This is a genomic window from Neobacillus rhizophilus, from assembly GCF_018343535.1.
Lineage (GTDB): Bacteria > Bacillota > Bacilli > Bacillales > Cytobacillaceae > Neobacillus > Neobacillus rhizophilus.
Genome location: NZ_JAGYPF010000001.1, coordinates 1441066 through 1556408, shown reverse-complemented (window position 1 = coordinate 1556408; position 115343 = coordinate 1441066). Strand labels below are relative to the sequence as shown.

The window sequence follows — 115343 nt, the reverse complement described above, 5'->3', positions numbered from 1 at the left end:
TACGGATGGACTAAGCAGAACAATTGAATGGGCAAAGGCGCATGCAAAAGAGTTTTAAATACATAGCAGGGGTCATTCTTTTTGGCATCTTTATTTATTTGTCCATCCGCTATTTTCATTTTGGAGAATTTTTAAAAGAAACGAAACGGTTCTTTTGGGAGAGCCCCTATCTGATTATTGGGGTGACGATTTGCTATAGTTTATCGTTTATACTCAGGGCTGAAGCCTGGAAATTGTATTTTGGGAATAGAGTCAAATTTTATAGTTGCCTCGAGGGAGTGCTCTTAAGCCTATTCGTTAACCATATTACCCCCATCAAGCTTGGCGATGTCGTGAGGATAGGCGTTTTGTCTTTAAGAGAAAAACAGGTGAGTCCGGGGGAATCCCTTCAATCTGTGGTCATACTTCGGTTTATCGATATGGCCATGCTCTTGTTCTTTTCTTTTATTGGCTTGATTGTTTTTGCAAAGGCGTTTGTTTTCCGGTATTCAATTTTGGTAATTGTAATTTTAGCGATTGCTTGTCTGGTAGGAGGTATCATGTTGTGGAGGTTTCTTCCCACATTTGTTCACAGGCAAATTCAATTAGTTAAAACCAATTTATCAGGAAGGAATGCCTTGCTTATTTTTCTTATGATTGCCGTGAGTTGGGCATTAGAAGGGGCTGTCATATGGGGCGTTACTGCTTCCATGGGCAGTGGTCTTTCGATTTATAAGGCTATTTGGGTTAACTCGATTACCGTTGGCGGACAAATTTTTCAAATTACACCTGGTGGCATCTCAACATATGAATCTGTCATGACGGCAGCTTTAACGACATTTCATTTTTCAGTTAAAGACGGCTATATGGCGGCCATTGTCAGTCACAGCTATAAATTTGTCTTTTCTTATTTAGCTGGAATGCTTCTGCTCCTCCATTCCCCTGTCTCAAAAATTAATCAAATTAAAGAAATCCTAGCAAGGAGAGGATTATAAGAATGAAAAAAGCATCATCTTTTGAAAAAGCAGCAGCAAGATGCTGGAATCTTTTAAACGAAGGGAAGCCCTTTACACCGATCTTTACAGTTGGGACAATGGCGATTTACTCGGTTACAAACCTCGGAAATTCCGGCTTTCTAGCCGATTTTTTGCTAGGCTTGTTAGCCATTTTGCCGTTGCTAGTGATTTATTACGTTTTTGATTTCCCGTTATTTTTAAGAAATTATTTATGGATTCCGCTAGTTGCCTATCTTATTATTTGGAACAACGTGAATCTAGGATTACTGTTTACGGCAGTAGGATTATATTTCTTCTTTACCGTCTTTTTTTGGGGCACCTTTTATTATCATTTACGAATTGGTACCTCGTGGCTTAATTTTACCCGCTTTTGGAAGCTAGTCTTGAAAAACAGCGATTCTACCAGTGGCAATGCTCAGGAACAGCTGCCAAAGTTTCTTTTGTTATTATCACTATGGAATTTTTCGCTTTCGGAACATATATGGGCAGGGGCTGAAATCGGACAGCTTATCCTGTTTTATGTAGGAGTCCTTCTATTTTCATGGATTCTTCACAAAAATCTTTTTGATTGGAAACCAAAGGTTATTCCAACCTACACCTCTAATGTTGTGGCAACCACAAGGGCAATCAATCAAAAAGTTATTGTGATGGTCATTGACGGGATGAGAAAGGAAAGGTTTGAGGAGGCGAATACGCCGTTTCTTGATTTTTTAAGGAAAAATGGAACAGAGTATGCCCGGATGGAAACGGTCTACCCTGCTCGAACCGTTGTTTGTTTTTCTTCTATGTTTACCGGAACCTATCCATTTGAACATGGGATTAAATCAAATATGGTGTGGAAGCTGGGAATTAAGGTTGAAAGTGTTTTTGATAGTTTAAGAAAGGTTAGTAAAAAGGGATCTCTTTTGGCAGTGGCCCATCTGGTTGATTCGTTTGGCAGTGATGTTGATACCTTCACGGCGGTCATGCATAACGATGTTGTCGATCGAAAAATTATCGAGAGGGCAAAGTTGATTATGGAGGAAAAAAATCCCGATTTGCAAATAGTTCAGTTGATCAGTACCGACCAAACCGGCCACAGCCGGGGAGTATTATACGACGAATATATTCAAAAGATTGAGGAAGCCGATGCGCTAGTCAAAGAGTATTTTGATTGGCTGAAGGAAAAAGGAATGCTGGAAAATTACACGTTCATCGTTTGTGCGGATCATGGCCAGGCGGATGGCATTGGCGGTCACGGTCACCTCGATGAAGGTGAACGGTTCGTACCATTTTTCATGTACGGTCAGGCGATTGAGAGTGGCAAGGTTGTCGAAGAAAAGCATAGTCTTGTTTCCCTTGCTTCAACCATTTCCTATTTATTAGGGGCGCCGTTTCCAAATAAAGCCCGTGGGCCAGTATTAAACGAAGCAATTAGGAAGGAAGTATTAATAAATGATGCAGCAAAAGGTGATCGTATTTCTTCCAGCTCATAATGAGGAAGAGTCAATCGCGGAGGTTATTAAAAAGATACCTAGAGATTTTAATCCACGTGTGCAAGTAGAAGTTTTAGTTGTCAATGACGGCTCCAGTGATCAAACGGTTGAACAATCTCTAAGGGCTGGAGCAGATCATATCTATACATTTGAAAAGAATCAAGGATTAGGGGCAGCTGTTCGAAAAGGATTGGAGCTTTGTGTAGAGAAAAAGGCGGATATCGGTGTCATGATTGATGCGGATAATGAGTATCCTGCTGAGCAGATTCCTGAATTAATTGAGCCTATCCTAACTGGAACGAGTGACTATGTTATGGGGTCACGGTTCATGGGAACAATTAAGGGGATGAAGTGGAACCGGAGACTCGGAAATTATTGTTTTACGCTACTTCAAGCACTCTTACTTCGGAAATGGATCTATGATGGTCAATCCGGTATGCGGGCTTTCTCTAGACAGGCAATGAGGGAGGCTGAAATCATTCATGATTATAACTATGCCCAAGTGCTTACATTAAATTTAATAAGAAAAGGATTTCGAATGAAAGAAATTCCTATTCATTATCAGGTTCGAAAAGCAGGAGAATCATTTATTAAGTTTAGGGCCTATATGACCTCAGTCCTGCCGGCCATTATCAAAGAGATGACAAGGCCTGTTAGAAAGAGAAGGGTTTATCTTGAACAAGACAGCGTTTTTCCGTTAATGAATAATAAGAAGGATTAATAAGTATTATAATTATGTTATTTATGTGAATTTCTAATTTATCGGATTGACAGCGAGGATGATAATCATTATCATTATCAGTGGAGGAGGAAATTTTTTAATGAAGAAATTTTCAGTATTGTTTTTCATTACTTTTTTTATCATAAATGCCCTTTCCATTCACGGGGTGGAGGCTTATTCCTACGGTGACCCCAACGAAGAGAAAGTTGCTGAAGTTTACAAAGAAATGCTCGTAAAGCTTGATGAGAATCCTCCAAATTTTACAGCTGCAAAAAAGTCTTATGAATCTGTTCAAGAAGAAATTGATATGCACATGGGGCCTGAGCCCTCAAAACTTATTCTGAAAAACTTGGCTGATGAAGATAAACAGGCGCTAACCGATAATATGGAAAAGCTTCTTGTCTTAAATATCGCGAGACGCCTTGATAGTATTGAAAATAATTTTTCAGAATATGAGACTACGAAAAGACTCCTTGCTAAAGGATTTGCTACATACGAAGCATTGTCACCAAAGGTTGAAGCTGAGCATCCGGAAAACAATAAGAAAATCCGAGCGGATTTTGATGAGGCACTTCAAGCATTGGGGAACCCTGGTTTGTTTGGCGTAGGGAAAAAGGAAGCTAGTCTAGATTCCTTTAAGCAAAATAAAGATGAGATTTTGGATACTTTAAAAACAGAATTTAAAATAAAAAGCCTTGATGTAGGACATTTTTCAGAGAGTGCGACAGAATCTAATGCCGGCGGAAAAAAGGATTGGACAGATGTTTCGAATATTCGAAATTGGATTCCGCTGATCTTAATTGCTGCAGTGATTATTGCAGTTGTCATATTTGTTGTCCGAAGAAGAAGGAAATAAAAACGAAAAGACACCTTTGGAGAGAGGAGAGGCGGCTGTGGAAATTCAAGCGCTGCTGATTACATTTCGGGAAGTTTTAGAGGCATTGCTCATTGTCGGGATTATTACGACCTATTTAAAAAGAGTGAACCAAAAGCAATACACCAAATATGTCTGGTTGGGAGCAGGCCTTGCCGTCCTGGCGAGCTTTGGGGCGGCCATGTTATTCCAGGTCGTGTTTACTGGATTTGCGGCAATGGGAAGCGAGATGTATCTGAAAATAGGGATTATGCTTGTTTCAACCGTCCTCCTCACGCAAATGGTGTTTTGGATGGCCAGTCATGCCCGTGATTTAAAAGGGAACATGGAAGGAAAAATGAGTAAGTTTATTACCACCGGCAACGTTGTTGGCATGGTCATTCATTCCTTTCTTGTCGTCCTTCGTGAAGGAATTGAAACGGTATTTTTCTTTGCTGCTATTACCGGCGGTAACATAGGCGCTGCCATGCAGGGCTGGGGTGCAATAACCGGGGGGATCATCGCCGCTGTCGTCTCATATTTCTTCTTTAAAGGGACAATGAGAATTCCATTAAGCACTTTCTTTAAACTAACTGGCGCATTTATTATTTTAATTTCCGCAGGCTTATTGGTACAGGCGATTTCGATGATGCAGGATTTAAACATTATCGGCAGTGTCATTCCACATGTTTATGACCTTACCTGGTTTTTACCTGAGCATCCGATTGATTATAGCCATTATCTTCGGGATCATGGTACTGCGCCGCTCCTTTCAGGGGATATTGGCATCTTTTTAAAGGCATTATTCGGCTATTCATCGATGCCTTCGATTGAAGAGGTACTTGCCTATATTGGTTATTTTGTAGCTATTTTATTGCTTACTTCCTCTAAAAATACTCCGGTAAAAGCAAAAAAGGAAGAAGCGGCCAAATCAGCCAAGCTGCTTAAACCACAGGCAAAATAGTTCAGCGAAACTAAAAAGTACAAGGCGGAAGCCTTGTACTTTTTCTCTTACCAAAAGAGGTGATTATATGAAGTTAGCAGGATTCAATCGTGGATTACTAATTGCGATAAGCATGGTTACAATCATAATTGTGATTGCCTCCCAGCTTTATTTTTTAAATCCATTCGCCTCAACATGGGATCAGGTGGATTTTTCCCTGGCGGTTAATCGTTTTGATTTAATGGCTATGCAGCCTCATTTTCCTGGGTATCCCTTCTTTATATTGGGTGGAAAAATCCTTTATCCTTTTTTAGGAAATCCAGCAGAGGCCCTGACCATGTTTAATATTCTGGCTTATGCAAGCTCGCTTTTTCCGATTTATCGATTATTTCGAAAATTTTTACCTAACCACTTTTCATGGCTGGCAACGGCCATCATTTTTTCGCAATCCTATATTGTGATCATGGTCAATCAGCCGATGTCAGAAGGTACGGCGCTCGCTGTATTTTGGTGGTTTGTTTGGAGTCTTTCATTAGCTATGGAAAGACACAACTCCTCCCTTATTTTATTGCCATTAGGCATTTTAAGTATCATGCTGGGTACCCGTCTTTCCTATCTGCCGTTTGCATTGGGCATCTTGTTATTATTTTTTTGGAAATGGAAAAATGGGCTACTAACCGTAAAAGAGGCAGGTTATTATGCTCTCTTTGGGCTTGTCTTTCAGGCCTGCTGGGTTGTCGCTCTAATCATCTCAGAGGGAAGTCTGACAGGTTTTATTAAGCTTTCTTTAGCCTTTACAAGTGGACATTTTACAGATTGGGGCGGAGCAGTCGAAACATCTGAGATTAGTTTTTTGAAGAGATCATCGATATTTTTATGGGATAATATTCTTTGGACAGGTATTGCCGCAAAAGAGTACATAATTGCTGTTATTTATCTTTGCTTGTTTATCATGTTGGGAGTTAGCAAGGGAACCCAAATAGGGCATGAAGCAAGAAAGCCTTTGGTAAATTTAATTTATCTGTTGTTTTTCAGTTATTTTTTATGGGCACTGTTGGCACAAAATATTGAAAAGCCAAGGCATATCCTCCCGCTTGCGGTTCTGCTTATTTTCTATCTTTGTTTTCAGCTTTTCGCAAACAGGATTCCCTGGTTCATCACTGTTTTAGCCGTTATTTTGCTAGGATTTCAAACAGTAAAAAGTGTTGAGTTATTAAAAACGGAAGCGGCTGAACTGCCTGCCGTTTATCAAATGAATGCGTATATTGAAAAAATGAATGAACCGGTTATTCTTTACACATGGGAGGAAACACGGGTATTGCAATATTTACATGCACCGTACACCCACAAAAGGATTAACACGTACCAATTATTTCAAATGGAAACAAAATATTATCAAGGAAGAACGGTGCTGCTGACGGACAAAGTAGTAAAAGGGTTTGTTTCGCAGGGGGGTTCGGTTAAGGGGAAAATAAAAAAGCTAAAGAGCTTCAAATCTCGAGAGCTTTATGACCCAGTTTATAATGAAATAACCTTATATAAATGGATCGACCATTAATTGTTGTAAGAGAAAGGACTTAGGCATTGAATAAAATTACGATCGCAGGAACAGGATATGCTGGACTAGTCACAGGGGTTTGTTTAGCGGAGATTGGTCATTCGGTGATTTGTGTTGATAAAGAATCGCCTAAAGTTGAAATCCTCAAAAAAGGAATATCAACGATTTATGAACCTGGCTTGGAAGAGATGCTAAAGAGAAATTTAGAGGCGGGCAGGATTTCATTTACGGCAAGTTCTTCGGAGGGATATAAGGATGCGGAAATAATCATCATTACTGTGGGAACGCCGAAAACAATAGATGGATTGTTGGATTTACAATATATTAACCAAGTCTCAATCGAAATCGGCCAATCCATTGTTCGTCCAGATGTCATTATCGTAACGAAAAGTACAGTACCTGCTGGAACTAGTGAAAAGATTAAGGGATGGATTAAGTCAAATCTATCGCAACAGCTCAATTTTCACATGGCGGCAAACCCTGAATTTCTGCGCCAAGGTTCAGCTATTTACGATATGTTTCATGGGGACAGGATCATTATTGGTTCGGAAAGTGAATATGCTTTAAATTGCTTAGAGGATTTATATAAGCCATTTGGCATTCCGATTATGAAAACAGATACAAGCAGTGCAGAACTAATTAAGGTTGCTGCAAATGCATTTTTGGCCTTGAAAATTAGTTATGTGAACGTCTTGTCCAATTACTGCGAACAAATCGGAGGAAATATTGAAGATGTTGCAGCAGGAATGGGGATGGACAATCGGATTGGCCTGTCGTTTTTAAATGCCGGCATCGGTTTTGGCGGCTCATGCCTTCCGAAAGATACCGAGGCACTTGTTAATATGGCCAAAAAGGCAGGAGAGCCAAACAAACTGCTGGAGGAAGCATTACATATAAATCGAAGGCAGGAATTACGACTATTTCAAAAGGCAAAGACCAGATTTTCTAATTTAAAAGGGAAGAGAGTAGCGATATTAGGTATTGCCTATAAACCCGATACAGATGATGTCCGTGAGAGTGCTGCAATCAAGCTGGCAAGACAGTTGGTGCAGGATGAGGCCTCAGTCATTGCCTTTGATCCTGTGTCAATAGAGAATGCCAAAGTGGAATTAGGGGAGCTCATCTCCTATACAAATTCACTAAATGAGGCACTTAAGGGGGCTGAGTTGGCGTTGATCGTGACAGATTGGGAGGAAATTAAAACGATTAACTTAAATACCTTTTCTGAACTCATGAAACAGCCGGTTGTTTTTGATGGAAGAAATTGCTTTCAGCTTGATATCGTTGAAAAATATCCAATCGAATATCACTCAATTGGCAGACCCAGTATATTTGGAAAAATGAAAAAGGAAATCCCGTAAGTAAATGGGATTTCCTTTTTGTAAGCAAGCGTGATTATTTTGAAGAAAGTTCCTTTTCTAATGCGGTTTCAACAGGTACATAAGCATATCCCAAATCGTGGGCAACTGCTTCGTAAGTGATTTCTCCGTTTGCCACGTTTACGCCAAGTTTCAATGCTGGGTTTTCCGAAATCGCTTTACAAACCCCATTATCAGCAATTTTTAGTGCATAAGGAACCGTTACATTTGTTAAGGCAATTGTAGAGGTTCTAGGAACCGCACCTGGCATATTGGCAACAGAGTAGTGAATAACTCCATGCTTCTCAAAGGTTGGGTTATCATGGGTGGTTACGTGATCAATTGTTTCTACGATACCGCCTTGGTCAATTGCCACATCAACAATAACTGCCCCCGGTTTCATTGCTTTCACCATTTCTTCTTTAACAAGCCTAGGCGCTTTAGCACCAGGAATTAACACTGCCCCAATTAACAGATCAGCTTCAGCAACCGCTTCAGCAATATTATATGGATTGGACATTAAAGTTTTAATTTGATTACCAAAAATATCATCAAGCTGGCGCAGCCGGTCAGCACTTAGGTCAATAATCGTTACGTCAGCACCTAAGCCGATGGCCATTTTAGCCGCATTTGTTCCTACAACACCGCCGCCAATGATAGTTACTTTTCCGCGGTTCACTCCCGGTACACCAGCAAGCAGAATCCCTTGACCGCCGTTATTTTTTTGCAGGAATGCGGCCCCGATTTGTGCAGCCATTCGGCCTGCCACTTCACTCATCGGCGTTAGCAATGGAAGTGTATTGTTTACTGATACGGTTTCATAGGCAATAGCAATGACGCCTTTATCTTTTAATGCCTGTGCTAATGCAGGCTCAGCAGCAAGGTGTAGATAAGTAAATAAAATCAGCCCTTGTCTGAAGTATTGATACTCACTGGCGAGCGGCTCTTTGACTTTCATAACCATATCCGCTTTTATCCAGACCTGTTCGGCGCTATTAATAATTTCGGCGCCGGCTTTTTCGTATGATTCATTATTGAAACCGCTTCCAATTCCGGCGTCCTTTTCGATTAAAACCGTGTGGCCGGCATTAATAAATGAAATAACACCTGCTGGAGTAAGTGCTACTCGATTTTCATTATTCTTTATTTCTTTAGGTACCCCGATAATCATATTGTTAATTCCTCCCTAATCTTCAATCAAAAATCCTATGGATAAAGTATAAAAGGTTTAAGGAAGAATTTCTTTGTCAGGAAAGAAAAATAATTATTTAACTTTTTGGGGATTTTCACAAAAAGTTTTGTTTAAATCCCCTTATATTTATTAAGCTTTAAATCAATGTAGAGCATCATTTTTTGATTAGGGTCTTTAAAATTAATGTCGCCAATTTCTGAAATTCGTTTAAGTCGATAGGCCAAAGTGTTGGCGTGGACATTCAAATCCTTCGCTGCATCGTTTATATTGTCATCAAAGTTCAAGAAACTTTCCAACGTTTCAAGAAGATTGCTGTTATGTTTTTGATCATATTCGTGAAGCTTTTTTAAGGAATAGTTTTCGTATTCTTCATTTCTTCTTTTTTCTAAAAGCAAATCAAATAACTGATAAATCCCCAACTTTTGATAGTTAATGATGTTTTTTGTTTCCTTAGGGAATTTGCTTTTTACCGTTAATACAGCATTTGCCTCGTCGTAAGCTTTGCTGATTTTTGAATAATCCTCATAAATGCCGCTGCAGGCGGGGGTAATCTCTTTAATTCCGAATCGGTCATCCAATTTGGCGGCAAACATTTTCGCAAAATAATCTAGTTCTGGGATCGGGTTATCAAAATAATCGGCTGCGGCCAGTAAGATTAGCTGGTTACAATCAATGGCATAAAGCAAAATTTTGACCCGCTGAGTCGTCTTTAATAAATAGGAAATAGCCTGCTCTTCTTTGTTAGTAATGTTATGCGGCAGTTTGTAAACCTGCACGGCAAAGAATTTAGCGGGAGTTATTTGCAAAGAATGGAAGTGCTCCATTATTTCCCTCGGGGAGTTCAAATGCCGGGTTAACAGTTTCCAAAAGAATTCCTGGGTACGCTCTTCCTTTTTATTTTTTCTGGTCTGAAGCTGCAGCAGTTTGTTTTTGACTGCGTCTGCAGCATTTTTTAATAAGGTAAAATCATCGTTTGTTAATGACCGATCGATTTCCAGTGCCCAAATGAATCCTAATACCTCATCCTGCTTCCAGATCGAAATCGCGACCCGATGACCCAGTCCGATATCCTCCATGCTTTTTACCCGAATCGGTTCCTTGGTTTTAAGAAGGGCAGGAATCGTTCCTTCTTTCCATAATTGATTAATAACTTTTTCAGGTACTCGGCGGCCAATGATGGTGGAAATTCTAGCCGGATCCGTTCGCTCGTCATGGGTGCTATAGGCAAGCAGACGATGGTTCGCATCTTCAATTGTAATCGGGCATTTAAGCACCTGGCTAATCATGTCGGCAAATTCATCTAAACTATCAAAAGCGGCCTTAAAAGGGTCATATCGATTACCTTCCAATTTGTTGACCTCCATTTATGTAGGAAAACTTTTCTGTTATATAATGCTCTTTGTTTTATTTTACAAAATTACAAGATAAGGTTGAATGATTTATTTTTTCGCATACTAAAATTATATGCGTAAAGGAGGTATGTACAATGAGGAAACTGACAATGTTATTTGCCGCAGCTCTTTGTTTATTGATTTTCCCAAATTCACTTGGCTTGGCGATGACTGAAAAAAGTCCGCTTGAAAGCCTGTATGAGCAGAATACCATGTCAGTACTTTGGTTTCAAAAGTCTGGTGAGGCAAAGGCATTATATTATCAAGGGTACTACCTTGGCAGACTAAGACTGGATGAAATTCTTTCCAAGAAGGAAAAAGGGAATGGGTTAAAACCAGCGATTGTGCTTGATATTGACGAAACTGTCCTGGATAACAGTCCATATCATGCCTGGATGGTTCAGACCGGAAAAGGAGACCCAATTGATTGGAGTGATTGGTTTAACAGGGCGGAAGCAAAACCGCTGCCAGGTGCCCTGGATTTCCTGAAGTATGCCGAATCAAGGGAAGTGGAGATCTTCTATATTTCTAACCGCAAGGAAGCACAAAAGGAAGCAACAATCAAAAATTTACAAATGGTCGGCGCTCCGAAAGCGGATGCGAAGCATGTTTTATTACAGCAGGAGAAAGAAATCGGCAAGGAAATACGGCGGGAACAGGTGGCGAAAGATTACGATATTGTCTTGTTATTTGGAGATAATCTCGGGGATTTTAAAGGGTTTGATCAATTATCTGCTGTAGATAGGATAAAGTCAGTTGACAGAATAAATGCTGAGTTCGGCAGCAAGTTTATCGTCTTTCCGAATCCAATGTATGGGGATTGGGAAGGGGCCATTTACGATTATGATTTAAAGAAGACTCCTGCAGAATATATGAAAATAAGAAAAGACAACCTTCAAAGCTTTGAACCATAATTTTCATTTAAAAAGCGCTGCAGAAAAAAGTCCGCAGCGCTTTTTATTGAAATTTTAGAAGGACTATCAGAATAAATGCAGGAAATTTAATTTGTTAAGCCAGAATATTAATTTGCTTTTACATTCTTAAGGATATTGATGGCAAAAAGGATAATACCGAGTACCATTAATGTTCCGCCAGTAGCAACACCTGGACCGGCAGACTCATTACCTGAAACGAGCAGTGCCAGTGAGATCATCATGACAGGAAGGGCAATATTATGAAGCCAGAAGTGAACTTTTGCCAATGTGGTTTCCGCGGCTTGAGGAAAGGCAACATAAATAAGACCGGCAAGCGTCATCGCTGTCCATCCTAATAAATTAATATGGACATGAACTGGAGTAAAATTAAAGTTTTCCGTCATCGACATGTACATTCCGAGGCATACCCCAATGACAAAGTAGCACACAGAAACTTTAATAAACTTAACACCCATTTTCTTACCTACCTCCCTTAAAAATAATGACTATAGTAGTAAATATGTAGGTCTATTTCATTATAGAACCACCATTTACTAGGACTAGAACGGATTTTTGAGGGACTAAAGTAATGGAAAAAAAAAGCACCCTAAAAAAAGGTGCTTTCTATTTTAGCTAATAAGAAAGTATAAATTCAACTACGCCTCATGAACCGTCCTAGCGGACTCGCCAATTGGCGAGTTTTCATTTAAAATAACGCTTTAATTCCCACTAGTGCCAGCCCGATGAGGAAACCACACAATGCTCCATTTACCCGAATCCATTGCAGGTCTTTTCCTACATTAGTTTCAATCATGTGGATGAGCGTTTTATTATCCAGCTTTTCAAGATTTTCTTCGACCAGTTTTCCGACTTTGGAATGGTTTTTATCAACAAACCCGGCAATTTGCAATTTAATCCAAGCTTCAAGCTGCCCCATCTTTTCCTGATCTGAACCGAATTCACTTAGTCCTTCCTTTATGAAAGGAAGAAGATATTCATCGTAGAAAATAGGGTCTTCAACAAAATCCAGTGCCTTAGCTTGAGCATTCGCCAAGAATTCGTTGATTTTTTCTCCAGGTTCCCATTTTGCTATCAATTGGGATTTAAAGCGTTCCAATTCTTCATACATTTTTTCGTCACTTTTCAGGCTCTCAAGTTTCTGATGGATGTGAATCAATAGGGTTTGCCTGTTTTGGTTAAAGGGGTCACGAAAGCTATCGACACCCTTAATGATTAGATTCTGGATAATATTGCCCAGCTTTTCCTCATTCACGAGATTGCTAAATGAACGTATCGCAAACTGCATAATGCCGTCGGCTGGAATATTTTCAATCATGTCCACGGCAATTCCGCCGAGCCGATATTTAGTACTATCCTTTTTGGCCCAAACATCAATTTCCTTCAGAACCAAATCCAGTGCTTTTTCATCATATTTTCGGACTGTAACCTGGTCAATAAGAAGGGGGAGATAATGCTTTGTATCTAAGCTATTCAGTTGGGATTTAAGCTCCTTTTCAATGACCGGGGCAACTTTTTGCAGGTTTACCATCTTAATTAAATGTTTAATAACCTTTATGCTATTCTTTTTTAGATTATTTCCGTGTATTTCCTCATTGATGAGTGAAAAAATTTTCTCAGTGAACTGGAAATTGTTTATTTTCTGCTGGATACTTTCTTTCGTCAGCCAATCATTTTCCAGCATCGAGATGATTTTTGCGATAATTTTACTGCGATTTTTCGGCAAAAGCGCAGTATGTGGGATGGGCAGCCCTAGCGGATGCCGAAAAAGTGCCGTCACGGCAAACCAGTCGGCAAGGCCCCCTACCAGCCCTGCTTCAAAACCGCCTTGGAGAACAGTTCTCCAAATGGATTGCGGCATTGGAATTGTAGCAAGAAACCCGGCTGCCATAATAATTAATGAAATGGTAGCTAGATGTCGTGTATTTGTTTTCTTATTACCCATTATTTTACCCCTCATTTTTTCATAAAGATAAAGTCATATTGCTATTATCTCAATATTGTAGAAAAAAAAGCAAAAAAAACCTATCTAAAAAACCTATTCTTGTTAAGAAAGAAAAAAACCTTCTCATTGACTTAAGAGGAGGTTTTTTTCGCGGGTTTTTTGTGGGTAATCAACCCGTCTAAATCAGTAATATAGAATTGTATTTCTGGAGCTGATTTTAAATATTTGTCCTGGATTAGCTGATAATAATTTACCCTGTGCTCCGGGTCAAACGGCAGCATCGGATATTCATTGTGCTCCTTGACATATAGGTCGACTGCTTTTTGGACAATGTCCATTTCCCCCGGGATATGCTTTTCGTGTTCTTCAAATATGTCATAGGTTTCCTTCGACATAAAGTATTTTCTTTCAGGTATCCCGCCAAGAAGATGGGCAAGCTGTTTAAAATCGATGCTGTTATCCTCTTTAACAAGAATGGTTCTGTATACCCCTTTGGGTAAGCTGTTAGAAAAATCATGAACAGTTTTTTTTATATCTTCTAACGTTGCACCTATAATCGGATATTGTCTTTCCTTCGTTGTATCATTGACTGAAACCTTTAGTTCCTTTTTGTGACTAGTAAGTTTTAAGAATAAATAAATTGCTGCTCCGCCTACTCCAAGTCCTAAGATAATATAAATTAATATAATATCCATGCCTCCCTATTTAGAAGTATTATTAACATTTAATATTTCATCTTATAAAATTCTGCCATTTTTTGGTGATAATGTCGAGGGGTTTTGAAAAATATGAAAAGGTATCCAGCAGGATACCTTTTCATATGCTCTTAGTGAGATTAATTTGCGAAATTTACATCCTTGTATATAACGTGTAACTCTTTAAGGAAATCATCAACGGATAAATAGGTTTCGGTATCCTCAAAAAACCATAAATCATTTTCTTCTATATAGAAGTTCATTCCATTAACTTCTTTCGAGAACCCAGAGTTTGCTGGTGTTTCAATTGAAAATGCAAGACTATAGCCTTTGTGCTTTTCGCCAAAGCCGGCATATTGCGGGAACAGACGAACGCTAAAGGGCCTAGTGTATTCGAATTCTCCTGCAAACCACGTTACTGCTTTTTCATCAATAGAAATCAACATATTCAAACACCAACCTTTTCTAATGAGGTGACAATTCTAAAGAATTATCTTTACTAAAAGGTTACGTTTTTTCTTGAAAATTGCCTATGATAATATTCACATGAAGCTATTTTCAGGGTTAATTGTAATAAAAAATTCATTTTTTAAAAATTGATCATAGAGTTACTGTTTTTGTAACATCTTTATGGTGAAAATGGTGATATGATAACCACATGAAAGGGGATGTTGTTGATGGAAAAGCAATTTGAGAAATTAAATGAGAATGTAAATGACATGAAGTCTCTAATAAATACTTTTAACAAAACTTTAGAAAACATTGAAAAAAGACTTTCAAGATTAGAGAAAATGGATAGTATAGAACATCGCGTCGCTGTTAACCAAATCGATTTATCTGATATTAAAGAAGTTTTAGAACGGATCGAGGAATCGCAAAAAAATGATATCCAGCATATCAATCGCCGTCTTGATTCCCACCTTATTAAAATTGCAAAAGTAGAAGAAGAAACTTTGATTTTAAAGTCAAGATAAAAAAGACCAGGGACACTGGTCTTTTTCTATCCAGAGGCGAATGCGCTTACAGCTTTTTGAAGAAAGCTTTAGCACCAAGGTAAAGTGTTGCAAGTGCGAAGATAAGAATGGCAAGTGCACCGATAACATGAAATAATGATGACAGGCTAGCTAAAAATGAAATGGTCGGCATTTTAACTAAGGCGAAGCCAGCCAAAATACAGGCCAAGAAAAGAATAGCTGTTTGGTTCAATTTTATCCCCTCCTTGTTAGCAGGATATGCAGGCAAGACAAATGTTGGAATGAGTCAATTGTCCTGATTAAAAGGACAAAAAAAACAAACCTTTTGCAGGTTTGTTTATATTATGTCAGTACAGAACCTCCGAGTTGGATAAAGACACCTGCTTGAGGTTTGTTGGTTCACCGTCGTTTATACTTTTCATGACTTCTATATATTTAATATGATGGTCTTCCATTTCAATAATTTTAAAAGTGTACGTTTCATGTGCAATAATGTCGCCTTCTTTGGCATCGTAATTCTCGGTTAAAATCCAGCCGCCGATTGTATCAACATCTTCGTCATTAATTTCGACGCCCAATAAATCATTGACTTCGCTCACTAAAACCTTTGAATCAATAATATAATGATTTTCCTTGATTTTGCGAATTTCAGGAATCTCATCCATATCAAATTCATCGCGAATTTCCCCGACAATTTCTTCAAGGATATCTTCTACCGTTACCAAACCTGAAGTTCCACCGTATTCATCCATTAAAACCGCCATATGCATTCGCTCTTTTTGCATTTTTACAAGCAAATCATGAATAGGGATCGTTTCAATTACACGGATGATAGGACGGATGTAGCCTTCGAGAGTTTGTGCCGAAAGCTGTTCGTTTCCAATAAAATCTGTCATGACTTCCTTGGCGTTGACAATCCCAACGATATGGTCCTTATCCCCATCGATTACAGGATATCTGGTGAATTTTTCTTCCCGGATCGTTGATAAAAAGGCATCAAGCGAGTCATCCTTAGACAATGAGACGATTTCGGTCCGCGGTACCATAATTTCTTTTGCTATTCGATTATCAAAATCAAATATTTTATTTACATACTTGAACTCTGATTGGTTAATTTCACCACTTTTATAGCTCTCCGATAAGATAATTCGAAGCTCTTCCTCCGTATGAGCGATTTCATTTTCGGAAACAGGTTTAAGCCCAAAGATTCTCGAAATGATTCGAGCGGATCCGTTCAATACCCAAATAAACGGGTACATAATTTTATAGAAGAGAATGAGCGGGCGAGCTACCTTAAGTGTTATCCATTCTGCTTTTTGAATGGCCAATGTTTTAGGCGCAAGTTCTCCGACTACGACGTGTAAAAATGTAATTGTTCCAAATGCAATCGAAATGGATAATATTTTTACAGCATTGTCGGGAAGATTCAATGAAATGAAGAGAGGACCAAGCAAATGTTCAATCGTTGATTCCCCAATCCAACCTAACCCAAGAGCCGTGATGGTAATTCCAAGCTGACAGGCAGAAAGATATTCATCTAAATTTGAAATCACTCTTTTGGCTGAAACGGCCTTCGAACTTCCTTCTTCAATTAACTGATCGATTCTTGAACTCCTAATCTTCACAATCGCAAACTCTGAAGTTACAAAAAAAGCAGTTAATGCTATTAAAATGGCTATTAAAACCAAATTAAATATGTCCAAATAAGTTCCCTTAACTCGTTGTTTAGACGAGTAAGGTAGTCACCTCCTGGTATTTTCAAAGATTAACTTGAAACCTTTAAAAGCGATTTCAATAATGCTGTTCTAAGCAGACTTAGGTTATTCGTCAGCGTCTCTTTTTGCTTTTCATCCAATTTTTCAATAAATGGGATGATGTCAAATAAATCATTGTGTAGCTTGAGCATTTGCTGGGTCAGCGTACACACATGTTTTTCCACTTCTGAAGCCTGAATGCTGCCTGCTGCTTTGCGCATTTCTAGTTTTCTTTTAATCTCGTCTAATGGATAATGCAAACTCTTGCATTCTTCGATAAATTTTAAATCATGTAATGATTCGTCCGTATAGATGCGGTAATTGGACTCAGATCGATCTGCTTTGAGCAGTCCAATAGACGTATAGTAATCAATTGTTCTCTTGGAAACCATTGCTCTTTCCGCTAATTCGCCAATTCGATAGACAGCCCCATCATACCACCTCGACATATATATAAATTAACAATATTATAGAGAATTTAAACCGTACAGTCAAACGTTTCGGTTATTATAGGCATTGTTAACTATATTTTATGGTGAATTATAGGTAATATGAATACTAATGTCAAAATATTATAAAAAAATAAAAAACGTCTCCTTATTCGGGAGACGCTGGCAATTTTTTTACTTCTATATAGCCGATATGGTGGCCGTCGATTTCTTTGATTTGAAAGGTGAAGCCATCTCTTTCGAGTGTATCGTCTTTTTGGACATCAAATTTTTGGGTCAAAAACCATCCGCCAATGGTATCAACATCATCGTCCTCGAGGGTAGTGCCTAAAATATCGTTGACCTCACTGATGAGGACTTTCCCATCTAAAATATAATGATTCTCACCCTTTTTCTGAATAAGGGGTACTTCATCCAAATCAAATTCATCCCTGATTTCCCCGACGATTTCTTCTAAAATATCCTCGACCGTGACAACCCCGGCTGTACCGCCATACTCATCGGATAGAACCGCCATATGAGAGCGGTTTTTTTGCAGTTTTACTAACAGTTCCTGAATCGGGATAGTTTCAATCACATGTATAACAGGCTTTATGTAAGTAGCAAGCGGTTCTTCGCCGCTGCATTTCTGCTGGATGCAGTCGGTCAGCACCTCCTTGATATTGACGACACCTAAAATGTTATCCTTATCCCCATCAATGACGGGATAACGGGTGTATCCTTCTTCCTGGACAGTTTCAATAATTTCATTAAGAGAGGCATCTTTGGAAAAGGTGATGACCTCCGTCCGCGGCACCATAATTTCCTTGGCGATGCGATCATCAAATTCAAAAATCCGATTCATGTAGCTATATTCCGACTGGTTAATTTCACCGCTCTTATAGCTCTGCGATAAAATTAGCCGTAATTCTTCTTCGGAAAGGACGATATCATTTTCCGAGGCTGGTCTAATCCCAAACAGTCCCGTAACATAACGAGCGGAGTGGTTTAACGCCCATATGAACGGGTACATTAGCTTATAAAACAAAATCATAGGCTTGGCAACATGCAGGATAATTTCCTCCGACTTTTGTATTGCAAACGTTTTTGGCGATAATTCACCAATGACCACATGGACAAAGGTGATGGCAATAAACGAAAAAATAACGGAAATTATGTGTCCAAGTGAAGCCGGAATTTGCAGCCAATCCAAGATAGGTTTTAACAGCATTCGAATTGTGGGTTCGCCAAGCCACCCCAAGATTAACGAAATAATCGTAATTCCGACCTGAGTGGCCGATAAATATCCATCCAAATTGGAAATGACTTTCTTGGCGGCTTCGGCTTTTTTATTGCCTTCGGCAACCAATTGGTCGATTCTGGTTGTCCGTACTCTGACGATCGCAAATTCTGATGCGACAAAAAATGCAGTAAATAGTATGAGCAGAGCTATTATCAAGATATTTATCCAAATCATTGGGGACCTTACGATGCGTAAGGTATGCCACCTCACTTACAAAATAATCTTTTTCTTCTTACGGCCTTCCCGTATTTGTGTATAGTTTTATTATTTCAAAAAAATGCTTCTTGAGCAAATTAATGAACAAACCAATATAAAAGCCGCCATCTGGCAGCTGGTGAAAGGGGTTTAATATGAGGGGGGCTGCTGCCATTCGCGGGCGAGCATACTGTACACGATAATATCATGGAAATAATCGTTCAAATGTTCTCCGTCCCTTAATATACCTTCTTTCCGAAATCTTAGTTTTTCGGGAATAGCCCGGCTTCTGATGTTCTTTACGCCACAGCGGATTTCAATCCGGTTTAAGCCTAAATCTAAAAATGCATAATTAAGCACGGCATGAACAGAGCGGATCATAATCCCATGACCTTCTGCATCCTTTGCTAAATAATAACCGATGCTGGCCATTTTATTGTACCAGTCAATTTGATGAAGTCCTATTGACCCAACAAGCTTTCCTTTGTAGAGGATGCCAAGGTTGCAGGCGTTGCCCTCGGCCAATTGATTCAGCCAATGAGTGATCACAGTTTCGAATTGATAGGGAGTGGTCATGCTATCGACCCAGGGAAGCCATGTTCGCAAGTGGTCACGGTTCTTCTCGACAAGCTGATAAAGCTGTAAAGCATGCTGGCGTTGAAAGACAAGAAGTTCAATTTCATGGTCAGCCTTTAAAGTAAACATAGGTCATAACTCCTGAAAAATTTTTACTACATACTATGCAAATTGGATTTGGGCTGTGATGATGTTTTTTTTTTGAAAAAAATAGTTCCGGATTTACAACACGCTTGTAATAATTTCCTTGTCAAACCTTTTAATCAGTAGTATCATTCGTTATGTAAACAAGTAAATAGTCCACAGGGGGAGCTGCGCATAAGCGGCTGAGAGTGAACGTTCGAGTTCTGACCCTATGAACCTGTTAGTTAACGCTAGCGTAGGGATGTGGTTTTGCCGATATTAAAAAGCAATGCAGACAATCCTTACGTCCTGCATTGCTTTTTTATTTTTTATAAACAAGGGGGAAAATGGTGTGAATCAAAATGGAAGCAATACACGTTTTATCGCAGAGGTTGCCGTCTTTTCGGCACTTGCTTATTTATTAGACTTAGCTGCAAGTATTTTGTCCTTGAAAATTTGGCCACAAGGAGGATCAATCTCCATTGCGATGGTTCCGGTCTTTATTATGGCGTATCGCTGGGGAATTAAGGGTGGCTTATTAACTGGCTTCTTGTTGGGATTATTGCAATTCATTCTTGGTTTTGCGCAAATCTACACGATTATTCAGGGAATTATCGATTATTTTATTGCGTTTACTGTTCTCGGTTTTGCTGGAATTTTTGCCCGCCAGGTTAAGAATTCTCTTGAGGAGGGAAATAAAGGAAGCTGGATGGTCTATTCTATCCTTGGAACGTTCTTAGGAAGCTTGCTTCGATATATTTGCCATGTGTATTCAGGAATTGCTTTCTTTGGCGAGTATGCCCCTAAAGGACAACCGGTTGCTGTGTATTCCTTGATTTATAATGGGACCTATATGCTTCCAAACTTTATCATCAGTGCCATAATCGTTGTTTTAGTCCTTGCCGCTATCCCGAAAAGAATGGTTGTTAAATATCAATAATATTAATGAAGAAAAGCCTCGTGCTTTTCTTTTTTTCTTTTTTTGTCACAATTTATATATTTTTTTTTGAAATTTAGGTGTAAAATGTCAATATAGAAAGATAATCATTCTCAATTACAATGGATTGGGTGATAATATATGTTTACATCATTGAAAGCAGGGGAAAAGGGGAAAATCGTAGATATTTCCCATGTCGGCAACCTTGTGAAAAGACGTTTGCTTGATTTAGGAATAACCGAAGGATCGGAAATATGTGTGAAATGTGTTATGCCTTTTGGCGGCCCGATTATGATTGAGTCCTGCGGTCAATGCGTCGGTATCCGCCGCAAGGAAGCCGTCCAGATTGAAGTGGAGAGAATATAAATGGAAATTGCTCTAATTGGAAACCCGAATACTGGAAAAACATCATTGTTTAATAACCTCACTGGATCCTATGAGTATGTCGGCAACTGGAGCGGAGTAACGGTTGAAAAGAAAGTTGGCGTTTTCAAAAATAATATTGGCAGATTAATAGATTTACCGGGTGTCTACACACTAAACCCGCTTTCAAGAGATGAGGGAGTCGTCACTTCCTTTTTTCTAAACGATTCCGTGGATCGGCTATTGAATATATTGGATGCATCTCAATTAGAACGGAATCTACATTTAACCATGCAGCTGCTGGAGTTTGAAAAACCGCTCTTAATTGGTTTAAATATGATTGATGTTGCTAGCCAGCGTGGGATTATGATTGATGCCAAGAAACTTTCGGAAAAATTGGGTGTCCCGGTTGTCCCGGTTGTCGCCAGAAGTGGTAAGGGCTGTGACCAATTGGTTGATACTATTTCCACAAAATCATTTACGCCGGTGAAAAAGAACCTTGTAAACTATGGCGTGGAAGTGGAAAAGGCAATTGCCGATCTATCTCAGGAACTGGCTGGGAAAACAGAGCATTCAAAACGCTTTTTGGCGATTCAGTATTTTGAAGGAAATGAATACGTTAAAAATTACGTTACGCAAATTGTGGATGGCGAAAAACTTCAGGCTATTTCAGCTAAATTGGAAGAGTCCATCAAGAAATCGTATGAGGTTAAAACGTTACCAAACTTTATTTATATGAAAAGAAAAGCAGCGATTGAAACAATTATCGCTGAAACAACGAGTAGACGTGATGGTGTCGTACCATTATCTGAAAAAATTGACAGCATTGTCACCAATAAATATCTTGGTATGCCAATCTTCTTATTGCTAATGTATTTAATGTTTATGCTGACGTTTGACTGGCTTGGGACACCGATGTCTGATGCACTTGATGGGTTATTGACTGGACCGGTTGCGTCAGGTATTGAAAACGCCCTGACGGCTGTCCATGCGTCCGCCTTTATTCATGCGCTGATTATTGAAGGATTAGTTGCCGGGGTTGGCGGTGTTCTTGTTTTTGTACCGCAGATTTTTATTTTGTTCTTTTTCATATCGTTATTAGAGGATTCCGGCTATATGGCCCGCGTCGCGCTGGTTATGGACAGAATTATGGAATCGGTTGGTTTGAACGGGAAAGCATTTATCCCAATGATGATTGGGTTTGGCTGTAATGTTCCAGGCATCATGGCGGCAAGAACGATCGAAACACCGCGCGAACGGCTGTTAACGATTTTGCTGACACCGTTAATGTCTTGCTCGGCTCGTCTGCCAGTGTATGCCTTATTTGTCGGGGCATTTTTTGCAGCCCATAAAGCTTTTATTGTCTTAAGCTTATATGTATTAGGGATTGTGGTTGCGTTAATTTTAGCAAAACTCTTTTCATCGACCATGTTAAAATCGCAGACTTCCTTATTTGTCATTGAATTGCCGCCATATCGGCTGCCGCAGTTTCAATCCTTATGGAGAAGCACCTGGGATAAAGGCAAGGGTTTTGTACGGAAAGCAGGTACGTTTATATTTGCTGGTTCCGTTTTCATTTGGATTTTATCCTATGCAGGACCGGGCGGCTTGAAGGTGGAGATGGATGACAGTTTCCTTGCAGCAATCGGTGGTGTCATTGCACCGATTTTAGCACCGATTGGCTTTGGAACATGGCAGGCGGCAGCATCCTTAATTACCGGCTTCCTTGCCAAGGAAGCAATCATTTCGACCATGAACATTATTTATTTTGTGCCGAGTGATTCAAGTCTGCAGGGGCTGCTAGCCAATTACTATACACCGCTTGCTGCTTACAGCTTTATGGTCTTTATTTTATTGTACATTCCATGCTTGGCCACTACCGCAACCATTTATAAAGAAACAGGTTCAAAAAAATGGACAGCCTTCGCGATCGGCTATGCTTTAGTCATTGCTTATGTTTTATCGCTGATTATTTATCAGGGCGGCAAGCTGTTTGGTCTGGTATAAACAAAAGGAGTGAAATTCTATGATTGCTAGCATTGTTATTGGAGTTGCTATTTTTGGATATGCCGCTTGGGCTCTTGTACGATTTATTAACCGCTCGAAACAAGGTAAATGCGCTGCATGCGAATTGAACAAATCTTGCTCCGGCGGATGTAGTGTACCGCCAGAAATCAATAGGTAATGAACGAACTGCTATCTATATGGGATAGCAGTTTTTTTTATGTGAATACCCTTATTACTTTTAAAATTGGGAAAACTTGTGTAAAATTACACTAGATGTTATTGAAGGAAGGGCTTTGTATGACCAGAGATGAAATTATTCAGAATGTTTCAGAGAAATTGCGGCTAATCCGGACTGAAGCAGGCTATACTCAGGATAAAATGGCAGATATTATTGGTGTTTCTAAGAAAACCCTTGTACAGATTGAAAAAGGAAGAGTTCTTGCCAACTGGTCAACGGTAGTTTCTGTTTGTGCCTTATTTCGTGAAACGGAAACGGTCCAATTTTTATTTGGAAACGAGCCCCTCGAAGTACTTGAAACGGTAGCAAGAGAAGGGATCGATTATCGGAAAGCCAAAACACTTGGCGGCCGGGTCTGGTGGCGGGTCGTTTTAAAGAAGAACGGATTCATGCTCCAGCAGAATATTCTAAGCAAGCATTTTCGGATCTTGGATGGGGGAAATTACCGTATTTTTAGCAGCTTTGACGAAAAGCTTTCTAAGCAGCGGTTCAAGGAATTGTCTAAAGATGAAGACTAAATACATGAAGATGGGATAGCCGTGGGTGGCTGTCTTTTTCTTTTTTGGGGATTGTTCTATGGTCGGGTAAATGAACCCAAACCATCGAAAGAACGAAGAGTTGGGTAAGATAGAAATGGTCTATGAGCCCGAACCGTTGAAAGAACGAAGAGTTGGGTAGCATAGAGATGGTATATGAGCCCGAACCATCGAAAGAACGAAGAGTTGGGTAGCATAGAAAGGGTCTATGAGCCCGAACCATCGAAAGAACGAAGAGTTGGGTGGCATAGAAAGGGTATATGAGCCCGAAATGTCGATTGAACGAAGAGTTGGGTAGCATAGAAAGGGTCTATGAGCCCGAACCGTTGAAAAAACAAAGAGTTGGGTAGCATAGAAAGGGTCTATGAGCCCGAACCGTTGAAAGAACAAAGAGTTGGGTAGCATAGAAAGGGTCTATGAGCCCGAAACGTCGAAAGAACGAAGAGTTGGGTAGTATAGAAAGGGTCTATGAGCCCGAAATGTCGATTGAACCAAGAGTTGAGTAGCATAGAAAAGGTATATGAGTTCGAAACAACGAAAGAACGAAGAGTTGGGTAGCATAAAAAGGGTATATGCTACCGCAACCAGGAAAATCAAAAATTCTGTATTATAAAAATGGTGTAAGCTACCGAAATCGCATTAAAAACCAAGATCTTGGTTGAAGAAAAAGTCTGCCATGCACCTTTCCCATTTATACATAATAAGTCCATTTTCCAGATGACATCACCTTATAGTTCTGTTTTAGTACTCTTCCAATCGTTTTTCTCGGGACTGCACACCCACACCACTCATAAACCTCACTTGTCGTAATCTGCCTCTCCGGAAAAAGCAAAATTAACTCCCTCACGAACCGCCGCACCACAGATTCCAAACGCTCCTCACACCCACAAGTATTACATACCATTTTCCTCTCCCCCACAGAAACCGAAAATGAGTGGCACTTCGAACAATAAGGACCCTTTTTCAGCTCCTCATAACTATAAGCGGGCTTTGGAGCATTAGGATAATCACCTTGATCCAAAGAAATTAACAGGTCTGCCAACCTCTCATGGCCGCCATTCAGGTTTGATGGGATATTTTCTAATTTTCTTATGAAGCGATTGATTTGTGTTGGGAGAGTAACATGATTGTTTTGAGGAGCATTGTATAAGGTGAACGTGGGGTTAATATGAACCACGTAGGATTCAACCATCAAATTAAATCTGTACTCATCGAGAAGCTGCCGTAGTTTTGACTCGCTTCGAAACAATTGAAGGATAGGGTCGTCAATTTCAGTATCATTTTTACAAAAACGGTCGGGGTCAGACTTATAAATAAAGTCTCCTTCAAAATTTTTAACATCAATCAGGTAAATCGTTTTTTGAAAAATAATAATAGTATCGATTTGAAAGTGCTTTTCCTTCAATTTAAAGAGCAAGCCATTTAATACGATGCAGTTATTCTTCAATCCTTCGGTTAAAACATCAAACATCACTTCTCCTTGATAGCCTTTTTCAAGAGCGTAATACTTTCTCCTGTCTTTGTCAGAAAGTTTCATACGCAGGTTTAAGGCACGTAATATAAGTAACTCCTCTGTTTCTTGGCGGGATTTTTTCGGTGTAGGCATAGTCCACATCCTTTCAAATTTATTAAATACCCATCTTCCATTTTACTCCAGTTTACAGAAAGGCAAATTCAAATGTATGAATATTTTGTTAACATTGGCCGATGTGACAATTCTGAAAAATGGGAATTGACATTTAAAACATCTGGTGTTAATCTTACAAAGTAAGAAAAAAAAGGAAATGGAGGGCTGCAAAATGATTATCTTAAACCACTTAATTTATCAATCAACTGAATATGTAAACGCAGCCAACCCTGAAGGGATTTCCTTGTAATCTACACTTTACTTATGTATTTTCAAACACAGGCTGCGTTACTTTGTGATGCGCGGCGTGTGTTTTTTATTTTTAAATAAGAGGCATACTGCACAGTTGCGGCAGTATGTCTCTTTTTTTATAAAAAAGGAGGAATTAGCATGCTGAAAAGACTCAATGTAAGGCTTGTACACAAAATAGGAGATCTAGAAAGCGGATAGATTAAACAGAAATAGGGGGAAAAACAGCATGTTTTCCGTATTGAAGAAATTAAGCTGGTTTTTTAAAGAAAATTGGAAGCGCTACCTAGTAGCGGTCACTTTACTTATATTCGTGGGTTTGCTGGATGTCATACCTCCCAAATTAATTGGCTTGGCAATCGACGATATTCATTCCGGGGCGATGACAAACCAGAAAATCTACATGTATCTTGTCTATCTCACCATCATTATGGTTTCATCGTACGCTATCACTTATATATGGCAATATCAATTGTTCGGCGGTGCATTTTTAATCGAAAGAAAGCTGCGCTCAAGATTTATGGGACATCTTTTAAAAATGACGCCGGCCTTTTTTGAAAAGAATCGTACCGGAGATTTAATGGCTCGTGCCACCAACGATTTAAAGGCTATTTCCATTACAGCCGGGTTCGGGATTTTAACTCTTGTCGATTCGAGTGTCTGGATGCTGACGATTCTGTTTACGATGGGCTTTTTCATCAGCTGGAAGCTGACCTTGGCGGCGATATTGCCCCTGCCGATCATGGCCATCCTGATGCAAATGTATGGAAAAAAGATCCACACCCGCTTTACCGAAGCACAGGATGCCTTCGGGGAATTAAATGACCGCGTTCTCGAATCGATTGCCGGAGTGAGAGTCATCCGTGCCTATGTCCAAGAAAATGCGGACCGCGAGCGATTTCACGAATTGACCGAAGATGTTTATCAAAAAAATATAAACGTCGCAAGAATCGATTCGTTATTTGATCCGACCATTAAAATACTGGTCGGCATCAGCTATTTAATTGGCATTGGATACGGGGCAACTCTCGTTTTCCATCAGGCTATCACTTTGGGGGACCTTGTTTCCTTTAATGTGTACCTGGGGATGATGATTTGGCCAATGTTTGCCGTCGGCGAACTGATCAACGTAATGCAGCGGGGGAATGCGTCGCTCGACCGGGTCCATGAAACACTCAGCTATCAGGAAGAGGTCAAAAACCCATCCCAGCCAATAAAGATAACCGAACCAAACCCAATCCATTTCGAAAAAGTAACGTTTCGTTACCCATCTTCGAAAACGGATAATCTGCAAAATGTCACCGTCAAGCTGCTTCAAGGCCAAACACTTGGGGTTGTCGGCAAGACGGGCAGCGGAAAAACAACTTTTATCAAGCAATTATTGCGGCAATATCCACTTGGAAAAGGCGGACTTTCAATCGGCGGGGCCTCCATTGAAGACCAAACACTAGAACAAGTACGCCAATGGATTGGCTACGTCCCGCAGGACCATGTTCTTTTTTCGAGAAGTGTAAAGGAAAATATTTTGTTCGGATGTAAGGACGCATCTGAGGACGACCTGCAGACAGCCATTGATCTCGCGGCTTTTCGCAAAGATTTGCAAATGCTCCCGGAAGGTCTCGAGACACTAGTTGGAGAAAAGGGAGTCGCGTTATCGGGCGGGCAAAAGCAGCGGATTTCGATTGCCCGCGCGCTCATTAAAAATCCGGAAATATTGATTCTCGATGATTCCTTATCTGCGGTAGATGCGAAAACGGAGAAGAAAATCATCGACAATATCCGTACAGTAAGAAACGGGAAAACAACAATTATTACTACGCACAGAATGTCTGCAGTCCAGCATGCCGACCATATCATCGTTCTTGATGAGGGGTTCATTATTGAGGAAGGAACTCATGAACAGGTGCTTGAGCGGGACGGCTGGTATAAGGAGCAATTTTTGCGCCAGCAGGTGGAAGCCAAAATCGAAGAGGAGGTATCAGCATGAAGGTCGGCAGACGCTTAATTAATTACGCTTTATTTTATAAAAAAATCATTATCGCGGCCCTGTTCATGCTGACCATCTCGGTCGTAACGGATTTGGCCGGCCCGTTTATCGCGAAGAACATCATCGATCAGCATATTTTAGGGATTGAGTCGGTTTGGTATGAAACAGCAGCAAAAGGTGATAAAGCCGTAAGCTATAACGGAACGTTTTATAAACGGGAAAAGTATTTTACAAAAGGCGAGGAAAAGGGAGAAAAAGTCCGGATCCTTCAGGTAGGAATAAAGTTTGTGTTTATAGAGGATGATCTGGAATTTGACGGTAAAAGAAACCTCAAGGACAGCAAACTATTTATTTCAAAAGGGAAGAAGCAAGCAGAATACCCTGCAAAAATTATCAAAGGGCCTGAACTTTTAGCGTTTTATCAGCCAGAAATACCGGGGATCTTTAAACTGCTGGCACTTTATTTTGGACTCTTGGTGGTTTCGGCGGTTTTTCAATACGGCGAGCACTTCTTTTTGAAAAAGTCAGCCAATCGGATTATTCAAAAAATGCGCGAGGATGTTTTTCATCATATTCAAAGACTTCCAGTCCGCTATTTTGACAAGCTTCCCGCAGGCAAGGTCGTTGCCAGAATCACAAATGACACCGAGGCGATTCGTGAGCTTTATGTAACCGTATTGGCAGCCTTTTTTACAAGCGCCATTTATATTACTGGCATTTACTCAGCTTTGTTTATTTTAAACGCAAAGCTGGCGGCAATTTGTTTGCTGCTCTTGCCCATTTTGTATATTTGGATTTTGATTTACCGGAAGTATGCTTCCAGATATAATCGGGTGATTCGTTCACGGAACAGTGAAATCAATGCGATGGTTAATGAATCGATTCAGGGGATGAACATTATCCAGGCCTTCAACCGGGAACAGGAAACGATGAAGGATTTCGAAAATCTTAACCATGGCCATTTTACCTACCAAAATAAACTGTTAAACCTGAATGCCTTAACAGGTCACAACCTGGTTGGAATTTTAAGAAATCTCGTCTTTGTGGCATTTATCTGGTACTTTGGAGGCCAGGCACTTTCACCTGAATCTGTTATTTCATTGGGAATGCTGTACGCTTTTGTCGATTACGTCAATCGGCTGTTTCAGCCCGTCCAAGGCATTGTAAACCAATTGGCCAATCTGGAGACAGCACTTGTTGCTGGTGAGAGGGTATTTAAGCTGATGGATGAGCCGGGGGAAAACGTCAGTCCGGAACGAATTTCACGGATTAAAGGTAACGTCACATTCGAAAATGTTTCTTTTGGTTACAAAGACGGTGAATATGTTTTAAAGAATATTCAATTTGAGGCAAAGCCTGGGGAAACGGTGGCGCTTGTTGGCCATACCGGTTCCGGGAAAAGCTCCATCATGAATCTGCTTTTTCGATATTACGACTGTCAGAAAGGACAAATCTTGATAGACGGAAAAGATATCGAATGCATCCCGCGGCAAACGATACGTCAGCATATGGGGATTGTCTTGCAGGACCCGTATTTATTTACAGGAACAATCTCCTCCAATGTGAGTTTAAATGATCCGTCCATTACAAGCGAAAAAGTCGAAAAAGCATTACGTGATGTTGGTGCGGAAAAAGTATTTAAAAACCTTGAAAACGGTTTTGATGAACCGGTAATAGAAAAAGGCAGCACACTATCAAGCGGGCAGCGCCAGTTAATTTCCTTTGCCCGCGCCCTTGCTTTTAATCCGGCTATTCTTATTCTGGATGAAGCCACCTCCAGCATTGATACGGAAACCGAAGCGCTGATCCAAGAGGCAATGGATGTCTTGAAAAAAGGGAGAACAACCTTTATCATTGCCCACCGTCTGTCGACGATTCGAAATGCCGATCAAATTCTAGTCCTAGACCGCGGTACCATCGTTGAACGCGGGACCCATGATGAATTAATGGCGTTTAAGGGAAAATATTATCAAATGTATGAGCTTCAAGTTGGAAGCACAGACATGGCAGGTTAAATAAAAACGTTCATAAAAAATTCATATCTTCGCCAAGAAAGTGTAATTTTTATCACTTGTCTTCGTTTCACCCCATGATATTGTAGTTTTAATTCAAATTAAAAATGGGGTGGCAAATCAATGTCAGATTACACAGTTGTTCTAACCATTGGCAGTTTTTTAGTTCTTACGTATTACATTGGCTATACACTTATTAGCAGACATTAAGGCTGCGGACAAAGTTCCGCAGTTTTTTTTATTTATAAAACAGATTAGTTTGGGAATACATATGAAAGGATGATAAATAGTGAGGTGGAAATGATGGAGAAATTTAGAATAGAACACGATACATTAGGTGAAGTCCGTGTTCCTGAAGATAAATTTTGGGGAGCACAGACGCAGCGGAGCAAAGAGAATTTTATAATCGGGATGGAAAAAATGCCGCTCGAGCTCGTTTATGGTTTGGTTTACATTAAGCAGGCGGCTGCGATCGTTAATCATCAGCTCGGTAAATTGAGTGAGGGTAAAATGAACGCTATCAAAAAGGTGTCTGAAGACATTTTAGCGGGACAACATGATGAACATTTTCCATTGGCGGTTTGGCAGACAGGCAGCGGTACACAATCCAATATGAACGTTAATGAAGTCATTGCCAATCGCGCAAATGAATGGTTAAAAAGTCAAAATAGCACTGAAAAGATTCATCCAAATGATGATGTTAATATGTCGCAGAGTTCAAATGATACGTTCCCGACGGCAATGCATATTGCTGCTTTTATAAAAATTACCGAAAACCTTATTCCGGCAATACAGGAATTAAAAAATACGCTGATAGAAAAGGAAAAAGCCTTCGCAAACATCGTAAAAATTGGCCGAACCCATCTGCAGGATGCTACACCGTTGACTTTGGGGCAGGAAATCAGCGGCTGGAGGTATATGCTGGAGAATAATGAGCGAATGATTACAGAGGCAAGCCAGCACTTGCTCCAATTAGCTATCGGAGGAACTGCAGTCGGTACTGGAATTAACGCTAGTCCGGAGTTTGGCGTAAAAGTCGCTGAAGAGCTCCACACGCTGACTGGTTTCCCGTTTCAATCCTCAGAAAATAAATTCCACGCTCTGACAAGCCATGATGAAATCGTTTATGCCCATGGGGCTTTAAAAGCATTGGCGGCCGATTTAATGAAAATTGCCAATGATGTCAGATGGCTTGCAAGCGGCCCGCGCAGCGGCATTGGCGAACTGACGATACCGGCCAATGAGCCTGGCAGCTCTATTATGCCTGGGAAAGTGAATCCAACGCAAAGTGAAGCATTGACGATGGTAGCCTGCCAAATCTTTGGAAATGATACATCCATTGGCTTTGCCGCAAGCCAGGGCAATTTCGAGTTAAATGTTTTTAAACCGGTGATTATTTATAATTTAATCCAATCAATCAGGCTTTTAACTGACAGCATTCGTTCCTTTAACGTCAACTGTGCAGTTGGGATTGAAGCAAATGAAGAAGCCATTAAAGAGCATGTTGGACGTTCGTTAATGCTGGTTACCGCCTTAAACCCTTATATCGGCTATGAAAAGGCAGCTGCCATCGCCAAACTTGCCTTTAAAGAAAATAGCACCCTGAAGGAAGCGGCAATCAAAACGGGCTATCTGACCGCTGAGCAATTCGATGAGTGGATTAAGCCAGAAAAAATGATTTAAACAAATGAAAGCCCCCTCTAAAGGAGGGGGCTCTTAGCCATATTATGAACTTTTATCAATTAGGTTTACTAATTAGCGTTGGAAACCGCCAAGTTGAGATTCAGCCATAGCGACAAGACGCTTAGTGATTTCTCCTCCAACAGATCCGTTAGCGCGAGAAGTTGTGTCTGCTCCAAGATTTACGCCAAATTCTTGAGCAATTTCATACTTCATTGAATCAAGTGCTTGTTGTACTCCTGGTACTAAAAGTTGGTTAGAGTTGTTGTTGTTAGCCATAGTAAGTTAACACTCCTCTTTTTAGTTTTGGGGTTAGTATGGAGTTGAACCATAATGGGATTATTACCATAGCCTCCTAGGCCTAACCCATGATAATAAATATTGTCTAGCTTCAGCGCCTAGGGGCACGAAGGTCTACAGCAATCCGTCCTGAAGGTTAAAAAGCACCCTTCATGCCGGCTCGTCTTATGCCTGTCGCCCCTGGTCGAGGCGCTTGAAGCTTTTCTTAGTTGGATGAACCGGAGTTGCACCGGTTGTAACCCTGTCTGGCTTCATCCATCGTTGTAAGTGTTGCTTGTTTTTCTTGGTGGGGTGCTGCTTGTAATCTTATTATGACTAAATCTAAAAAGCTTATTCGAAAATTTTAAGTGGAAATTTATTCCCTATCATAGGGGTTACAAAGTGACGCAAACTAAAGAAAACAAATTAAAGGGTGAATTAGATGACCGTGTGCCCAGTATGTAATGGCTTGAGGGAAGTATATTTATTATGTAGGGATTGTGGGGAGCCAATGTTGGAAAGCGGCAGACTTCAAGATTACTACGACGATTACAGTCCCTATATGGAAATTGAATTGATGAAAATGGAAGATGGATATGCGGATACCTATTCTGAGAATAAATGCCCGCATCTGTATCGTTGCCCTGCCTGCCATAAAGATGAGGTTATCTTTATTAAAGAATAATCAAAAGGTCCTGACCTCATTCTGCGGTATAGCAGGGTGGTCAGGACCCAAAAGAATCATAGTTTATTTTTCGCTTTGTGGGCGGATACGTAGTTCGGTTTCCACGTCGAAGAAGTGGGCTTTGTTTAAATCAAATGCCAACTCTAATTTATCGCCTGGTCTTACGTTGCTGCGAGAATCAAGGCGGGCCACATAATCTTGACCATCGATGCTGGAGTATATCATTAATTCAGCACCAGTTAATTCGGCAACATCAATATGGGCAGCAATTTTTGTACCTGAAGAAGCTTCAATAAATAGAGGCTCATCATGAATATCCTCAGGGCGGACACCAAGGATCAGCGATTTGCCGACATAGCCTTGCTCACGAAGGAATTTCATTTTTCCTTCCGGAACAGCAATGGAGTTTTTACCAATGATAAACTTGCCGTCTTCTAATTTTCCGTTGAAGAAGTTCATCGCTGGTGATCCGATAAAGCCGCCAACAAAGACATTTTCAGGCTTCTCATAAACTTCTTTTGGTGAACCAACCTGCTGGATGATGCCATCCTTCATAACGACTAAACGGGTAGCCATTGTCATGGCCTCAGTTTGGTCGTGCGTTACATAAATAGTCGTTGTATTTAAGCGGCGGTGAAGCTTGGCGATTTCAGCGCGCATTTGCACACGAAGTTTCGCATCAAGGTTTGATAATGGCTCGTCCATTAAGAATACTTTAGCATCACGTACAATCGCACGGCCTAATGCAACACGCTGGCGCTGTCCACCTGATAGCGCTTTCGGCTTACGAGCTAAATATGCTTCAAGGCCAAGGATTTTAGCAGCTTCTTTCACGCGGCGGTCGATTTCATCTTTAGGAAACTTACGAAGCTTTAAACCAAATGCCATATTATCATAAACGGTCATATGCGGATAAAGCGCATAGTTTTGGAAAACCATCGCGATATCGCGGTCTTTTGGTGCTACGTCGTTTACGCGTTTGCCATCAATGAGAAAATCCCCTTTTGAGATTTCTTCAAGACCGGCAATCATTCTAAGTGTCGTTGATTTTCCGCATCCGGATGGACCGACAAATACGATAAATTCCTTATCATCAATGTGTAAATTAAAGTCTTTAACTGCTGTTACCTTGTTATCGTAAATTTTATAAATATGGTCTAATTTTAATTCAGCCATGTTCACAGCCTCCTTGTGTTGTTTGTACTTTAAGTTTACAAGGAAAGCGCTTTAATCGATATGGTAAGGCTGCACAAATATTGAAAACGCTTTTTTGGGCAGATTGACATTAGCCCTTTTGTTCAAAGAGCAGGCACGCTAAAAAAACGATAAACGCACCGTTAAAATCCTTTAATACTATTCCGGTTTTTTCCACGAATTTATCAATCCGGTATTGCAGCGTGTTTCGGTGGATATATAATTTTTTAGCTGTAAGACTGGCATTTAAATTGGTTTCAAGAAATACTTTTATCGTTGAAAACATTTCAGGGTCATCCGCAAAAAGGGCAAAAACCGCTTCGGGAACCATATTTTTTATTTCAGCGGGCAAGCGGGCAGAAAGGTAAGCAGGAAAAATTCTTTCAAAAGAAAAAATCTTGGAATTGTGCACTTTCGCTAGAGCAAACTGGAATAATTCTCTTTCCTCTTGGAAGAATGCTCGTAACTGCTCAGAAAAAGGATGAACTTTTCCGATGAAAAAAGTGACACTTTCATAAAAATCGCTTTCCAATGTTTCTGATATGGCCAGTAATTCTTCTTCGGAAAGAGAAATTTGTTTTTGTTCTTCAATAATCACACCTTTGGATTGACTTTCCCAAAGAAACACTGCCTCATCCGAAAAGAAGCCTTTTAACGCAGATTCCATTTCCTTTTGATCTGTATCATCGCCATTTAAATGAAAATGGATAAAGCGAAATGACGTGTCCTGCTTTTCTGAAGGGAGAACCCCATTTAAAAATAAAAACTCATACCAGGTGTTTACTCTGGACGACACGGCTGAAGACTGCCATTCCACCAGTTCATACAAAGTCTTTAGAAGGTGGAGCTCTATATCGCTAATTTCCTTTTTGGGAATACTCAGCCATTCATCAGCTGCCTGGTCGTAAAAAAGATAAAGCTGTTCAGATGGCACATCTGGCCTTTCGGAAAACAGCACTGAATTTTCATATACAGTAAGTAATTTTCTTAGCATAGTTCATTTCCCCATTAGATTTCTTAGAGCCTATTATACCAGTTTCAATTTGTTTCCACAGAAAAATTGCCGAACCCTCTAAACTGGTTCGGCAAATGTTATCATGTATTTTCATTTGGCGGTGATTCTTCTATAAGATCGCGCGCTTCTTCAATATTTGTTGAATCATATCGGGCGTGGACAGATCCTCCGGACATTCCTTCATTAATCATTCTGTCAATATCCATGTAAGCCATGTCCCTTCCTTCATAAGCAGACCCTTCAGCAATAGGCTGTTCATTTTTTTTAGTCACGTTCAACCATCCTTTCCTTCTAATTCGTTTTTAGTTTGTACAGAAAGGATGGAGTTTCATGCAGGGAATAGTCGATTATTCATATACATGATAAAGCATTAGCTCATGAATCTGGCTCGTCAATGCCGTCAAATCTTCTTCGGCAGGAGGATTTGAGGTCCATTCAAGATTTCCAGTTTGGTGATAAATTCCTGTATATCTCTGTTTTTTAAAATAGAAGGAAATATTCCAGCCGGGAATATTGGTATTTTCAAAAAGCGGATTATATTGAAAATGCATGATCATCCTATTGTCCTCCCCTAACACCTTATATTACTTATAGCTTACCTCGTTTTGAATATTATGCAAATAAAATTTTTTATGGGCAGGAGCTTGTTAAGTGGAGGAAAACACGGCATAGCTGTTCAATTTTTTTCTCTTCAATTTCAGCTTCATCAAAGCGCATTGGTTTTGAATTCACTTCATAAATATAATATTTTCCATTTTTGCTCATGCCGGCATCAATGGAAAATTCCCCGAAAAAGCCAAACTGTTCCGATAATGCTTTCCCAATGTGCGGGATGATCAATTGAAAAAACCTATCATGTTCGTTCGTTTGCAATAAAGAGTAGGGAAGAAGTCTTCCGCCCGATGGAATATGGGTGGTGACTCCTTGCTCCTGGGATTGCCGGATGCCGACGCCGGTTATGGCGTATTCCTCTTTTTCCGCGTGGGCAATAATCCGAAAATCATAGCGAAACCCTTCATATTCAGCAGAATTGATATCAATCTGTGCCAAATAGGTTTTTGATAAGAGCAATTCGCTCCAATCCTGCCAAAAATCTTCAAAAGATGGGTAGGAGATGCTTCTTTTCCTTGATTCAAATTGGATGTATGGCGAGGATAAATGCCTGACGCGAAAAATGCCTTTCCCCTTTGAAGAGGCTGCCGGCTTTAGATAAACACTAGAATTTGCTTTCAATAACAATTCTAGGTCTTTTTTTTCCTGAAGGAGGATCGTCTTAGGTACATAATCTTTAAGGACGGGATGGTTTTCCATTAGTTGATAAAGCTCGTACTTATCTATAAAACCTGGGTTGAAATAGGGAATTCCTTTATCCTTTAAATGCTGAAAGAACCTTTTACAATCTTCGGTCTGTTCTGTTTTTCTAAAGGGAATTCGGTTATACACCAAATCTGGATTGGGGAAAGAGCCCTTTATCCAGCGGTTTTCATCGGGTGAATAACTGAATCCCTCGATATATTCCGCTCCAGTCCCCTCAAGGGTAAAAATAAAGCTTATTCCATTGAGCGAAATAAGCTTTTTTTGCAGTTTGATAAAAAGCTCCCCGTTTCCAGCGACTGTTCCATCGGATTTAAGCGCGGTCATGATGCCAATCACCGGCCCTGCTTGTTTGTCGATCATTGATAAAGTTCCTCGGGATGGAGTAAGGATTGCTCGGTGAGAAAAACGGCGAAGGCAAGGGACAATTCACGCGTCAATAAATCAAATTCTTTTAATTCTGGATGGCTGAAAATTGAACGTCCGGGTTTGGAATTTGCCTCGAACAGCCAGACATCGCCGTTACGGTCAATGCCTAGATCAAAGCCAATTTCGCCGATAATTCCTTCGACATTTCGGTCTAGGGCATGACTTAAGGAAAGGGCAGCGTTGGAAAGCTTCTCTTCGAACATGCCGGCTTCTTCAGCAGGAAAGATCTCGCTGATGGTTTTAATTTCCCCGCCGCTTCTCTTATGGGTTGTCGGGCTTCCCGGCCCGGCTATTTTTGCTGCGAGCGCGGAAACATGCCAGCTGCCTGTTTCGTCCTTGTTCGTATGAACGCGAAAATCAACAGGCCGCTGCTCGTTGCGAACTAAATGAATACCCTGTTGGACAACCATTTTTTCAAGCGATTGCTTCGCGAATACCCGCTCAAACAATTTCTCCAGGCTGTGGAATTTTTGTAATCTGTTTGCCCCCTCGTCATCTTGATAACGGCAGTAATAGTCGTTTGTGTTTTTATCAAAAATAATTTGATGAATGCCAAAGCCAAGACTGCCGTTTTTCGGCTTTATATACACATGCCCGTATTTTGAAAGCATCCTCTCGATTAAGGAAAAAGAGGTAAATGGATGGGTCTCAGGAAGGTATTTATCAACCGAATGGTCTTGGAGAAGCCTTTCGTAAATATCTAACTTGTTGAAAAAGCCGGGATTATACCAAGGGATTAAATATTCCTTTTGAAGCCGTTTTTTTACTTTAACTAATTTGGGAGTTCCTTCACTCCTTCGGTTTGGCAGACGATCATAAATGACGTTAGGGAAAGGGACCTCCCGCTGTTCCCAATCTCCATCGTGGAAAAAATAACCATCAATCGTTCCTTGTTCCCAATCAATATGCTGCTTTCCGAAAACAAAAGCGAGGGCGCCGACGTTTTTATTTACGGATAAAAGCTTTGAAAAAAACTGTGTTCTCTCGCCGATGAGCTGATCAGGTAGCATTGTAAATCCAGCTGTGAAAATGCCAACAAGAGGACCGATATACAGGGTTTGATTATCTAAAAAGACATGGAGCGGCAGCTTGAATTCTGGAAATTGGAGTTCTTTTTGAATGGCCCTGCTAATCACAATCCGATCTTTTCGGTCAGGATGGGGCAGAAATTCTACTGCCATTGAATTTGAACCAAAAGCAATTCGCTTAGGCCCATCTTCTTGAAGGAGGGAAGGAGGGCAAAAAACAATCAATTGATCATTTTGGACGACCTCAATGAGATAACGTTTTCTCATAGATGTTCTTCCTTTCTTGGTCTTTCGATTCCGACAGGTATTTTGCGTAAAGCAGTGGTGCACAGTACAGCTTTTCCTTAAGATTAGGCCGGGTTTGCAAAATAACCTTCCTGCCAGGCTTTGAGTTCATATCTAAAATCCAGATCGAGTCGTTTTTGGCGATGCCAATATCGACTCCAATTTCAAAGAGCGGCAGGAAGCTTTTTTCAAGAAGATGTGGTAATTCTGTAAGAATGCTGGTTAATTCCTGCTGAATAAATTCCCTTCTCGTTGCAGGCAGGGAAGCTGACCATTCTGAGAAAGCTGTTGCCATCCCACCTGCACTTAAATTCGATAAAATCCCGCCGCTGGTACCGTTTCGCACTCCGCGCCCGATTTCTCCCCAATTGCCATGCTCATTTTTTTGCAGGAGAATTCGGATGTCAAAGGGCTGCAATTCACTGTTGGTTAATTCAAGATAGGGCTGCATAAGATATTGATGCCGCGCGAGCAAGCTACTAAGCCACTGCGAAAATTTTCCTTCGTTTGGAAAAATCCTTGATATAATCTGTTTTTGTTTTTCCGTTTTAACATGAATTGATTTGTCATTTTTCTTCAAGTAATAAATGCCATAACCCTGTGAACCGTTAATGGGTTTTATGACAATCCTTTTTCCACTGTTTAATTCTTTTAAAATTTCAATTGTATCGATTACCTGCTTTGTCGGCGGCAGATAGGCGGATAGCTTCGTGTCTTTCAGGGCCTGATAGAGGTCCAGTTTATTAGGCAGACCATATCCTAAAAAGTTAATATCCTTCCTGCTTTTTAGCCACGATACAATCGGAAGACATTGTTTCGATTGTTCATCCTCCCCGTAGAAGCAACGGTCATAGAGGATGCGGGGGATGGGGAATTCGGCATTGACCCAATCCTTTTGTTCAGCGTCAAATTTTTTCCCTTGAACCTGAAGTGTATTTGGATTGATATTGGTTGGAACAAAGCGAAAAGCTTCGATACCTAAGTCTTTTGCATGTTCGGCCATTTCCGTTATATAGGGGGCCTCTGTTTCTAGGTTTAAGGACATAATACCAAATGTAATCAAGTGAATTAAACCTCCTTTTCATTCAGGGTTTCAAAGGCCAGGCTTGTGCAAAAGCGAATGATTGCTTTTGCAGACGGTCTGATTTTCCCTGAATCATCTTCAAATGCCTTTGATGGTTTTGAGTTTACTTCAATCAGCCAGGGCTTCCCCTTTTCATCAACGCCGACATCGATCCCCAGTTCACCGGTAATTCCGGCGGACAGTGCACTGACCTTTTCTGCGGTTTCCAACGATAGCTCTTTTATTAGCTTAAATGTTTGCAAAGCGGTTTTTGGGGCCATTTTGGAACGTAAGGCAGTTACCGGTTTTATCGTATGGCCGCCCCTGGCAACATTGGAGACAAATTCCTGTACAGCCCCGATTCTTGCCACAATCGATGTAATTTCCCACTTTTTTTCATAATTTCGATGGACCAATACCCTGAAGTCCATGGCAGATGATTGATAGTCAATAAAAGAAATACCCTCCTGAACAATACAAATTCGGTTTTGCAGCAGTAATTTTATTTCTTGATAGATTTCATGCGCTGCTAGGGCTTGTAAAGCATCAGCCTGGGATTGGCCTGAAGTTTGCAGGGTAAATTGGTCTTCCGAGATTTTTTCCAGTTTAATAATATTTTTTCCCTGGCTGCCATGAATCGGTTTAATAAAAATGGTTTCATAGGTTTGCAGGAAGGAATGTAAAGTATCCCTTGAGAGCAAGGCTGTCTCGGGAATGTAGGATGACAAATGATGTTCATTTTTCAACTGGTCGTATACTTCCCATTTTGAGAGAAAGCGGTCATTGAAGATGGGAATGGCTAGTTGTTCAAGCGTCCCTCGAAATTCAACAAATTCTTGTTTGTTTTCTAGTATTCGAGAATGGATCCGATTGTAAATAACATCAGGGGCAGGCGGGCTTGTTCCGATCCAGCTTCCGTTTTCAAAATAATAGCCGTGCTGTAAAAAATGTTTAAAAGAAAAAACATAAAGAAAACCGCCATTTTCTGATACCACTTGATGGAGGTCCTCACAAAACTTATGAATGGAACGGAAATTAGGTTCTTCACCATTCTTCGGTGAAAAATCTGTCAGCAATCCGATGACAGGACCAAGCTTAAGTGTGTTGGACCCAGAAAAGTATTTTGCCTGAAGGTTAACCTTTCGGACAGGCAAACTAAAATAGGTAAAGAAGTCCTCCGGCATATGCAGTTCCCGGGGAAGGCTATCGCTAATCTGGATATTGGCACGAATTGTTTTTGTGCCGACCATGATTTGTAATTCGCGGTGATTCTCCATTTGCAGATAGTGATACAGCCTGCGGGACATTTTAATCAAACGAGAATTGGTTTCTTCGGATTTCTCTGGTAAAATTGTTACGCTCGTTAATGAACCGGACATAATCACTCCTCATTCTTTATTAAATAGGCATCCGCTGATGTAGTATCCTATGTGGAAGCTTACGGGATGGTGATTTGAACATTCTCGCATTCCCTTGAATAGTTTGATATAGTTGGGAAGTATTGTTAACTAAAAAGGAGTGAGCCCGCAAATGGCAGTAAATTTATATGATTCCGCCTATGCTTTAGAAAATGCGATTCGTCAAAGTGATGAATTTAAACAACTACAGCAAGCTTATCAAGAGGTAAATGCTGACCAGGCAGCGAAGCAGCTGTTTGATCAATTTCGCCACATCCAAATGAATTTGCAGCAAAAACAAATGATGGGACAAAACATTTCCGAGCAGGAAATTCAGCAGGCCCAAGCAACAGTCGGAGTTGTTCAGCAGAATCCGAAAATCGCCCATCTTATGCAGGTGGAACAGCGAATGAATAATGTAATCGGTGAGTTAAACCAGATCGTCCTAAAGCCATTAGCTGATTTATACGGACAAATTTAATTTTTTAAGAAGCTGCCAAGCCCTCACTTTTACAAGCACTGTTCTATAAATTGGTGAAAAATCATAAAAGTGATATAAAGGTATTTTCACCAAGAACAGGGGGCAGCATAATGATTTATCGCTTACTTGCGTTAAATATTGATGGCACACTCTTACAAAGCAATGGCAAAATCCATAAATCGACAAAGGAAGCCGTAGAATATGTTCAGCAAAAGGGGATTTATGTCACACTCGTTACATCACGGAGCTTTCACTCAGCCAAGAAGGCAGCGAAAGCCTTAAAGATATCGTCACCTCTTGTCACCCATCAGGGGGCATTGATTGCGCGGGAGGAAAATAAGCCGGTATACGCGAAGCGGATTAATGAGGAAATTACCTATGATACCATTCGTCTGCTTGAGGCGCTGCCGTGTCAAATCCGTTTGGTTCACGAGAATTTTTCGATTGCCAATAAATATAAACTGCACCAGCAATTATTAGCAAAAACGGTTTTCACCACAGGCGACCCTTTTGTTTATTCACAGCAATTTGTCGAATCCCTCAGCGAATATTTGCATGATCAGCCGGCAACCCCTCCGAAGATTGAGGTTTATTTTGAAAATAAACGTGATTTGGAGGATGCCAAAACCGCCATTGAAAAAATGTTTACGGAAATCACTCCAATTAAACTTGATTCATTGCGGCTCGATCTTGTTCCGGCCGGAGTTTCCAAACTTAATGGGTTAGCGTTTCTTGGCAGCCAACTCGGTTTCCAGTTAAAAGAGATGGTCTATATTGGTGACAGCCTCGATGACATCCCGTTAATTGAAGCGGCTGGTCTAGGGGTTTCGATGTGGAATGCTCCTTTTGAGGTGAAGAAAGCATCAGATTGGGTAACAAGGTCGGAAAACGAACATGGCGTTTCCTATATGGTGAAGGAACACTTCAGAAAGCAGCAACCGATTGAATTTTTAAGAAAAATGAAGATTATCAAAAATTAATCTTGAATGGAGATATCAGGGCGTTGAGCCTCTGGTATCTTTTTTGCTAATAAGTATAAACTTTCTGTCGAAAGCTTTATACTTAACGCATAAATTCAACTACGCCTCATGAACCGTCCTGCCGGACTCGCCAATCGGCGAGTTTTCATTTATTTAGTCCAATGATTTCCACTATATTGACCTTATTTTTGTGATTTTGTACACTTAAAGAAGTTTATTTTTGAAAGGTGATAAAGCTTGCGAATTTCGATACTAGGCTTAGAGGATGAAAGATTCAACCGGCCATTGACGCTTATTGCGAATTTATTTTTTGAAGAGTCACAGATTTTGACATCTCAGACGGATGATGCTGATATACAGATAGCATTTCAATTACAGGTTCAGGAAAATATTGTTGTTTCGGCAAAATTAACGGATCAAAGTGGAAAAGCCCTATTTGCTGAATATCAGCAGGATTTTAAGGGAGCCGATTCTGAAAAAGAACGGTTTAAACAGATTAAAAATGCCGTTTCCCACGTTTATTTAACGGTTCTCCAGGACTTGACCGGCATTACGCAAAAATGGGGGATTTTAACGGGTGTGAGACCTACTAAGCTGCTTCACAAAAAACTGCAGGAAGGCATTCCAGCTGAAGTGGCCCATCGGCAATTAAAGGATGAATATCTAATTACTGACGAAAAAATTGCGCTAATGCACCACATCGTCAACCGGCAGTTGACGGTTGTTCCAGACCTTTACTCACTCGAGCGGGAAGTGAGCATTTATATTGGCATTCCGTTCTGTCCTACGAAATGTGCTTACTGCACCTTCCCAGCCTATGCCATCAACGGGCGGCAGGGCTCTGTTGATTCCTTCTTAGGCGGCCTTCATTATGAAATGAGGAAAATCGGCGAGTGGCTGAAGGAAAAAGGGGTGCGGATTACAACCGTTTACTACGGCGGCGGCACACCGACAAGCATTACCGCCGAAGAGATGGACATGCTCTATGAAGAGATGTACAACTCGTTTCCTGATGTCTCTAATATTCGGGAAATTACTGTGGAGGCAGGGCGTCCGGATACGATTACCCCAGAGAAGCTTGACGTTTTGAAAAAGTGGAATATTGACCGGATCAGCATCAATCCGCAATCGTATACGCAGGAAACATTGAAGGCAATCGGACGGCATCATACGGTTACGGAAACGATTGAAAAATATCACTTGGCTCGGGAAATGGGGATGAATAATATCAATATGGACCTTATCATCGGCCTTCCAGGTGAGGGACTCAAGGAATTCACCCATTCCTTAGCTGAAACTGAAAAGCTGATGCCTGAGTCGGTAACCGTTCATACTCTATCATTCAAGCGTGCGTCTGAAATGACGAAGAATAAGGAAAAATATAAGGTGGCAGACCGTACTGAGGTTGAAAAAATGATGAATCTTGCCGAGGACTGGACCGCTGACCATGGCTATGTCCCTTACTATTTATACCGCCAGAAAAACATCCTGGGCAACCTGGAAAATGTCGGCTACTCTCTGCCGAATCAAGAAAGTATCTACAATATCATGATTATGGAAGAGCAGCAGACCATCATCGGACTCGGCTGCGGGGCATCGAGCAAATTCATTGACCCTGTCACTGGGAAAATTACGCACTTTGCCAATCCGAAAGACCCAAAATCTTATAACGACGGATTTGAAGCATATACTGAAGATAAGATAAAAATATTAGATGAGTTATTTTCGGAAAAAGGATCTCCTGCTTAATTTTAAGCGGGGGATTTTTAAATTTTGGGGGGTGGGTATTTCCCGTAATGGGTCGGTCGAGGGGTCAACCGGTAAAAAAAGAGCCGCTATTTTGACCGCTAGCAGGCGTAGAAGGGTTAACCGGAATAAAAGAGGTCCAGCAAACAGCATTTACCCCTGAAAAACCAATCAATTGTGTTCTTAATAAAGGATTATTTTCCCCGATGTCGAATATTTAAGAGGAACTGCCACATAGGATACTATGGGGTTAAAACGCATTTAAGGGGGACTAAGCTATGATGCAAACACCTTTAACAATGACGCAAATGTTGGAAAGGGCTGAAAGGTACTTTCCAAAGAAGCAGGTTGTCTCAAGAACCGCCAGCGGAATCCAAAAGCTGACTTACAAACAAATTGGTGAACGAACACGGAGGCTTTCAGATGCCTTAACAAAACTCGGCGTTGAAAAGGGTGACAGGGTGGGTACATTAGCTTGGAACCACCACCGCCATCTCGAAGCCTACTTCGGCATTCCTTGCATTGGTGCAGTAGCTCACACCATCAACATCCGTCTTTCACCACAGCACATCAGCTTTATCATTAATCATGCCGAAGACAAAATACTCCTTGTTGATGCAGACATCCTTCCATTGCTTGAAAAATGTTCACATGAACTGAAAACTGTTAAAGCTTTTATTATCATGACAGACGAAAAAGAGATCCCTCAGACCACACTCGCACCTGTATATCATTACGAAACACTTTTAGCTGAAGCAAACCCAGAATTCCAATACACTACTCAAATTGATGAAAATGACCCAGCCGGGATGTGTTATACATCAGCGACTACTGGAAATCCAAAAGGAGTTGTATATTCTCACCGGGGGATTTTTCTGCATAGCCTGGCGATAGGTTTAGCTGACACTTTAGCAATTAGTGAAAAGGATGTTGCCCTTGCGGTTGTCCCGATGTTCCATGCAAATGCTTGGGGAATGCCGTTTGCCGGCGTTTGGTTTGGAACAACGTTAGTCCTTCCCGGACCAAATTTTACACCAAAGCTGTTAGCTGAATTAATCCAGCAGGAAAAAGTGAGCATCACAGCCGGGGTTCCAACGATTTGGATGGGACTGCTGAAAGAACTTGAAGAGGGCAGCTATGATCTAAGCAGCCTAAGAGGAATCCTGTGCGGCGGTTCTGCAGCGCCTAAAGGAATGATTAAAACATTTGAACAAAAATACAATATTCCGTTTATGCACGGCTATGGGATGACTGAAACAAGCCCGCTTGCGGTATTCTCCTCATTAAAAAGCTATCAACAGGAGCTCGATTACGAGGAAAGATTGGAATTAAGAGCTAAACAAGGAGTTCTTGTCCCTGGACTAGAGATGAAAATACTTGGTCAGAACGGTGAAGTCGCATGGAATGGCAAGGAAATGGGCGAATTATGCTTAAGAGGACCATGGATTGCTTCCGAATATTATAAGGATGAACGGACGAAGGATGCTTTCCACGATGGCTGGCTGCACACCGGGGATGTCGCTACTATTGACGAAGAAGGGTTTGTTAAAATAGTCGACAGAACCAAGGACCTGATCAAGAGCGGCGGGGAATGGATCTCATCTGTTGATTTGGAAAATGCTTTAATGGCCCATGAAGCAGTGTTTGAAGCGGCCGTTGTAGCAGTTCCTCATGAAAGGTGGCAGGAACGTCCAATTGCCTGCGTTGTGCTAAAAGAAGCATATAAAGGAAAAACAACCAAAGAAGAGCTATTTGAATTTCTTCTGCCTCAATTTGCAAAATGGTGGATTCCGGACGATATTTTATTCATCGAAGAAGTTCCAAAAACCTCTGTAGGGAAATTTTTGAAAATGGCCCTTCGTGACCAGGTGCAAAAGGAAGTAAGTCAAAAAGGTTAATTGACAAGGACAAGGGGGGCCAGCTCTTTGTCCTTTTTGCCCGCGGAAAATTCAATCTATTACGAAAGTTTGTTTTTATTCTGTTCATTTCTCTATATAATGAAGATGAACAAGTTTATTGGGGGGATTGGAAATGGCTTTAAATTTTGTCACAGAAAAGGTGAACTTAAAAGTAGAGGGCCGGGTAGCCACATTGGAAATGAATCGGCCGGAAGCGCATAACGCGATGGACGTGGATATGATTAAAGGCCTTGTCAGCAAACTGAAAGAAATCAGCGAATCGGATGATGTGGATATCCTGATTTTAACCGGAAAAGGAAAAGCGTTTTCAGCCGGGGGAGATATTAAAACAATGCTATCAGATATGAACGAGAATGGATTTCTTCCGCTCATGGACTGTATCAGTGAGCTGGTTATCACCTTATATAGCATGCCAAAATTAACAATCAGCGCGATTACCGGTGCAGCAGCGGGCTTAGGGTTTAGTTTAGCGTTAGCAACCGATCATATTATCGCTGAAAAATCTAGCAAACTGGCAATGAATTTTATTGGTATAGGGCTGATCCCAGATGGCGGTGCCCATTTCTTCATGGAAAAAAGATTAGGAGAAACCAAGGCCAAGCAGGTTATCTGGGAGGGTAAAATGATGAGTGCGGAGGAAGCGCATTCAATCGGTCTTATTCAGGAAGTAGCTGATGGCGAGCTGCAGGATGCTGTACATACTAGAGTGGCAGATTGGCTGCAAAGACCTGTTCAAGCGATGATCAAAACTAAAAAGATATTAGCTGAAAAGAATCGCCCGCAGCTCTTGAAAATACTAGAGTTGGAGAAGTACGGCCAGCAGAAAATGCGCGAAACCGAGGACCACAAAGAGGGAATCAAGGCGTTTATTGAAAAAAGAAAGCCAAATTTTATCGGAAAATAAAAAACAAGAGGCTGTCATAAGACGGCCTCTTATTGCTGATTTTTAAGCATGGAAAAGTAGCAGTTTGCCTGCAGGAGATGTGCAGCGGTGCGTTTTATCTAGTAAATTTTTCTCTGATAATAGTTTTTCCCCCTGCGCCTTTGCAACATCATCGTTTTCTGCTTGGAAGGCTTCGTCTAAAATCTTTTCTCCATTTGCCTCAAAAGCCGTTAATTTATAAGTTTTCATTCCACATACCCCTTTTTAAAAAAATTCTTACTATTATTTTTGCATAATTCTATAAATTGTGCAAAGAGAAAATAAAATCCATAATATGGTACAATTGTATTGTTGGAGGAAAGGAGTAGGTAAAATGGTACTTAAACTGGAACGGGTTACCAAACGTTTCGGAGAATTTACTGCTGTCAGCGATTTATCCCTGACGATTCCGGAAAAAGAAATGTTTGGTTTTTTGGGGGCAAATGGCGCTGGGAAAACAACAACGTTTCGAATGATTTTAGGGTTACTCGATGCAAGCTCCGGTAAAATAACCTGGGACGATAAACCACTTGATTATTCTACCAGCCATCTGGTGGGCTATCTTCCTGAAGAGAGAGGGCTGTATCCAAAACTCAAAGTCCGGGACCAGATTGTTTATTTAGCTAGATTAAGAGGAATGCCTAAAGGTGAGGCTTTAAGGGAGCTTAGAAGGTGGCTCGAGAAATTTAAAATACCCGAATATGAAAATAAAAGAGTCGAAGAGCTTTCCAAGGGGAATCAGCAGAAGATTCAATTCATTGCTGCTGTGATCCATAAACCCAGGCTGTTAATATTAGATGAACCGTTTAGTGGGCTGGACCCTGTCAATGTCGAGCAGTTAAAAGAGGCGGTTTTAGGGCTAAAGGAAAACGGAACAACCATTGTCTTTTCGAGTCATCAAATGCACCATGTTGAGGAAATGTGCGAGCATCTCTGTATTCTCCAAAAAGGAAGTCCCGTGGTTCATGGTTCCTTAAAGGAAATCAAGCGCGCCTATGGGAAGAAGAACCTAATTATCCATGCGGATTTTTCTTTGGAGTCGCTAAAGGAGTTTCCAGGTGTGGTAAAGACGAAACTCACGATGGAGGGGCTGGAATTACAGATTGAAGGAGAACAGGTCGCGGAAGGAATCCTTAAGGAAATTGCCGGGAAAGGCTTGCTGCGGAAATTTGCCCTTGAAGAGCCGTCATTGAATGATATTTTTATCGAGAAAGTAGGTAATGCATATGAATAATTTTTGGATTATTTTAGTACATACCTACATGAATAAATTAAAAAGCAAATCCTTTATTGTGACAACCTTTTTGACAATCGTAATTGTTCTGGGGTTAACAAACTTTCAAAATATCATTGAAATTTTTGATAAAAACGGTGGTAAAGAAAATGTTGCTGTCCTGGATGAAACGGGTAAGCTTTACGAGCCTTTCAAGCAGCAATTGAAAACGATCAATAAAGATATAAACTTAACATCCTATAAAGGCACTGAAAAAGAAGCGGAAAAAGCGGTTGAAAATGGTGAGTTTGCTGGATTGCTTGAATTGCGTTTCAACAAGGAAGAACTTCCGGAAGCGGGCTATAAGGCAATGAGCATTGCTGATTCTGCGTTGTATACGGATCTTCAGACCAGCTTGCAGCAGGTTAAAACAATGCTCGCCGCTTCGAAAATTAATTTGGCTCCTGATCAGCTGCAAAAGCTTTACGAGCCGGTTTCGTTTGAAAAAACAGCGCTTGAGAAAAATGCGAAAACAGAAGAAGAACTCAATCAAGCACGCGGGCTTGTCTATGTCCTCTTATTTATCATCTATTTTGCTGTCATTATGTATGCTAATATGATTGCCATGGAGGTGGCAACGGAAAAATCATCCAGGGTGATGGAAATCCTGATTTCCAGTGTCTCGCCAATCAAGCAGATGTTTGCCAAGATTCTCGGGATCGGTTTATTGAGTTTAACCCAGTTGGCCGTGTTTTTGATTGTCGGTTACTTCTCCTTAAAGAGCAATATGGAGTCGTTAAAGGATGGATTCTTTGGGGTGTATGGGTTTGGTGATATCCCGGGGGCAACCATCGTCTATGCAGTGATTTTCTTTATCCTTGGCTATTTTCTTTATGCCACCCTTGCAGCCTTTTTAGGCTCGCTGGTCAGCAGGATTGAGGATGTCCAGCAAATGATTACCCCGATGACGTTATTGGTTGTTGGCGGTTTTATGATTGCTATGTTTGGCCTTGGCAAGCCGGATGCTGCGTTTATTACCATCACGTCCTATATCCCATTCTTTACGCCAATGATTATGTTCCTACGCGTCGGGATGCTGACCATTCCGGCATGGGAGGCTGTTTTGGGGATTGCCATTCTTGTGGTAACGATTGCCGTATTAGCTATATTTGGTGCACGAGTCTATCGCGGCGGTGTTTTGATGTATGGCAAATCCAATTCCTTTAAAGATATTAAAAAAGCGCTGCAATTAACAAAAAACGAATAGTCTGTCTCAGCTTTACCATTTTTGGTAAAGCTTTTTATTAATTACGACACAGAACGTGCATTCGTATTTGAGCCGTGATAAAATGAAAGAAAAGAACGTTTGAGAGGAAATTTTATGAAAAAATTATCATTTCTTCATGCTGCCGATTTACATTTGGACAGTCCGATGGTGGGTTTAAAGCATTTGCCCGCTGCTATTTTTTCAAGAGTAAAAGAGAGCACCTTTACTTCCTTAAAAAAGCTAACTGAAACAGCAATTGAAAGGCAGGTTGATTTTGTCATCATAGCAGGTGATTTATTTGACGGGGAAGATCGCAGTCTCCGGGCCCAGTCACGATTCAGAGCGGAAATGCAGAGGCTTGCAAAACATGGTATTCCTGTCTATGTGATCCACGGCAATCATGACCATTTAAATGGTTCCTGGGTGCACCTTGACATGCCGGAAAACGTCCATGTGTTTGGCAGCAAGGTCGAAAGGATAGAACTGCAGACAAAGACTGGTGAAACAGTATCCTTCTATGGCTTCAGCTACCCAACCCGACATGTGTTTGAGAGAAAAATAGATGAGTATGTGAAGTCAGTGGGTTCAGATTTCCACATTGGCATCCTTCATGGAAATGAAAGCTCTTCCTCTGAACACGATAACTATGCCCCGTTTACTGTTAAGGATTTACTTGATAAGGACTTTGATTATTGGGCATTGGGCCATATCCATAAACGCTCTGTATTATCTGAACATCCTCCGATTATCTATCCCGGTAATATTCAAGGGAGAAATAAGAAGGAAAAAGACGCAAAAGGATTTTATCATATCATGCTTACGGAACTTGAGGCAAAACTGGACTTTGTAGAAGCAGCAGATATTGTCTGGGAAGAGGCTGAAATTGATGCAGCATCAGCGATAAATTTTCATGATATTCTTCAATTATGTCAATCAAGCCTAAATACCTGGAGAAAGGATAAAACAGGCACATTCTTGTCCCTAGCCATCAAAAATATTCTCCTTGAAGACGACATGGAGAAAAGAAGCTTACAAACGGACCTGCTTGATCTTTTGTTGGAAGATGAACAGGAAGAGGAAGCATTTGTCTGGATTGTGGAGTTATCTTTGTCCGAAAGGCAGCATGTGAACAAGGAGCAATTAAAAAAAGAAGCCAATTTTTATGGTGAACTTTTTGCTGCAATTGAGCAATTCGATCATGTAGATGAAGCCTTGTCCGTTTTGTACGAGCACCGCTTGGGTAAAAAATATTTGCCGCCCCTATCCTCAGGTGAGCAGCATGAACTGATTAATAGGGCGGAGAAGCTGCTAATTGAATTACTTTATAAATAGAAAGGAGTGAATCCAAATTGAAAATCACGGCAATGAATATTTACGGTTTTGGACAACTTGAAAATATCATCATCGAAAATCTGAATGAATTTCAGGTTTTCTTCGGAGAAAATGAGGCTGGAAAATCTACTATTATGGCCTTTATACATAGTATTTTATTTGGTTTTCCAACTAAGCAGCAATCCGAGCTGCGCTACGAACCGAAACATGGTACAAAGTACGGCGGGAATATCCGAATTTATCTTGAGGGGCAAGGCTTTGCCGTCATAGAACGGGTAAAAGGGAAAGCCGCCGGTGATGTCAAGGTAGTCATGGATAACGGGATCATTGGCGGTGAAGAACTTTTAAAGGAATTACTAGAAAGCTTTGATAAAAATCTATTTCAAGCCATTTTTTCCTTTAATATTCACGGGCTGCAAAACATCCACCAGATGAAGGGTGAAGAGCTGGGCAAATACCTATTTTCGGCCGGAACACTAGGGACAGAACAGCTGGCAAAGGCAGAGGCTGCCCTCCAAAAGGAGCTGGATATCCGCTTTAAGCCAGGGGGAAAAAAGCCCGAGCTAAATGAAAAACTGCAGGAGCTTCATGAGGTCAATCAGGAGCTAAAAAAAGCCGCTGCGAAAAATAAGGAATATGAGACCTTGGCAGCGAGAAAAGAAAGCCTGCGGCAGGAAATCGCTAATCTTCACGAACAGCTTACCACCCTTCAGGTAAATACAGCAAAGCTTTCGGAGTGGAAAAGGATAGAATCTTCTGTTAAACAAGAAAAATGGATTGAGAACGAGCTTGCTGAACTTGGAGAAGTACAGTTCCCTGTACGAGGAATGGAAAGACTCGAAAAATTAAACCAACTTATTCTTCCCTACAAAGCCGAGCTGAACAGTCTTGCGGAACGAATCGAAAAGGTAAAGCTGGAAATAGCCGATTTGGAGCCAAATGAGGGGCTTCTCGAGAACGAGCCGGCGATATTAATGTTATTGGATCAGATGCCAGTTTATGACCAGTTCAAATTGGAACTGGGCCAATATGAACAGAGAATGGCTGACTGTGATGCGGAACTTTCCAATATTAAAGCTAGGCTTCATCTCCCATTGCAGGATCAAGATTTTCAAGCCATTAATACAAATATGTATATGAAAAGCCAGGTTGAAACAACCGTAAAACAAAGCAGAAAACTGGCGGAAGCAAAAGAAGAACTGGATGAACGGTATGAGGAAGAAAAAAATGCCTTAGAGATGATTGAAAAGGAGGTTCTCTTGACCGAGGACTTATGTTTGCCAGACCAAGACAGAATGCTCCTTGAAAAACAGGTTCACGGAAATGATAAAAGGGGCTTAGAAGAGGAATTAAAGGGAATCAAGGAAAAAATCCATTTCCACCAAAGCTCGCTTGACCAGGAGCAGGCTGCTAAATCAAGGATTAAGCTTCAATTTATCACGTTAGAGCTGATTCTCCTCGGACTAATCCTTTATGGACTTCTGACAAAACAATGGGTACTGATGATCTTGGGGTTAGGAGGCTGTTTGGCTTTTGCCGTGTACATGCTGCAATCCTTAAAGCATGCTAAGGAAAAGCAGCTTATTCAACAGCTTGACGGGCTGCAGGAAAAAGAAAAACAGATAAGCGAAAAACTGCAATCTGCCGAATACGTGGATCTGAGCGAGGCAACTGAAGAGTTGAAGATAGACAATCAGCGGCGCGAAAAGCTACAGCTATTAAAATTAAAGCTCAAGCAGCAGCAAAGCCAATTTGAAAAAGTGATTTCGAAATTTGAAGAATGGGAGATTGCCTCAAGTCAGCATAAAGAGACGCTGCTTACAATTAGCAGGGAGTTAAAAATACCTCATAATCTTGCCGACGCCTTTTTGGAGGAAGCATTTAAACAAATCGAAAAATTTAAAGAGATTTTATGGGAACGAGATAAACTTATTGCAAAAGTGGACAAAGCTAATCAACAGCAAAGCCAGATCGCCGGAGGAATTCAGGAATATGGCAAACGCTTTTTGCCGGAAAAGGATCTCGGTTTACATAAGACCGCATTTTTATTGAGGACAAAGCTTAAGGAAGAACTTGAAAAGAGAATCAAAAACCAGGAAAGAAAAAATAAACTTGCTGGCATGGAAGCGGATCGTCAAGGCAAATCACAAGAATTGGAGCAGCTCGAAGCGGAGTATGCTTTACTGCTTCAGTCTGCTAATACAGATACGGAACAGCAATTCTATGAACTTGGAAAAAAGGCGGAAAAAAGATCCGAACTGATGGCTGCTTTGGATAATATCCGCAGTCAGCTCAACTATTCAAGCCTGTCTGAGGGAGAGAGGGAAAGCTTCCTAACCATCCATAATTGGGATGAATTAATAACTGATGGCCTTGATGAATCCAAGCGCTTGCAAGCTAGATTAAAAGAGCTGCAGGAGGAGCAAGCCAAGGTCAAGTACGAATTACAGGTTCTCGAAGAAGGTGGCGTTTATTCCGATATTCTCCATCATTATATACAGAAAAAATTTGAACTCGAGGAGGCAGCAAAAGAGTGGGCTGTTTATTCTCTTGCACAAAATATTCTGACGGAAACAATCGAGAAATACAAAAATGAACATTTGCCCAGAATGCTGGAAAGGGCGGAGGAGTTTCTGTCTTTTCTTACGAATGGCAGACACCACCGAATACACCTGCATCCATTGGGGACTGGTTTCCTAGTAGAACGGGAGGACCGGACCCTATTTGAAGCAAACGAATTAAGCCAAGCCACCACAGAACAGCTATATGTTTCGATCAGACTGGCACTGGCTACAACCCTTTATGAAAAATACCGGTTCCCGATTATCATTGATGACAGCTTCGTAAACTTTGATATCGGCAGAACAGAAAGGGTCATCGCGCTTATAAAAACGCTGGAACAAAATCAAATCTTATTTTTTACTTGTCATCAGCATTTACTACAGTTCTTTCCAAAGGAAAATGTTCTTTTCTTGGAAAAAGGTGCTGTTCAGATAATTTCATAGAGTGAAAGAAGGATATGTTATACTTTTACTATCGGAAGGGAGCGTGTCTAGGTTGGCGAAAGGTATTTTAGATTATGAAGTTGGGGAACAGATTGAGTTATATTTATTAATTAAAACGTCCACAAAAGGAATTGCGAGCAACGGAAAGCCGTTCTTAACGTTAATCCTGCAAGACCAAAGTGGGGATATTGAAGCCAAACTTTGGGATGCCAATGAAGAGGATGAAAAAATGTATGCCGCCCAAACCATTGTCAAAATTCAGGGAGACGTGCAAAATTACCGGGGCAAAAGCCAGTTGAAAATCCGCCAGATTCGGAGAACCGGACCAGCGGATGCGGTGAAATTGGAAGACTTCCTTGAAACCGCACCGTTAAGTCAAGATGAAATGGTGAGTAAACTGACCCAGTATATTTTTGATATGAAAAACCCGAATATCCAAAGGATTACCCGCCATTTAATAAAGAAGCACCAGAAGGCATTTTTGGAGTATCCGGCGGCGACCAAAAATCATCATGAGTTTGTTTCCGGGCTTGCCTATCATGTGGTCAGCATGCTTGACCTCGCCAAAGCAATCTCCGGCCTATACCCAAGTCTTGACAGGGACCTGCTGTATGCAGGTATTATCCTGCATGATATGGGCAAAGTCATGGAATTATCCGGGCCAATTTCAACTGTTTATACGCTCGAAGGAAATTTACTTGGGCATATTACGATTATGATCAATGAAATTGGCAAAGTAGCCGAAGAACTTGGTATTAACGGGGAGGAAGTGTTAATCCTCCAGCATCTCGTTCTAAGCCATCACGGAAAAGCGGAGTGGGGAAGCCCGAAACCTCCGTTAGTGAAAGAAGCAGAAATCCTTCATTACATTGATAATCTCGATGCAAAAATGAACATGCTTGATCGGGCTTTGGAAAGAGTCAAGCCAGGGGAATTTACTGAACGGGTTTTTGCGCTGGATAATCGTTCCTTCTACAAGCCTACTTTTCATAAATAGGAAGGGTAACCTCTTTATTGGGGGTTATCCTTTTTTTATGCATAATTTTTTAATCCATGAATATTATTTATTAGAAAATTGGACAACCATTATGAAGGGGGCAAGTGAAGTTGACTATACCTATTTGGGTTTATGCAGTTGTGGTTGGGATTATCATTAGCGCGTTAATGGCCATTAAAACAGGGCGGGAAGAGCGTCAGCTTGAACAAGAAGATATAGAACGTGAGGGAGAAATCTATATGATGCGCCTTGAAAAAGAAAAGGAAGCACGAAAAGGTGAACATGCAACAAGCGAATAAAAAAACGGAAGCGCAAAATTAGGCGCTTCCGTTTTTCTGATTTAGCTAATAGAAAAGTATAAATTCAACTATGCCTCATGAACCGTCCTATTGGACTCGCCAATCGGCAAGTTTTCATTTATTGGGCTGCACTCTGAGGTGTAAGTGCGTCTTTTAAGTCTTTGTCATTAATCTTTACATTAGCGTCTTTTAATTCACGTTCCATGGCTTTATTAATCACATCGGTAGTTAACTTTTGAGATTTTACTTGATATTCAATATCTTTTTTCATTTCATCATAGGATTTTTTCTCTTTTTTATCAGTAACCTGAATAATATGGTAACCGAATTGAGTTTTTACTGGAGCACTGATTTCATTAACTTTTAGGGCATAGGCAGCCTTTTCAAAATCAGGATCCATTTTTCCAGCTCCAAACCAGCCTAAATCGCCGCCATTTTGGGCAGAAGCTTTATCAGTTGAGTATTCTTTTGCCACATCTTCGAATTTTGCTCCGCCATCAAGCTTTTGTTTTACAGTGTTTGCTGTTGCTTCATCGGCAACGAGAATATGACGTGCCTTAATTTCAGGCTGATAATTATCATAGTAATCCTTTAATTCTTTATCGGTTACTTTAATGTCTTTCATCGCCGCTTTTTCCTGCAGCATACCAAGCTTCATTGTTTTCTTTAGGTCGGCTTCACTTTTATAACCATATTGGGCCAAGGTCATTTCAAAGTTTGAGCCAAGGTCCTCTTTGATTTGATTAATTTTGTCATCTAATTCTTTGTCGGTTACTTTGTACTTTTTAGAAAGAACCTTTTCATAGACAAGCTGCTGTAATGCCTGATTGCCGAATTTATCCTTCATTGCCTTGTAAAGATCCTCTTGTGTTACATCCCCAGCTTTGCTCTCTGCAACCGTTTCCGAACCATTTTGATTACATGCACTTAAGGCAAGAATTGAGCTTGCAAGCGTTAGGGCCATTATCCATTTTTTCATGATGAATCTCTCCTAAATAGTAAATTCTTATGGGTTTTTGTCCACATCCTTAACTATAACATAAATGGCAACTCCTGCAAAAAATTAAAAGGATTATCATTTTAAAAAATTCACCAAGCCCAAACTGGTCTTTACCCAAAAAATAAGATAAGAGCCTAGTCAATTGGCGATTGTTTGAATAGTATATCGTAGATTACGAAAGGAGGAATAAATATGACTGGTGGAGCAGGTTACGGAGCAGGCTTTGCGTTAATCGTTGTTCTATTCATTTTATTGATTATCGTTGGTGCTGCTTGGGTAATTTAAGCATAAGTAAAAAGCGATGAGAGACACCTCATCGCTTGTTTTTTACTTATACACTATGTATACAAAATTTCCAAATAGGAAGAAATTAATAAAATGGTAACGAGAACATTAATCGTACGAAACACCTTGTGCTGACGTTCTTCCGGAATTTCTTTTTGAATACATAATGAACTGGTCATTTTATTTACATAAAACAAAATAAAAATGGCAAAGACGATAAAAATGGAGATCATAAGAAATCCCTCCCCCCAGATACTGTTCCATTTTACCTTACCAAATAATTTATTAAAAAGATAGTCAAAAAGAATGGAAGGTTCTTAGATTTTGATGCCAAATAAGTAATACTGAAATACGTTTATCCAAGTCCCAAAAAGGTGAATAATATGGAAAAAGGGGGCCTTTTCATGGATAAATATGAAATGCTGGCAGAAAAAATAAATATGCTTGAATTTCATCAAAAGCTGTTATTAGAGGTAGTGGATCATCCATCCAAGAAGTTCACTCGACTGATCATTGAATCCGGCCTTTCCGAATCAGAAGTGAATCATTTTTATTCCATATGTGATAAACTGAGCAAAAAATTGGAAGAACAAAAAGCGGAAGGGTACGTATACTTTCATCCGCTTTTTGATGAGCTTTCGATCTCAATGCCAGACAAACTGGATATCGGACAAACCATCAAAGCATGTCTATCACAGAATCTATACAAATCACTTTTTCAGGAATTTGAAAAAGTGATTGAGCCTAGTTAGGCAAGTTCTTGTTCTTTTTCTTCTGATTTTTTTAGCTTCCCGTCTTCTTCCACAAACTTACTTTCAAGATTATGGAAGGAACGTTCAAAAATCTCCATGAAGTCCTGTCCATAAATATTCCGGATAATCGCCATCATTTCAATGATGTCCGGAAATTTCCCGTATAATTCCCTTAAAGGCAGTGCTCCGGTAAATGCTGAGTAGGCATTTGGATCATAGGTTTCCATTAACTGCAGGAGAATGTTTTCACCCTCTGGTGTCAATTGAATATACGTATTCCGTTTGTCATTTTCCTTTTTAGAAAATTTCAGCAAGCCTCGTTCTTCTAATTTTTTTGAAAAATTAAAAGCTGTTGAGACATGCATGACACCAAACTTGGCTACATCGGAAATAGATGCACCGTTCAAATGGTAGGCAATCCAAAGAATGTGGTGTTCATTGATATTTAAATCATAAGGTTTTATCCATTGCTGCCAGTCTTTTTCAATTGATTTCCATAACGCCTTGCTTAATTGCGCAATTCTTTGACTAAAAATCATTGCTTCCTTCGCCGAATATTGTTTCTCCGTCATCTCCATTTTCACCTACTTTATTATTACTCTATTTTCATTATGCCAATAAAATAAAAATTAATAAAGAAAAAATTCACAAAATTTTTAGAAATTACGATAATTTTATATTGAAATTAAAATTGTTTAAAAGATTTCTATTTCATTATAATTGATTAATAAGAAAAATGGAAACTTTTTGAATATTTTCGTTAAAAATTTAATTTACTTATATAGTGTTACTAAATTTTTCATAGGTATGGACAGAAAAACATATAAATAGTTACAACATCAATTGAAAATTGGAATCCTGCAGGGGGATCTTACTATGAAAAGTGCAGCTATCATGTTTTTTGTTCTAAGTGCCATTTTTTTCATGGGTACAGGTAAGTTCGTCATTGATTTAACGAGACCAGGTGTATATCCGCCTAAACAAATAATAAAGAAAAGGGCAGCTGTCTGCGCTAGCGGCGGGGGAATCTTTTTAGTATTAGCCTTATTGTTTACCTATTTTTTCTAAAGTGAATTTAAGAAAAGAACCCTTAAGGGTTCTTTTCTTAACGTACCTGTCATTACTTTTCAATGACGGAAACAGTTGATGATTTAGTTCTTTTAGCAATCGATTGCGCGATTGGGTACAAGATAACCATTGTGACAGTATTGATGGCAGCAGCAGGTAAGACAGCTACGCCAAACAGCGCTGCAAATGGACCAGGCAGACCTACCAAGAAATAGGCAGATGTTAAAAAGACTGTTCCGGACACGATCGTTCCAATCGCTGTTAAAGCACCAACACTTACAATAGAATTGCGGTATTTTTTTAATGCTAAAAATAAACCGAAGAAGACTAATGCAGTGACGGGCTTATCAATGATATTTGGAAATTGCCCACCAGGGAACTGAGTAGTGATAGCGGATAATACTCCTGTTACAATCGCCAAAAGCATAACGCTTTTGATTTCCGGAATAAGAATAATTCCTAAGAACATCATCGCCAACATCATATCAGGTTTAATCGTTAGGAATGCCGGCATTACCGCGTGCAGCACAAATCCAATCGCCGCTAAAAGTGCTAAAATGACAAGGTTTTTTGTTTTCATTTCTCATCTCTCCTCTGCTCTTCTAAAGCTTTTTCCTTCCTGCAGTGCACTCATTGCCTGCAGCGAAGAAGTTATACACATTATAGCATATTACGATAATAATAATAAAGAAATAATTTTCAGATAACTTCCGGTACGGGCCTATAATTTCTTGGCAATATTGGCCGCCATTTCCTGGAGCATTTGTGGTGTATAGTCACTTTGATTATTTTTCCAGACTACACCAAGGCCATCTCCTTTGCCATAACGAGGAATTAAATGCATGTGGTAATGAAAAACAGTTTGTCCAGCTAACTCGCCATTATTGTTAATGGAATTTAAACCGGCCGGTTCAAATTCCTGTTTTAAAGCGTTGGCAATGGCAGGGACCACTTCGAAAAGGTTTCTGGCGATTTCGGGCGTCAGTTCAAAGACATTTTCTTTATGTATTTTTGGGATGACCAGTGTATGCCCTTTCGTCACTTGACTGATGTCCATAAAGGCTAGGACATGTTCATTTTCAAATACTTTTGCGGAAGGAATTTCACCATTAACAATTTTACAAAAAATACAATCGTTCATTTTTGGGACCAGCCTTTCATTATATTTTGTATATTTTACCATAGAATTCTTTCGCAAAAAAGAAAAGAGCAGGATTCGCTTAGAATCCCGCCCTCTCGAAGGGGAAATTGCTTCAAATTTGACGTTCAATAGGAGTGTTCTTTGATAAACACCTCATTTTACATTAGAGTGTTGTTATAAAGAAACATCATTGTTCAAGCTGACCATCCCCTATTTGTTTTTATCGGTTTTCTTACCTTTAAAAACGGACGATGTCTGCGACAAACACCTCATTTTCAGTTTTTTATCCAAAAACCTGGTGTTATTTGAACTCAAAATGGTTACCATGCACATTGTACAATACAACCATCCCCTTGTTTTGAAACGTTTTTAGAAGCTTCTGGGTTTGAAACGGATATTGTCTTTTGTAGACACCTCATTTCAAATGGTTGATGAATCACTTCATCAATTGAACTCCCCTTCGAATATTATGATGTCCGATTGAAAAGGAAATATACAAATAAAATTGAATTTCTATTTTTATTGAAAACGATTTGATAAAATAAAGGATAATCTAATGGGAAGGACTTAAAAAAATGTCTTTATTAACGATTGAAAATCTAGTTGGCGGTTACACAAGGAATCCGGTCTTAAAAGACGTTTCTTTTGAGGTGAACGAAAAAGAAATGGTTGGCCTAATTGGCTTGAATGGCGCAGGAAAGAGCACAACCATTAAGCATATCATCGGATTAATGGAACCACATCAAGGTGCCATAAAAATAAATGGACAAACCATCACAGATCATAAAGAGGCATATCGTAAAATGTTTACGTTTGTTCCGGAAACACCAATTTTATATGAAGAATTAACATTGGAGGAGCATTTACGCTTAACGGCGATGGCTTATGGACTTTCTGAAACGGACTATAAAGCCCGCGTTTCTCCATTGCTCACTGAATTTCGGATGGAGAAGCGCCTAAAGTGGTTTCCAGCTCATTTTTCTAAAGGGATGAAGCAAAAGGTAATGATTATGTGTGCGTTTCTTGTGCAGCCATCCCTCTACATCGTAGACGAGCCGTTTGTCGGCCTCGACCCGCTCGGTATCCAATCATTGCTCGATTTAATGAAGAAAATGAAAGAAAATGGGGCGGGAATCTTAATGTCGACCCATATTCTAGCTACTGCAGAAAAATATTGCGACCGGTTTGTTATTTTGCATGAAGGGAAAATTCGGGCAAAAGGGACACTTTCAGAGCTTAGGGAGCTATTTTCGATGCCGGCCGCGTCATTAGATGACATCTATATTCAGTTAACAAAGGAAGAAAATTATGTTTAATGCGGTGAAACTTTGGAAGGAACGGGCAGGCCGGCGTGTTAAGGATTTGAGCACGTATCTTCGCTATATTTTCAATGGCCATCTTGTCATTGTTTTATTGTTTCTGATTGGCAGCGGTGCTTATTATTATCAGGAGTGGATTAAAACTTTATCTACTGATTTTCCTGCGGAAATCATTCTCGCCCTGTTTATCAGTTTTTTCTTAACGTACAGCCCAGTTTATAATTTTTTATTGGAAGCGGATAAGGTATTTTTACTTCCGTTAGAAGATAAATTAAAAGGGTATTTTCTTCGTTCCGGATTCGTGAGCTTTGTCTTTCAAGGCTACATACTGTTAATCATTTTTGCTGTTCTAATGCCAATGTATGCCCATATAAGCAGCACTGGCTTCCGCTTGTTTTTGCCGTTTCTCATTGTTCTTTTTATCATCAAGGGATGGAATCTATTAGTCGGCTGGCGGATTTCTTATTTTGTTCAGACATCAGTACATAGATGGGATCTGACCGTGAGATATTTCATTAATCTCTCACTAACCTATCTGCTGTTTAAACAGGCAAATTTTGTGGTCCTTTTGGTAATTGCTTTGATTATGGTCTTGTATTATTTCTTTTTCCATAACAAAACAAAAGTCCTAGGGTTAAAATGGGATTTATTAATTGACCAGGAAGAAAAAAGAATGGCTTCCTTTTATCGGCTTGCGAATATGTTTACAGATGTGCCGAAACTAAAGGATACGGTAAAAAGAAGAAAATGGCTGGATTTCCTCTTGGGGGGGGGGCCCTTTTCGCAAGAAAAAACGTATCTCTATTTGTATGCAAGGACTTTTTTGCGGTCATCGGATTATCTCGGACTGTTTTTCCGCTTAACGGTTATTGGCATACTAGGGATTTATTTCATTTCGTTTGGATTGGGACAAATTCTCATCAGTATTTTGTTTTTATATTTAACTGGATTTCAACTGCTTCCGCTTATCCATCACCACCAAAACAAGCTGTGGGTCGACCTTTATCCGGTTGCTGAAAAACACAAGCGTGACGCTTTTCATTTATTGCTGATGGTCATTTTAACAATTGAAAACATTGCTTTTGCCTTGTTTATTTTTCTAAAGGGAGAAATGTACCTGGCATTATTGGAGCTTGCCGGAGGCTTATTGTTTAACTTCTTATTTGTTTATTTTTACAGTAAAAATAGAATGAAGGATAAAATGAACCCTCTTTGAGTTTAGGCAAAGAGGGTTTTTTTGAAACCAAATAGCTGATTCTTACGCATTTACGCATAAAATTAGTATGGTGAGGTGAGGTTTTATGAACGATTATGAATTAAAGGTATATGATGAAGTTCAAGATTGGAAACGAAAATTGACGAGACGGTCAGGAATGATGAATAGGATCTCCAAGAAGGCGCAAGGGAAAATCAATGAAATCATCCCCGAAAAAGTTCATGAAGTCATGACGGATAGCATTAAAACAATGGTAAAGGCTACTTTATTTGGTTCGCAGATGACCATCAACAGAAACGCCGCAGAAGGGTTAACTCTTGAAGAAAGAGATGAATTAGTCCGCAAGAAAATTTCCACCTACCAAAAAACAGCGATGGTGGAGGGGGCCGGCACTGGTGCGGGTGGGATTTTGCTGGGGCTGGCAGACTTCCCGTTGCTATTAACCATCAAGATGAAGTTTCTATTTGATGCAGCATCCGTTTACGGCTTCAATACAAAGGAATATGCGGAAAGGTTATTTATTCTTCATGTCTTTCAGCTTGCTTTTTCAAGCGATGAAATCCGCAGAAATACGTTAGCTGAGATTGAAAACTGGGAGGAGCGAAAGCAGGTTCTTGTGGAGATGGATTGGCGGAAGTTCCAGCAGGAATACCGGGATTATATTGATTTTGTCAAAATGCTTCAGCTTGTTCCGGGGATCGGCGCCTTTGTTGGGGCATACGCCAATAACAACTTAATGAAAACATTAGGCCAAACGGCGATGAACGCTTATCGGTTAAGAATTTTGCAAAAAGCCCCTGAGCTTTAAATAAGCTTCAGGGGTTCAGATTGTCGAAAAAGGATATTTTCTCGGCATTTTTTTTATTTTATCCAAACCTAATTACCAAACTTTTGTTGTTTATCCCTGCTAACTGGCCTGTTGATTTCCGCTCCGGGCAGCGGGGAGCTCCTGGAGCCTCCTCGGCGCTAAAAGCGCCTGCGGGGTCTCCAGTGACCTCTGTATCCCGCAGGAGTCGAGTGCCCTCCGCTCCAATCAACAGGGAGGGAAATTAACCTAATTGTTGCAACACACATTTCCTTGATAAGTGTTTTGCAATCTTTTTCATATTCTGGCAGGTTGCAGTAATGTCCTTTCAGAAAGAATACCAAAAAAATACCCAATAAACATCATTTTAAAAGAGTGAGGAGAACGGATGGGCGCCATTGCCGTCACTATAAAAAGGACGGAACTTTTTCAAGAAACGAGAAATCAATATATTTGTCAATCAAGAAAAACAAATCCATATTCACTTTGGCTATACTCTTTTGGATTAAACATTATATTCACCACTTATTTTATTGGAGTTGAAGAACTTAATTGAATACACCTGTTGATTGGCGCGGAAGGCACGAAGACTCCTGCGGGAGTACGGAACAGGGGAGACCCCGCAGGCGCCTACGGCGCCGAGGAGGCTCCCCGTACCGCCCGCGGAAAGCGAAGTGCCTGGAGCGCCAAGCAACAGACTTGTTGAAAAGCCTTATATTAATAATGTAATAACAAATTAACGCGGTGAATCAATAAAGAAAATGAGTAAAATATAAGGCTGTCGTTAGTTACTCGAAAGCCTGAACCCCTGAGCATTAAATAAAGTTCAGGGGTTTTTTCTTTTGCTAATAAGAAGGTATAAATTCAACTACGTCTCTGTCTCCGTCCTAACGGACTCGCCAATTGACGAGTTTTCATTTATTCGTTATGCACCTTTATGGCTGCTGTTCCCAATGTCTTGGCAGCAATCAGCATGGCTTTTTCATCGATATCAAATCGTGGATGGTGATGCGGGTAAGCAGCATCATCTGGTTCCGGCTTTGCTCCGGTGTAGAAGAAGGTTCCCGGCACCTTTTGCAAATAATAGGCAAAATCTTCTCCGCCCATGTCCGGTTCGGTCTCTTCCACGATTTTTACTTCTGCTGCAAGGTGAGCACAGGCAGCCAGGAATTCCGTTTCCTTGGCATGATTCACCACTGGCGGATAGCCGCGAAAATACTTATAGTCGTAAGTGCTGCCTGACATATAACAGGTGCCGTGGACAATTCGTTCGATTTCTTCTTCAATAAAGCTTCTAAGCTCCTCATTGAAGGTCCGCACAGTCCCGATAAGCTTTGCTTTATCGGCAATGACATTGAAGGCATTTTGGGCAGTAAATGATCCAATGGAGACAACAGCAGAATCAATCGGATTAACCCTGCGGCTGACAATTTGCTGAAGATTTAAGACAAGCTGGGAGGCTGTCACGATTGCATCTTTTGTAGTATGAGGCTGTGCGCCATGCCCGCCTTTGCCTTGAATTTCAATTTCAAACCGGTCAGCAGCTGCCATAATAGGGCCAGTTCGATATTGAATTGTACCAGTTGGCACGCTTGCCCATAAGTGGGTGCCAAAGATAACATCCACACCTTCCAAGCAGCCATCCTCAATCATCGAAATGGCACCACCTGGGGCATATTCCTCGGCATGCTGGTGAATAAACACATAGGTTCCTTCGAGATTGTCCTTAAGTTCATTCAATGCTTTGGCAAGGAGCAGGAGAGTGGCGGTGTGCCCATCATGTCCGCAAGCATGCATAACTCCTGGCACTGTTGATTTATATGGGACATCCTTTTCATCCTGAATTGGCAGGGCATCAAAATCAGCTCGCAATGCCACGGTTTTACCCGGCTTTTTACCATAAACCTTTGCCACTACACCGTTTCCGCCGACATTGCTGTTCACTTCAATTTCAAGTTTTTCATAAAAGGAAACAATAAATTTGGCCGTTTCGTATTCTTGAAAGGATAGTTCTGGATGCTGGTGAAGATGTCGGCGAATGGAGACCATTTCCGCATAGGAATTTTCTAATTTGGCAAACAATTCATCTAACATATGTAAATCCCCCTCTCAGTCTTTACTAGGCTAATAAGAAAGTATGAACTTTCTGTAGAAAGCTTTATACTTTCTTAACGCATAAGTGCAACTACGCCTTCTGTCTTCGCCCTTAGGGCTCGACAATCAGCGAGTTTTCTTTAGAAATAAATAATCTATTTTTCATACTATTTTAACATTTATATAAGATATGGAACAAATAGAAGAGGCTGAAGATTTTCAGCCCCATTTAGAGATTTAGATTAGAAACATTGCTGCTATCGTGGTCACCACAAGGCCAATCAAGACCGGAACGAGATTTCGCCGTGCCAGTTCGAAGGGGTCAACATTACAAATTGCTGCAGCTGGGATGAGGGCCCAAGGGACAAGGGTTCCACCGCCAACCCAGATTGCAGCGATTTGACCTAGCGCAGTCAGGGTAGCCGCACCTTTTCCAATTGCGACGGCAAAAAGAGCAGCAACTGAACCGGCTAGTGAGATACCGGAAAATCCTGAGCCGTCAAGTCCGGTAATGGCACCAACAGCAGTCAGAGTAACGGCTCCAACCGCCTTGCTTAACGGAACGATGTTAGCTAGTGCCAGTCCTAGATCGTTGACTATTCCTTGAGAGGCTTTCGGCAGATATTCTCCAATGATTTTTGTAAAGCCGGCATCTCCCAAGTAGAAGAAAGCGGCAATTGGAATGACTGGACCAAAGACTTTAAAACCAAATTGGAAGCCCTCAATCAAGTAATTAGTTGTTTTTTCAAGACCTTCATTTTTAAAACTTGTCAATGAGATTAACAGAAGAATTAAAATCGAGGTTCCGCCAATCAAAGCTGTTGCATCTCCCCCGGTTAAATCAAGGATTGTCATAGCAGCAACGTCAGCGGCAAATAATAAAGGAACTATTATGGCAAAGAATCGTTTTTGGGAGAGAGAAAGCAGCCCCGGCTGTATGGTTTCAGCTTCAGAAGCGGAGATAATTGATGTATCGGCCTTGAGAATTCCCCGCTTCATGTCACGGCGCAGGAAGTAAAAGGCCGCAATCGTTGTCACAATACCCATGATAAATACTAAAGGAATGCTGGCATCAATGACATCTTGGATGGGGATCCCGGCAGCATCAGATGTAAGTTTTGGTGCAGCTTGAATGACAAAATCCCCCGATAAAGCAATTCCGTGCCCGAACAGGTTCATGGCCATGGCAACACCTAGCGCCGGCAAGCCTGCTCTAATCGCTACCGGGAGGAGAACAGCACCAAGCAGGGCTACGGCAGGGGATGGCCAAAAGAACCAGGAGATGACCATCATTAAAATTCCGATTGTCCAGTATGCTAATGCCGGGTTGCGAATCAGCTTCCGAAAAGGCGAAATCATCACATCATTGATCCCTGTTGTGGTTAACGTATGGCTCATCGCCACAATGATGGAGATGACAAGGATGGTTGACAATAATTCTGTTATCGCATAAGCAAAACTATTAAAAATGCTGCTTATCGCATGACTTAAACTGCCTGTAGCGATAAGACCAATTAAGAAAATACCGGCAATGCAGACAATCGTCGTGTCTCGTCTCATGACCATAAAACCAATAATCAGTGCAATAAAGACGACATATATCCAATGAAGAGCAGTAAGCTCCACGAGCATAAAATTAACCTCCTTTCTTTCATCCATGGACTTTTCATAATAGGTATCTGCCCGGCTGGATGTAATACAGAATATGAAATTGCTTAAAAGAGGTGAGCGGGGGAAAAACAAATTTTTAAACCGTGGAAAGGAAAAAGGAATGGCTTTAGATTCTCCATTCCTTTTGAAAAATTAATCTTCAATTGTGTAGCTGCTGATATAGGGTGCACTTTCGAATATGTTTGGAAGATCGTCATTCTCGGGATTGTTTTTATCCCCTTCAAGAAATGAATTCGTGACATGCCAATCTTCAAAAGATTTTTCATCGGTCCACACGATCATAATTACATATGTATTTGAGGCCAAGGGGCGGAGCCCGCGAAGGGCGATAAAACCAGGTGTGCCTTCCAGTTTCCTGCTTTCATTTTTTAGGTGATGTTCAAATATTGGGTGGCCTTCAGGTGTAACGGGAATATTTTTCATTACAACAAACCCTTCGCCACTCATTACTCCGATTGATTCAAAGACTTCATATTTCCTTGGTTCATTAAAAACGGTTTTTCCGGCAGTTTCATGGAATAATAATGCTCCATTTGCGCTGCTCATCATAATAATTTTTTCAGCGGGATATTTCACTTTAATCGTTTTTAAAAAATCGAGCGTTCCACTGGTAATATAAACGGTCATTTTCAAATCCCCCCATAAAATAATCTTAAGTAATAGCTTATGCAAAAACTATTTTCTTATTTAAACTCATTTTCAAACGTAAAAATCGACTTTTTTTTGACAAAAGTAATCGTTTGCTATGCAGAGGAGGAAATTATCGATATAGTGAAGACAACTGTGTATGAAAGAAAGTTTTTAAAATCCTGTTCTATATATTAAAATGGAAAACAGAATGTCTTGAAAGGTGGACTTATTTTTATGGCAAAGCCTATTAATGAAACATTTTTAAAAGCAGCTCGGGGAGAGAAGACGGATTATGTTCCAGTTTGGTACATGCGCCAGGCAGGACGTTCACAGCCGGAGTACCGGGAAATTAAAGAAAAATACTCTCTATTTGAAATTACTCATCAGCCGGAATTGTGTGCTTATGTCACCCGCCTGCCTGTTGAACAATATAATGTTGATGCCGCGATCTTGTACAAGGATATCATGACACCGCTTCCTGCCATTGGGATGAATGTGGAAATCAAAGGCGGCATCGGTCCAGTCATTGATAATCCAATTTGTTCGCTTGCGGATGTGGAAAAACTAGGGGAATTGAATCCTGAAGAAGATATTCCTTATGTCATCGATACGATTAAATTATTGACAGAGGAACAATTATCCGTGCCGTTAATCGGATTTTCCGGTGCCCCATTTACGCTTGCCAGTTATATGATCGAAGGCGGCCCTTCAAAAAACTATAATAAGACAAAAGCGTTTATGTACGCTGAGCCGAAGGCCTGGTTTGCTTTGATGGATAAACTAGGCGATATGGTCATTACATACGTAAAAGCGCAAATCAAAGCCGGAGCACGCGCTATTCAAATTTTTGATTCTTGGGTTGGCGCTGTAAATGTAGAGGATTACCGTTATTTTATTAAACCAGTCATGAACCGGATTTTTGCTTCATTAAGAGAAGAGAATGTTCCATTAATCATGTTCGGTGTCGGCGCAAGCCACCTGGCATTGGAATGGAATGACCTGCCGCTAGATGTTGTTGGGCTTGATTGGCGTTTGCCAATCCGCCAAGCACGGGAAATGGGTATTCATAAAACAGTCCAGGGAAATCTTGATCCAGCGATCCTTCTGGCTCCATGGGAAGTAATTGAAGAGAGGGCAAAAGCTATCTTAGATCAGGGAATGGAGCAAGGCGGCTATATCTTTAATTTAGGCCACGGGGTATTCCCGTCTGTTAATCCGGAAAACCTGAAAAAACTTACGGCTTTTATTCATGAATATTCAGCAGCGAAAAACGGCAGATAACCTGTTGAATTAAGCTTTTTATTGGTATTAAGAGCAGATTTTTGGCAAAATAAAAAAGCTATTAAAAAGGGCCATAAGGGATGTCAGGTTGAGACTGTACAGGCCTTGTGGCCCTATCCCTAATTATAAATGGAATACGGAAAATTACATAAGAGGTGCAAACGATGACGAAAGAGAAAATGGGCTTGCTGGTGATGGCATACGGCACCCCCTATAATGCAGACGACCTGGAAAGATACTATACCCATATCCGGCATGGAAGAAAACCAACCCCGGAAATGATTGAGGACCTTCGTAACCGCTATGAAGCGATTGGCGGGATTTCTCCGCTTGCAAAAATCACTCTTGAACAAGGTGAAAAGCTGGAAGCATATTTAAATAAAATTCAGGATGAAGTTGAATTTAAAATGTATCTTGGATTAAAGCATATTGAGCCGTTTATTGAAGATGCAGTTAAACAGATGCATGACGATGGCATTAAAGAAGCTGTCAGTATCGTACTGGCCCCTCATTTTTCTACATTCAGCGTAAAATCCTACAATGGCAGAGCGGTTGAAGAGGCAGAAAAATTAGGTGGACTTACGATAAAAACGATTGAAAGCTGGTATCAGGAACCAAAGTTTATTTCATATTGGGCGGATAAGCTCAAACAAACTTTTGAACAAATGCCTGAAGAAGAAAAGAATCATGCGGTGCTTGTCGTTTCAGCTCATAGTCTGCCGGAAAAAATTCTTCAGTTTGGCGATCCATATCCAAAACAGCTGCAAGAAACTGCGGATTTAATTGCTGCTGAAGCAGGAGTAAAGAATTATGTGATTGGCTGGCAAAGTGCAGGAAATACGCCGGAGCCATGGTTAGGACCTGATGTTCAAGATTTAACGAGAGATTTATATCATAACAATCACTATAAGGCATTCGTCTATGCACCAGTCGGGTTTGTTTCGGACCACCTTGAGGTTCTATATGATAATGATTATGAATGTAAGGCTGTTACCCGTGAATTAGGTGTGAGCTACTATCGCCCGGAAATGCCTAATGCAAAGGAAGAATTCATTGATACATTGTCAACCGTCATCTTAAAGAAGTTAGCGGATTAGGAACGTGAAAATTTAATTTGAAGAAGGTGACGTCAGGTGGCAGAAGAAAAACAGAAGGTAATTATTATTGGTGGGGGAGCTGCCGGTTTGACCGCAGCCTATTATCTTCAAAAAGAAGTGAAGGAGAAAAATCTCCCGCTGGAGATTCAACTTATTGAAGCTTCACATCGACTCGGTGGAAAAATGCAGACCGTTGTAAGAGATGGTTTTACCATTGAAAGAGGTCCGGATTCCTTCTTGGCCAGAAAAACGAGTATCATCAGGCTGGCGAAGGAAGTTGGGATGGACGATCAATTAGTACCAAACTCAACGGGAAAATCCTATGTTTTGGTAAATGAAAAGCTCCATTCCATGCCAGGCGGGTCGATTATGGGAATCCCGACCGAAGTTGGGCCGTTTATGACAACAGGCTTATTTTCCATTCCAGGGAAGCTGAGAGCAGCGGCCGATTTAATATTGCCCCGCTCTGAAAGTGGAAAAGACCAAGCATTAGGCCATTTTTTTAGAAGACGGTTGGGCGATGAAGTGGTCGAGAACTTAATTGAACCGCTGCTTTCGGGAATTTACGCAGGCGATATCGATCAAATGAGTTTGATGGCCACCTTTCCGCAATTTTATGAAGTGGAACAGAAACACCGCAGCCTGATATTGGGGATGAAAAAATCAACTCCGGTGCAGCCAATACAGCAAGGTGATAAAGGGAAATCAAAAAAAGGCGGATTCCTCACCTTTAAAACAGGCTTACAATCGTTTGCTGAAGCGATTGAAGCGAAACTAGATGCCAACTCGGTTTTAAAAGGGCATCGGGTGGAGAACATCGCTCGGGTAAATAATAAATATGAGGTTTATCTAAACAATGGGGAATGCTTGACAGCCGATAGTATTATTGCTGCTACACCCCATAAAGTAACACAGGCGATGTTTTCTGATTATCGTTTTTTTGAACCTTTAAAATATGTTCCCTCGACTTCCGTTGCCACAGTTGCCTTGGCCTTCCCAGAAGCGGCCATAAATGAAGACATAGATGGGACTGGCTTTGTCGTTTCTAGAAACAGTGATTATACAATAACGGCCTGTACCTGGACACATAAAAAATGGGAGCATTCTACGCCAAAGGGGAAAGTTTTGCTCCGCTGTTATGTAGGCAGGGCCGGGGATGAAACGGTCGTCGACTTATCCGATGACCAAATCGTTAAAATAGTACTTGATGATTTAAACAAAATCATGCAAATTAATATGAGCCCTGATTTTGCCGTCATTTCCCGCTGGAACAACTCGATGCCTCAATATACAGTCGGGCATAAACAGCGGCTCACTTCAATTCTGGAGGCTATGAAACAAGAACTGCCGGGCGTATTTTTAGCCGGAGCATCCTATGGTGGTGTCGGTGTCCCGGATTGTATCGACCAAGGAGAAGCAGCCGTTAAAAATGTACTAGAGTATTTAAAAAACAAAGGAAGCTGAACTTAAAATCAGCTTCTTTTTTAATTTTTCTTGTCAACAAATTAAAAAGGGAGTATACTCATTAAGTGATTAATGACTGAAATGTTCATTTGGTCATTTTATTAGTGATTCATTTAGGATTGTCTGCTGGATAGTCCTTCTTTTTAGGATATAAATGACCGTATGAACAAATTAGTCAATAATAGAGAGGAGGATAAAATTGAAGTCAAACCTATTAAAGGCTGAACTATCAACTATTCTTAAAAATAGAAAAATCTTAATCCCGATCATTGCGGTCATGCTGGTCCCGGTGTTATATGCTGGCATGTTCCTTTGGGCATTTTGGGATCCATACGCCAAACTGGATAAGCTGCCTGTTGCCATAGTTAATGAAGATAAAGGGGCAACACTTGACGGAGAAAAGCTTAAGCTTGGCAATGACCTAGTGCGAAAACTGGAGAAAAGCAAGGAGTTTGGCTTTGAATCGGTTGGTAAAAGTGAGGGTTATAAAAAGCTCAAAGAACAAAAATATTATATGCTGATTGAAATTCCGAAGGATTTTTCGGAAAATGCGACCACATTAATGGACGACCAACCGAAAAAACTAAAATTAACCTATGTCCCAAACGAAGGCTATAACTTCCTATCTGCTCAAATTGGCGGTACGGCTGCAGAAAAAATAAAAACAGCAGTTTCTGAAAAGGTAACGGAAACGTATGCTGAGACTATTTTTTCCAAAATCACCGATCTAGCTGATGGAGTTCAACTGGCTAGTGATGGGGCCGGCAAGTTAAGCGATGGTTCGGTTGAATTAAATCAAGGATCGAAGGATCTTTACGAAGGTCTCACCACACTGGCAGAAAAATCCATCGAATTTGATGACGGCATGAAAACGGCGGATGCAGGATCGGATAAGCTTGCAGATGGCTCATCTAAGCTTAGCGCTGGTTTGTCTGAGGTGGATTCCAATCTTCCAAAGCTTGTTGCAGGAACAAAGGAGGCTTATGCGGGTGCTGCCCAATTAAAGCAGGAACTTCCTTCTGGAATTGCCAAAGAAATCAATAACCAATTGAGCGGCAGTGTCGTGGAATTAAATAATGGGATAAACAGTTTTGAATCCCAGTTATCCACGTCATTAATTGAACAAATGGCTGACCAGACTGCAGGGCAAATTTATCAACAAAAGCAAGCTTTGAATCAAATAGCTCAAAGCCTACTCTCAAGTGGGAAATTTACTCCGGCTGAAGTGCAAGGCATAATGGGGCCAATCATTGAAAATCAAACAAAGGCACTAGTCGCCAACGGTATCCCGGAACAGTACGCACAACAAATTATTCAGGCGGAAACAAAGGACCAAATCAAGGCAATCATGAAGCCAATTGTATCTGCCAAGCTGACCTCCAATTTGGGAGTGGGGTTTGATACGTTTAAATCAGAGTTGACTGGTAAACTTTCAGGAGCAACCTCAGGCCTGGAGCAAAAAATTGCCAGCCAAACAAACCCATACTTTGATCAATTGTTATCAGGAATCGGATCGATCAACCAAGGGCAGCAGGCCTTACAGGCAGGGGTCCATCAATTATATTTAGGCTCTAATGAGTTAAACGGCGGTGCGGGCAGTCTCTCAACAGGGATGAAGCAATTAACAGCTGGTGCCGATGCTATTGCCTCTGGTGCCGGACAGCTAGCAGATGGATCGGGGCAGTTAAAAGATGGAGCAGGCAAACTGTCTGCTGGTGCCAAGGAGCTGGCTGATAAATTGAAAGAGGGTTCTGATGATGCGGCAAAGGTCCACACAGATAACAAAACCTATGATATGATGGCTAAACCAGTAAAACTGGATAAGGAAAGTTTAAACACTGTACCAAACTATGGAACGGGGTTTGCGCCATACTTCCTATCATTGGGGTTATTTGTCGGTGCCTTATTATTATCCATCGTCTTCCCAATCAGGGATGCTGCCATCCGACCGGCGAACGGTTTTAATTGGTTTGCCAGCAAATTTGCCATTATGGCAGGGATCGGAATAATCCAGGCATTAATTGCTGATGCAATCCTTCTGTTTGGATTAAATCTTGAAGTTCAAAGTACGCCAAAGTTTATCTTGTTCTCGATTATTACAAGCTTAACTTTTATCGCGTTAATTCAACTGCTTGTATCGGTACTTGCTGATGCCGGGCGGTTTATTGCGATTATCATTTTGATTTTCCAATTAACAACAAGTGCAGGAACATTCCCACTTGAATTGATTCCTAATTTCTTGCAGCATTTTAATGCATTTCTGCCGATGACATATTCGGTGCAGGGCTTTAAAGCCGTGATTTCAAGCGGTGATTTCAGCTTTATGTGGGAAAATGCCCTCATTTTATTTGGCTTTATTTTCGGCTTCTGCGTATTGTCAATTGCCAACTATGCGATAAGGATGAAGCATCAATTTAAATTAGGACATGAATAAACTTCAAAGACCAGCCTTCAACATTGATACGGCTGGTCTTTTCGTGTATGAATATAGTAAAGAACTGCTGATAATGTACATATTAAAAATGAACTGGAATTCTGGAGGGATTTATCATGAAATTGACGGTCATCGGGTTTTGGGGCGGCTATCCGAAAAAGGATGCAGCAAGCTCAGGCTATTTACTTGAACATGAAGGGTTTCGGCTGCTAGTCGATTGCGGCAGCGGAGTTCTTGCGAAACTTCCAAATATCGTTGAGCCTGAGGAGCTTGATGCGGTTATTCTTTCCCATTATCATCCTGATCATATTGCCGATATCGGTGTCCTGCAGCATGCCCGTCTAATCCAAGGCTTTTTGGGAAAGCAATTTCCGACCCTGCCGATTTATGGGCACCATTTTGATCAACATGAATTTACTAAATTAACCTATAAAACGATTACGAAAGGGATTGCCTATGAACCAAATCAGGTCCTGTCTATCGGTCCGTTTCAAGTAAGCTTTTTAAAAACAGACCATCCTGTGCCTTGCTATGCAATGAGGTTTGAGGCGGGCGGCAAATCATTAGTCTATACAGGGGATAGCGCGTTTAAAGAGGAATTTATTCAGTTTAGCAGCAATGCAGATTTGTTGTTATGCGAATGCAACTTTTACGGGCATCAAAATGGCAAATCAGCCGGACATATGAACAGTGTAGAGGCTGGCCGATTTGCTCGTGAAGCAGGCATAAAGCAATTAATTCTTACTCACCTGCCGCATTATGGCAATGTAAGTGATTTAGTTCATGAGGCATCAATTGAATTTACTGGTATAATAAAACTCGCAGAAGAATTTCAAACCATTGCACTTTAAAGGGGGATTTAAGGAGTATGCTGTTTATTGATAATAAAGGGATTACCGATCCGCGCATTAACCTTGCGATTGAAGAGTATGCATTAAAGAATCTTGATATTAATGAGACGTATTTATTATTTTACATAAACGAGCCATCCATCATCATTGGAAAAAATCAAAATACGATTGAAGAAATTAATACCGATTATGTGGAGAAAAACGGAATCCATGTTGTTCGCCGTTTATCAGGCGGCGGGGCGGTTTATCATGATTTGGGGAATTTAAACTTTAGTTTCATCACGAAGGATGACGGTGAAAGTTTTCATAATTTCCGTAAATTTACTGAACCTGTGATTGCGGCCTTAAGAAAGTTAGGAGTAAATGCGGAGCTAAGCGGCCGTAATGATATTGAAGTAGAAGGACGGAAGATTTCTGGGAATGCCCAATTTTCCACTAAGGGGAGAATGTTCAGCCATGGAACGCTGCTTTTGAATTCAGAAATGGAAAACGTTGCGTCTGCCTTAAAGGTCAAGAAAGATAAGATTGAATCAAAAGGAATCAAATCAGTCCGCAGCCGGGTTGCTAACATTTCTGAATTTTTATCTGAAAAAATAAGCATCGAGGAATTCCGCTCCCTGCTCCTTAAATATATTTTTGAAGGACAGGAAGATGTTCCTGAGTATGTGTTAACGGAAGAAGATTGGCAAAAAATCAATCAGCTTTCCCAAGAAAGATATCAAAACTGGGATTGGAATTACGGAAGGTCTCCAAAATTCAATTTACAGCACACGCACAGGTTCCCGGTTGGTTCCATTGATGTCCGGCTTGAAGTGAGCAAAGGAATCATCGAGAATTGCAAAATTTATGGTGACTTTTTTGGTGTGGGCGATGTCAGTGAAATAGAACGGCGGCTTAGTGGAATTCGTTATGAAAAAAGCGAAATGGAAAGTGCGCTGGAAGATGTGGATACCACGTATTATTTCGGAAATGTTTCCAAAGAAGATTTTATTAACTTAATATACTAATTTTAGGTTGTGGGAAGTGTTGGAATTAAAACGCTTCCCATTATTATTTTTTTCTGAAATTTTTAAGTATTATACTTGTATAGATAAATTTCTAGCAATATAATATATTTAGAAAATTGTTACGAATTTGTGAATGAGTATTCATTCATTTGAGAGGAGAGAGAATATGAATCTATCGTCACAGCTTCATGAAACTGCCAAGGCTTCAACCACGAAAATTGCTTATCACTTTATGGGCAAATCCAGCACATATGCCGAACTGGATGGGGCGATTACCAAGTTTGCTTCAGGCCTTGAAAAATTGGGGGTAAAACAAGGGGACCATATAGCACTATTGCTGGGAAATTCCCCGCATTTTGTCATTGGGTTGTATGGGGCACTCCGCCTAGGAGCAACAGTTATTCCGGTCAATCCGATTTATACTGCTGATGAGATCGGTTATATCCTGAATAATGGCGATGTAAAAGTGGTTGTCGGCCTTGATCTGATGATCCCATTAGCAGAAAAAGTTCATACCATGCTTCCGAAAGTGAGCCACTATATTATTTGCGAAACAGAGCAAAATGGATTGGCACAGCCTGGTGTTGAGGGACTTTCCGTGTATCCTAAAATGAAATCGTTTACAGATGTGGTGGCATCCGGTGAATTAAGTTTCCAGGGTCCTGAACTTCAAGACGATGATACCGCCATTATCCTTTATACTTCCGGTACAACGGGTAAGCCAAAGGGCGCGATGCTAACACATAAAAATCTGTATAGCAATGCTAGTGATGTCGGCACTTATTTGAAAATGAATGATGACGACCGTGTGATTACAACCTTGCCAATGTTCCACGTCTTTTGTTTAACGGTTGCGTTGAATGCACCGCTGTTAAAAGGAGCAACACTTTTAATTGCTCCAAAATTTAGCCCGAAGGATATTTTTCATCTTGCGAAGGAATATAAGGCGACTGTGTTTGCGGGTGTCCCAACCATGTATAATTTCTTATTTCAATATCCGGAAGGAAGCCCTGAGGACTTAAGTTCATTACGTCTCTGCATTTCCGGCGGTGCAGCGATGCCTGTTGCCCTATTAGAAAACTTCGAAAAGAAATTTGATGTGCTCATTTCTGAAGGCTATGGTCTTTCGGAGGCTTCTCCGGTTACCTGCTTTAACCCGCTTGATCGTCCGCGCAAAGCAGGTTCGATCGGACCTTCCATCGTTAATGTGGAAAACAGAGTCGTGAATGAACTTGGTGAAGAGGTTCCTGTCGGCGAGGTTGGAGAACTGATTGTCCGTGGTCCAAACGTTATGAAGGGCTATTATAAAATGCCGGAGGAAACGGAAGCGAGCATTAAGGACGGCTGGCTTCATACAGGCGATATGGCAAGAATGGATGAAGAGGGCTATTTTTATATTGTTGACCGCAAAAAAGATATGATTATCGTTGGCGGCTACAATGTATACCCACGAGAGGTAGAAGAAGTTATCTATAATCATCCTGATGTTGTCGAAGTCGCGGTGCTTGGTGTTCCGGACTTGAACCAAGGAGAAGCGGTACAGGCATATGTCGTAAGTAAAAGGGCAGATCTTACGGAAAAAGAGATGATTAGCTACTGCAAGGAGCATCTTGCCAAGTATAAAGTTCCTTCTTCGGTTGTCTTTCTAGAGGAACTTCCAAAGAATACAACCGGTAAAATCTTAAGACGGGCTTTAAAGACGCAGGTAGCTCAAACTGTTGGGAACTAAAATTTTTTAATGAAAAAGGCAGGCTTTTAGCTTGCCTTTTTCGAATTTATAAAGGCGAAAGGGGTGCAGGATAAATGAAGTCCATTTTACTTGAGGTTGCCAACCACATAGCGGTTGTTACGCTCAATCGCTCTAATGCGCTGAATGCCTTTAACCATGAAACTTTAATGGAATTGCAGGATACAGTTAAGGAAATACGCGTTAATTCGGATATACGGGCTGTTGTTTTTACAGGTGCAGGGGAGAAGGCATTCAGTGTCGGTGCAGATTTAAAAGAACGCAAAAGTCTGTCGGATGAACTGGTGAAGCGTAATCTATTTAAAATCAACGAATGTTTTAATGCAATTGACCAGCTGCCGCAGCCGACGATAGCGGCGATTAATGGATTTGCCTTTGGCGGCGGGATGGAGCTTGCTTTGGCTTGCGATTTTCGGTTTGCCGCAAGCGGTGCCTTGATGGGGCTGACAGAAACGAGTCTTGCCATCATTCCTGGGGCAGGGGGAACACAGCGGCTGCCGCGCTTGATTGGGCAGGCGAAGGCGTTGGAGCTGATTTTAACTGCTAGGAGGCTAACGGCAGATGAAGCCTTTAGCTATGGCATTTTAACAAGAGTGGTAGAAGGTAATGAGCTTTTGGCTGAAAGTCTCGCATTCTGCACACAAATCATTGCTAATGGTCCAGTGGCCCTACAGCAGGCGAAATTTGCGGTTAAACAGGGGATGAATACTGATTTGAATACCGGGCTGCAAATTGAGCGCAAGGCATATGAGGTAACGCTCCCGACAGAAGACAGAATCGAGGCACTTCAGGCATTTGCAGAGAAAAGAAAACCGGTTTTTAAGGGGAAATAAGCTAGTTTTTCAAATTCGGTCACGTAGATGTTTCTGCGTGGCCGAAACTATTTTAGCAGAAAAAAAACACGAAGTTCTATTTCCTGTATTTTTAACTAAACTAAATATAGAGGGTTGTACACAAAGGGGGACAAATCATGGCGAGAAAAATGGGGGTCTATGCGGTTTTGGCCTTTGTTTTATATGGCTTATTCTTTTACTGGTATTTATTCCAGTTTGCCGACCCGAAGCTTCCGTTTGAATATGAAGGAACAAATGCGGATCCGGCAACTTTTTTAAATGGAAGAGAACTTAGTTTGAGTGAGGAATATTCGAAAATTAGAAATCTACTGTTTTTCCTGTCTACTCCGCTCGAATGGCTGATTTATTTTTTGATTTTATTATTTGGCTTGTCGAAGGCATTCAAACGCTGGGCCGAGGACTCAGTGAAACATAAACTGCTGCACACCCCAATCTACCTATTTTGGTTATCCTTGTTTGCCTTTATTGCGGTATTGCCATTAAGCTATATCAGCTATTCTTTATCAAAAACGTATCATATTTCAACGCAATCCTTCCCTTCTTGGATGAAGGACGAACTGATTGATTTCTGGCTTAATTATGCAACATGGCTCATTATTGTTCCAGTTTTATACTGGCTAATGAGAAAAAGCCAAAAACGTTGGTGGCTTTACCTGTGGATATTATCGGTTCCTTTCACTCTATTTATGATGTTTATTCAGCCTGTCATTATCGATCCATTATATAATGACTTTTATCCTTTGAAAAACAAAGCATTAGAAACCAAAATCCTGACGTTGGCCGATAAAGCCCATATCCCTGCGGAGCACGTCTTTGAGGTGAATATGTCGGTAGAAACAAATGCCATGAATGCCTATGTTTCCGGGATTGGCTCCAATGCGAGAATTGTTCTTTGGGATACAACCTTAAATAAGCTCTCAGATGAGCAAATTTTATTTATTATGGCTCATGAGATGGGGCATTATGTGGAGAAGCATATATATTGGGGAATTGCCGGCTACCTGCTGCTTTCGCTTTTCGGGTTGTATTTAACCTACCGGCTGATGAATTGGGCTGTTGCCCGCTTTGGTAAAGAACTGAAAATTTCGGACACAAAGGATATAAGGTCGCTTCCGTTATTTTACATGATTATTTCAATGCTGTTATTTGCGTCAAGCCCGCTGTCCAATTTTGTTTCGCGATATCAGGAAACAAGGGCTGACACCTATGCGATTGAGATGACGAAAAATCCGGATGCCGCCATCACATCATTTCAAGAGTTGACCCGCAACGGCTTAAGTCAAGTCAACCCGCCGATGCTGGTGAAAATTTTCCGCTACACCCACCCGCCAATGCTGGACCGAATTTCCAAACTGGAAGAATATGAGGTCAAGCATCGAACAGAATAAAATTTTATTAAATAAAGCTGAGGATCATTGATCTTCAGCTTTTTCGCTTGACAAAAAGAAAAACCGTCAATGACGGTTCAATGTAGAAATTTTTAAGTTCCGAACTTTTTATTGATTTCCCTAAGCTGGCGCGATAATTGGAGAAATAATTTTTTGTCCCGCCGATCAATAGCCGAGTCAATTTTCCGCAGCAATTTTTCCTTTTCAACCGTAAGCTGGATTTCCGATAAAAGCATGTCGATGTAGAGGTCCTGGACGAAATTCTCTTTCCTTTGGTTCCGTTTCATGGCAGCAACTTTCATTAAGTCCGTGTAGGATTTTTCATTCAAGAAAATCACCTCTGATGCTTTTTTTTATTATATGGAGTTTTTAGTATATTATCAATAATATTTATAATTTTCGTAAAACTTTTTCCTTGACAGGATTTGTGAATAATTTAGTAACAATTCAGAAAAGTAAATGCTTTGGGAAATAAAAGTGTTAAGATATGGTGGAAGTCATATGAATAGGAGTTGACGAGTTTGAAAAAACAAATAGAAGAGTATGAGATTAATTCATGTACCATGTTGTTGGCACCAATGGAATACGGAAGTAAAGTATACACAAAGATTATTGAGGTGGATGATGAATTTATTTCACCTTTTAAACCATTAGACATCATCAAAAAAAGCTGCGACTATTTTGGCGTCGATTATGAAAGTAGAAAGAAGGGGACTAGACAACTAATTGGATATTCCCGTAAGATTCCTATTGCCATTGAGCCTGCAAACCATATTTTCTTTTTTCCAACCACATCACCGAGCCGCCCCGAATGTATTTGGATTTCACATGAGCACGTTGAGAATTACCGTCGTGTAGGGCCTCATCAAACTCAAGTTACTTTCCAAAACAAACAAACGCATCTTTTTTCAGTTTCATTTGGGACTATTGAAGGCCAAATGTTAAGAACGGCCTTATTAAAAACAAAGCTCCTCCAAAGAATCGAAGGTAATAAAAAAATGACTTACATATTTAATGCTCCAAAGCCTATTAAAGCCTCTGAACATTCACATGATTATAAATAAAAATGACTTTGTGGCGGGTTAACGGGACAGGTGTTTTTTTAATAGGTAGGTTTCCATTAATTCTTGGACCTTATTGCGGATGCGCGGATTAAAATAATTATGATGCTCTTCATAACCTTTATAGATAAACATGTACATGGTAAAGGCATCGTCCCGTTTGGTTTCACTAACCTGAAGCTTATTCTTTTTCATATATTGCTTTACCTCGGCTAATTCCCCTTGAATAGCCTTCATCGTTTCTTCGATTAACTCCAAATATGGCTTTTTTAATTTAAATGGACTCTTTTCCACCACATTCAAATCCCTATTTAAGATCGTTAAAACCATCGGTAAATAAATGGCCTTTTCCATCATATCACGGTCATTCTCCGGAATTCGCGTCATAATAAGATCTCACCCTTCATTTTATGCGAACCTGTGTTCTTGTTTTTATTTTACAAAAAAGAAAACAGAAATGCAATACTGCTGCCACGCTTCTAGCTTTGCTTTAGGTGAGCTTTTTAATTGAAATATTCGACAAATTCATGAGAAAGTTTTTATTAATAGAAGGATATCTGATAGGGGAAAATGAATTAAAGAAGAAACGAAGGATAGAAAAAAACAGTCATATATAGTGGTGAAACCAAAAATACATAGATTAAGGTGATAAACATGCGGGCTGATAAACATCGAAATAAGAAAAGGAGAAGATGGAAATCCATATTATTGGTGTTATTACTTTTAATTGGGGCCGGAGCGGCTTACTCCTATTTTCAATATAAACAGGGAGTCAATCAATCATTAAAAAAAATTGATAATGAAACGAAAGAGCAAAAGGTAGTGTATAAATTTAATGGACAGAAGGACCAGTATGGCGACACAAATGTTCTGATGCTCGGAAGCGATTCGCGCGGGGAAGAAAAAGCTCGCTCAGATACCATCATGATTGCCCATTACAACGAGGACAAAGGGACTTTTAAACTTACCTCAATTATGCGCGACAGCTATGTGGCCATCCCTGGGCATGGCAAGCATAAAATAAATTCTGCTTTCGCCATTGGCGGTCCGGAGTTAATGAGACAAACGATTAAGCAGAATTTTGATATTGATTTGCAGTATTATGCGATTGTTGATTTCCAAGGGTTTGTCCAGCTGATTGATGAAGCGTTCCCACATGGGGTAGAGATCGATGTGGAGAAGAAAATGTCCGCATATGTTGATCCGCCGCTGCAGCCCGGGCTGCAAAAGTTGAATGGCCAGCAGATGTTAAGTTATGTCCGCTTCCGTCATGATGCCATTGGTGATTTTGGGCGGGTCGAGCGGCAGCAGAAGGCAGTTAAGGCCATTGGTGACCAACTAAGTGCTATTCAAACCCTTCCAAAGCTGCCAAAGCTAATAGGTGTGGTAACTCCGTACGTTAATACAAATATGAAAACATCGGATATTCTCTTTATGGGTAAAGACTTCTTCGCCGATAAAAGAGGAAGTGTCGAAACATTACGGATCCCTGTTGATAACAGTTTTGAAGAGACGCGTGTTAAAGGGGAGGGCGCCATTTTGGATATAAATCTTGCAAAAAATAAAGAGGCGCTTCACCAATTTATTACAAAATAATACTTGTCTAGGATATAAAATAGAATTAGAAGTGGGTAGGAGAACACGGATGGATTTTGAAACATTTAGAGCTTGGTTTACACTAGAAAATATCATGAACCTTATTCAGGACTATAAAGCCCTTGGGCCTCTGCCTGGAATTCTGTTGACGATACTTGAAGCCTTCCTGCCGTTTCTCCCATTATTTTTATTTGTGATGGCCAATGCCAGTGCTTTTGGGCTCTGGCTGGGATTTCTGTATTCCTGGCTGGGTGCCTGCATTGGCGCACTGCTAGTCTTTTCGTTCATCAGAAAATATAGTCAAAAACGATTGCTTGCCTTTTTGCCGAGGCACCAGAAAGTCCGAAGGCTGATGGACTGGGTGGAGCGGCATGGGTTTGGCCCGTTGTTTTTGCTGCTTTGTTTTCCCTTCACACCATCTGCAGTGGTTAATATTGTAGCTGGGCTTTCGAAGCTAAGCTTTGCCCAGTATATGCTTGCTGTATGCATTGGAAAAATGGTGATGATTTTTACCATTAGTTTCATTGGATATGATATTCGCTCCTTGGTTACTCAGCCGTTTCGGACGATTATTGTTTTTATTATCATTTTTATTCTTTGGGTCGCTGGAAAAAGAATTGAAGCAAGACTAAACAAAAATGTTAAAAATGATCATGTAGAGGAGAAGCGCCAGGGGAAAGAGCTAAAAAAACGGAGGGGATAAAGTGAGGAGTGAATGGAGACAGGAAGGAATCGAATGGGTTAAGGCTTTTGCAATCGGTATTATTATTTTCGTTTTTATTCGAACATTTTTTTTCTCGAATTACGTAGTTGAAGGTGAATCGATGATGCCAACGCTCCAGGATGGGAATAAACTTGTTGTTAACAAGCTGGGCTTTCAAACAGGCGAACTGGAAAGATTTGATGTTATTGTTTTTCATGCTAATGAAAAAGAGGATTTTGTCAAACGGATTATCGGCCTCCCCGGCGACAAAATTGAATATCGGGATGACCAATTATTTATTAATGGCCATAAATATGAAGAACCTTTTTTAAAGAAGTATAAACAAGAGTCGCTTGGTATGAAATTGACTGGTGATTTCAGTTTAAAAGAGATTACCGGTGAAGATAAGGTCCCTGAGGGGAAATTATTTGTCCTTGGCGATAATCGTTTGGGAAGCTGGGACAGCAGACACTTCGGATTCATTTCAGAGACGCAAGTGGTCGGTAAGGTCGACTTGCGGTATTGGCCGTTAGATGAAGTGGACGTTCATTTTTAATATTTTTTCGTTTCTGAACACGATAGTAAGCTATCGTGTTTTTTGTCTTTTTAAGCTTAGTTTTACCATTTTTGGCTTTAATCTATCACTGGCTATTGCAAACGTTTGTACTTCTTTTATGATAAAATGAAGGATACGTAGTTAGGAGAGGACGGAGGGGAATACATGTCATTAAGAATGGTAATCGGACGGTCGGGAACCGGCAAAACGGCCATGTTTTTTAATGAAATTACCAGCAGCCTTTCGGAGAACCCGGAAGGAAAGCCGATTATATATATTGTTCCTGAGCAAATGACCTTCATGTCTGAATATCGTTTAGCAACAGACACAAATATTGGCGGAATGATTCGCGCCCAGGTATATAGTTTTCCGCGCTTGGCATGGAGAATCCTGCAGGAAACAGGCGGAATCAGCCGGATGCATTTAAGCACTGTCGGCATGAGTATGCTAATCCGTAAAATTATTGATGAAAAGAAGGAACAGCTGAAACTGTTCAATCGGGCAGCGGATAAAAATGGTTTTATTCAGCAGGTAGAGCAAATGATTACGGAGCTTAGGCGGTATTGTATAAGCCCTCAGGATCTTGCCCTAGGTTCATTCCGGATGGAAGCGGAAGGTTCTTCTGCTTCAAAATCCTTGCAGGATAAATTGAGTGATGTGGAACTGATTTATCAAAGGGTTGAGGATGAAATCTTCGGTAAATATTTGGATTCCGAGGATTATTTTCGGCTGCTTTCTGAGAAAATTTCCTCCTCCCACTATTTAAGAGATGCGGAAATTTATATTGATGGTTTTTACAGCTTTTCTCCACAAGAATATCAAGTGATAGCGGAGTTAATGAAGCGTTGCAGGAGAGTTTCGGTTGCGCTGACAACCGATTCCATTAAGGTTGATTCCGGACCGGATGAACTAGATTTGTTTCGTGCTTCGAGCGAAGCTTGTTTTACAATCAATGAGATAGCAAAGATCGAAGGGATAGCGGTTGAGCAGCCTGTTATTCTTAGAGGATCAAAAAAATGGTCTGGGAGCGTCTTAAGTTACCTAGAGGAACATTTCGATGCCAGGCCTGCTGAGCCCTATCACGAAAAAGCAAATTTAAATCTATTCCAAGCTGCTAACAGAAGGGCTGAAATTGAAGGAATTGCCCGTGAGATTCGTGATTTAGTCCGATTAAGAGGATACCGCTGGCGTGATATTGCTTTATTGGTTCGAAACGGCGGGGAATATCATGAATTAGTGGAACCGGTGTTTACCGACCATCAAATTCCCTTTTTTATTGATCAAAAACGGACGATGCAAAGCCATCCGCTAGTTGAACTGATTCGTTCTACGCTTGAAGTCATCAATTCTTATTGGCGCTATGACCCGGTCTTTAGGGTAATAAAAACAGAGTTAATCTATCCGCTTCAGGAAAACCCTGTGAAAATGCGTGAACGAATGGATAGGCTGGAAAACTATTGTTTAGCTTACGGAATAAATGGAAGCAGCTGGACGAAAAAGGATCGCTGGACTTATCGGCGTTACCAAGGACTAGATGTAGAGCAAAATGTGCAAACAGATGCTGAAAGAAAGATGGAACAAGAACTGAATGAGCTGAAGCTTATGATAACAGCTCCTATTCTTCGGCTGTCTAGAAGATTGAAAAAGTCGGATTCAGGCAAAAAATTTTGTGAGGCCATCTATTTATTTTTAGAAGAATTAGATGTTCCGGCTAAGCTTGAGAAATGGAAGATAGCTGCGGAAGAAAAGGGGAATCTGGTTAAGGCACGAGAGCATGAGCAGGTTTGGAATGCAGTAATTGATCTCCTTGACCAGTATGTGGAAATATTGGGTGAGGAGCCTGTTTCTTTAAAATCATTTGCAGCCATTTTGGAGGCCGGTTTTGAATCCATGCATTTCTCCCTAATTCCCCCGGCCCTTGACCAGGTTTTAGTAGGTGATTTGGAGAAATCGCGGCTGAATGATGTCAAAATTGTTTTCGTTGTTGGCGTGAATGAAGGTGTTCTGCCGGCGAAAATCGCTGACGAGGGGATTCTTTCAGACGAGGATCGGGAGCTGCTTGCAGTCGGCGGCATTTCGGTTGCGCCAAGCAGCAGAATACGCTTGCTGGATGAAAGCTTTATTGCCTATAAAGCCTTTACCGCCCCAACAGATATGCTTTATATCAGTTATCCGCTTGCAAATGATGAAGGAAAAGCGCTAATTCCTTCTTCATACATTAAGAGAATAAAAGATATGTTTCCGGAGGTTACTGAACGGCTGCTGAGTATCGACCCTTCACAGGTTTCAGAAGAAGAGCAGCTGACCTTTGTTTCCAATACTGGCGCTACTCTTTCATACCTTAATGCCCAGCTTCAATTGAAAAAGCGGAATTATGGGATTCCTGACCTTTGGTGGGATGTCTATAACTTTTATATGGATGGCCAGTGGAAAGACAGGGCACAAAAAGTATTTTCTAGTCTTTTTTATGCTAATCAAACTGTAAAATTGTCAACGGAGACAGCTGATAACCTGTATGGGGAAACGATTCAGGCCAGCGTTTCAAGAATGGAGCTTTACAACTCGTGCGCCTTTTCCCATTTTGCTCAGCATGGGCTGAAGTTAAAGGAACGGCAAATTTTCCGCCTTGAAGCCCCAGATATTGGGGAGCTGTTTCATGCGGCCTTAAAGCAAATAGCAGACACAGTTACTGAACAAAATTTATCATGGGCAAGCTTAACGAGAAAACAATGTGAGGAGCTTTCGAAAGATGCTGTTAAAAGCCTGGCACCTAAGCTGCAAAATCAAATCCTATTAAGCTCGGAGCGCCATCATTATATTAAACGAAAGCTGGAGCAGATTATTACCCGGGCTTCCGTGGTATTGAGCGAGCATGCAAAGGTTAGCGGCTTTTCGCCAATTGGCTTAGAATTAGGCTTTGGCCGGAATGAGAAGCTTCCGCCTTTATCCTTTACATTAAAAAATGGAAAACGGATGGAACTGGCGGGAAGAATAGACCGGGTTGATCAGGCTAAAGCCGAAGATAGCAGCATCTTTTTGCGGGTCATTGATTATAAATCGAGCGAAAAGGATGTCAATTTAACCGAAGTCTATTATGGACTTGCCCTTCAGATGCTAACCTATCTTGATATTGTTATGACTCATTCAAATGAATTAGTTGAGATGAAGGCAAGCCCGGCAGGTGTGCTCTATTTCCATGTGCATAACCCCTTTGTCCAGTCGACGAAAATGCTGACCATCGACGAAATTGAAAAGGAAATCATGAAAAAGTTTAAAATGAATGGTTTAATGCTTGGAGATCAGCAGGTCATCCAGCTTATGGATCAAACGCTTGAATCAGGTGACTCGCAGATTATCGCTGCCGGAATCAAAAAGGATGGACAATTATCAAAAAAATCAAAGGTTGCTAGTTTGCAAGATTTTGAGGATCTAAAGGTTTACGTTCGCAATTTATATCAGAAAACAGGAAATGACATCATGGAAGGCCGTACGGATATCGCGCCATATAAGTTAAAGGACAAAACGCCATGTACTTTCTGCGCCTTTAAATCTGTCTGTCATTTTGATGAATCGATTGAAAATAATCATTATCGTATTCTTTTCCCGCGTGCCAAGGATGAGGTACTCGAGTTAATCAGGAAGGAGCTGCATGAGAATGAGTAAAATCGTTATTCCCAAAAAGCCTGAAGGCGTAACCTGGACGGATGACCAATGGAAAGCCATTCAGGCGCGTGATAAGGACATTCTTGTTGCGGCTGCAGCGGGTTCGGGTAAAACGGCAGTGCTGGTTGAAAGAATGATCCAAAAAATCCTTGCTGAAGAAGACCCCATCAATGTTGATGAATTGCTCGTGGTTACATTTACGAATGCCTCCGCGGCGGAAATGCGTCATCGAATTGGAGAGGCATTGGAAAAAGCAATTGACAATGACCCTGCTTCAAGGCATTTAAGAAAGCAGCTCAGCCTGTTGAATAAAGCATCCATATCAACACTGCATTCTTTTTGTATGGAGGTCATCCGCAAATATTATTATCTGATTGATGTCGACCCTGGTTTCCGAATTGCGGATGTCACAGAAGCGCAGCTACTCCGGGATGAAGTGTTGGATGAGCTGTTTGAAGAGGAGTATGGGAAAGAGAATAATGAGGCATTTTTTAGATTAGTAGACTCCTTTACAAGCGACCGCAGTGATGCTGCCTTAATGGAAATTGTGCTTTCCATTTACGATTTTGCCCGGGCAAATCCTTCACCACAAGGTTATTTGCAGTCACTTGTGGATATGTATGACGTTTCTGCTGTAAAAAATATCGAGGAGCTGCCCTTCGTTCAATTGCTTCTCTTTGATATTGAGCTTCAATTAGAGGCTGCCAGAGATATGATTTTAAAAGCTTTAGAGATTGCCAAGCTGCCGGGCGGGCCGGCTCCGAGAGCGGAAAATTTTCTCGAGGACCTGCAGCTAATCGACTCTTTGATGCTGGCAAAACAGGAATCCTGGACTATTCTCTATGAGGCTATGCAGGCATGGTCATTTTCAAGAGCGAAACAAGTCAAAGGTGACTCTTTTGATAAAGAATTGACGGAAAAGGCTCAAAAGCTTCGGGATAAAGCAAAGAAAAAGCTTCAAGATTTGAAGGATGAACTTTTTTCGCGAAAGCCTGATAGCTTTTTACGGGATATGGATGAAATGAAGCCACTGATTCAAACGATCGTAAGTCTTGTAAAAGAATTTTCTGTTCGCTTTGAAAGTGTAAAAAAGGATAAAGGGCTTGTCGATTATGCGGATTTGGAGCACTATTGCCTTGATATATTGACAGGTGAAATTACGGTAGACGGGGTTTTTCATCCTTCAGAGGCAGGACTTGCCTACCGGCGTCATTTTAAAGAGGTGTATGTGGATGAGTACCAAGACACCAACATGGTTCAAGAAACGATTTTAAAACTTATCGCGAAAGAGGACGAGGCCAAGGGTAATTTATTTATGGTCGGGGATGTAAAGCAATCCATCTATCGCTTTCGGTTAGCGGAACCCAACCTGTTTCTTTCAAAATATAATCGATTTCGGCTCGATGGGGAAGCTTCAGGATTAAGAATTGATTTAGCCCGCAATTTCCGCAGCCGTAAGGAAGTCCTTGATGCGACAAACTATATTTTCAAACAAATCATGGGTGTAAAGGTCGGGGAAATTGAATACGATGAAGCTGCTGAATTGAAAAAAGGAGCTCCCTATCCTGAGGATCAGCCATTTCCTGCTGAGCTGATTCTGATTGACCAAAATCGTGATACCGATGGATCAGAATCGGCAGGGGGGATTGATGATGATTCCCAGCCTGCTGAATTCGATCAGATCGATCTTGAACAATCACAGCTGGAAGCACGGAAGATCGCGGCCAAAATAAAGGAATTAGTGGAAAATAGGGCTGAAGTGTATAATCCAAAAACGAAGTCAGGCCGGCCGGTTATGTATCGGGACATCGTCATTCTACTCCGTTCCATGACATGGGCTTCGCAGATTTTGGAGGAATTCAAGCAACAAGGGATACCAATTTATGCCAACCTATCAACTGGTTATTTCGAGGCTTCCGAAGTGGCCATTATGATGTCGCTGCTGCGAATCATCGATAACCCGTTTCAAGATATTCCATTAGCGTCAGTGTTGCGGTCACCCATTGTGGGCTTGAACGAGGAAGAGCTGGCGCAAATCCGATTATGCAAGAAAATCGGATCATTTTGGGAAGCTGTTCATTCTTTTTGTATGAGTAAACCAGCTGAACACTCTGAATTCTTTTATGAAAAAGTTCGGCACTTCTACGATTTATTGAAGGAATGGCGCTCAGTGGCGCGGCAGAGCTCGCTTTCAGAGCTTATTTGGCAGCTATACCGCGATACCCATTTTTATGATTTTGTCGGTGGTCTGCCGGGAGGAAAGCAGCGGCAGGCTAACCTCAGAGCCTTATATGACAGGGCGCGGGCCTATGAAAAAACCTCCTTTCGCGGTCTATTCCGCTTTTTACGCTTTATTGAACGGATGATGGAGCGAGGCGATGATCTTGGGGCTGCAAGAGCACTTGGGGAGCAGGAGGATGTTGTCAGGGTTATGACCATCCACAGCAGTAAAGGGCTGGAATTTCCAGTAGTTTTCATGGCAGGAATGGCTCGAAGCTTTAACATGGCGGATATACGTAATCCATATTTACTTGATAAAGAATATGGGTTTGCATCTAAATATGTTAATCCGGAAAAGCGAATCTCCTATCCGTCTTTGCCGCAAATTGCCTTTAAGCGTAAAAAGAAAATGGAGATGCTGGCTGAAGAAATGCGTGTATTATATGTGGCCATGACAAGGGCAAAGGAAAAGCTGTATTTGACAGCCACACTAAAAGATGCCAGAAAGAAAATCGATCAGTGGAACGACTCCGCTAATCATCTGGATTGGCTGCTGAAGGACTTTGAACGGGCCTCGGCCACAAGCTATATAGACTGGATCGGGCCGGCTATAATCCGTCACCAGGACAGTGGAGTATTAAAGGCTGTAGGTGCGGCAAATGACCTGGTTCCTGAGGAAATCACCCAGCATCCTTCCTCCTGGAAAATAGCCATTATGCACGCAGATGAGATTCAAAACCAAGTAATCGTTCAGGAGGAAGAAGAAAACCACTATTTAGATCTGGTCATGTCAGGGAAAAAAGTTCCCCAGTCCTCCGCACTCTCTGATGAGATAGCATCCAGACTATCATGGGTATATTCGTTTCCAGAGGCTTCTATTCATCGCTCAAAGCAATCGGTTTCGGAGATTAAACGCTTCTCGGAACTCAAAGATGAGCAAAGCGGTACAGACATTGTCCGCAGAATGAAGAAACCGATTCTGAAGCGGCCGAGGTTTATGCAGGAAAAATCGATCACTCCTGCGGAACGCGGGACAGCCATGCACATGGTCATGCAGCATCTTGATTTGACTAAACCTGTTCAGGCGGAAAATATTACCGAAAAGATTTACTGGATGGTAAATAATGAATTATTAACACTTGAACAGGCAGAAGTAATTCCGGTTGAGTTAATTGTTCAATTCTTTCAAACGGAATTGGGAAGAAGATATTTTCAAGCTGCTGCGATCCATCGTGAAGTTCCCTTTACGCTTGCCTTGCCTGCAGGGGAGGTTTACCCTGATTGGAAGAATGAAGAAGAATCCGTCTTTGTCCAAGGAATCATCGACTGCATTCTCGAGGATGAAAGGGGTCTTGTCCTCATCGATTATAAATCAGATGGAATTACCGACAGGTTTAAAGGCGGGTTTGAACAGGCAAAACCAATTCTTGAAGAAAGATACAAAGTGCAAATTAATTTATATACAAAAGCAATCGAACAAATTTGGAAAAGAAATGTAAGCGAAAGATATTTATTTTTCTTTGATGGTGCCCATATTTTAAGGTTTTAATAAAAACATAAAATGACATAAACCTAATTTGAAGGTTTATGTCATTTTTAATTGTTCCCGACAATCGGCTGGTCAAGCAGCTTTGTATCAACCACATTGGTCCCGCTAAGGCCATTGTTGGCAATCACTACTCCACCAGTATTGAACCCTCCAGAACCCGCGGCAGTTTTCGAAGTGGATTTTGGCGAAATATAAAAGGTATCTCCAAATTGCACGATTCCGCCGGAAACATTAACAATCTGAACTGGTCCTATAATTGCAGGCATTTATAACATCCTTTGCAAAAAAACTTGTTGATCGCGTATCTCTTACCGCAGATCCTCTTCATGTCCATGTGGAAGGAGCTGCCGGATATGTTTTACACGTGCTTCCATTGAAACATTCCTCGTATTACCGACATTCAGTACGGAGGCATTGGAAATTCCTACGATATCTATTTTCTGAACCTTTATAACAGGATTGGAATGATGCGACCTGATGGATATGTTTTCATTAATCGGCAGAAACGGAATCGGTTTTGTCGTTACCGGAAATGAAGGAGTATTCCCTTCTTGACCATAAAAGATTTCCGCTTCTCTTTGAACGGCAAGAGCCCGAGAGAATGCATCTAAAATGCAGGAATCACCCACCTGAATAATGGAGGAGAAAGAGACAACCTTTGTACCTAAAAAATCGACTTTAGATATTCGTTCAAGCATAACCAGGAGTCACATCCGGTGCAAGCGGAACGAAGGGGCCGATGATTAAGGATTCCGGAGGAGTATCAAAAGCACTTGCCAACTGGATGGTTTGAGTATCGCCCACCATGACCAATGAAGAGCTTGCAACCCCGGTGATTTTAATATTCCCTACACAAATATCCCTGTTATAGACTTCAAAAATCATTCCTTGTTCATTCCTTTCATATTATCAGGTATATTTTGCAGAAAAACGAATACGCCATTTTGAATTTCCTTTTTTATAAGTTCTATAATTTGTTCCTCAGTTGTATTTACATCAATTGTCCGGTCTTGGCTCAATGCCTTAAAATGAAAATCAATCCTGTTCGGAAGCTGTTTCATAATATCATCCCGAATGAAGCTAAAATAGGATTCATTTGGCGGGATAGCCAGCTGATTTTGGGCATTTTCAATAATTTGCGGCAAATCTGATTCTAAATATTGATAAATAGCCTCTTCTATTTTCATTGTTCTTTGCATGAAATCCTGGGGTGTAATTGGAGCCTTAGGAGATTGATTTTGAACCGCAAAATCCTCAATCCCGGAAAGGTCATTCGGATTTAACCCAATCGTTAATGTTCCTTCAAGTGTTTCCACCTTTAACTGGTCAAATTTGTATTCAATTCTCTCCACATTGATAGGCGGCTTTTCATTTAACTTTTTGATTTCATCCTTCATTTGTTGAATAGCCCTTTCTAATGAAGCAATTCGGTTTTCCTGTTCCTGAACACTCCGAACCAGCCATTGAATATATTGGTTCAAATCCTGATACATATATCTCACCTCACTAGAAAATTACTTTTTCCTGTTAAGTAAATATATGCAGCAGCAATGGTATTCTGGTTGTTATTTTACAAGAATGCTTATCTTTAAAGGATTCCATTCTTTTCTGCTACGTGACTGGCGCTTGCAGTGGAACAGCAGGGGCCAGTGTTAGTGGGGATGTAGTCGGGCTTACGACTTCACCAGGTTTAATAGCGGTTGGAGCCGGCTGTGTAAATCCGCCGGTATTGCTTAAATAGGCGGCTGATTTAATGATCCCGGCACTCCCAATTTGTAAGATAGAAGAATTGGTGATACCGCCGATTTTGATATAATTGATGTGAATGGATTGTTGAATAAAAAAATTCATAATACCCCACCCATTCATTACATATTAAAGGCATTTGCTTGATCAATCAGCTCTGGATCGTAGGTATTTGTGGAACTCATTCTGTTATTAACATCCAATCTTTCACCGGTATTAAAGGATCCAGCCCCGGAAAATGTTTTCGCAGCTGCAAACGGCATAATCTTATAAACATCGCCAATGTGAAAAACAGAGCTGTTACCCAGTGTAATGACTTGCGCAACTCCAACGATGGCTGGCATAAACAACACCCTTATGTTTTATTTGGTCCTTACCATTCTATGTTTGGGCTCATATAATGTGATAAAAAAGCCCAAATAAACTTATTATCGTGATTTTTATTCAAATAAGGCTCTTACCATTCCTTTTCTTCGTTTTTTTCATTTCCCTATGATATGATAGACAGGATAACAATACATAGGAGGCAGTTATTATATGATTCATGGTCACGTTACGGCTTGGGCGTTAGCTCTCATTTTGTTTTTTGTGGCCCTTTCCTTGCATTCGAGCGGGAAGGCAAAAGCGGCAAAAATTGTACAAATGATTTTAAGGGTGCTTTATCTTGTTATCATCGCAACTGGTGTTGGTCTGCTATTCATGCTGTCAAATATCAGCGTGTTGTATATTTTAAAAGCAGTTGTAGGACTTTGGATTATCGGCCTTTTTGAAATGATTCTCAGCCGCGCAACAGCTAAGCGAAAAACTTCAGTATTTTGGATTCAGTTTGTGATTGCATGGGCCCTTGTTTTATATTTGGGTTTTGTTGAACTGCCAATGTCCATTCTAAACCCTTAAAATTTTTAAGCTGTCGGATTGTTCCGATGGCTTTTTTAGCTATAGGAAATTATAAATTTTCACAAATTTATAATTTCCTAACGCATAAATTCAACTATGCCTCAGTCTTCGTCCTATCGGACTCGCCAATCGGCGAGTTTTCATTTATTTTATTACCATTAATAGGATGACAACTAGGTGTTTTTCTTTTAATATTTTAATAAATAGAGAGGAGTGGAGCCGGTGGTTGTAAAGGTATTTGCTAACCTAAGAGAAATTTGCGGCGGTGTATCCGTAAATGTATTGCCTGAGGGAGATCGGGTCATTGACGTTCTTGATAAATTGGTGGAAATGTTTCCTGCACTAAGGGAGGAAATTTTTACAGAGGAAAAAAAATTGCGGCAATTTGTCCATGTGTTCATCAACGGCAGAAATATCATCCATCTTGATGACCTGGAGACAAAAGTAGTGGATACCGACCAGTTCGCCTTATTTCCGCCCGTTGCTGGAGGATAATATGCTGGTGAAAGAGTTAGAGTTTCGCGGCATCCGTAAAGAACATCTTGGAATGTATTTCGAGGAACTTGGCGCCGAAAAGGTGACGGATTTCTTCCCATATACATATTCAGCAGAATGCTGGACGGGTCAGATTCTATCAGAAGAAATCATATCCATTACATCAACTTTTAAGGTGAATGCTGTTTTTGTTCGTTTTTGTGCAGAAAGTACGAGCGCCCTTGAGGAACTAATCAAAAAATATCGATATAAAACCTCCAGGGTAGGAGGTTAAGAAAAGAGGCTGACTCATAATGAGTCAGCCTCTTTTAAATGAACTATTAAACTAATTGACCTTCATGGTCGATAATCCCTAATTCACGAAGTTTTTCTTCCGTTACAACTCCATCTTTCCATCCGCGTACCTGGTAGTATTCTTCAAGCATGATATCCATGCGGCTTACAAACCCAGCACTATTTCCTGAGGCAGGTTCCTCCGTAAAGCGTTTTGGAAGGAAATCATTTTCTCTCTTGTTAAAGCCGGCAAGGTTATTATAATAGCGTTCAAGATTGTAAATTCTTTCCCCTGCCTTCATTACATCTTCAGCAGTGAGTGAAATACCGGTCATTGCACTATACTGCTCGGCATAATGCTCAGCATTCTCAGAGAAGGAGGAGAACTTACAAATATTCATGGAATCACCAAAGGCCAGCATATCCTGGAATACCTTTAATAATTCGCCCTTTCCTTCTGGCTTTAAGCGGTCGGTAGGCTCCGGAATTCCGGCAATCTCACTTGCCACGGTATAACCGCGCAGGTGACAGGCACCACGATTGCTTGTCGCATACCCAAGACCAATACCCTGAATTCCGCGTGGGTCATAGGCAGGTATGGACTGCCCTTTAACGGACATGGATAATTCAGGCGCTCCAAAATGGGCTGCCGCACGGGCAGGACCTTCGGCAAGAATGCCGCCCAAACCTTCACGCAGAGCAATCTTTCTTGTCAATTCAATCATCGCATCTGCATCGCCCCAGTTGAGTTTGTCGGTAATAATCCCTTTTTCGTAAGCTTCCATTGTTACTGAAAACGCATGACCAAGCTCAATGGTATCAAGACCGTACTCATTGCAGCGGTCAATTAAGTAGGAGATGGCCTCGGAATCGCTTAATAAGCAGTTGGAACCAAGTGACCAAGCAGATTCAAACTCGATGCTTTCAACCCTCGTCTTATACTTGCCATCCTTTACTTCAACTTCAATTTTACAACCGACCGGGCAGGCATGGCAGGTGTTGTTGGCAACACGAAGGTGTGTGTTTACATATTCACCGCTATGCTTTTCGGCTTCTTCCCAGTGAGTGAATTGGGAGTTCTTTGTTGGAAGCGCGCCAACCTCATTGATGATATTGGTTAATACGTTCGTTCCGTATACGGATAAGCCGCCTTTATTTGGAGCGGTCAAACCGCCATCTAAAATCGCTTTCACAGCCTTTTTGTTGGCTTCTTTATATTCGTTTTCAAGCTTTGGCGCCGGCATATTGCCTTTTTGGGCTGCTTTAATGACAATCGCTTTTAATTTTTTATAACCAGCAACCGCGCCTGTTCCGCCGCGTCCTGCAGCCCGATCATGCTCGTTGATGAAGCATGAGAAGCGGACGGTATTTTCACCGGCCTGGCCAATGGTCATGACACTCAGGTCCTTCTCACCGTATTGGTCCTTCATCGTTTTAACAAATTCTCTGGCGCTTGTTCCCCACAGGCTTGAGGCGTCGCGAAGCTCGGCTTTGCCTTCTTCGATATAGAGATAAACAGGCTGGTCACTTTTCCCTTTGATGAGAATATTATCGACACCTGCCCATTTAAGGCGTGCCGCTGTCCACCCCCCCATGTGAGAATCTGTTACGGTACCTGTAAGCGGGGATTTTGTGACAACACAAAGGCGTCCGCTCATTGAGGAGCGTGAACCTGTAACAGGACCAGTCATGATGCAAAGCAGGTTCTCAGATGAGAGCGGTTCCACATCGGGGCCGTTATCTAAAACATATTTAACGCCAAGCCCCCGTCCGCCAATATACTTTTTCGCATCTGCTTCGTTGATGGCTCTGTAATCAATGGTACGAGATGATAAATCGACGACTACTTCTTTGTTTTTAAAACCACCTAAATTCAAGCTAATACCCCTCTTCCTATAAAAATGTATAGCAACATCTCTTATTTTTATATATTTTTTTAATAAGAGATTTCTCCCAAAAATTATCTTTAAATCCAATATTTATTGTATCATTTTTACAATATTTTTAAAATTAAAATTTATGTGATAGTAGGAAATTATGAATTTGATAAAATAGAAATAATTGCAATTCATTAACTTGTAGAAATGGGGCGGTTGGATGAGTAACTTAGAGCGGTATTCGAGACAAATTCTGTTTCGGGCCATTGGAGAAGAGGGACAAAAGAAATTGCTGGAAGCCCGAGTGGTTGTGATCGGAGCAGGTGCGCTTGGGACGGTTATTGCGAATCATCTAGTCCGCTCAGGTGTCGGTTATCTTAGGCTGATTGACCGGGATGTAGTGGAGCTGTCCAATCTCCAGCGGCAGACGCTATTTGATGAAGAGGATGCGGAATTAAATCTTCCAAAAGCGATTGCCGCGCAAAAAAGGCTGAATAAAATTAATTCATCCGTCAAGGTTGATGCTGTTATTGCCGATGTTAATTTGGATAATGCTGAAGAGCTGATAAGTGGGATGGATATAATTGTGGATGGAACGGACAATTTTATGACCCGTTTCTTAATCAATGATGTGGCCATTAAGTATGACATTCCTTGGGTTCATGGGGCGGCTGTCAGTTCAAGAGGAATGTTTGCCGTCATCAAACCAGGGATTACTCCTTGCTATCGCTGTCTATTTCCAGATGTTCCGGAAGGATTGGGCGAAACCTGTGATACTGTTGGCGTTCTTTCTCCGTTAACGGATATTATCGGTTCCTTTCAGGCGATGGAAACCATCAAATATCTAGTTGATGCAAAGACGACTCCTAATCTTGAACAAATCGACATCTGGGATATGACGATGATGCAAATGGATATTTCACAGGGGCGAAATCCTAATTGTCCGGCCTGCGTGGAAAGGAGATTTGACTTTCTGGACCGCTCCTCGGAGCAGCAGGCATCCTATACATCTCTTTGCGGGCGGAACACAGTGCAGGTCAATCCTAGAAGGAAACGGGAGCTAGATTTAAAAACAGTTCGTGCAAGGCTTGTAAACAGCACTCAAGCGGCCGGAAATGACTTTCTCGTCCGATTTTCCCCCGAAGAAGGGATTTCCATTGTCATTTTCAAAGATGCCAGGGTCCTAATCCATGGAACTAACGATATCATCAAAGCAAAATCACTTTATGCCAAATATATTGGAGATTAAATAAAAAAAGGCTGACGACTCAGCCTTTTTTTATTTATGAAATCATTTTTTCAATGATTAATCGCTTGCCAGTGTTAATTGTAAACTCAAACCGGTCGTTGACCTTTTCATAATAATAAAAATGATGCTGGACATTGCAAATGAGCTCTTGATTATCAAAAACCATAAAATTGACCCCATCTTTACGATTCTCATCCGAAAGAAAGGACAAATGATTATAACAGTAAATACAGTCATAAATGGAAAAATCCAAAGAATTCAAGGTCGTGACAAATTGGAAAAAGGCATCATCATTAATTCCATCTAAAAGCCGTTCGAGAGAGTAGATTAAATGCTTCCTAATTCTTACAGTATCATGATCCCGCAGCATCGTTACTTCGTTTCCAATTCTGATGTTGCCTGGTTCATACAATATTCCCTTTTTCCAGCGGTTCATCCGGAAGATTTCAATTTCCTGGTGAAGAAATTCCTCTAACATAGAAGCTTCCTCAGTTTCCTCATCAAAAAATATCCATTGATCATTTATTTGTTCTACGGTCCCTTCTGTATAAGACCGCTCTTGAATATCGTATAGATGGATTCGTTGTTGTCGATTCATCGTTAACCTCCATGCCAGATGCTTTCATTTTCCTTTTTTGACATCTTAAAGGGATTTTATAACTACACCTATTTTAAAAAAATCAATTGAATCGTAAGTATATATACAATCTGACCGATTCCATTTCTGTTATGGACAATTAACCAATTCTTTTGGGCTGAATAGAATAATCACCATCTAGGCAGTAAATTTAACTGCAATCACCGAGAGGAGTACAAATTACATGTGTGGTATCTCAGGATGGGTTGATTTTAAAAAATGGGTTGGAAGAGAACAACATTCAATTGAAAAGATGACGCAAACATTGGCAAAAAGAGGTCCTGATGAAACGAATCTATGGGCAGATACACATGTTGGTTTCGGTCATAAGCGGCTGATCGTCGTCGACCCTGCCGGGGGACGTCAGCCCATGTCCAAACAAAAGAATGGATCAACATATACAATTTGCTACAATGGAGAATTATACAACACCGAAGATTTGCGCAAAATTCTCCTTACTAAAGGATATTCTTTTAATGGTCATTCTGATACTGAAGTACTGTTAAGTGCCTATATAGAATGGGCGGAAGAGTGTGTGAACTATTTAAATGGGATCTATGCCTTTGTAGTTTGGGATAGCAAAAAAGAGCAACTCTTTATCGGACGCGACCGATTGGGTGTAAAACCATTATTTTACAAAGAACATCAGGATGGGGTGTTGTTTGCATCAGAGTTAAAAGCTATCCTTGCCCACCCAGAGGTGAAAACAGAGATTACTCATGAGGGTCTGGCAGAGGTTTTGGGTGTTGGGCCATCGAGGTCGCCAGGGTCTGGAGTTTTTAAAGGGATTAACGAATTACGGCCGGCACATGCCCTTACCTTTTCCAAAAACGGCTTGAAAATTTGGCGTTATTGGAATGTAAAAAGTGAGGAGCATAAGGATAATGCGGAGGAAACAGCGGAAAAAGTACGTTTCTTAGTCAGCGATGCCATCACAAGACAGCTTGTTTCGGATGTACCCTTATGTACCTTATTGTCAGGAGGTCTCGATTCGAGTATCATTACAGCCGTTGCCGCTAAAGGTTTAAAAGAGCAGGGGAAAGGGCAGCTTCAAACGTATTCGATTGATTATGAGGGTAATCAGCAATTTTTTACTGCGAATGAATTTCAGCCGGATTCCGACGAAAAATATATTAATCTTATGACAAATACGTTTCAAACGAAACACCATAACGAAATTATTAAACAGCAGCAATTAGTTGATGAATTAGTGGAAGCTGTTCACGTTCGTGATTTACCCGGCATGGCCGATATAGACTCTTCCTTACTATGGTTTTGCAGACAGATAAAAAAGGATTTTGTTGTAAGTCTGTCAGGTGAATGTGCGGATGAAATTTTTGGCGGCTACCCATGGTTTCATCGCAAGGAAGACTTAGAGCGCCCCGGCTTTCCGTGGATGCGATCGGTTGCGGAAAGGGAAAATTTATTAAAGCCGTTTTGGAAGGACCGGTTAAATTTAAGTGAATATAGCTTGGAACAATATCGTCAGACCATCTCCGAAACGCCTAAACTAGAAGGGGAAAGCTTGGAGGAATCAAAGCGAAGAGAGTTATTTTATATCAATATGATATGGTTTATGAACACTCTGTTGGATCGGAAAGACCGAATGAGCATGGGGGCTAGCCTCGAGGTCAGAGTCCCGTTTGCAGACCACCGAGTAGTAGAATACGTTTGGAATATCCCGTGGGAGATGAAAATGTACTGCGGCAGGGAAAAAGGACTTCTGCGTAAGGCCTTTGAGGGCATTTTGCCTGAGGAAGTATTGTACCGTAAAAAAAGCCCTTATCCAAAAACACATAATCCGGAATATACCAAGGCCGTTCAAAATCAGATGCTGGCTATTTTACAGGATAAGTCTTCAGCTATTCATGAATTCTTTGACAAAGAGCAATTGGAAAAACTGACTCAATCTGGAGGAAAATCGTTCAAAGAGCCTTGGTTTGGCCAGTTGATGACAGGACCGCAATTATTAGCCTACTTTGTTCAGCTTCACACATGGTTTAAGGATTACAATATCAATATCGTAAATTAAATTTGGAATAAAAACTTAATTAGATTAAAATGGATGTAGGGAAGAGGGAATCCTCTTCTCTTTTTATGAGGAGGAAGCTAGATGAACAGGATTATACTCATTTTAATCGCAATTTTACTTGGGGTTTCGTCACCGGCCTATGCAAATGTAACAAAAGAAAATCGACAGTGGCAGGATGAAACCATTTATTCTATTATGATTGACCGGTTTAATAATGGGAATACCCAAAATGATTTCGATGTGGATACAAAGAATCTCGAAAAGTACAATGGCGGGGATTTTCAAGGAATTATCGATAAGCTTGATTACATAAAAGACATGGAATTCACGGCAATTCGCCTGACTCCAATTTTTGATAATAGGGAAAATGGTTATCACGGTTATTGGGTGAAGGATTACTATAAAGTGGACGAGCATTTTGGAACAATGAAAGATTTCGAGAAGCTTGTCAACGAAGCACATAAAAGGAAATTGCGGGTAATAATTGATTTTCCTGCAAATTCAGAGGTAAAGGGCAAAAATTTAATTGATGCCGCCACATGGTGGATCAAGAAAACGAATATTGATGGATACAGCCTCCCAGAAGTCAATAAAGTTCCAATTAGCTTTTGGCGGGAGTTTTCGGCTGCTGTAAAGCAGGAGAAAAAAGACTTTTTATTGATGGGAGTCTCCTCGGGAAACACAGCCGATGACTTGGAAGTTTATCATGAAGCGGGAATTGATAGCTTATTTGATTATAACGAGAGTGAACAGATGAGGCAGGTGTTTGCCACTACAGACCGCTCCTTTCAATCGATTCCTCCTGCAGCGGACAAACAAAACTTAGATGCTCATTTTTTTGATAATGAATTTACCAAAAGATTTACCAAAGATATAGTAGATGAAAGACAATTCCCTGGAGCCAGATGGAAAACTGCCTTAACCTATATTTATACGACACCAGGGATTCCCGTTATGTATTATGGGACGGAAATTGCCTTGACGGGCGGAGATATTCCGGATAACCGCAGGCTGATGAATTTCCGGACGGAAAAAGATCTAATCGACTATATAACAAAGCTTGGTGAATTAAGAAATCAACTGCCTTCCTTAACAAGAGGAACGATGGAAATGCTCTATGAAAAGTCCGGAATGGCGGTTTATAAGCGTGTCTATAAAGGGGAAACATCGATAATTGCCATCAATAATACAAACAAATCCCAAAAGGTTACCTTAACTGGCGATCAAGTGGAAGGCGGCAAAGAGCTTCGCGGCCTCCTGGGCGGAGACCTTGTCCGTAGCAGGGATAATCAATATATTCTAATCGTTGATAGGGACAATTCTGAAATATATGTATTGGCGGAAAAAACAGGCTTTAACCTGAAATTTATTGCTGCGGCAGTGATACCGGGGATACTTGCCATTTGGTTTCTTCTGTTAGTTTTTAGACGGGGTAAAACGAATATCGTAGAATAAAGAGGCTGCCTAAGGACAGCCTCTTTTATTATTACCGATAATTAATAAATTGAACATCAATGGTGAGATCTGCTTCACGAACAAGGGATATGATTTTTTGTAAATCATCTCGGTTTTTGCCACTGACCCGGACTTGGTCATCCTGGACCTGACTTTTGACCTTCAGTCCGCTATTTTTAATAATAGTGTTAATTTTTTTTGCATTTTCCTTATCAATGCCTTGAACAAGTTTGGCTCTTTGACGGACGGTACCGCCTGAGGCCTTTTCGATTTTACTATAATCAAGATTTTTAATCGGGACGCCCCGTTTAATTAATTTGCTGAGCAAAACATCTTTAAGCTGGTCCATTTTATATTCATCGTCAGAAATAAGTACCAATTCTTCTTTGTCTAACGAAACTTCACTTTTACTTCCTTTAAAATCGTAGCGCGTACTAATTTCCTTCATCGTTTGTGTAATGGCATTGGTGACTTCTGAAAATTCAACTTTGGATACAATATCAAATGAGCTATCTTTTGACATGACAAAACCTCCGAATTTGCTAAAGTTTCCCTTTATGTCTACATTATAGTAAAATATAGCAGTTCAAACAACCTAAAGGATAACTCCGAGATGGAAAAGGGGAGTATAAGATAATGGCAATAAAAGAACTTATAGGACAAACAACAACTTTAACGGTAGCCCGTCAAGCTGAGTTCGGCTATTTTTTAACAGATGGCAATGAAGATGTATTGCTTCATAATAATGAAGTGAATCGAGATGTTGCGGAAGGCGACGAAATAGAAGTGTTTATCTATGTGGATTCTCAGGGACGTCCAGCGGCCTCCACGACGATACCTGAAGTGGCCGTCGGCCGCTACGCATGGGTTAAGGTGACAGATGTAAAAGAGGAGATTGGTGTCTTTTTAAATATCGGGTTAATGAAAGACATTCTGCTTGGTGCCGAAGATTTACCGGTGCATAAATCGGTTTGGCCCAAGGAAGGGGATATGGTTTATATAACCTTAAGGGTCAACCGAAATTCTCTTTTGTACGCCAAGCTTGCCAGTGACCCGGTAATCCAGTCTATATCCACAAAAGCTTCGAGAAACGAATTTAATAAAAATGTTCAAGGGTACATTTACCGAACGGCCAAAGTCGGCAGTTGGCTTTACACTATTGAAGGCTTCAAAGGATTCATTCATGAATCGCAGCGTCGGATTGAGCCACGTCTGGGTGAGAAGGTTGAGGGGCGAGTCATCGATGTTAAGGAAGACGGAACGATAAACGTTTCCTTACTTGCCAGAAAACAGGAGTCCCAGGATACTGATGCAGTCAAAATATATGAATATCTGATGAGCAGAAATGGTGCTATGCCTTACAGTGATAAAAGCATGCCAGAAGACATTCAAGAGCGTTTTGGCTTAAGCAAAGCCGCATTTAAGCGAGCTCTTGGTAAGCTCATCAAAGAAGGAAAGGTATACCAGGAAGACTTTTGGACCTACGTCAAGAAGGAGTAGATTTTGGCGTACATACTCTTTTCCAAATTGACAGACACTACTAAGCGAAAGCAGATGGAAAGGGGTAAGAAAATGCCACACACATCCGATAATGATAAAAAGGCACAAGACAATAATGCGTTGCACCATGAAAAAAATATGATGCGAGAAAAAAATCGCCAAGCAGGAAAAAATCAGTACTCGAAGAAAACCGATCATAAATGAAAACTTGCCGATTGGCATGTCCGATAGGACGGTTCATGAGGCGTAGTTTAATTTATGCTATTAGCAAAATAAAAAACAGAGCCCAGAGCTCTGTTTTTTATTTATGAAGGAATTTTATTCAAGAAGAAAATGGAGATGGTCCCTGCACCGGTATGGGCCCCAATTGCTGAGCCGATGGAGGAAATATAAACTTCTTTTGGCTGGAATTCCTCCTCAAGCATCGCTTTTACTTCTAGTGCCGTCACTTCATTATCCGCATGACTGATGCCAATGATCTGGTTTGACAAGTTCTCGCCACGTTCATATGCAAGTTCAATTAGGCGCCGGAGCACTTTTTTCTTACCGCGGATTTTTTCAATTGGAACCAGTTTGCCGTCTTCCACATTTAAAATTGGCTTAATATTTAATAAGCCCCCAAGAAATGCTGAAGCTTTTGAGACACGGCCGCCTTTAGCTAAATAATCCAAATCTTCAACCGTAAAAAGATGCTCCATATGGTTTGCTCTAAACTGGACATCTCTTAAGATTTCATCTTTTGCTGCATTTTGTGCTGCAAGTTTTGCTGCTTCCATCACAATTAAGCCTTGACCGAGAGAGGCACATTTAGTATCGACAATGGTTAAATTAAAATTTGGATATTTTTCCTTGACTTGGTCAAGAATCATAACAGCGGTTGAATATGTTCCGGATAGTTCGGATGAAAAGGCTATGTATATTCCGTATTCATTATTTTCCGCCATTTTTGTAAATACTTCCTCAAACAGAAGTGGTGAAACCTGAGAAGTTTTCGGTACTGATCCATTCCGGATAGAATCATAAACCGCTTTCGGGTCTATGCTTTTGACATCTTCATATTCTTCACCGTTAATGAGGACCTTTAAGGGAAGTAATGTGACGTTGTTTTCTTCATAAAAACTTTTAGGTAAATCGCATGCGCTGTCAGCTAGTATTTTTACCTGCATGAAGCTCACCTCATTCAAAATCTTATCATACTCGTTTTAAGTGTATCGGTTTCATCTGGAAAAAACAATTAATTTATTAAGGTTGAAGTAAAAATAAAGGGGGATTTATCAATGGTTTGGCAGGAAACAAAAAAAATCGTCATCGTCATTGTGGGTGCTTTTTTGACTGCCCTTGGAATGAATTTATTTCTTATTCCCGCCAATGTTTATTCAAGCGGTTTTACAGGAATTGCTCAACTGCTTTCTAAAGTATTGACCGAATATACACCGTTGAACATTTCAATGGGGGTCTTGCTGTTGTTATTAAATATCCCGGTTGCGTTCCTAGGATGGAAAAAGGTAGGGAAGTCCTTTACCATTTATAGTTTTCTTAGCGTGGTTCTTTCTTCATTATTTCTGGAGCTTATTCCAATCCATCGGATGTCTCATGATATTTTGCTTAATGCTGTCTTTGGCGGTGTCATTATTGCGGCGGGCGTCGGGATCACCTTAAAATGGGGCGCCTCTACCGGAGGGCTTGATATTATTGCGATGGTGCTTTCAAGAATGAAGGATAAACCGATTGGCCCGTATATGCTTCTCTTGAATGGCATTATTATTATTACGGCCGGTTTTCTATATGGCTGGGAAAAAGCTTTGTACACGCTTGTTTTTTTATACACTTCAACAAGGGTGATTGATGCGATTCATACCAGGCATGCCAAGCTTACCGCGTTTATTATTACGAAAAATGCGGATGAGCTTAAGAAAGCGATTCATAAGAAACTGGTCAGAGGAATCACCATGCTTCCGGCGAAGGGTGCTTTTTCTAACGAAACAAGGGAAATGTTAATGATCGTCATTACCCGCTATGAATTATTTGATTTAGAGAGAGTGATTAAAGAAGTTGACCCCCATGCGTTTACAAATATAATTCAAACAACCGGAGTTTACGGTTTTTTTCGCAGAGACTAAAGGAAAAAGGAGCTCCATATGCGTATATTATGTTGTATCATGTTACTTTTCTTTCCTATGGTAATAAAAACAGATGCAAATGGGGTGGACCAATTGGCATACAAATTTTATGTAATCCCAACAAGCATGCCTGAGCAATTAACGATCGAAATGTTTTTAAAAAATGAGGAGGATTTCCCGCTCCATTTTGAATTTCCCACTTCACAATTTTATGAAATTAAAATTTTTGATACTGCGGGCCGTGAAGTATATGACTACTCAAAAGGCCGGTTTTTCCTTCAGGCGTTTCAAACCATCAGTCTTAAAGCACATGGTAGCAAGAAATGGCTTGAGACATGGGACTATCATTTTATGGGAAAAAGAGTTCCAGCGGGGGAATATACCATCCAAGCCGTTTTAAGGGCAGCAAGCTTGAACAGCAAGCCAGTAACTGACCGCTCGAAACTGAACATAATGCAAAAAATATATGTACCTGAGGAAAATGCTGTTTTCCGAAATATAAAAATATCAGGAACAAAAGGAAACTACCAAGTCAGCGGAGAAGTAAAGTCACCAAACAGGTTGGTTTATTATTCAGTGGAGGATGGGCATAGAGAATTCCTGAGGGAGCAAAAGCTTGATGTTGCCGGAAAAGGTGATAAATGGAGACCTTTTAAGGTAGATATTCAGATTCCAGCTGAAAAGCTTCCAAACCATGGTGGGGTCTTTCTGAATTTTTATGAAAAAAATGCTGAGGGCAAGAGGAGTAATCCTTACCCTGCATTATTAGAAAGATTTGAATGAAAAAAGCGGAAGTCGCCTCCCTAGGTACTTCCGCTTTCCTCATTTACTGTCCAGCTTCAGCGCCTAGGGGCTCGCAGGTCTACAGCCAATCGTCAAGAAGGCTAAAAGGCAGCCTTCTAGCAGGCTCGTCTTATGCCTGTCGCCCCTGTTCAAGGCGCTTCCGCTTTTCTTATTATTGGATCTGGTCAAGCTCTTGTTGCATTTCTTGGAGCTGTCTTTGCTCAGCGACCGTCGAGTTGGCATAAGCAGAACTTAGGGCATTCTTGGCTTTTGCCACTGCTGTGTCACGTTCACCTGGGCCGGCAGTTATTGCCGATTCAACAAATCTACGTGCTTCCTGGAATAAACGGTTACCCATCGTTAAATTCCTCCAAGCGAGGATTCTTGCACATTGGCCATTTTCTGAGCTTCCGCTTCAGCGTAGGTCATGTGATAAGGAATCCGTTCTGAATGCTTGTTGACCGAATCCTTTCCTTGCTGGACAAAGCGTTTTGATTTGTTTGATCTACCCATTCGAATCCCTCCAATATGCTAAAAAGCTCGGATTGAAACAGCTTCGCTGCCTCATCCATAGTATGCTCCAACATTGAGGGGTTCATATAGGTAAACAATGGTGACTAGATGTAATTATTTTAAACGTAACAAATCAGTCAAATATTCTGCGACTCCATCTTCTTCATTGGTAAGGGTAACATCATTGGCGATATTTTTCACTTGGTCAATGCCATTTCCCATCGCAATTCCATAACCGGCATATTCAAGCATTTCTAAGTCATTATCCTCATCACCAAAGGCAATCACTCTTTGTTTGGAGATACCATAATAATCCGCCGCTTTTTTTAACCCTACTGCCTTATTTAAGCCGGACTTAATGATTTCGATAACATGCCATGGGGCAGCCCAACTGCGGTGATCGATGACTTCGGCATGGGCGTCAGATAGATGGCCGCGGATCTTCTTTAATTGGTCTTCCTCTGTATGGATGAGCAGGCTTGTCGGTGAATCCTTCAAATAATTGCTTAAATCACCTGTGGTAATATTGGGATTGCCAAAATTAAAAATCTCAATCAGCTTTTGGTCATGATAATGGAAGTAAACATCATCCATCACTTCAGCAATTATGTTGTGAAAATGAAAGCTGCGGCAGGCCTCCACGATATCTTTTGCCACGCTAATATCAAGCGGCTCATGGAAAAAGCCCCATTTCGGATTCCGGGGATGATGCATGAAGGCTCCATTGAAATTAACAATTGGGGTATCTAAATCCAACTCTCGATAATACATTTCGCTGGAACGATATGGCCTCCCAGTGGCGATCATCACGATATGGCCATCTTCTCTTGCTTTTCTTAAAACTTCCTTCGTTTTTTCCGAAATCGTTTTATCATCTTTTAATAAAGTTCCGTCTAAGTCCAATGCAATTAAATGTCTATCTGTCATTTGAAACCTCTCTTTGGAAGTATTTGTTTCTATTATCAATATGTTATCAATTTATATTAAAACTGTAAAAAAATTCACTTCAAATGTTTCTGAAACGCGCTATACTGGTTTTCGAAATACCTTTTGTTATAATGGTTACAATAAAACTGAACAGGAGTGAAGATAAAATGAATGAAGATCTAAAAGAAAATATAATGGGTGCCCTTGAGCTTGTTATTGACCCTGAGCTTGGCGTCGATATCGTCAATTTAGGCTTAATATATAATACTGAAATGGACGACGAGGGAAAACTGACGGTTACTATGACATTAACAGCAATGGGCTGCCCACTTGCCGGTACAATTGTTGATCAGGTAAAAAGAGCATTGGCTGATATCCCGGAAGTCAAGGATGTCGATGTCAATATCGTCTGGAATCCTCCTTGGAATAAGGACATGATGTCCCGTTATGCAAAAATTGCACTGGGAATTCGTTAAGGAGGACCTTCAGCAGGATGAAAAATAAAGTCATTTTAGTTAGTTCAAATCAGTTGGGTAAAGGCGATCAGGTTTTAGGGGAGAATGTTTTAGAGACTTTCTTTACTGTTTTAAAACAAAGAGAGGAACTCCCAGCAGCTGTTTTTTGCATGAACAGTGGGGTATTAACGTTGACTGAGGATTCCTTTGTATCCGTTCATTTAAAAGAGTTGGAGGATAAAGGTGTTAACATTTTTGCGTGTAAAACCTGTGCCGACCACTACGGTGTTAGCGAAAAATTAACAGTTGGCAAAATAAGCGGAATGGCTGACTTTGTTGAGCTGTCTTCAAAATACGAAGTTTTAACCATCTCATAAAGAGGCTGGGACAAAACCCCCTCTAGAACCGAAAAAGCCTGTGAAATTTTACGAGCAGTAAAATTTCACAGGCTTTAATTTTTTTCATAACAAAAAGGACATCTTCTGATAAAATTTAAGTACCCCTACCAAAATCAAATCAGAAAGAAGTGTCCTTATGTTTAAAGATTATAACATGAATCAACTGATTTTACCTTTAGATTTAGAAGTTAAATTACAAGAAAATGATATTGCTTTCTCAATTCACCATTTAGTAGAGAGTATTCCTGCAGGAGTCTTCGACTCTTTCCTACGACATACCGGTTGTCCTGCTCATCACCCACGCATGATGCTTAAGATTATTTTATGTGGTTACACGCAATCTGCCTTTTCAGGCAGAAAAATTGAGGGTCTGGTGAAAGATAGTATCCGTATGATGTGGCTAGCTCAGGGCTATGAACCAAGTTACCGTACAATCAATCGTTACCGTGTACATCCAGAAATGAAAGAATTGATTCGTCAATGTTTTGTTCAGTTTCGCTGCCAACTTGTGCAGGAAAAGCTAATCGATCAAGAAGCGATTTTTATTGATGGTACAAAAATCGAAGCGAACGCTAATAAATTCACATTTGTATGGAAGAAATCCGTTGAAAAATATAATACGAATTTGGTGGAGAAGTCTAATCAGATTTATAATGAGTTGCTTGAAAAACAAATTATCCCTGAAATAACACGAGAAAATAACGAACAACTTTCAATGGAAGAACTATCTCAAATCACTAAAAAGCTAGAGGAAGTCATCGAAGAATATACGGAACAAATTGAGAATTCTAGTGATGTCAATGAACGCAAAAAGTTGCGTAGCGAACGAAAAACACCTAAACAAATCGCGAAACAGATCTCTAATTTGATTGAACGAAAGCAGAGATATCAAAAAGATTTCGAGATCTTTGGCAAACGGAATAGTTATTCGAAAACAGACCCCGATGCGACATTCATGCGAATGAAGGATGATTATATGAAAAACGGGCAATTAAAGCCTGGTTATAATCTTCAAATAGCGTCTGAAGGACAATATACACTTGCCTACGGTATTTTTTCTAATCCAACGGATACAAAAACACTTACGCCATTTCTCAATCAAATTGAGCAATATTTTTCATTGCCTGAACATATCGTCGCAGATGCAGGATATGGCAGCGAACAAAATTACGATGACATACTAACAAAGCGCAAACGTACACCGCTGATTACATACGGTCACTACTTAAATGAACAAAAGAAAAAATCTAAAAAGGATCCTTTTAAAACGAGCAATTGGTTCTATGATGAAGAAATCGATGCCTATACCTGTCCGAACGGAAAACAAGTAAGGTTTCAATATCATTCGAATAGAACAGATAAATCAGGGTTCCAGCGCACGTTTAAAATTTATGAATGTGAAGACTGTACGAATTGTCCACTTCGAGTAAACTGTACGAAGGCGCAAGAAGGAAAGAACCGTAAGCTTATGATAAATGAGAAGTGGGAAAAACAAAAAGAATATATAAGAGAGAAGCTTTCAGATGAAAAAACTGGTGCTATTTATCGTCAACGTAAAATTGACGTGGAACCAATTTTTGGATTTCTGAAGGCTAATTTAGGTTTCACTCGATTTTCTGTACGTGGAAAATCGAAAGTTGAAAACGACATCGGCTTTGCATTAATGGCCGTAAACTTAAGAAAATATGCGGCAAGATCGTAAGATCTTGTCCACTTAGATTAGAGATAAAATAAAAAACGTGAAATCACCGCTGCGATTTCACGTTTTTTATTTATAGAAACTAGTTATGTCCCAGCCTCTTTTATATTCACAAATCGTCCATATAATGAAAGCAGATTGTGAGGTAGTTCACTTTTTTCAAACATAAACACCTTTATAATACGAAGTAATAAGGCTATTTAGTTTGAACTAGCCGTTTTATAGGAGGCGTTTCAAGATGGATTTTAGCCGAGACTTTAATAAAGATCCGTTTATTGTCATTTGGGAACTAACTCGAGCATGTCAATTAAAATGTCTGCACTGCCGTGCAGATGCCCAGTATACGAGGGACCCTCGAGAACTTACGCTTGAAGAAGGCAAGCATTTGATTGATCAGATATATGAAATGAATAATCCGCTTCTTGTATTTACCGGCGGAGATCCGCTTATGAGAGAGGATATTTTTGAAATTACCAAATACGCAGTCTCAAAAGGGGTACGTGTTTCGATGACACCAAGCGCTACTCCTAACGTAACAATTGATGCAATGCGTAAGGCTAAAGAAGTCGGACTTTCTCGTTGGGCGTTCAGCCTTGATGGTCCTACTGCTGAGATTCATGACCATTTTCGTGGGACAGCGGGCTCTTTTGACTTAACAATGGAACGAATTAAATATTTACATGAACTGGAAATGCCGATTCAGATTAACACCGTAGTATCCAGATATAATTACGAACATCTTGATGAAATGGCGAAATTGGTTGAAGAATTAAAATGTGTTCTGTGGAGTGTCTTTTTCCTTGTTCCCACCGGAAGGGGACAGGCATCTGATATGATATCGCCTGTGGAGCATGAAAAGGTGCTAAGATGGCTCTATGATCTAAGCAAGCGAGTTCCTTTTGATATTAAAACCACGGAGGCGATGCATTACCGCCGTGTAGTAATCCAGCAAAAAATGCGTGAAGCCAAAGAACAGACGGAGGAGATCAGCTATTTATCTGCGTTGACAGAAAAAGGCTTAACTGGCTCGATTGATGGCCTAGGCCGTGCACCAAAGGGTGTAAATGACGGCAATGGCTTTGTGTTTATTTCTCATATTGGAGATGTCTATCCGAGCGGCCTGCTTCCGGTTAAAGCAGGAAATATTAGGGAAACCCCTTTGGCGGAAATTTATCGCGAGTCGCCAATCTTTAAGGCACTTAGAAATCCAGATGGATTTAAAGGGAAATGCGGTGTCTGTGAATTCCGACATGTATGCGGCGGCTCAAGATCAAGGGCATACGCCATGACTGGGGATTATTTAGAAAGTGAACCATTCTGCGTTTATATTCCTAAGTCTTTAAGGGAAAAACAAACACAATAAATTTATAGAGGCAATCGATTCTCGATTGCCTCCTCTCAAAAAACTATTCAATGCTGCAATAAACAGTGGAACAATTTTCACAGCCAATTTCATCTTTTAAATATTGCAAATCGAGGACGGTAATTTTACCTCGTTTAATGGAAATGATGTTATCACGCTTCAGCTCACTTAAGATACGGTTTGTACTTTCCCGTGAAGTGCCGCAGAAATTTGCCAGCTCTTGATTGGTCAACGGCAGATCGATTAATATTCCATCACTTTTTGGTACCCCATAGCTATTGGTCATCCGGATTAAGGTTGAAAATAAAGCGCCGCGCTTTCCGTTTAGGACAAGGTCGCGAAATTTTGTCTGCGTTTTGCGGAAGTGATCGCTCATCCACTTCATAAATTCAAAGGCAAGCTTGCTGTTTTGGAAAATTTCACTTTCAAGTACTTCTTTTTTTATTGCCGCGATCTCACCTTCTTCAAGAACTTTGGCACTTAATAAATATTTTGGACTATCAGTGAAAAGGGTTAATTCTCCGCAAATATCGTTTTCTCCGCAAATTCTTAGTGACAACTCCCGCCCATCTGCTGTAATTTTGCTGATTTGAATTTTACCGGAGATAATGACATATAAATCATCAGCAAGCATCCCTTCCTGAAATAGAAATCTTCCCCGTTCACTTTTAAACTTCCGATCAGCAAAATTAAGCAGTTCTTTTATTTCAATTGAATGAGTTGGTTTCATTGTCGTAACCATTTTTCTCCACCCCTGTACTATATTTCTATATAAATAACTTGGATTCGTTAGTAACATTTTATATCAAGATTAGTCACGTAGAAGTAGTAAACAATGACAATATAGTGAAAACTGTACGATTTTTTTTGAGGGAAATATGGATAGTGAAGAAAGTAACAGTATTTTTTTAAACCATCTGTTACAATGGTATTAAAATGAGCTTCTTTATTTATTGGAGTTGATTAAATGGAAAAAACAATCATTACAGATAAATTTAATAGACCGTTAAGGGATTTAAGAATTTCCGTTATCGATAGATGTAATTTTCGTTGTCAATACTGTATGCCAGCCGATCAATTCGGGCCGGATTTTGAATTTCTGCCAAGAAGCGCCCTTCTGACCTATGAGGAAATTGAACGGTTAGCAAAAATCTTCGTGCGGCTAGGCGTGAAAAAAATCCGCTTGACAGGCGGTGAGCCACTGTTAAGAAGGGATTTACCGATTCTCATTGAAAAGCTTGCCGCAATTGAAGGCCTTAGTGATATTGGCTTAACAACAAATGGCGTTCTTCTTCCTAAATTGGCTGCGAAATTGAAGGAAGCAGGCTTGAAGAGAGTGAATATCAGCCTCGATAGTCTTGATGATGAATTATTTGGCAAAATCAATGGCAGGGGAATTGGGACCGGTCCTGTTCTTGAAGGAATTCAAGCTGCTAAAGATGCAGGATTAGGCGTAAAATTAAATATGGTCGTCAAAAAGGGTTTAAACGACCAAGACATTATTCCAATGGCTAAATTCTGTAAAGAAAAAGGGCTGGAGCTGAGGTATATTGAATATATGGATGTTGGCTCCACCAATGGCTGGAAAATGGATGATGTTGTGACGAAAAAGGAAATTTACGAAATGCTAAAGGCGGAATTTGAATTGGAACCGGTTGACCCTGCTTACTATGGTGAGGTTGCTAAGCATTATCGCTACAAAGGTACCGATGCCAATGTTGGTTTTATTACCTCCGTTTCGGAATCGTTCTGTTCCAGCTGTACCCGGGCCCGTCTTTCTGCGAATGGCCAGATTTTTACTTGTTTATTTAACGGCAATGGCCAAGATCTTCGTAATTTTATGAGAAACGGCGCATCCGACCAACAAATTTCCGGAAGAATTGCGGAGATTTGGAATGGCAGAAATGATAGATATTCAGATGAAAGAACGGCCGAAACAAACAAAAATCGAAAAAAAATCGAAATGTCCTATATCGGCGGTTAAACAAATTGCAAAGAAAAGAAAACAGCCTGCAATCACAGGCTGTTTTCTTTTCTTAAATATATCTTGGGAATAGAATGTTATTTTCCAAATGAACATGCATAAAGGTTAGTCCTTCGAGATCTTCTAAACGGTTATAAACCAGCCGATACGTACCGCAGGTATCAATCGGCGGCGTAAAGTCGCCGGTAATCTTCCGAAGCTCTTTCAATATGGCGCCGGCATTGTCATGTTCTTTCTCAAGTTCGATTATCATGTTAATCGCTTCTTCGCGATTTTCCACTGTTCCGTCTGCCAGTTTACGAATGATTGGGAATACGGTTTCTTCTTCTTTTGCCATATGTTCTAACATTTCTTTTTTCAATTCCTGGTAGAGCTCATAGACCTTTAGCAATTCAGGATGATTGTCTCCATGAACGCGGGACACCTTTGTCACATAAGGACTAAGCATTTTAAATTCTTCTTCCGTTGCCCGGTGGTAATTAGCGATCACATGGTCAATGATGGTGTTGGAATCAGAGTTAGTCCAAACTTCTAAATCGGTTTCTTTGGACTCATTTTTTTCATAAACCGCTTTTAAATCCTCTAAAATAGAATCGATATCAAGATCGCCTTGGGTTGCAGCTTCGGAAAGCGGGATATTACCGCCGCAGCAGAAATCGATTCGATAACGTTTAAATACATCACTTGTTTTTGGTAATTCGTTTACAATATCTTTAACTAATGAATTTGCCGAAAATGGGAAAGTCATCATGAATATTCCTCCTTGATAAAAGGGTTTTTCTATTTACATTAAGCATAATCGAAAATGAAATAAAAAATGGTGACTAAAATCACACTATCTGCGTGATTTTGATTTTTCCCTCAGCAGAAAAGTTTCGATTTTGTGACTTTTGATATGTCTATAAGTTTTTTGTAAGCTTATAATGGATACAGTTAAAATACATAACGTTCAAAAATGATAGGAGCCGATGAATTTGTTTGAAAGACGACAACCCATTCCAATCGGAGAAGCAGTTCAAAAAATAATGGAATACCAATTGTCCGGTGAGACGGAATATATCAACATAGAAGAAAGCTTTGGCCGATTTTTATCTAAGGATTTAGTTGCCACCTGCGATGTCCCTCACTTTGACAGGGCACCCTATGATGGTTTTGCTGTTAGAGCAATAGATACACAAAATGCATCCCAAGCTAATCCGGTGGAATTTGAGGTAATTGACCATATTGGGGCGGGGATGATTTCTAACATGACCGTAACAGAAAATCAGGCAGTCAGAATTATGACTGGCGCGATTATGCCTGAAGGAACTGATGCTGTTGTTATGTTCGAAGTAGCGAAAACCTACGAAAAAGATGGGAAGCCGTTTATGTCCATTAAGCGCAGTTTTAAAAAGGGGGATAACGTCTCCTTTCGTGGGGAGGATGCAAAAGAGGGAGAGGTACTAGTTAAAAAAGGTACACTAATTAACCCTGGAATTCAAGCAATGCTTGCCACTTTTGGCTATAAGCATGTTCCCGCAGCCAAAAAACCGATTGTTGGCCTGTTTGCAACTGGTACAGAATTATTGGATGTTGGTGACCCTTTAGTTCCTGGCAAAATCCGCAATAGCAATTCTCATATGATTGCCGCCCAGATTGAGAGGGTTGGTGGTATCGTTCACTATTTTGGAAAGCTTCCAGATGAATTTGATACCTGCTTCGAGGCTGTGAAAAATGCCGTAAACAAGGTTGATTTGTTGATTACAACTGGCGGGGTTTCAGTTGGTGATTTTGATTACCTGCCAGAGATTTACGAAAAGCTTGGTGCCGAGGTTTTATTTAATAAAGTGGCAATGCGGCCTGGAAGTGTTACAACAGTGGCCAGCCATAACAGAAAGCTTCTCTTTGGTTTATCCGGTAATCCGTCTGCTTGCTATGTCGGATTTGAATTGTTCGCAAGGCCAATTTTGCGCAGAATGCTTTTTTCTGAAAAACCTCATTTAAGGAAGGAGCAAGCAATCCTGGAGGTGGATTTTCTAAAAGCCAATCCATTTACAAGATTTGTTCGCAGCTCTGTTTTTATCGAGAACGGCCGGTTAAAGGTGACGCCAAGCGGCCTGGATAAATCCAACATTATCATGAGTCTTGCCGGTGCAAATTCATTAGCCATCCTCCCGGGTGGAACACGTGGGTTCGCTGCCGGAACTGAGGTAGATGTTCTTTTGCTTGAAGATCAGTTTGGCAGTGGATGGCCTTGGTAGGGCCGGTCATTTTTCAAGTTACCGGTTACCAGGATAGCGGGAAAACAACATTTATTGAAAAGCTTCTTCATGGCTTGAAGGCAGAGGGATTAATGACGGCTGTTATTAAACACCATGGTCATGGTGGTAAACCAGATGTTTTGCCTAAAAAGGACTCAACCAGGCATCTTGAAGCTGGTGCGATTGCTTCGATTGTTGAAGGAGAGGGAAGGCTGCTCCTGCAAACCGAACAGTTGGAGTTCAAATTGGATAAACAAATAAACCTGCTTGGCTTATTCAATCCGGATATTATCTTAGTTGAAGGACATAAACAAGAAAGTTTTCCAAAGATGGTCCTCCTGCGGGATACGCGTGACCTTTCCCTGATAAAAATGCTGAAAAATATTGCAGCGGTTGTTTATTGGGAGGAAGGGATGGAGGGGGCAATTAGTGAGGTTTTGGAAGTTCCATGCTTTCATATTGGCGATGCAAAAGCTGAGCATCAGATTGTTCGATTATTAAAACAGATGCATGATATGGAAACGGCTGACTCGAATAACTGAGTCAGCCGTTAATTTGATTTCAATCTACCCTGCAAATGTCCACAGGACAATCTTCGCAATCAATTTCATTTTTTAAATAATCAATGTCATGAATGGTGATCGTGCCTTTATTTATGGAAATAACCCCTGTCTTCCTTAAGTCAGCCAATAGTCGATTGACAACCTCCCTGGAGGTTCCACAGAAATTTGCCAGTTCCTGATTGGTTAAAGGCAATTCAATCAAGATTCCATTGATCGTTTTGACAGCAAAACTGTTGCTGATTCTGATTAAGGTTGAATATAAGGCACCTTTTTTTCCGTGTAAAACCAAGTCGCGAAATTTTGTTTGAGTTTTTCGGTATTGAAGACTCATCCATTGAATGAATTCAAATGAAAGAGGAAGATTTTGCGATAATTTTTCTTCCAGAAACTCTCTCTTTATTACCGCCGCTTCACCGCTTTCAATAATTCGTCCGCTTAACAGATATTTTGGCTGAGGGGAGAATAAATGTAACTCTCCCACAAAATCTCCGCTTGAACACATCCTTAAGGTAAGCTCTCTACCATCAGGAATAATTTTACTAACATGAAGAATCCCGCTTTTAACAATATATAACTCATTTGCTGGCATTCCCTCTTGAAATAGAAAGGAGCCTTTCTCCATTTTCTTTGTATGTTGTACTGTTTCGAAAAGACGAGACAATGTGACAGGCATTTCTTTAATGGACTGCATGCCGATACCCCCTTTTATGGGAATTTAAAAGCGATGAATCGCTCAGTAAAAATTTATAAGATATTACTGTAATTATATTGTTAATAATGAATCAATC

At 40.6% G+C, this 115343-nt stretch carries 115 protein-coding genes, 1 pseudogene and 1 riboswitch (1 of these 117 running past the window's edge); of the genes and pseudogenes, 68 read left to right on the top strand and 48 right to left on the bottom strand.

Annotated elements, in window-relative coordinates:
• The 8 genes from KHA99_RS07365 to KHA99_RS07330 all read left to right on the top strand — a co-directional run.
• Window positions 1–58: the 3' end of an NAD-dependent epimerase/dehydratase family protein gene (locus KHA99_RS07365; RefSeq protein WP_213116740.1), read on the top strand. Its footprint begins 896 nt before the window's first position; only the last 58 of its 954 coding nucleotides appear in the window; its start codon lies beyond the left edge, outside the window; it ends in the stop codon at window positions 56–58.
• Window positions 42–974, top strand: a complete 933-nt coding sequence (locus KHA99_RS07360) for a lysylphosphatidylglycerol synthase transmembrane domain-containing protein (RefSeq protein WP_213116739.1) — start codon at window positions 42–44, stop codon at window positions 972–974. The genes KHA99_RS07365 and KHA99_RS07360 overlap by 17 nt, the downstream gene beginning before the upstream one ends.
• Before the next feature lie 2 nt (window positions 975–976).
• On the top strand, window positions 977–2470 hold the full coding sequence (locus KHA99_RS07355) for an alkaline phosphatase family protein (protein WP_213116738.1): 1494 nt from the start codon (window positions 977–979) through the stop codon (window positions 2468–2470).
• Entirely contained in the window at window positions 2430–3191 is a 762-nt protein-coding gene (locus tag KHA99_RS07350; protein ID WP_213116737.1) for a glycosyltransferase family 2 protein, read from the top strand. Before KHA99_RS07355 ends, KHA99_RS07350 begins: the two co-directional genes overlap by 41 nt.
• Before the next feature lie 100 nt (window positions 3192–3291).
• Entirely contained in the window at window positions 3292–4047 is a 756-nt protein-coding gene (locus tag KHA99_RS07345) for a hypothetical protein (RefSeq protein ID WP_213116736.1), read from the top strand.
• A 37-nt stretch (window positions 4048–4084) separates the two neighbouring features.
• Window positions 4085–5008: an FTR1 family iron permease gene (locus KHA99_RS07340; RefSeq protein WP_213116735.1), complete on the top strand. Its 924-nt coding sequence runs from the start codon at window positions 4085–4087 to the stop codon at window positions 5006–5008.
• A 67-nt stretch (window positions 5009–5075) separates the two neighbouring features.
• Window positions 5076–6545: a hypothetical protein gene (locus KHA99_RS07335; protein WP_213116734.1), complete on the top strand. Its 1470-nt coding sequence runs from the start codon at window positions 5076–5078 to the stop codon at window positions 6543–6545.
• A 26-nt stretch (window positions 6546–6571) separates the two neighbouring features.
• Entirely contained in the window at window positions 6572–7906 is a 1335-nt protein-coding gene (locus KHA99_RS07330; protein WP_213116733.1) for a UDP-glucose dehydrogenase family protein, read from the top strand.
• Window positions 7907–7940: 34 nt separating this feature from the next.
• Here the strand turns inward: KHA99_RS07330 and ald are convergent, their stop codons facing one another.
• The gene (gene ald / locus KHA99_RS07325) at window positions 7941–9074 is read right to left on the bottom strand and encodes an alanine dehydrogenase (RefSeq protein ID WP_213116732.1); all 1134 of its coding nucleotides are present in this window, start codon (window positions 9072–9074) and stop codon (window positions 7941–7943) included.
• A 131-nt stretch (window positions 9075–9205) separates the two neighbouring features.
• Window positions 9206–10381, bottom strand: coding sequence for a PucR family transcriptional regulator (locus tag KHA99_RS07320; protein WP_249366555.1), 1176 nt, complete (start codon window positions 10379–10381; stop codon window positions 9206–9208).
• Between the two features lie 200 nt (window positions 10382–10581).
• On the opposite strand from KHA99_RS07320, the gene KHA99_RS07315 reads away from it, so the two are divergent.
• Window positions 10582–11400 carry a 5'-nucleotidase, lipoprotein e(P4) family gene (locus KHA99_RS07315; protein ID WP_213116730.1) on the top strand — a complete coding sequence of 273 codons (819 nt, stop codon included), beginning with the start codon at window positions 10582–10584 and terminating at the stop codon, window positions 11398–11400.
• Between the two features lie 107 nt (window positions 11401–11507).
• On the opposite strand, the gene KHA99_RS07310 is transcribed toward KHA99_RS07315, so the two are convergent.
• From KHA99_RS07310 to KHA99_RS07295, 4 genes are all read right to left on the bottom strand, one after another.
• Window positions 11508–11876, bottom strand: coding sequence for a cytochrome-c oxidase (locus KHA99_RS07310; RefSeq protein WP_213116729.1), 369 nt, complete (start codon window positions 11874–11876; stop codon window positions 11508–11510).
• Window positions 11877–12106: 230 nt separating this feature from the next.
• Window positions 12107–13363, bottom strand: a complete 1257-nt coding sequence (locus KHA99_RS07305) for a DUF445 domain-containing protein (protein ID WP_213116728.1) — start codon at window positions 13361–13363, stop codon at window positions 12107–12109.
• A gap of 131 nt (window positions 13364–13494) precedes the next feature.
• The gene (locus KHA99_RS07300) at window positions 13495–14058 is read right to left on the bottom strand and encodes a DUF3939 domain-containing protein (protein ID WP_213116727.1); all 564 of its coding nucleotides are present in this window, start codon (window positions 14056–14058) and stop codon (window positions 13495–13497) included.
• A gap of 140 nt (window positions 14059–14198) precedes the next feature.
• Window positions 14199–14504, bottom strand: coding sequence for a HesB/YadR/YfhF family protein (locus KHA99_RS07295; RefSeq protein WP_213116726.1), 306 nt, complete (start codon window positions 14502–14504; stop codon window positions 14199–14201).
• Between the two features lie 231 nt (window positions 14505–14735).
• Here KHA99_RS07295 and KHA99_RS07290 point away from each other — a divergent pair, with 231 nt between their 5' ends.
• On the top strand, window positions 14736–15032 hold the full coding sequence (locus KHA99_RS07290) for a hypothetical protein (RefSeq protein ID WP_249366446.1): 297 nt from the start codon (window positions 14736–14738) through the stop codon (window positions 15030–15032).
• A gap of 46 nt (window positions 15033–15078) precedes the next feature.
• Here the strand turns inward: KHA99_RS07290 and KHA99_RS07285 are convergent, their stop codons facing one another.
• The 5 genes from KHA99_RS07285 to KHA99_RS07265 all read right to left on the bottom strand — a co-directional run bounded on the left by KHA99_RS07285 (window position 15079) and on the right by KHA99_RS07265 (window position 19417).
• Window positions 15079–15264, bottom strand: coding sequence for a hypothetical protein (locus tag KHA99_RS07285; protein WP_213116725.1), 186 nt, complete (start codon window positions 15262–15264; stop codon window positions 15079–15081).
• 115 nt (window positions 15265–15379) lie between these two features.
• Entirely contained in the window at window positions 15380–16735 is a 1356-nt protein-coding gene (locus tag KHA99_RS07280; protein ID WP_213116724.1) for a hemolysin family protein, read from the bottom strand.
• A gap of 62 nt (window positions 16736–16797) precedes the next feature.
• Complete coding sequence (locus KHA99_RS07275) at window positions 16798–17235, bottom strand: MerR family transcriptional regulator (RefSeq protein WP_213116723.1); 438 nt, start codon at window positions 17233–17235, stop codon at window positions 16798–16800.
• Window positions 17236–17383: 148 nt separating this feature from the next.
• A complete protein-coding gene (locus KHA99_RS07270; RefSeq protein ID WP_213116722.1) occupies window positions 17384–18691 on the bottom strand; it encodes a hemolysin family protein in 1308 nt (435 codons plus the stop codon).
• 171 nt (window positions 18692–18862) lie between these two features.
• A complete protein-coding gene (locus KHA99_RS07265; RefSeq protein WP_213116721.1) occupies window positions 18863–19417 on the bottom strand; it encodes a GNAT family N-acetyltransferase in 555 nt (184 codons plus the stop codon).
• A 166-nt stretch (window positions 19418–19583) separates the two neighbouring features.
• Window positions 19584–19691: riboswitch (TPP riboswitch) on the top strand.
• 72 nt (window positions 19692–19763) lie between these two features.
• Between KHA99_RS07265 and thiT the strand changes: the two genes are divergently transcribed.
• From thiT to KHA99_RS07240, 5 genes are all read left to right on the top strand, one after another.
• Window positions 19764–20351, top strand: coding sequence for an energy-coupled thiamine transporter ThiT (gene thiT / locus KHA99_RS07260; RefSeq protein ID WP_307852003.1), 588 nt, complete (start codon window positions 19764–19766; stop codon window positions 20349–20351).
• A 138-nt stretch (window positions 20352–20489) separates the two neighbouring features.
• Window positions 20490–20714 carry a FeoA family protein gene (locus KHA99_RS07255; protein ID WP_213116719.1) on the top strand — a complete coding sequence of 75 codons (225 nt, stop codon included), beginning with the start codon at window positions 20490–20492 and terminating at the stop codon, window positions 20712–20714.
• Window positions 20715–22718, top strand: a complete 2004-nt coding sequence (gene feoB, locus KHA99_RS07250; RefSeq protein WP_213116718.1) for a ferrous iron transport protein B — start codon at window positions 20715–20717, stop codon at window positions 22716–22718.
• Window positions 22719–22737: 19 nt separating this feature from the next.
• Window positions 22738–22896 carry a FeoB-associated Cys-rich membrane protein gene (locus KHA99_RS31685; protein ID WP_213116717.1) on the top strand — a complete coding sequence of 53 codons (159 nt, stop codon included), beginning with the start codon at window positions 22738–22740 and terminating at the stop codon, window positions 22894–22896.
• Window positions 22897–23015: 119 nt separating this feature from the next.
• The gene (locus tag KHA99_RS07240) at window positions 23016–23474 is read left to right on the top strand and encodes a helix-turn-helix transcriptional regulator (RefSeq protein WP_213116716.1); all 459 of its coding nucleotides are present in this window, start codon (window positions 23016–23018) and stop codon (window positions 23472–23474) included.
• Between the two features lie 709 nt (window positions 23475–24183).
• Here the strand turns inward: KHA99_RS07240 and KHA99_RS07235 are convergent.
• Entirely contained in the window at window positions 24184–25098 is a 915-nt protein-coding gene (locus KHA99_RS07235; RefSeq protein WP_213116715.1) for a nuclease-related domain-containing protein, read from the bottom strand.
• Window positions 25099–25597: 499 nt separating this feature from the next.
• Here KHA99_RS07235 and KHA99_RS07230 point away from each other — a divergent pair, with 499 nt between their 5' ends.
• The 3 genes from KHA99_RS07230 (at window position 25598) to fumC (ending at window position 31050) form a co-directional block, all read left to right on the top strand.
• Complete coding sequence (locus tag KHA99_RS07230; protein ID WP_213116714.1) at window positions 25598–27355, top strand: ABC transporter ATP-binding protein; 1758 nt, start codon at window positions 25598–25600, stop codon at window positions 27353–27355.
• Window positions 27352–29370, top strand: coding sequence for an ABC transporter ATP-binding protein (locus tag KHA99_RS07225; RefSeq protein WP_213116713.1), 2019 nt, complete (start codon window positions 27352–27354; stop codon window positions 29368–29370). The genes KHA99_RS07230 and KHA99_RS07225 overlap by 4 nt, the downstream gene beginning before the upstream one ends.
• 300 nt (window positions 29371–29670) lie before the next feature.
• Window positions 29671–31050: a class II fumarate hydratase gene (fumC, locus tag KHA99_RS07220; RefSeq protein ID WP_213116712.1), complete on the top strand. Its 1380-nt coding sequence runs from the start codon at window positions 29671–29673 to the stop codon at window positions 31048–31050.
• 72 nt (window positions 31051–31122) lie between these two features.
• On the opposite strand, the gene KHA99_RS07215 is transcribed toward fumC, so the two are convergent.
• Entirely contained in the window at window positions 31123–31326 is a 204-nt protein-coding gene (locus KHA99_RS07215) for an alpha/beta-type small acid-soluble spore protein (RefSeq protein ID WP_213116711.1), read from the bottom strand.
• A gap of 514 nt (window positions 31327–31840) precedes the next feature.
• Here KHA99_RS07215 and KHA99_RS07210 point away from each other — a divergent pair.
• Complete coding sequence (locus tag KHA99_RS07210; protein WP_307852002.1) at window positions 31841–32011, top strand: hypothetical protein; 171 nt, start codon at window positions 31841–31843, stop codon at window positions 32009–32011.
• Window positions 32012–32074: 63 nt separating this feature from the next.
• On the opposite strand, the gene KHA99_RS07205 is transcribed toward KHA99_RS07210, so the two are convergent.
• The 8 genes from KHA99_RS07205 to KHA99_RS07170 form a co-directional block, all read right to left on the bottom strand.
• On the bottom strand, window positions 32075–33187 hold the full coding sequence (locus tag KHA99_RS07205) for an ABC transporter ATP-binding protein (protein WP_213116709.1): 1113 nt from the start codon (window positions 33185–33187) through the stop codon (window positions 32075–32077).
• Window positions 33188–33296: 109 nt separating this feature from the next.
• Window positions 33297–34199, bottom strand: coding sequence for a PucR family transcriptional regulator (locus KHA99_RS07200; protein ID WP_213116708.1), 903 nt, complete (start codon window positions 34197–34199; stop codon window positions 33297–33299).
• Window positions 34200–34300: 101 nt separating this feature from the next.
• A complete protein-coding gene (locus KHA99_RS07195; protein ID WP_213116941.1) occupies window positions 34301–34492 on the bottom strand; it encodes a hypothetical protein in 192 nt (63 codons plus the stop codon).
• A 75-nt stretch (window positions 34493–34567) separates the two neighbouring features.
• Complete coding sequence (locus tag KHA99_RS07190; protein WP_213116707.1) at window positions 34568–34777, bottom strand: YheE family protein; 210 nt, start codon at window positions 34775–34777, stop codon at window positions 34568–34570.
• 73 nt (window positions 34778–34850) lie between these two features.
• Complete coding sequence (locus tag KHA99_RS07185; protein WP_213116706.1) at window positions 34851–35897, bottom strand: YheC/YheD family endospore coat-associated protein; 1047 nt, start codon at window positions 35895–35897, stop codon at window positions 34851–34853.
• The gene (locus KHA99_RS07180) at window positions 35894–37258 is read right to left on the bottom strand and encodes a YheC/YheD family endospore coat-associated protein (protein ID WP_213116705.1); all 1365 of its coding nucleotides are present in this window, start codon (window positions 37256–37258) and stop codon (window positions 35894–35896) included. The genes KHA99_RS07185 and KHA99_RS07180 overlap by 4 nt, the downstream gene beginning before the upstream one ends.
• Entirely contained in the window at window positions 37236–38339 is a 1104-nt protein-coding gene (locus KHA99_RS07175; protein WP_213116704.1) for a YheC/YheD family endospore coat-associated protein, read from the bottom strand. Before KHA99_RS07175 ends, KHA99_RS07180 begins: the two co-directional genes overlap by 23 nt.
• A gap of 5 nt (window positions 38340–38344) precedes the next feature.
• Entirely contained in the window at window positions 38345–39718 is a 1374-nt protein-coding gene (locus tag KHA99_RS07170; RefSeq protein ID WP_213116703.1) for a YheC/YheD family endospore coat-associated protein, read from the bottom strand.
• 151 nt (window positions 39719–39869) lie between these two features.
• Between KHA99_RS07170 and KHA99_RS07165 the strand changes: the two genes are divergently transcribed.
• From KHA99_RS07165 to KHA99_RS07145, 5 genes are all read left to right on the top strand, one after another.
• On the top strand, window positions 39870–40217 hold the full coding sequence (locus KHA99_RS07165; protein WP_213116702.1) for a YlbF/YmcA family competence regulator: 348 nt from the start codon (window positions 39870–39872) through the stop codon (window positions 40215–40217).
• Between the two features lie 110 nt (window positions 40218–40327).
• Entirely contained in the window at window positions 40328–41197 is an 870-nt protein-coding gene (locus KHA99_RS07160) for a Cof-type HAD-IIB family hydrolase (RefSeq protein WP_213116701.1), read from the top strand.
• A gap of 237 nt (window positions 41198–41434) precedes the next feature.
• Window positions 41435–42946, top strand: a complete 1512-nt coding sequence (locus KHA99_RS07155; protein ID WP_213116700.1) for a coproporphyrinogen III oxidase — start codon at window positions 41435–41437, stop codon at window positions 42944–42946.
• 275 nt (window positions 42947–43221) lie between these two features.
• Complete coding sequence (locus KHA99_RS07150; RefSeq protein ID WP_213116699.1) at window positions 43222–44841, top strand: long-chain fatty acid--CoA ligase; 1620 nt, start codon at window positions 43222–43224, stop codon at window positions 44839–44841.
• Between the two features lie 133 nt (window positions 44842–44974).
• Entirely contained in the window at window positions 44975–45766 is a 792-nt protein-coding gene (locus KHA99_RS07145; RefSeq protein ID WP_213116698.1) for an enoyl-CoA hydratase, read from the top strand.
• Between the two features lie 42 nt (window positions 45767–45808).
• Here the strand turns inward: KHA99_RS07145 and KHA99_RS07140 are convergent, their stop codons facing one another.
• On the bottom strand, window positions 45809–45994 hold the full coding sequence (locus tag KHA99_RS07140; protein WP_213116697.1) for a YhzD family protein: 186 nt from the start codon (window positions 45992–45994) through the stop codon (window positions 45809–45811).
• Window positions 45995–46118: 124 nt separating this feature from the next.
• On the opposite strand from KHA99_RS07140, the gene KHA99_RS07135 reads away from it, so the two are divergent.
• The 6 genes from KHA99_RS07135 to KHA99_RS07110 all read left to right on the top strand — a co-directional run bounded on the left by KHA99_RS07135 (window position 46119) and on the right by KHA99_RS07110 (window position 53897).
• Window positions 46119–47018, top strand: coding sequence for an ABC transporter ATP-binding protein (locus KHA99_RS07135; protein ID WP_213116696.1), 900 nt, complete (start codon window positions 46119–46121; stop codon window positions 47016–47018).
• On the top strand, window positions 47011–48264 hold the full coding sequence (locus KHA99_RS07130) for an ABC transporter permease (RefSeq protein WP_213116695.1): 1254 nt from the start codon (window positions 47011–47013) through the stop codon (window positions 48262–48264). Before KHA99_RS07135 ends, KHA99_RS07130 begins: the two co-directional genes overlap by 8 nt.
• A gap of 114 nt (window positions 48265–48378) precedes the next feature.
• Complete coding sequence (locus KHA99_RS07125) at window positions 48379–49596, top strand: metallophosphoesterase family protein (RefSeq protein ID WP_213116694.1); 1218 nt, start codon at window positions 48379–48381, stop codon at window positions 49594–49596.
• A gap of 17 nt (window positions 49597–49613) precedes the next feature.
• Window positions 49614–52601, top strand: coding sequence for an ATP-binding protein (locus tag KHA99_RS07120; RefSeq protein WP_213116693.1), 2988 nt, complete (start codon window positions 49614–49616; stop codon window positions 52599–52601).
• A gap of 52 nt (window positions 52602–52653) precedes the next feature.
• Window positions 52654–53598, top strand: a complete 945-nt coding sequence (gene yhaM / locus KHA99_RS07115) for a 3'-5' exoribonuclease YhaM (RefSeq protein ID WP_213116692.1) — start codon at window positions 52654–52656, stop codon at window positions 53596–53598.
• A gap of 110 nt (window positions 53599–53708) precedes the next feature.
• On the top strand, window positions 53709–53897 hold the full coding sequence (locus KHA99_RS07110) for a sporulation YhaL family protein (protein ID WP_213116691.1): 189 nt from the start codon (window positions 53709–53711) through the stop codon (window positions 53895–53897).
• Window positions 53898–54015: 118 nt separating this feature from the next.
• Here KHA99_RS07110 and KHA99_RS07105 read toward each other — a convergent pair whose 3' ends face one another.
• Entirely contained in the window at window positions 54016–54876 is an 861-nt protein-coding gene (locus tag KHA99_RS07105; protein WP_213116690.1) for a peptidylprolyl isomerase, read from the bottom strand.
• A gap of 213 nt (window positions 54877–55089) precedes the next feature.
• Between KHA99_RS07105 and KHA99_RS07100 the strand changes: the two genes are divergently transcribed.
• On the top strand, window positions 55090–55182 hold the full coding sequence (locus KHA99_RS07100; RefSeq protein ID WP_213116689.1) for a YjcZ family sporulation protein: 93 nt from the start codon (window positions 55090–55092) through the stop codon (window positions 55180–55182).
• Window positions 55183–55235: 53 nt separating this feature from the next.
• Here the strand turns inward: KHA99_RS07100 and KHA99_RS07095 are convergent, their stop codons facing one another.
• Window positions 55236–55415, bottom strand: a complete 180-nt coding sequence (locus KHA99_RS07095; protein ID WP_213116688.1) for a hypothetical protein — start codon at window positions 55413–55415, stop codon at window positions 55236–55238.
• Window positions 55416–55586: 171 nt separating this feature from the next.
• Between KHA99_RS07095 and KHA99_RS07090 the strand changes: the two genes are divergently transcribed.
• Window positions 55587–55934: a DUF1878 family protein gene (locus tag KHA99_RS07090; RefSeq protein WP_213116687.1), complete on the top strand. Its 348-nt coding sequence runs from the start codon at window positions 55587–55589 to the stop codon at window positions 55932–55934.
• On the opposite strand, the gene KHA99_RS07085 is transcribed toward KHA99_RS07090, so the two are convergent.
• Window positions 55931–56506, bottom strand: a complete 576-nt coding sequence (locus tag KHA99_RS07085; RefSeq protein WP_213116686.1) for an HTH-type transcriptional regulator Hpr — start codon at window positions 56504–56506, stop codon at window positions 55931–55933. The genes KHA99_RS07090 and KHA99_RS07085 overlap by 4 nt on opposite strands.
• A 304-nt stretch (window positions 56507–56810) precedes the next feature.
• On the opposite strand from KHA99_RS07085, the gene yhzF reads away from it, so the two are divergent.
• Window positions 56811–57002, top strand: coding sequence for a membrane protein YhzF (yhzF, locus tag KHA99_RS07080; RefSeq protein WP_213116685.1), 192 nt, complete (start codon window positions 56811–56813; stop codon window positions 57000–57002).
• Window positions 57003–57054: 52 nt separating this feature from the next.
• Here the strand turns inward: yhzF and KHA99_RS07075 are convergent, their stop codons facing one another.
• The gene (locus KHA99_RS07075) at window positions 57055–57582 is read right to left on the bottom strand and encodes a tryptophan transporter (protein WP_213116684.1); all 528 of its coding nucleotides are present in this window, start codon (window positions 57580–57582) and stop codon (window positions 57055–57057) included.
• Between the two features lie 141 nt (window positions 57583–57723).
• Window positions 57724–58143 carry an HIT family protein gene (locus KHA99_RS07070; protein ID WP_213116683.1) on the bottom strand — a complete coding sequence of 140 codons (420 nt, stop codon included), beginning with the start codon at window positions 58141–58143 and terminating at the stop codon, window positions 57724–57726.
• Window positions 58144–58718: 575 nt separating this feature from the next.
• Here KHA99_RS07070 and KHA99_RS07065 point away from each other — a divergent pair.
• The 3 genes from KHA99_RS07065 to KHA99_RS07055 all read left to right on the top strand — a co-directional run bounded on the left by KHA99_RS07065 (window position 58719) and on the right by KHA99_RS07055 (window position 61486).
• Window positions 58719–59459 (top strand): ABC transporter ATP-binding protein, encoded by a 741-nt coding sequence (locus KHA99_RS07065; RefSeq protein WP_213116682.1) that lies wholly within the window; start codon window positions 58719–58721, stop codon window positions 59457–59459.
• Window positions 59452–60678, top strand: coding sequence for an ABC transporter permease (locus KHA99_RS07060; RefSeq protein WP_213116681.1), 1227 nt, complete (start codon window positions 59452–59454; stop codon window positions 60676–60678). The genes KHA99_RS07065 and KHA99_RS07060 overlap by 8 nt, the downstream gene beginning before the upstream one ends.
• 85 nt (window positions 60679–60763) lie before the next feature.
• Window positions 60764–61486, top strand: coding sequence for an EcsC family protein (locus tag KHA99_RS07055; RefSeq protein WP_213116680.1), 723 nt, complete (start codon window positions 60764–60766; stop codon window positions 61484–61486).
• A 915-nt stretch (window positions 61487–62401) separates the two neighbouring features.
• Here KHA99_RS07055 and KHA99_RS07050 read toward each other — a convergent pair.
• The 3 genes from KHA99_RS07050 to KHA99_RS07040 all read right to left on the bottom strand — a co-directional run bounded on the left by KHA99_RS07050 (window position 62402) and on the right by KHA99_RS07040 (window position 65875).
• Window positions 62402–63577: a M20 family metallopeptidase gene (locus tag KHA99_RS07050; RefSeq protein WP_213116679.1), complete on the bottom strand. Its 1176-nt coding sequence runs from the start codon at window positions 63575–63577 to the stop codon at window positions 62402–62404.
• A 237-nt stretch (window positions 63578–63814) separates the two neighbouring features.
• The gene (locus tag KHA99_RS07045) at window positions 63815–65209 is read right to left on the bottom strand and encodes a hypothetical protein (protein WP_213116678.1); all 1395 of its coding nucleotides are present in this window, start codon (window positions 65207–65209) and stop codon (window positions 63815–63817) included.
• 171 nt (window positions 65210–65380) lie between these two features.
• The gene (locus tag KHA99_RS07040) at window positions 65381–65875 is read right to left on the bottom strand and encodes an antibiotic biosynthesis monooxygenase family protein (RefSeq protein WP_213116677.1); all 495 of its coding nucleotides are present in this window, start codon (window positions 65873–65875) and stop codon (window positions 65381–65383) included.
• 237 nt (window positions 65876–66112) lie between these two features.
• On the opposite strand from KHA99_RS07040, the gene hemE reads away from it, so the two are divergent.
• From hemE to KHA99_RS06995, 9 genes are all read left to right on the top strand, one after another.
• Window positions 66113–67159, top strand: coding sequence for a uroporphyrinogen decarboxylase (gene hemE / locus KHA99_RS07035; RefSeq protein WP_213116676.1), 1047 nt, complete (start codon window positions 66113–66115; stop codon window positions 67157–67159).
• A gap of 164 nt (window positions 67160–67323) precedes the next feature.
• A complete protein-coding gene (gene hemH, locus KHA99_RS07030) occupies window positions 67324–68256 on the top strand; it encodes a ferrochelatase (RefSeq protein WP_213116675.1) in 933 nt (310 codons plus the stop codon).
• 36 nt (window positions 68257–68292) lie between these two features.
• A complete protein-coding gene (gene hemY, locus KHA99_RS07025; RefSeq protein ID WP_213116674.1) occupies window positions 68293–69720 on the top strand; it encodes a protoporphyrinogen oxidase in 1428 nt (475 codons plus the stop codon).
• 199 nt (window positions 69721–69919) lie between these two features.
• On the top strand, window positions 69920–72154 hold the full coding sequence (locus tag KHA99_RS07020; RefSeq protein ID WP_213116673.1) for a YhgE/Pip domain-containing protein: 2235 nt from the start codon (window positions 69920–69922) through the stop codon (window positions 72152–72154).
• Window positions 72155–72270: 116 nt separating this feature from the next.
• Complete coding sequence (locus tag KHA99_RS07015; RefSeq protein ID WP_213116672.1) at window positions 72271–73005, top strand: MBL fold metallo-hydrolase; 735 nt, start codon at window positions 72271–72273, stop codon at window positions 73003–73005.
• Window positions 73006–73022: 17 nt separating this feature from the next.
• Complete coding sequence (gene lplA, locus KHA99_RS07010) at window positions 73023–74012, top strand: lipoate--protein ligase (protein WP_213116671.1); 990 nt, start codon at window positions 73023–73025, stop codon at window positions 74010–74012.
• Window positions 74013–74178: 166 nt separating this feature from the next.
• Window positions 74179–75741, top strand: a complete 1563-nt coding sequence (locus KHA99_RS07005; RefSeq protein ID WP_213116670.1) for a fatty acid--CoA ligase family protein — start codon at window positions 74179–74181, stop codon at window positions 75739–75741.
• Window positions 75742–75815: 74 nt separating this feature from the next.
• The gene (locus tag KHA99_RS07000; protein WP_213116669.1) at window positions 75816–76592 is read left to right on the top strand and encodes an enoyl-CoA hydratase-related protein; all 777 of its coding nucleotides are present in this window, start codon (window positions 75816–75818) and stop codon (window positions 76590–76592) included.
• A 137-nt stretch (window positions 76593–76729) separates the two neighbouring features.
• Window positions 76730–78001 (top strand): M48 family metallopeptidase, encoded by a 1272-nt coding sequence (locus tag KHA99_RS06995; RefSeq protein WP_213116668.1) that lies wholly within the window; start codon window positions 76730–76732, stop codon window positions 77999–78001.
• A gap of 92 nt (window positions 78002–78093) precedes the next feature.
• Here the strand turns inward: KHA99_RS06995 and KHA99_RS06990 are convergent, their stop codons facing one another.
• Entirely contained in the window at window positions 78094–78339 is a 246-nt protein-coding gene (locus KHA99_RS06990; RefSeq protein WP_372447574.1) for an IDEAL domain-containing protein, read from the bottom strand.
• 183 nt (window positions 78340–78522) lie between these two features.
• Between KHA99_RS06990 and KHA99_RS06985 the strand changes: the two genes are divergently transcribed.
• Window positions 78523–79065, top strand: a complete 543-nt coding sequence (locus KHA99_RS06985) for a competence protein ComK (RefSeq protein WP_249366444.1) — start codon at window positions 78523–78525, stop codon at window positions 79063–79065.
• 18 nt (window positions 79066–79083) lie between these two features.
• Here the strand turns inward: KHA99_RS06985 and KHA99_RS06980 are convergent, their stop codons facing one another.
• Complete coding sequence (locus tag KHA99_RS06980; RefSeq protein WP_213116666.1) at window positions 79084–79449, bottom strand: YhjD family protein; 366 nt, start codon at window positions 79447–79449, stop codon at window positions 79084–79086.
• A gap of 267 nt (window positions 79450–79716) precedes the next feature.
• Here KHA99_RS06980 and KHA99_RS06975 point away from each other — a divergent pair, with 267 nt between their 5' ends.
• The 5 genes from KHA99_RS06975 (at window position 79717) to addA (ending at window position 89349) form a co-directional block, all read left to right on the top strand.
• Window positions 79717–80658 carry an LCP family protein gene (locus tag KHA99_RS06975; protein WP_213116665.1) on the top strand — a complete coding sequence of 314 codons (942 nt, stop codon included), beginning with the start codon at window positions 79717–79719 and terminating at the stop codon, window positions 80656–80658.
• Window positions 80659–80707: 49 nt separating this feature from the next.
• Window positions 80708–81361 (top strand): TVP38/TMEM64 family protein, encoded by a 654-nt coding sequence (locus KHA99_RS06970; protein ID WP_213116664.1) that lies wholly within the window; start codon window positions 80708–80710, stop codon window positions 81359–81361.
• Window position 81362: 1 nt separating this feature from the next.
• On the top strand, window positions 81363–81917 hold the full coding sequence (gene lepB, locus KHA99_RS06965; RefSeq protein WP_213116663.1) for a signal peptidase I: 555 nt from the start codon (window positions 81363–81365) through the stop codon (window positions 81915–81917).
• Between the two features lie 165 nt (window positions 81918–82082).
• Entirely contained in the window at window positions 82083–85580 is a 3498-nt protein-coding gene (gene addB, locus KHA99_RS06960) for a helicase-exonuclease AddAB subunit AddB (protein ID WP_213116662.1), read from the top strand.
• On the top strand, window positions 85573–89349 hold the full coding sequence (addA, locus tag KHA99_RS06955; protein ID WP_213116661.1) for a helicase-exonuclease AddAB subunit AddA: 3777 nt from the start codon (window positions 85573–85575) through the stop codon (window positions 89347–89349). The genes addB and addA overlap by 8 nt, the downstream gene beginning before the upstream one ends.
• 47 nt (window positions 89350–89396) lie before the next feature.
• On the opposite strand, the gene KHA99_RS06950 is transcribed toward addA, so the two are convergent.
• From KHA99_RS06950 to KHA99_RS06925, 6 genes are all read right to left on the bottom strand, one after another.
• The gene (locus KHA99_RS06950) at window positions 89397–89615 is read right to left on the bottom strand and encodes a spore germination protein (RefSeq protein WP_213116660.1); all 219 of its coding nucleotides are present in this window, start codon (window positions 89613–89615) and stop codon (window positions 89397–89399) included.
• Window positions 89616–89657: 42 nt separating this feature from the next.
• Window positions 89658–90047 carry a spore germination protein GerPE gene (locus KHA99_RS06945; RefSeq protein WP_213116659.1) on the bottom strand — a complete coding sequence of 130 codons (390 nt, stop codon included), beginning with the start codon at window positions 90045–90047 and terminating at the stop codon, window positions 89658–89660.
• Window positions 90040–90234 carry a spore germination protein GerPD gene (locus KHA99_RS06940; RefSeq protein ID WP_213116658.1) on the bottom strand — a complete coding sequence of 65 codons (195 nt, stop codon included), beginning with the start codon at window positions 90232–90234 and terminating at the stop codon, window positions 90040–90042. The genes KHA99_RS06945 and KHA99_RS06940 overlap by 8 nt, the downstream gene beginning before the upstream one ends.
• The gene (gene gerPC / locus KHA99_RS06935) at window positions 90231–90842 is read right to left on the bottom strand and encodes a spore germination protein GerPC (protein WP_213116657.1); all 612 of its coding nucleotides are present in this window, start codon (window positions 90840–90842) and stop codon (window positions 90231–90233) included. The genes KHA99_RS06940 and gerPC overlap by 4 nt, the downstream gene beginning before the upstream one ends.
• 118 nt (window positions 90843–90960) lie before the next feature.
• Window positions 90961–91200 carry a spore germination protein GerPB gene (locus KHA99_RS06930; protein ID WP_213116656.1) on the bottom strand — a complete coding sequence of 80 codons (240 nt, stop codon included), beginning with the start codon at window positions 91198–91200 and terminating at the stop codon, window positions 90961–90963.
• Between the two features lie 17 nt (window positions 91201–91217).
• Window positions 91218–91439, bottom strand: coding sequence for a spore germination protein (locus KHA99_RS06925; RefSeq protein WP_213116655.1), 222 nt, complete (start codon window positions 91437–91439; stop codon window positions 91218–91220).
• Window positions 91440–91632: 193 nt separating this feature from the next.
• On the opposite strand from KHA99_RS06925, the gene KHA99_RS06920 reads away from it, so the two are divergent.
• From KHA99_RS06920 to KHA99_RS06910, 3 genes are all read left to right on the top strand, one after another.
• Window positions 91633–91992, top strand: coding sequence for a YisL family protein (locus KHA99_RS06920; RefSeq protein WP_213116654.1), 360 nt, complete (start codon window positions 91633–91635; stop codon window positions 91990–91992).
• A gap of 222 nt (window positions 91993–92214) precedes the next feature.
• Window positions 92215–92487, top strand: coding sequence for a ubiquitin-like small modifier protein 1 (locus KHA99_RS06915; RefSeq protein ID WP_213116653.1), 273 nt, complete (start codon window positions 92215–92217; stop codon window positions 92485–92487).
• Between the two features lies 1 nt (window position 92488).
• Window positions 92489–92761, top strand: a complete 273-nt coding sequence (locus tag KHA99_RS06910) for a MoaD-like domain-containing protein (RefSeq protein ID WP_213116652.1) — start codon at window positions 92489–92491, stop codon at window positions 92759–92761.
• A 46-nt stretch (window positions 92762–92807) separates the two neighbouring features.
• On the opposite strand, the gene KHA99_RS06905 is transcribed toward KHA99_RS06910, so the two are convergent.
• Window positions 92808–94637 carry an aldehyde ferredoxin oxidoreductase family protein gene (locus KHA99_RS06905; protein WP_213116651.1) on the bottom strand — a complete coding sequence of 610 codons (1830 nt, stop codon included), beginning with the start codon at window positions 94635–94637 and terminating at the stop codon, window positions 92808–92810.
• 220 nt (window positions 94638–94857) lie between these two features.
• Between KHA99_RS06905 and KHA99_RS06900 the strand changes: the two genes are divergently transcribed.
• The gene (locus KHA99_RS06900; protein WP_213116650.1) at window positions 94858–95886 is read left to right on the top strand and encodes a ThiF family adenylyltransferase; all 1029 of its coding nucleotides are present in this window, start codon (window positions 94858–94860) and stop codon (window positions 95884–95886) included.
• Window positions 95887–95920: 34 nt separating this feature from the next.
• On the opposite strand, the gene KHA99_RS06895 is transcribed toward KHA99_RS06900, so the two are convergent.
• Window positions 95921–96484, bottom strand: a complete 564-nt coding sequence (locus KHA99_RS06895) for a DUF2777 domain-containing protein (RefSeq protein ID WP_213116649.1) — start codon at window positions 96482–96484, stop codon at window positions 95921–95923.
• 223 nt (window positions 96485–96707) lie between these two features.
• Here KHA99_RS06895 and asnB point away from each other — a divergent pair, with 223 nt between their 5' ends.
• The gene (gene asnB, locus KHA99_RS06890) at window positions 96708–98555 is read left to right on the top strand and encodes an asparagine synthase (glutamine-hydrolyzing) (protein ID WP_213116648.1); all 1848 of its coding nucleotides are present in this window, start codon (window positions 96708–96710) and stop codon (window positions 98553–98555) included.
• 81 nt (window positions 98556–98636) lie between these two features.
• A complete protein-coding gene (locus KHA99_RS06885) occupies window positions 98637–100010 on the top strand; it encodes an alpha-amylase family glycosyl hydrolase (RefSeq protein WP_213116647.1) in 1374 nt (457 codons plus the stop codon).
• Between the two features lie 31 nt (window positions 100011–100041).
• On the opposite strand, the gene KHA99_RS06880 is transcribed toward KHA99_RS06885, so the two are convergent.
• Window positions 100042–100533, bottom strand: a complete 492-nt coding sequence (locus KHA99_RS06880) for a YajQ family cyclic di-GMP-binding protein (RefSeq protein WP_213116646.1) — start codon at window positions 100531–100533, stop codon at window positions 100042–100044.
• Between the two features lie 113 nt (window positions 100534–100646).
• Here KHA99_RS06880 and KHA99_RS06875 point away from each other — a divergent pair, with 113 nt between their 5' ends.
• Both KHA99_RS06875 and KHA99_RS06870 read left to right on the top strand, forming a co-directional pair.
• The gene (locus tag KHA99_RS06875) at window positions 100647–101510 is read left to right on the top strand and encodes a CvfB family protein (RefSeq protein ID WP_213116645.1); all 864 of its coding nucleotides are present in this window, start codon (window positions 100647–100649) and stop codon (window positions 101508–101510) included.
• A 72-nt stretch (window positions 101511–101582) separates the two neighbouring features.
• Complete coding sequence (locus KHA99_RS06870) at window positions 101583–101714, top strand: DUF3941 domain-containing protein (RefSeq protein ID WP_213116644.1); 132 nt, start codon at window positions 101583–101585, stop codon at window positions 101712–101714.
• 101 nt (window positions 101715–101815) lie between these two features.
• Here KHA99_RS06870 and KHA99_RS06865 read toward each other — a convergent pair whose 3' ends face one another.
• Window positions 101816–102676 carry a DegV family protein gene (locus KHA99_RS06865; protein ID WP_213116643.1) on the bottom strand — a complete coding sequence of 287 codons (861 nt, stop codon included), beginning with the start codon at window positions 102674–102676 and terminating at the stop codon, window positions 101816–101818.
• A 111-nt stretch (window positions 102677–102787) separates the two neighbouring features.
• On the opposite strand from KHA99_RS06865, the gene KHA99_RS06860 reads away from it, so the two are divergent.
• Together KHA99_RS06860 and KHA99_RS06855 are read left to right on the top strand one after the other, a co-directional pair.
• On the top strand, window positions 102788–103630 hold the full coding sequence (locus KHA99_RS06860; protein WP_213116642.1) for a YitT family protein: 843 nt from the start codon (window positions 102788–102790) through the stop codon (window positions 103628–103630).
• A 93-nt stretch (window positions 103631–103723) separates the two neighbouring features.
• A complete protein-coding gene (locus tag KHA99_RS06855) occupies window positions 103724–104413 on the top strand; it encodes a BsuPI-related putative proteinase inhibitor (RefSeq protein ID WP_213116641.1) in 690 nt (229 codons plus the stop codon).
• Window positions 104414–104585: 172 nt separating this feature from the next.
• On the opposite strand, the gene KHA99_RS06850 is transcribed toward KHA99_RS06855, so the two are convergent.
• The 3 genes from KHA99_RS06850 to KHA99_RS06840 form a co-directional block, all read right to left on the bottom strand.
• Window positions 104586–104771 (bottom strand): DUF3813 domain-containing protein, encoded by a 186-nt coding sequence (locus KHA99_RS06850; RefSeq protein ID WP_213116640.1) that lies wholly within the window; start codon window positions 104769–104771, stop codon window positions 104586–104588.
• Window positions 104772–104773: 2 nt separating this feature from the next.
• Window positions 104774–104926 (bottom strand): hypothetical protein, encoded by a 153-nt coding sequence (locus tag KHA99_RS06845; RefSeq protein WP_213116639.1) that lies wholly within the window; start codon window positions 104924–104926, stop codon window positions 104774–104776.
• Window positions 104927–105040: 114 nt separating this feature from the next.
• Window positions 105041–105853 (bottom strand): Cof-type HAD-IIB family hydrolase, encoded by an 813-nt coding sequence (locus KHA99_RS06840; RefSeq protein WP_213116638.1) that lies wholly within the window; start codon window positions 105851–105853, stop codon window positions 105041–105043.
• A 167-nt stretch (window positions 105854–106020) separates the two neighbouring features.
• On the opposite strand from KHA99_RS06840, the gene KHA99_RS06835 reads away from it, so the two are divergent.
• From KHA99_RS06835 to KHA99_RS06820, 4 genes and pseudogenes are all read left to right on the top strand, one after another.
• A complete protein-coding gene (locus KHA99_RS06835) occupies window positions 106021–106329 on the top strand; it encodes a metal-sulfur cluster assembly factor (RefSeq protein ID WP_213116637.1) in 309 nt (102 codons plus the stop codon).
• A 17-nt stretch (window positions 106330–106346) separates the two neighbouring features.
• Window positions 106347–106685 (top strand): DsrE family protein, encoded by a 339-nt coding sequence (locus KHA99_RS06830; protein ID WP_213116636.1) that lies wholly within the window; start codon window positions 106347–106349, stop codon window positions 106683–106685.
• Window positions 106686–106842: 157 nt separating this feature from the next.
• Window positions 106843–108399: pseudogene (locus tag KHA99_RS06825) on the top strand (IS1182 family transposase); the annotation flags it as partial.
• A gap of 244 nt (window positions 108400–108643) precedes the next feature.
• Window positions 108644–109768 (top strand): TIGR04053 family radical SAM/SPASM domain-containing protein, encoded by a 1125-nt coding sequence (locus KHA99_RS06820; protein ID WP_213116635.1) that lies wholly within the window; start codon window positions 108644–108646, stop codon window positions 109766–109768.
• A gap of 43 nt (window positions 109769–109811) precedes the next feature.
• Here KHA99_RS06820 and KHA99_RS06815 read toward each other — a convergent pair whose 3' ends face one another.
• Window positions 109812–110510, bottom strand: coding sequence for a Crp/Fnr family transcriptional regulator (locus KHA99_RS06815; RefSeq protein ID WP_213116634.1), 699 nt, complete (start codon window positions 110508–110510; stop codon window positions 109812–109814).
• Between the two features lie 225 nt (window positions 110511–110735).
• On the opposite strand from KHA99_RS06815, the gene moaA reads away from it, so the two are divergent.
• Window positions 110736–111752, top strand: a complete 1017-nt coding sequence (gene moaA / locus KHA99_RS06810) for a GTP 3',8-cyclase MoaA (protein ID WP_213116633.1) — start codon at window positions 110736–110738, stop codon at window positions 111750–111752.
• A gap of 52 nt (window positions 111753–111804) precedes the next feature.
• On the opposite strand, the gene ric is transcribed toward moaA, so the two are convergent.
• On the bottom strand, window positions 111805–112500 hold the full coding sequence (gene ric / locus KHA99_RS06805) for an iron-sulfur cluster repair di-iron protein (RefSeq protein ID WP_213116632.1): 696 nt from the start codon (window positions 112498–112500) through the stop codon (window positions 111805–111807).
• Between the two features lie 226 nt (window positions 112501–112726).
• On the opposite strand from ric, the gene KHA99_RS06800 reads away from it, so the two are divergent.
• On the top strand, window positions 112727–113992 hold the full coding sequence (locus KHA99_RS06800; RefSeq protein WP_213116631.1) for a molybdopterin molybdotransferase MoeA: 1266 nt from the start codon (window positions 112727–112729) through the stop codon (window positions 113990–113992).
• Entirely contained in the window at window positions 113980–114534 is a 555-nt protein-coding gene (gene mobB / locus KHA99_RS06795) for a molybdopterin-guanine dinucleotide biosynthesis protein B (RefSeq protein ID WP_372447573.1), read from the top strand. The genes KHA99_RS06800 and mobB overlap by 13 nt, the downstream gene beginning before the upstream one ends.
• 19 nt (window positions 114535–114553) lie before the next feature.
• Here the strand turns inward: mobB and KHA99_RS06790 are convergent, their stop codons facing one another.
• Window positions 114554–115246, bottom strand: a complete 693-nt coding sequence (locus KHA99_RS06790; RefSeq protein ID WP_213116629.1) for a Crp/Fnr family transcriptional regulator — start codon at window positions 115244–115246, stop codon at window positions 114554–114556.
• Window positions 115247–115343: the final 97 nt, after the last annotated feature.

Coding starts and splice junctions, on each gene's coding strand:
- KHA99_RS07350 (WP_213116737.1), top strand. CDS start 2,430: ATGATGCAGCAAAAGGTGATCGTATTTCTTCCAGCTCATAATGAGGAA.
- KHA99_RS07100 (WP_213116689.1), top strand. CDS start 55,090: ATGACTGGTGGAGCAGGTTACGGAGCAGGCTTTGCGTTAATCGTTGTT.
- KHA99_RS06970 (WP_213116664.1), top strand. CDS start 80,708: ATGGATTTTGAAACATTTAGAGCTTGGTTTACACTAGAAAATATCATG.
- KHA99_RS07165 (WP_213116702.1), top strand. CDS start 39,870: ATGGCAGTAAATTTATATGATTCCGCCTATGCTTTAGAAAATGCGATT.
- yhzF (WP_213116685.1), top strand. CDS start 56,811: ATGAAAAGTGCAGCTATCATGTTTTTTGTTCTAAGTGCCATTTTTTTC.
- gerPC (WP_213116657.1), bottom strand. CDS start 90,842: ATGTATCAGGATTTGAACCAATATATTCAATGGCTGGTTCGGAGTGTT.
- KHA99_RS06820 (WP_213116635.1), top strand. CDS start 108,644: ATGGATTTTAGCCGAGACTTTAATAAAGATCCGTTTATTGTCATTTGG.
- lplA (WP_213116671.1), top strand. CDS start 73,023: ATGCTGTTTATTGATAATAAAGGGATTACCGATCCGCGCATTAACCTT.
- KHA99_RS06910 (WP_213116652.1), top strand. CDS start 92,489: ATGCTGGTGAAAGAGTTAGAGTTTCGCGGCATCCGTAAAGAACATCTT.
- KHA99_RS07320 (WP_249366555.1), bottom strand. CDS start 10,381: ATGATTAGCCAGGTGCTTAAATGCCCGATTACAATTGAAGATGCGAAC.
- KHA99_RS07185 (WP_213116706.1), bottom strand. CDS start 35,897: ATGATCGACAAACAAGCAGGGCCGGTGATTGGCATCATGACCGCGCTT.
- KHA99_RS31685 (WP_213116717.1), top strand. CDS start 22,738: ATGATTGCTAGCATTGTTATTGGAGTTGCTATTTTTGGATATGCCGCT.
- KHA99_RS06945 (WP_213116659.1), bottom strand. CDS start 90,047: ATGCTTGAACGAATATCTAAAGTCGATTTTTTAGGTACAAAGGTTGTC.
- KHA99_RS07040 (WP_213116677.1), bottom strand. CDS start 65,875: ATGACCGTTTATATTACCAGTGGAACGCTCGATTTTTTAAAAACGATT.
- KHA99_RS06920 (WP_213116654.1), top strand. CDS start 91,633: ATGATTCATGGTCACGTTACGGCTTGGGCGTTAGCTCTCATTTTGTTT.
- KHA99_RS07265 (WP_213116721.1), bottom strand. CDS start 19,417: ATGTTTACTTTAAAGGCTGACCATGAAATTGAACTTCTTGTCTTTCAA.
- KHA99_RS07095 (WP_213116688.1), bottom strand. CDS start 55,415: ATGATCTCCATTTTTATCGTCTTTGCCATTTTTATTTTGTTTTATGTA.
- fumC (WP_213116712.1), top strand. CDS start 29,671: ATGGAGAAATTTAGAATAGAACACGATACATTAGGTGAAGTCCGTGTT.
- KHA99_RS07215 (WP_213116711.1), bottom strand. CDS start 31,326: ATGGCTAACAACAACAACTCTAACCAACTTTTAGTACCAGGAGTACAA.
- KHA99_RS07190 (WP_213116707.1), bottom strand. CDS start 34,777: ATGATCATGCATTTTCAATATAATCCGCTTTTTGAAAATACCAATATT.
- KHA99_RS07205 (WP_213116709.1), bottom strand. CDS start 33,187: ATGGCTGAATTAAAATTAGACCATATTTATAAAATTTACGATAACAAG.
- ald (WP_213116732.1), bottom strand. CDS start 9,074: ATGATTATCGGGGTACCTAAAGAAATAAAGAATAATGAAAATCGAGTA.
- mobB (WP_372447573.1), top strand. CDS start 113,980: ATGGCCTTGGTAGGGCCGGTCATTTTTCAAGTTACCGGTTACCAGGAT.
- KHA99_RS07150 (WP_213116699.1), top strand. CDS start 43,222: ATGATGCAAACACCTTTAACAATGACGCAAATGTTGGAAAGGGCTGAA.
- KHA99_RS07335 (WP_213116734.1), top strand. CDS start 5,076: ATGAAGTTAGCAGGATTCAATCGTGGATTACTAATTGCGATAAGCATG.
- KHA99_RS06950 (WP_213116660.1), bottom strand. CDS start 89,615: ATGCCTGCAATTATAGGACCAGTTCAGATTGTTAATGTTTCCGGCGGA.
- KHA99_RS06790 (WP_213116629.1), bottom strand. CDS start 115,246: ATGCAGTCCATTAAAGAAATGCCTGTCACATTGTCTCGTCTTTTCGAA.
- KHA99_RS07050 (WP_213116679.1), bottom strand. CDS start 63,577: ATGTTAGATGAATTGTTTGCCAAATTAGAAAATTCCTATGCGGAAATG.
- KHA99_RS07355 (WP_213116738.1), top strand. CDS start 977: ATGAAAAAAGCATCATCTTTTGAAAAAGCAGCAGCAAGATGCTGGAAT.
- hemH (WP_213116675.1), top strand. CDS start 67,324: ATGACGAAAGAGAAAATGGGCTTGCTGGTGATGGCATACGGCACCCCC.
- feoB (WP_213116718.1), top strand. CDS start 20,715: ATGGAAATTGCTCTAATTGGAAACCCGAATACTGGAAAAACATCATTG.
- KHA99_RS07105 (WP_213116690.1), bottom strand. CDS start 54,876: ATGAAAAAATGGATAATGGCCCTAACGCTTGCAAGCTCAATTCTTGCC.
- KHA99_RS07070 (WP_213116683.1), bottom strand. CDS start 58,143: ATGAACGATTGTATTTTTTGTAAAATTGTTAATGGTGAAATTCCTTCC.
- KHA99_RS07135 (WP_213116696.1), top strand. CDS start 46,119: ATGGTACTTAAACTGGAACGGGTTACCAAACGTTTCGGAGAATTTACT.
- KHA99_RS07065 (WP_213116682.1), top strand. CDS start 58,719: ATGTCTTTATTAACGATTGAAAATCTAGTTGGCGGTTACACAAGGAAT.
- KHA99_RS06860 (WP_213116642.1), top strand. CDS start 102,788: ATGGTTTGGCAGGAAACAAAAAAAATCGTCATCGTCATTGTGGGTGCT.
- KHA99_RS07125 (WP_213116694.1), top strand. CDS start 48,379: ATGAAAAAATTATCATTTCTTCATGCTGCCGATTTACATTTGGACAGT.
- KHA99_RS06830 (WP_213116636.1), top strand. CDS start 106,347: ATGAAAAATAAAGTCATTTTAGTTAGTTCAAATCAGTTGGGTAAAGGC.
- KHA99_RS06870 (WP_213116644.1), top strand. CDS start 101,583: ATGCCACACACATCCGATAATGATAAAAAGGCACAAGACAATAATGCG.
- KHA99_RS07345 (WP_213116736.1), top strand. CDS start 3,292: ATGAAGAAATTTTCAGTATTGTTTTTCATTACTTTTTTTATCATAAAT.
- KHA99_RS06925 (WP_213116655.1), bottom strand. CDS start 91,439: ATGCCAGCCATCGTTGGAGTTGCGCAAGTCATTACACTGGGTAACAGC.
- KHA99_RS06895 (WP_213116649.1), bottom strand. CDS start 96,484: ATGAATCGACAACAACGAATCCATCTATACGATATTCAAGAGCGGTCT.
- KHA99_RS07275 (WP_213116723.1), bottom strand. CDS start 17,235: ATGTCGAGGTGGTATGATGGGGCTGTCTATCGAATTGGCGAATTAGCG.
- ric (WP_213116632.1), bottom strand. CDS start 112,500: ATGACTTTCCCATTTTCGGCAAATTCATTAGTTAAAGATATTGTAAAC.
- KHA99_RS07075 (WP_213116684.1), bottom strand. CDS start 57,582: ATGAAAACAAAAAACCTTGTCATTTTAGCACTTTTAGCGGCGATTGGA.
- KHA99_RS06900 (WP_213116650.1), top strand. CDS start 94,858: ATGAGTAACTTAGAGCGGTATTCGAGACAAATTCTGTTTCGGGCCATT.
- KHA99_RS07295 (WP_213116726.1), bottom strand. CDS start 14,504: ATGTTGATTTCTATTGATGAAAAAGCAGTAACGTGGTTTGCAGGAGAA.
- asnB (WP_213116648.1), top strand. CDS start 96,708: ATGTGTGGTATCTCAGGATGGGTTGATTTTAAAAAATGGGTTGGAAGA.
- KHA99_RS06840 (WP_213116638.1), bottom strand. CDS start 105,853: ATGACAGATAGACATTTAATTGCATTGGACTTAGACGGAACTTTATTA.
- KHA99_RS06845 (WP_213116639.1), bottom strand. CDS start 104,926: ATGGGTAGATCAAACAAATCAAAACGCTTTGTCCAGCAAGGAAAGGAT.
- KHA99_RS07170 (WP_213116703.1), bottom strand. CDS start 39,718: ATGTCCGGTTCATTAACGAGCGTAACAATTTTACCAGAGAAATCCGAA.
- KHA99_RS07055 (WP_213116680.1), top strand. CDS start 60,764: ATGAACGATTATGAATTAAAGGTATATGATGAAGTTCAAGATTGGAAA.
- KHA99_RS06940 (WP_213116658.1), bottom strand. CDS start 90,234: ATGATTTTTGAAGTCTATAACAGGGATATTTGTGTAGGGAATATTAAA.
- KHA99_RS07000 (WP_213116669.1), top strand. CDS start 75,816: ATGAAGTCCATTTTACTTGAGGTTGCCAACCACATAGCGGTTGTTACG.
- addB (WP_213116662.1), top strand. CDS start 82,083: ATGTCATTAAGAATGGTAATCGGACGGTCGGGAACCGGCAAAACGGCC.
- hemE (WP_213116676.1), top strand. CDS start 66,113: ATGGCAAAGCCTATTAATGAAACATTTTTAAAAGCAGCTCGGGGAGAG.
- KHA99_RS07270 (WP_213116722.1), bottom strand. CDS start 18,691: ATGATTTGGATAAATATCTTGATAATAGCTCTGCTCATACTATTTACT.
- KHA99_RS07200 (WP_213116708.1), bottom strand. CDS start 34,199: ATGCTAAGAAAATTACTTACTGTATATGAAAATTCAGTGCTGTTTTCC.
- KHA99_RS07360 (WP_213116739.1), top strand. CDS start 42: ATGCAAAAGAGTTTTAAATACATAGCAGGGGTCATTCTTTTTGGCATC.
- KHA99_RS06885 (WP_213116647.1), top strand. CDS start 98,637: ATGAACAGGATTATACTCATTTTAATCGCAATTTTACTTGGGGTTTCG.
- KHA99_RS06930 (WP_213116656.1), bottom strand. CDS start 91,200: ATGAATTTTTTTATTCAACAATCCATTCACATCAATTATATCAAAATC.
- KHA99_RS07090 (WP_213116687.1), top strand. CDS start 55,587: ATGGATAAATATGAAATGCTGGCAGAAAAAATAAATATGCTTGAATTT.
- KHA99_RS06815 (WP_213116634.1), bottom strand. CDS start 110,510: ATGGTTACGACAATGAAACCAACTCATTCAATTGAAATAAAAGAACTG.
- KHA99_RS07145 (WP_213116698.1), top strand. CDS start 44,975: ATGGCTTTAAATTTTGTCACAGAAAAGGTGAACTTAAAAGTAGAGGGC.
- moaA (WP_213116633.1), top strand. CDS start 110,736: ATGGAAAAAACAATCATTACAGATAAATTTAATAGACCGTTAAGGGAT.
- KHA99_RS07230 (WP_213116714.1), top strand. CDS start 25,598: ATGTTTTCCGTATTGAAGAAATTAAGCTGGTTTTTTAAAGAAAATTGG.
- KHA99_RS06835 (WP_213116637.1), top strand. CDS start 106,021: ATGAATGAAGATCTAAAAGAAAATATAATGGGTGCCCTTGAGCTTGTT.
- KHA99_RS07310 (WP_213116729.1), bottom strand. CDS start 11,876: ATGGGTGTTAAGTTTATTAAAGTTTCTGTGTGCTACTTTGTCATTGGG.
- KHA99_RS07045 (WP_213116678.1), bottom strand. CDS start 65,209: ATGCTCGTGGAGCTTACTGCTCTTCATTGGATATATGTCGTCTTTATT.
- KHA99_RS07085 (WP_213116686.1), bottom strand. CDS start 56,506: ATGACGGAGAAACAATATTCGGCGAAGGAAGCAATGATTTTTAGTCAA.
- KHA99_RS06865 (WP_213116643.1), bottom strand. CDS start 102,676: ATGCAGGTAAAAATACTAGCTGACAGCGCATGCGATTTACCTAAAAGT.
- KHA99_RS07140 (WP_213116697.1), bottom strand. CDS start 45,994: ATGAAAACTTATAAATTAACGGCTTTTGAGGCAAATGGAGAAAAGATT.
- KHA99_RS06880 (WP_213116646.1), bottom strand. CDS start 100,533: ATGTCAAAAGATAGCTCATTTGATATTGTATCCAAAGTTGAATTTTCA.
- KHA99_RS07060 (WP_213116681.1), top strand. CDS start 59,452: ATGTTTAATGCGGTGAAACTTTGGAAGGAACGGGCAGGCCGGCGTGTT.
- KHA99_RS07240 (WP_213116716.1), top strand. CDS start 23,016: ATGACCAGAGATGAAATTATTCAGAATGTTTCAGAGAAATTGCGGCTA.
- KHA99_RS07300 (WP_213116727.1), bottom strand. CDS start 14,058: ATGGATATTATATTAATTTATATTATCTTAGGACTTGGAGTAGGCGGA.
- KHA99_RS07255 (WP_213116719.1), top strand. CDS start 20,490: ATGTTTACATCATTGAAAGCAGGGGAAAAGGGGAAAATCGTAGATATT.
- KHA99_RS06980 (WP_213116666.1), bottom strand. CDS start 79,449: ATGACGCGAATTCCGGAGAATGACCGTGATATGATGGAAAAGGCCATT.
- KHA99_RS06850 (WP_213116640.1), bottom strand. CDS start 104,771: ATGGGTAACCGTTTATTCCAGGAAGCACGTAGATTTGTTGAATCGGCA.
- KHA99_RS07225 (WP_213116713.1), top strand. CDS start 27,352: ATGAAGGTCGGCAGACGCTTAATTAATTACGCTTTATTTTATAAAAAA.
- addA (WP_213116661.1), top strand. CDS start 85,573: ATGAGTAAAATCGTTATTCCCAAAAAGCCTGAAGGCGTAACCTGGACG.
- KHA99_RS07180 (WP_213116705.1), bottom strand. CDS start 37,258: ATGAGAAAACGTTATCTCATTGAGGTCGTCCAAAATGATCAATTGATT.
- KHA99_RS07305 (WP_213116728.1), bottom strand. CDS start 13,363: ATGGGTAATAAGAAAACAAATACACGACATCTAGCTACCATTTCATTA.
- KHA99_RS06975 (WP_213116665.1), top strand. CDS start 79,717: ATGCGGGCTGATAAACATCGAAATAAGAAAAGGAGAAGATGGAAATCC.
- KHA99_RS06875 (WP_213116645.1), top strand. CDS start 100,647: ATGGCAATAAAAGAACTTATAGGACAAACAACAACTTTAACGGTAGCC.
- KHA99_RS07235 (WP_213116715.1), bottom strand. CDS start 25,098: ATGCCTACACCGAAAAAATCCCGCCAAGAAACAGAGGAGTTACTTATA.
- KHA99_RS06995 (WP_213116668.1), top strand. CDS start 76,730: ATGGCGAGAAAAATGGGGGTCTATGCGGTTTTGGCCTTTGTTTTATAT.
- KHA99_RS07130 (WP_213116695.1), top strand. CDS start 47,011: ATGAATAATTTTTGGATTATTTTAGTACATACCTACATGAATAAATTA.
- KHA99_RS07290 (WP_249366446.1), top strand. CDS start 14,736: ATGGAAAAGCAATTTGAGAAATTAAATGAGAATGTAAATGACATGAAG.
- KHA99_RS07160 (WP_213116701.1), top strand. CDS start 40,328: ATGATTTATCGCTTACTTGCGTTAAATATTGATGGCACACTCTTACAA.
- KHA99_RS07015 (WP_213116672.1), top strand. CDS start 72,271: ATGAAATTGACGGTCATCGGGTTTTGGGGCGGCTATCCGAAAAAGGAT.
- KHA99_RS07315 (WP_213116730.1), top strand. CDS start 10,582: ATGAGGAAACTGACAATGTTATTTGCCGCAGCTCTTTGTTTATTGATT.
- KHA99_RS07005 (WP_213116670.1), top strand. CDS start 74,179: ATGAATCTATCGTCACAGCTTCATGAAACTGCCAAGGCTTCAACCACG.